Origin of the sequence: Bacteroides sp. AM41-16, from assembly GCF_003603495.1 — a bacterium.
Lineage (GTDB): Bacteria > Bacteroidota > Bacteroidia > Bacteroidales > Bacteroidaceae > Bacteroides > Bacteroides uniformis.
Genome location: NZ_QTNE01000023.1, coordinates 1 through 96,937, shown reverse-complemented (window position 1 = coordinate 96,937; position 96,937 = coordinate 1). Strand labels below are relative to the sequence as shown.

Sequence of the window (96,937 nt, the reverse complement as noted above, 5' to 3'; positions counted from 1 at the left end):
CACCCGCGTTTCTTTCTTTCCACAGCTGTGGTAAGAAAAGAACATTGATGTGGAAAGATTAGTTTTTAGAGAAACAGACTCAGAAAGTAAAGAGATAGCAATTATATCTGGCATTTTAGAAACTAACTATCCATAAAGAACGAAATGAAATACTTCAAAGATAAAAGAAAAGAGAATGAAATCTCCCATAATACTGTGACAAACCGAAAAACTCAGCGACAGATAGGGTAAATATCAACCTAATTATTTATCTTTGTTAGCTTTTAAAAGTTAGCATACTAAAAACAATAAAGTGCAATGAAAGATTTTCTGAAATTTACGTTTGCCACCATTACCGGCATCATCGTATCAGTCGTTGTTTTAGTTTTCAGCAGTATTCTGGTGGTTTTCAGCATGGTATCATCTTCGGAGTCAGAAACGCAAGTACGCAAAAACTCCATTATGATGCTGGATTTGAATGGTGCACTGGCTGAACGCAGCCAAGACAATCCGTTCGATGCCCTTATGGGAGACAATTATAAGACTTATGGCCTGGATGATATCCTCTCTTCTATCAAAAAAGCAAAAGAGAATGACGACATTAAAGGTATCTATATAGAAGCGACTTCGCTGGGTGCAGGATTTGCTTCACGCGAAGAAATACGCAATGCATTGAAGGATTTCAAGGAATCGGGAAAATTCATCGTGGCTTATGGTGACAGCTATTCCCAAGGTCTTTATTATCTGTCAAGTGTAGCCGACAAGGTGTTGCTGAACCCGCAAGGTATGGTCGAGTGGAGGGGCTTGGCCGCTACCCCCATGTTCTTCAAGGATTTGCTGGCCAAAATCGGAGTAGAAATGCAGATATTCAAAGTAGGTACCTACAAATCGGCTGTAGAGCCTTTCATCTCTACCGAAATGAGCCCTGCCAACCGTGAACAAATCGACGCTTACCTGACCTCCATCTGGGGACAAGTGACCAATGATGTTGCAGAATCACGCAAAATATCTGTAGACTCACTGAACGCCATTGCCGACCGCATGTTGATGTTCTATCCCGCAGAAGAAAGTGTGCAATGCGGACTGGTCGATACATTAATATATAAGAATGATGTGCGCAACTACCTGAAAGCGATGGTAGGCATCGACAAAGACGACCGCATGCCCGTACTTGGTTTGCAGGACATGATTAACGTAAAGAAGAATGTTCCCAAAGACAAAAGTGGAAATGTGATTGCCGTATACTATGCCTATGGAGAAATTGACGGTGGTTCATCTTCTGCCTCCAGCGAAGAAGGCATCGACTCTAAAAAGGTGATTAAAGACCTGCGCAAGCTGAAAGATGACGAAGATGTAAAAGCTGTAGTATTACGCGTAAACTCACCGGGCGGGAGCGCCTATGGTTCAGAACAGATATGGTATGCCGTCAGCGAATTGAAGAAAGAGAAACCAGTCATTGTTTCCATGGGTGACTATGCAGCTTCAGGAGGTTACTACATTTCTTGTAATGCAGACACCATCGTGGCCGAGCCTACCACACTGACGGGTTCTATCGGCATCTTCGGCATGTTCCCCAACGCAAAGGGGCTGACTGATAAAATCGGGGTAAATTTTGATGTAGTGAAAACCAATAAATACGCAGACTTCGGCATGCTGACACGCCCGATGAATGACGGGGAAAAAGGGCTGATGCAAATGTATGTGAACAACGGATATGACCTCTTCCTCACCCGCTGCTCCGATGGCCGAGGCATCAGCAAGGAAGACCTGGATAAAATTGCCCAAGGCCGTGTATGGACCGGAAGCAAGGCCAAGGAACTAGGACTAGTCGACGAATTGGGTGGTTTGGACAAAGCTTTGGACATTGCCATTGCAAAGGCCGGAGTAGATGCCTATACCGTGATGAGCTATCCGAAAAAGGAAAGTTTCTTTGAAAGTCTGATGAACACCAATCCGGGTAACTACATCAAAGCACGTATGCTGAAAGGCACAATGGGCGAGATATACCAGCAGTTCAGCGTCCTGGAGAATTTTGACAAATGTGACCGTATACAAGCACGTGTCCCCTTTGAACTGAATATTCAATAAATGGAGGAAAACTTTATCAAGATATATCATTGGCTATATCCCCTATCATGGCTTTATGGGATAGGGGTATGCTTGCGAAATAAACTCTTTGACTGGGGCTGGCTCCGGTCAAAGAGTTTTGACGTTCCAGTAATATGCGTGGGCAATCTTGCTGTGGGCGGAACTGGCAAGACGCCACATACCGAATATCTGATAAAGCTATTACAAAAAAACGGAGTAAATGTAGCCACCCTCAGTCGGGGTTACAAGCGTAAAAGCCGAGGCTATGTATTGGCCGATGACAAGAGCAATGTACGCCAAATAGGTGACGAGCCGTATCAAATTAAAAATAAATTCCCCAATGCACGGGTAGCGGTAGACGAAAACCGTTGCCACGGCATTGAGCAACTGCTGAAACTGGAAAATCCCACTGTAGAAGCCATCATCCTGGACGATGCCTTCCAACATCGCCATGTAAAAGCTGGGCTGAACATTCTACTAACTGATTTTCACCGGTTACTGTGCGATGATGCCTTGCTCCCTGCCGGAAGACTCCGCGAACCTTCAAGCGGTAAAAACCGGGCACAGATGGTCATCGTTACCAAATGTCCGGATGATATCAAGCCGATAGACTTCAACATCATAGCTAAACGGCTCCACCTCTATCCATACCAACAACTGTATTTCTCCAGATTCCGCTATGGAATGTTGACACCGCTATTTCCCGAGAAAACGAACAGCCGGAAAGTGCTCTCCTCCCTCACCGGAGACGAGCAAGTACTGCTGGTGACAGGCATCGCCTCCCCCGCCCCCTTACAGAAAGAAGTGGAATCTTACACGCCACACGTCAAATTGCTGGCATTTGATGACCATCATGACTTTACTCCCAAGGATTTATTGCAAATAAAGGAACAATTCCAGCACCTGGAAGAGTGGAAAAGACTGATAATCACCACGGAGAAAGATGCGGCAAGGTTGAAACTCCATCCCGCACTGGACGAAACACTAAAGCCGTACATCTACGTGCTGCCGATAGAAATAGAAATCTTACAAAATCAACAATATATATTTAACCAAAACATTATTGGCTATGTTAGAGCGCATTCAAGAAACAGCAGCCTTTCTGAAGGGAAAGATGCACACCCAGCCTGAGACAGCAATCATCCTCGGTACCGGACTCGGCAGTCTTGCCGGTGAAATCACTGAAAAGTATGAGATAAGGTACGAAGAAATCCCCAATTTCCCCGTCTCTACCGTAGAGGGACACAGCGGAAAACTTATCTTCGGCAAACTGGGCCATAAAGACATCATGGCGATGCAGGGACGTTTCCATTTTTACGAGGGCTATTCCATGAAGGAAGTAACCTTCCCGGTACGTGTAATGCGCGAACTGGGTATCAAGACCTTATTCGTTTCCAATGCCAGTGGCGGCACAAATCCGGATTTTGCGATCGGTGACCTGATGATTATCACCGACCATATAAACTACTTCCCCGAACATCCATTGCGTGGCAAAAACATACCTTACGGTCCTCGCTTCCCGGATATGAGCGAAGCTTATGACAAAGAGCTGATTCGTAAGGCCGACGCCATTGCGGCAGAAAAGGGCATCAAGGTTCAGCACGGTGTCTATATCGGTACGCAAGGTCCCACATTCGAAACACCTGCGGAATACAAGATGTTCCATATTCTGGGTGCCGATGCAGTGGGCATGTCCACCGTGCCGGAAGTCATCGTGGCAAATCATTGCGGAATCAAAGTGTTCGGCGTATCTGTCATTACAGACTTGGGGGTAGAAGGTAAAATCGTAGAAGTCTCTCACGAAGAAGTGCAGAAAGCTGCGGACGAGGCGCAACCGAGAATGACAGAGATTATGCGTGAATTGATTAATAGAGCATAAGAAAGCATGAGAACAGAAATAGCTACCCTCGGTGAATTCGGCCTCATCCGACACCTCACCGAAGGCATTGAACTAAAGAACGAGTCGAGCCGATATGGTGTCGGAGATGATGCCGCCGTCCTCTCCTACCCGGCCGAAAAGGAAGTGCTCGTTACTACCGACTTGCTGATGGAAGGCGTCCATTTCGACCTTGTGTATGTACCGCTCAAGCATTTGGGGTATAAATCGGCCGTAGTCAATTTCTCTGATATCTATGCCATGAACGGCACACCGAAGCAGATTACCGTTTCCTTGGGCATATCCAAGCGTTTCAGTATAGAAGACATGGAGGAACTCTATGCCGGCATCCGTTTGGCTTGCGAAGAATATGATGTTGACATCGTGGGAGGAGACACCTCCGCTTCCTATACTGGGCTTACCATCAGCATCACCTGCATAGGCGAGGGTGAGAAAGGAAAAGTGGTCTACCGCAATGGTGCCCGCGAAACCGACCTGATTTGCGTCAGCGGCGACTTGGGTGCCGCCTACATGGGACTACAGCTTTTGGAACGCGAAAAGGCGGTGCTCAAAGGAGGTGACAAAGACTTGCAACCGGACTTCTCGGGGAAGGAGTATCTTCTGGAACGTCAACTGAAGCCCGAAGCACGCCGTGACATCATTCAGAAACTGGCAGAAGAAGGTATACAACCCACCTCCATGATGGATATATCGGACGGACTTTCTTCGGAATTACTGCATATCTGTACCCAAAGCAAAGTGGGTTGCCGAGTTTACGAAGAACATATTCCTATCGACTATCAGACGGCTGTAATGGCAGAAGAATTCAATATGAACCTGAGCACTTGTGCACTGAACGGAGGCGAGGATTATGAGTTATTGTTCACCGTCCCCATTGCCGACCATGAAAAGGTTGCCGAAATGGAAGGCGTCAAGCTGATTGGCCATATCACCAAACCGGAATTAGGCTGCGCCCTAATTACCCGTGACGGTCAAGAGTTTGAACTCAAAGCACAAGGATGGAATCCTTTGAAGGAAGAAGAAGCGGAAAAAGCATAACTATAAAACTTTTTCAGTATTTTTTCTCAAATCATAAACGCTGATAATTAGCCATATAGCCAATTATCAGCGTTTTTTATTATGAAAGCTATTGCATAGTCCAAAAGTTTCACTACCTTTGCAACCGCAAAAGAGATAAACATGGTGCCATAGCTCAGTTGGTAGAGCAAAGGACTGAAAATCCTTGTGTCCCCGGTTCGATTCCTGGTGGCACCACTCAAATAAATACTCCCATTGAAATGATAATATTTCAATGGGAGTATTTATTTACACCCACTCCCCCCTATCCCCAGCAACATGCTTTAAGATAGACTTTACTATTATCCCATGAAAAGGTCTGATAATAAAGAAATATGCCCTTCCCAGCCAATTATTGTACTTCACAACAGTAGTAATCCGAAGTTCTTGTTTTCCTTCGTGATATTCCCCGCACCACATGGACACATGGAAATCAAGATGCTTATCCGGCATTCCGAGAATTTCTTCATGCAGATTTTTATCCAAGACCATATCTGTAAATCTGGTTGCTGTATCCAGTCCTAATGGCTTTACAATCGCATTCCTGAAATTCATGAGCCAACCAATCCACTTAGGAAATCGGCTGAAGGCAAGATTGCGAAAATCTTCCGGTGTCAAAGCCTGCCCAGTGACCATCACTTTAGAAAAAGAATCTATATAATCTACAGGAAAATAATTCTTTATTAAGCTGTCTGCCGGTATATCTTTCATCTTATCACATATTGAATTTATTACTCGTTTGCTTTTCATTCACGGCGTCCCCAATGACACGGCCTACAAAGGTAGCCACTTAATCCAACCCTACAACATATTCTTAGAAATAATATTATCCCGTAAAAGATAAAACTCAAAAGAAAATTATCAGTTATCTTTGTTCCATGACTACCAACAAGACAACTCCCAAAGAATTATGGGCAAGACAGCAGATTAGCGGTCCCGATGTGGACTATGATTTATGGAACAAGAAAAGAATATCCGTGCAAGCGTTCTCACAAATGAGTCAGAGCTGTATTTTTACAGTTGACGTATTTAAAGAGAGATACGATTTTGCATCCGACAGTTTTGCCCATCTTTTCGGATACAATCCCACTTGGATAAAGACAATCAGGCAACAAGGCGATTTACTGGAAGAGAGAATACACCCTGATGACAGAATGCAACTCACGGAATGCCAAATCGAGCATGGACAGTTCATCTACTCACTCCCACCGGAAGAAAGAAATGACTACCGGCAAATATTTCAATTCCGTATGTTGAATGCACGGCAACAGTATATCAATGTAAGTAGCCGGCAACAAGTCATAGAAACAGACCGGAATGGTAAAGCCTGGATAATCATGGGAGTAATGGACATACTTCCCGACCAGACCCCTATCGAAAGAATCAAACGGACGGTGGTGAACAGAAAAACGGGAGAGATGCTTCCAACATGCACTGTTTCTCCCGACAAACAATTATCCAACCGGGAGAAAGAAATATTACGACTCATCCGACAAGGTTTTCTAAGCAAGGAAATCGCTTACCAGCTGGGAGTGAGCATCTATACTGTGAACAATCACCGGAAAAACATCCTAAGCAAGTTAGATGCCAACAATATAATGGAAGCCATCCATATAGTAGAAAATCTTGGTATCTACCTCTAAGATTACGGAAGCCAACCGAGACTGTCCGCCAACTGATTTGTTTTGCGCCACTCTTCAAGCTCCTTATAAGTGCGGACACCTCCCGTAAAGACAGCATGATAAATCTCTATACCTGGAATCGTTACACCATCCGGCACATCGAATTTGATTTGCAATATCGTTTTCCTAATTTCAGGAGTAAGGCGCTCCGCAATAGCGGCAGTCACCTTTTCTACAACACCATCATACCTGGAACCTTTCCGGATGTGAATCATATCAAACTTCCAAGTATTCTGTTCTCTATCCTTATATAAAGCATGCCACTCCATGCACTCTTCCTCCGTATGGATAAGGTTCCTATATTGTATTTCCTGCAAAGGCAACCGTTCCGCAAGTTCCCGGATGACCGAAAAGCTCTCTCCTACATCCAACCTATCGGTATAAATATGGATATCTATATCCCTACTTTTCGCCAACAGCCCGGTACGGAGTGAGCCCACCAAATGAACGGTTGCTCCAATGCGCTCCCATGCTTCAATAATACGGGTATCTTCCAATACTTTCCATGCAGATTGCTGATTCTGCCTTGCAAGCTCATGAATGTCCATTTACCTCCACTTTTTTGAATGTGCAAAGATATAAAACTTCCCAGTATATAGCTATAAATAGCCATTTCCCTTCCCGATACAATACACTAATTTTGCACACTGTCTTATCTTTTAGCAACAACTAATTATGGCATTCAATCAAACAGAGAAACAAGAGAAAGAATATTTAAAGCAAATAATCAGTTTTCTGAAAAAGGTTATCGGTAATACCGACGCATCAGTGAAAGACCACGTCGACACCTTGGCAGAATACAAAGACTATATCTGGTCCAACAAAGACATCGACCCGCATGAGATACGCTCCATGCGCGAAAGCATCCTAAACCATTTTGCCTTGGGGGAAAGTGTAATCAACAAGCGTAAGCGGCTCACCAAGATACTTGCCATTCCTTACTTCGGACGAATTGATTTTTTGGAAAAGAAAGAAAACAGCAAAGTGATGCCTATCTATATAGGCATCCATACCTTCTATGACCCGGAAAGTCGAGCTACCCTTATCCATGACTGGCGAGCACCCGTTTCGAGCATGTTCTATGACCATGAATTAGGAGAAGCAGGCTATCGGTCTCCATCGGGAGAGATTAAAGGAGAAATTTCCCTAAAACGCCAATACAGAATTCGGGGCGGCAAAATGGAATTTATGATTGAAAGTGCCCTGACCGTCCATGACGACATTCTGCAAAAGGAGTTAAGTTCCAATGCAGATGACAAGATGAAAAATATCGTTGCCACCATCCAACGGGAACAGAACCGGATTATCCGTAACGAAGATATCCGCACGCTTATTATTCAAGGAGTGGCCGGCTCTGGAAAAACATCCATCGCCCTGCACCGCATAGCCTACCTGCTCTATACCTTCAGAGACAGCATCTCGTCAAAAGATATTCTGATTGTCTCCCCCAACAAAGTGTTTTCCGATTACATCTCCAACGTCCTCCCCGAACTTGGAGAAGAAACCGTGCCCGAAACCAGTATGGAACAAATACTCTCCGGAGTGTTGGAACACAAATACAAGTACCAAACATACTTCGGGTTAGTGAATGAACTGTTAGAGAAGCCATCCTCAAGCCTCATCGACAGAATAGCCTATAAAGCCTCTTTCGGCTTCATTTCAGAGCTTGACAAGTTTATCCTCCACATAGAGAACACCTACTTCAAGGCAGCAGACGTGAAGCTGACCAAATACATCACCATACCTGCCCCGTTTATTGAAGAACAGTACCTACGTTTCAACCGTTATCCCATACGCCGACGATTTGATGCTATGGCTGATTATATGCTGGATATGTTGAAAATACAATACGCCTTTACGGTAACCACCGCCGGCAGAAACCTTTTGAAAAAAGAAATCAGACTAATGTTTGCAGGCAATAACGACATTCAAGTCTACAAAGATTTCTTTAAATGGACAAATAATCCCGGAATGTTCAAAATGCGAAAGGGACATACACTCGAATACTCAGACTTGGCACCGCTGGCATACCTACACTTGGCATTGGAGGGAAGCGGGAACCAGCCATTCAGAGTCAAACATCTGTTGATAGATGAGATGCAGGACTATTCGCCCATACAGTACAAGGTAATACAGAAACTCTTTCCATGCCGGAAAACCGTGTTGGGCGATGCAGGACAGTCCGTGAATCCTTATGGCTCATCCACAGCAGAAACTATCCAAAAGTCACTTACTGCAAGTGAAATCATGAAATTGTGTAAGAGTTATCGTTCCACCTTCGAGATTACGGATTTTGCGCAAAAGATTCATCCTAACGCAGAGCTGGAACCGGTTGCCCGGCATGGAGAAAAGCCACAAATCCTGCAGTTCGGCAGTGCCGTAGAAGAACTGTCCGGCATTATGGGACTAATCTCCACTTACCGGAAATCCGGATATAAGTCTCTTGGCATCATATGCAAGACGGAGCAGCAAGCCAGGGAGATGGCAGACGTGCTGAAATCATATGCCAATGATATCAGCTTCCTATCAAGTCAAAGCTCCGCATTTGTGCAAGGCATCGTCATCACCTCTGCCCACATGGCAAAAGGGCTTGAGTTTGACGAAGTCATTATTCCACAGACGGATGAGAGAAATTACCGTTCGGAGATTGACAAGAGTATGCTTTATGTAGCTGTAACCAGAGCTATGCACCGCCTAACCTTGACATTTCACGAGGCAAGACCGACAACTCACTGATGATGGATTATTAAGGAAATCTATCCCAACAGCCTTGTACAAGATGCGGCAAGCAACGGCGTATCTCATCAATAGTGTATCTTTTCTTGCCGACAAGTTGGCAAGGTTTTGCCTCCTTCTTGGCAAGACTTTGCCACCGCATTGGCAAAACTTTGCCATCGGCTTGGCAAAAGTTTGCCAAAAGCACGGCAATAGGTTGGCAAAATTACTCTCTGATTGACAACAAGTTAAAACAATCATCACATCGGTAACATGAAAGATATGCCAAGTCAATTCCGCCAACGGTTTATTGTTTACTTCTTAAATAGAAAACCGATTGCAGTGCCAGCAAAATCACAAAAAGGTATTCTGCCGTTAAGTAAATAGCCAAGGATGCATGAGTGCAAGCGCTTAACCAATAAAGATACCCCAAATACACGACAGTGGTAGTCACTTGGAAAAGAAAAGTAATCCGGGTTTTACCGGTCCCTCCAACTGCGTTGAGATATACATAGCCTGGCAAGGCAAAGGTATAATTCAGCAACGTCACAACAAAAGGGATGAAAGCCTGCTCCGTCAACAGTTCGTTATCTGTATAGATTCCTATTATCAAGCGATTACAGCATACAGCTACCCCTATCAGTGGAAATCCAGCAGAATAGCCCAACCTCAGTATCTTACGGCAGATAATGAAAACAGCCCTCCTTTCTCCAGCCCCAATCGCATTACTGACCAGCGAACCCGTAGTGACCGCAAAAGAATTGACTATTACAAAAAAGACAGCAGATACACTTCGCGTAATATTGGAAATGGCTAATTCCGTTTTACCCAAATGTTCCACCGCCACAAAAAACAAGAACCACGGAGCCACGCTGATAAAGGCATGAAGCATGCTCCATACCGACAAGCTCAGCACATCCACCAACAGCTTTCCGTCATATACCGGTTTCAATCCATATTTCCCTTTATCTATTTTCAGCCATACATAGAAAAGAAGCATCACCAAAGAACCCATCTCTGCCAGAGAAGAAGCAATGGCAGCTCCCGATATTCCCAGTCCTCCAACAATTATCAGAATATAATTCAAAGGAATATTAATCACTATTGCAACGGCAGCAGCCCACGATAATGCCCGAGTGCATGTTATTCCCACAAGAAAAGAACGGATAACCAAAAACGGAAACGAAAACAGCAAACCGAAACTGCGCCAGTCCAAATATTGAATTACAGCCCGATAAATCTCCGGCGAGGAAATCAACCTTCCCAATATGAAAGGAGAACTTGCCTGCATCAGCAGACAAAGCAAAATGGCCAATCCCGATAAAAAGAAGAAACCTTGAAAAAATATCTTCCCAGCCTTACCATAGTCACATTCTCCATTCCTTCGGGCAATCATCACCTGCAATCCGATACTAAACCCAAACCCAAGCATGTAGACCGCCAAATAATAAATCCCCGCAATGGCAGATGCTCCCAATTCCACCTCGCCAACGTGACCTAAGAAAACAGCATCGGTTATATTTATCAGCTGCTCCATCAAAATGCTCATCATTACCGGAAAGTTGATAAGCCATATCTGTTTATATGTATAATGCATTGCTCAACAATAAAATAGCACAAAACAACACACTGTACAAGTACAGCATGCCATCCTGCAAATTCATGAATAAAAGGATACACAATCTCTGTGGCAAACGGGTCATCGCTTGCCAGATAGCTGAATAGCTTTATCAAGCAGGGCTATTCGTTGAGCGTAGCTATATACAGAGCTTCATAAAAGGTGAATATGTTTGTTCATTCAAGATATAGTGCAAAAGTACAGAAAAAATGTGCCAAAGTTCAGTTTAGGGCATAAAAAAAGGAGTACCGCTGTACTCCAACCTTTGTTAACCTTAAATCTAATACTATGAAAAACACATTGCAAAGGTACGGACTTTTGGGACATTGACAAACTTTCCAAGAAAAAAAGCATGTTTCATAACACATTTTAATAAGATAAATGCTCGTTTTCACGTCCTTTTTCACTTTTTCTGCTTCAAAATAGAAAAGGAGGTATAGCATCACGTAAAAAAATAAGCAAGTTCTTTCCATTATACTCCCAGTTTGCATTATCTTTGCACTAACACGAAGATAAGCTGCACCTCAGCATAAAAAATGAACGAGTTCATTTTATTCTGCATTCGGTTTGCACTATCTTTGTAATGAGATTAACAAGAACTTATATATGCCAGACTATGATTTAATCGCCATATTAGGGCCTACCGCCTCAGGAAAGACTCCATTTGCAGCCGCCTTGGCCGCCGAACTCCATACGGAAATCATCAGTGCCGATTCACGGCAAATCTACCGGGGGATGGACCTGGGCACCGGCAAAGACCTTGCCGACTATACCGTCGACGGGAAACAGATTCCCTATCACCTCATCGACATAGCCGACCCGGGCTATAAGTACAATGTTTTCGAGTATCAGCGTGATTTCTTGAATGCTTACGAGACTATTAAACAAAAAGGTTGCCTGCCCGTTGTATGTGGAGGAACCGGAATGTATCTCGAATCAGTGCTGAAAGGCTACCGTCTGCTGCCCGTACCCGAGAATCCTGAGTTGCGCACCCGTCTGGCGGACAAATCGCTGGAAGAACTGACCGACATACTGAAAGGTTACAAAAGCCTGCACAATACTACGGACGTGGACACAGCCAAACGTGCCATACGAGCCATCGAAATCGAAGAGTACTATGCCCATACCCCAGTAGACGAACGTTCCTTCCCCCAGATGAACAGCCTCATCATAGGTGTGGACATCGACCGGGAATTGCGTCGGGAGAAAATCACCCGCCGCCTGCACCAGCGCCTGGAAGAAGGAATGATAGACGAAGTGCGCCGTCTGATAGAGCAAGGCATCCAACCGGATGACCTCATCTATTACGGACTGGAATACAAGTATCTGACACTTTATGTCATCGGCAAGTTGACCTATGAAGAGATGTTCACGCAACTGGAAACAGCCATCCACCAGTTTGCCAAACGCCAGATGACCTGGTTCCGCCGTATGGAACGGCGTGGATTTACCATCCATTGGATGAATGCCCGGTGGCCGATGGAAGAAAAGATAGCTTTTGTAAAGAAGAAGTTGGAAGGATGATGAAATGATAAAGTGACCGGGTGATTTAAATCGTAAATAGTAAATAGTCAAATTGTAAATAGAATCATGAGTGCAGAACCCGAAAAGTTGGGAGTGATATACAACCCCAAAGCCGGAACACGGAAAGTGCAGAAACGGTGGAAAGAAATCAAAGAATACATGGACAGCAAAGGTGTGCCTTACGACTATGTGCAGTCCGAAGGGTTCGGTTCGGTAGAGCGTCTGGCAGGCATCCTCGCCAACAACGGCTACCGCACCATTGTTGTAGTAGGCGGTGACGGCGCACTGAATGACGTCATTAACGGCATCATGCTTTCCAATGCACCGGACAAGGAGAATATAGCCATCGGCATCATCCCCAATGGTATAGGAAATGACTTTGCCGACTATTGGGAAATGAGTTCGGATTACAAGAAAGCGGTGGATTGCATTATCAACAACCGCCGCCGGAAAATAGACGTGGGTACCTGCTATTATTACGACGGTGAAAAGCATCTGACACGCTACTTTCTCAATGCCATCAACATAGGCCTGGGAGCCCGTATCGTGAAAATCACCGACCAGTGCAAGCGTTTCTGGGGAGTGAAGTTCCTCTCTTACTTCATGGCACTGCTATCCATTATCTTCGAACGGAAGCTGTACCGCATGCATCTCAAGATAAACGGCGAGCATATACGCGGACGCATCATGACTGTCTGCATAGGCAGTGCGTGGGGATACGGACAAGCGCCTAGTGCAGTGCCCTATAATGGCTGGCTGGATGTTTCCGTCATTTACCGTCCCGAATTGCTGCAACTATGGTCGGGATTGTGGATGCTTATCCAAGGGCGGATTCTGAACCATAAGGTAGTGATGCCCTACCGTACGCAAAAAGTAAAAGTGCTGCGTGCGCAAAATGCCTCTGTCGATTTGGACGGACGTATTCTTGACCGTCATTTTCCACTGGACATCAGCGTACTGCATGAAGCAATAACATTGATTATACCCAATTGAAAATACTTAATCAGTAACAACCTATGATTGAATTAAAGAATAATCCTGCCGGAAACTTCTTCCTACTGGCAGGTCCATGTGTCATCGAAGGAGAAGAAATGGCAATGCGCATTGCCGAACGTATCGTGACTATCACCGAAAAACTGCAAATCCCCTATGTATTCAAAGGGTCGTACCGCAAAGCCAACCGCTCCCGCCTGGATTCCTTTATGGGCATCGGCGACGAAAAGGCGCTGAAGATACTGCAAAAAGTGCACACCACCTTCGGAGTACCTACCGTGACCGACATTCATGCAGCCGAAGAAGCCACCATGGCTGCCGAATATGTGGATATTCTGCAAATTCCCGCCTTCCTCTGCCGGCAGACAGACCTGCTTGTAGCCGCCGCCAAAACCGGAAAAACCATCAACATCAAGAAAGGGCAGTTCCTCTCTCCGCTTGCCATGCGCTTTGCGGCTGATAAAGTAGTGGAAGCAGGCAATAGGAACGTCATGCTGACGGAACGCGGAACTACTTTCGGTTATCAGGATTTAGTCATCGACTATCGCAGCATCCCCGAAATGCAGACCTTCGGTTTCCCCGTCATCCTGGATGTAACCCACTCCTTGCAACAGCCCAACCAGACCAGTGGCGTCACGGGAGGTATGCCGCAACTTATCGAGACCGTAGCCAAAGCCGGTGTTGCCGTAGGTGTAGACGGACTGTTCATCGAAACCCACGAAAATCCCGCCGTAGCCAAGAGTGACGGCGCCAACATGCTGAAACTCGACCTGCTGGAAGACCTGCTGACCAAATTGGTCCGCATCCGGGAAGCAGTCAGATAAATTCCATTTATCCGGAATGGAATCCGAAAAAAACAACAGAAGTTGTGATTTATCCAAGGGCTGTCCGACAGATAGTTCAAGAACAATTTAAATTCATAATAATATGAAACATCTATTACGTGGTTTATGGATTGTAGCGTTAATTCTTTGCTGCAATTTTCAGCAGGTATTTGCACAGCAAATGCCGCCTATCCCGGTCGACAAAAATGTCCGTATCGGAAAGTTGGACAACGGATTGACCTATTATATCCGCAAGAACAGCCAGCCTGCAAACCGGGCCGACTTTTACATTGCCCAAAAGGTAGGCTCCATTCAGGAAGAAGCCGACCAGCGCGGCCTTGCCCACTTCCTGGAACACATGTGTTTCAATGGAACGACCCACTTCCCCGGTGATGCACTGAAGCAATACCTGGAGCGTATCGGGGTGAAATTCGGTGAGAACTTGAACGCCTATACTTCCGTAGACGAAACCGTATACAACATTTCCAATGTGCCGGTCACTACTCCGGGAGCCATCGACTCCTGCCTGCTGATTCTGCACGACTGGAGTAACGATTTGACCCTGGACCCGAAGGAAATAGACAAGGAACGCGGAGTCATCAACGAAGAATGGCGCACCCGTATGAGCGCCATACAACGCTTCCAGGAGAAGATGCTTCCAGTCATGTTCGAAGGAACGAAGTATGCCACTTGTTTCCCTATCGGAACGATGGAGGTCGTTATGAACTTCAAACCGCAAACTTTGAGAGACTACTATGAAAAGTGGTACCGTCCAGACCTTCAGGGTATTGTGGTAGTTGGCGATATAGATGTGGACGCCATCGAAGCCCAAATCAAGAAAATGTTTTCTGATATTCCCGCCCAGCCCAATGCTGCCAAACGCGAGTACTATCCGGTAAACGACAACAAGGAGCCTATTGTATTGGTTTATCAGGACAAGGAACAGTCCAATGTACAAGCCCTCATCTTCAACAAGCACGAAGCCACTCCTGACGAGCAGAAAGGCGACATGGGCTATCTGGTACAGAATTATGCAACCACGCTCATCAACAATATGCTGAATGCGCGTCTGAACGAATTGGTACAGACCGCCAATCCTCCTTATATATATGCCGCCACTTATGACGATGATTTCTTTGTTGCCAAAACCAAAGATGCCTTCACCGGTGTCGTTGTCTGCAAGGAAGATGCCATAGAAAATGGAATAGCCACTCTCCTGCGCGAAACAGAACGCGCCCGCCAATTCGGCTTTACGGAAACGGAATACAACCGTGCCCGTGCCGAATATCTGCGCCAACTGGAATCTGCTTATAACGAGCGTGACAAACGCAAGAATGAAGAGTACGTGGATGAATATGTCCGTCATTTCCTCGATAACGAACCGATTCCGGGCATCGAAAACGAATACGCCATCATCAATCAGATAGCTCCCGCCATTCCGGTTGCCGCACTGAACCAGATGATGCAAGCCCTCGTGACAGACAGTAACCAGGTAGTCGCAATTCTCGGTCCGGATAAGGAAGGATTGAAAATGCCGACAGAAGATGCAATCAAGAAGATTCTGAAAGACATTAAAGCTGAAAAACTGACTGCCTACGTAGACAAGGTGTCGGATGAACCTTTGATGGCCGAAGCCCCGAAAGGCGGAAAGATTGTATCCGAGCAGACAGATGATACATTCGGCACTACAACGCTGACACTCTCCAACGGAGTCAAGGTCATTATCAAGAAGACAGACTTCAAGGCAGACGAAATCCGCATGAAGGGAGTCAGCCTAGGCGGTAGTTCCCTGTTCCCCGACTCGGAAATCATCAACATCAACGGACTGGATGCAGTGAGTGTCGGTGGTCTGGGTAATTTCAGTGCCGTAGACCTGGAAAAAGTTCTGGCCGGCAAGAAAGCTTCCGTCAGCTATGGTATCGGTGACAAGACAGAAACCGTCAATGGCAGCTGTTCACCGAAAGACTTCGAAACAATGATGCAGCTCACTTACTTGACGTTCACCGCTCCACGCCGTGACGACGATGCCTTCGCATCCTACAAGAACCGCAACAAAGCTGCTTTGCAGAATATGGAAATGAATCCCCAGGTAGCGTTCAGTGACTCTGTCTCGGCCGGTATTTACATGCACCATCCCAGAAGAGCCAGAATAAAGGCGGACATGATTGACAAGATGGATTATGACAAGATTCTGTCCATGTATCAAGACCGCTACAAAGATGCCAGCGATTTTACCTTTATCTTTGTAGGAAATGTGAATGTGGAGGAAATGAAACCACTCATCGCCGAGTACCTGGGTTCACTGCCTGCCATCAACCGCAAGGAAACATTCAAGGACAATAAAGTGGACATGCGCCAGGGAGTTTATAAGAACGAATTCGTACGGAAGCAGGAAACTGCCAAAGCGTCGAACTTTGTCCTGCTGAACGGTGACTGCAAGTACGACCTGAAAAATGACATCCTGCTGAGTATGACCAGCCAGATTCTCGACTTGGTTTATACAGCCAAGGTACGTGAAGACGAAGGGGGCACTTACGGTGTATATGTAGGCGGCCAATTAAGCAAATATCCGAAAGAAAAGGCTCTCTTGCAGATTGTATTCGAAACCGCTCCGGCAAAAAGAGAAAAGCTGATGCAGATTATCTTTGCAGAACTCGACAACATCGCCAAAGCAGGTCCGTCGGAAGGAGACTTGAATAAAGTGAAGGAGTTCATGCTGAAGAAACATGCCGAAGACTTGAAGGAGAACAGCTACTGGCTGGGAAGCATTGACGAATACCTGTTCACCGGTATGAATCCGATAAAGGATTACGAACAGATTGTCAACAGCATCACCGTGAAGGACATCCAGAAGTTCACCGACGACTTGTTCAAGCAGAAGAATGAGATTGAGGTATCAATGATTAGTCCTGAAACTCCTGACAAAGAATAAGAGAGCCATACACACAGAAGGCTGCGTTGTTCGATGAAAGGCAGCGCAGCTTTTTTTATACAAACTCTATATATACAAATACTATGAGTCTTTTCTTAGATTTGCGCAAGCACGGAAAACTGGCAGAAAAACGAAATCCGATGTACGAAAAAAGTAAATTCGGAAAATTCTGGATGTACTTCATGTTTGTCTTCTGGGCCGGTTACCTGATATTCTTCGGTACGACCTTTGCATTCGCCTTTGACGGCGGTGCCACAGAAGCCTATCACGTAATGAATTCCGGATTGATATTTGTCCTTGTGCTGGATTTCCTGATACGCCTGCCTTTCCAAAAAACACCCACCCAGGAAGTGAAGCCCTACCTGCTGCTTCCCATCAAGCGGAACCGTCTTATCGACTTCCTGCTGATCCGTTCCGGACTGGATGGCTTCAATCTGTTCTGGCTGTTTCTGTTTGTTCCGTTTTCCATCATCACCGTCACCAAATTCTATGGAATCAGTGGTGTGCTGACCTATTGCATTGGCATCTGGCTGCTGATGGTATTCAATAACTACTGGTTCTTGTTGTGCCGCACACTGATGGGTGAGCGCATCTGGTGGCTGGCACTACCGGTAGTAGTATATGGTGGCATTGCCGCCGCACTATTCATTCCGGACAACAGTCCGCTTTTCGACTGTTTTGTCAATCTGGGAGAAGGGTTCATCACCGGCAATATACTGTCATTCATCGGTGTACTGGCTGCCATCGCCCTCATGTGGTTCATCAACCGCACCCTGATGCAGAAACTCATCTACAATGAACTGAACAAAGTGGAAGATACACGGATAAAACATGTATCCGAATACAAATTCCTCGACCGCTACGGCGAAATAGGCGAATACATGAGACTGGAACTCAAGTTATTGCTACGCAACAAGATTTGTAAGCGTTCGCTCTATTCCATCACCGGTGTAGTGATAATGTTCAGTAGTATCATTAGCTTTTCCGATGTGTATGACGGAGGTCTGAGAGATTTCTTCGTCCTTTATAATTACATTATCTTCGGCATCATGTTCCTCAGCACACTGATGGGTTACGAAGGCAATTACATTGACGGACTGATGAGCCGCAAGGAATCTATCTACTCGCTGCTGCGTGCCAAATACATACTGTACAGCATTGCATTGCTCATTCCTACGATTCTGATGATTCCCGGTATGGTTACCGGGAAGGTATCCGTACTCGGTTGCATTGCATGGCTGATATTCATTCCGGGAGCCGTATACTGCTGTCTGTTCCAACTGGCAGTCTACAACAACAAGACTACCGACCTGAATTCAAAGATGACCAGCCGGCAGAATATAGGCACCGGTCTGCAGAATCTGATTTCAGGAGGTGCTTTCGGCATACCTTTACTGCTGCTTTTTGCACTGAATGCCATCTTTGGCAAAGAGGTCACCCCCTGGATACTTATCGGCATCGGCGTGGCATTCATCGCCACTTCCAAATTCTGGCTGATGAATGTATATCACCGACTCATGAAACGCCGCTACAAGAATATGGAAGGCTTCAGGGACAGTAGACAGAAATAGAAATCATTAAACATCAACCACTAACATGATACGCATCAACAATTTACAAAAGAATTTCGGCACAAAAAAAGCCGTAGATATAGAGAACTACACCATCGGGCAAGGCGATATGCTGGGACTGGTAGGCAACAACGGTGCAGGCAAGACCACCCTCTTCCGGCTTATTCTTGACTTACTGCAGGCAGACCGGGGCAATGTAACCATCAATGACATTGACGTCAGCAAAAGCGAGGACTGGAAGAACTTCACGGGAGCCTTTATAGACGACGGTTTCCTGATAGACTACCTCACCCCCGAAGAATACTTCTACTTCATCGGTAAGATGTACGGTCTGAAGAAAGAGGAGGTAGACGAACGCCTGCTTCCCTTCGAACGCTTCATGAACGGCGAAGTGATGGGGCAAAAAAAATTCATCCGCAACTATTCTGCCGGAAACAAGCAGAAAATCGGCATCATCTCCGCTATGCTACATCACCCGCAACTGTTGATTCTGGATGAACCGTTCAACTTCCTTGACCCCAGTTCACAGTCTGTAATCAAACACTTGCTGAAAAGATACAATGAAGAGCACGGAGCCACCGTCATCATTTCCAGCCATAACCTGAATCACACAGTGGACGTTTGTCCACGTATTGCATTGTTAGAAAACGGCGTTATTATCCGCGATATACGAAATGAGAACAACTCTGCCGAGCAGGAATTGGAAGCTTACTTCAACGTCGGTGTGGAGGAAGAAGCCGTGGTAGAAGAAACGGTAGTAGAAGCAGCCGTAGAAGAAATAACGGAAAAAGAAGATAAAACGGTAGAAGAAAAAAATTCGGAAGCATGAAAAAATATCTTTCTTATATAGTAGCTCTTACCATCATATTGATAGGTCTAAGTTCCTGCCATACTTCCGCGCCACGCCTGGACTACAAAGCCCTGGCGCAGGCATCCGTCCGTTTGGGAGTGGATATTGAACTGCAGGACAACCACAAGCTGTACATCCATGCCTCCGAATGGATAGGCACCCCCTATCGTGCAGGCGGTGACAGCAAGCGTGGAACGGACTGCTCCGGACTGGTATCGCAACTGTATAAGAAAGTTTACCACACCCGTCTGTCGAGAAGCACAGACGGGCAACTGAAAGAGAGCAGCAAAATCTCCCGCCGCAACTTGCGTGAGGGAGATTTGGTGTTCTTCACCAGCCGTGCTTCCCGCAAAAAAGTAGCCCATGTGGGTATTTACCTCAAGGACGGCAAGTTTATCCATGCCAGTACCAGCCAGGGAGTCATAGTCAGCAACCTCCGGGAAAAATATTACACCCAACACTGGCTCTGCGGAGGAAGAATAAAATGATACTAATTTTTCCCCTTCTTGTGATTTTCTTTACTCTTTCCCGACTGATAGTCCAGAAACAATTAAAAGAAGAAAGCAATGAAGAAACTTTTAGGCATCCTCTTATTCATCAGCATTGCGCTGAGTGCCAATGCACAACTTTTATGGAAAGTATCCGGTAAAGGATTAGAGAAACCATCCTATATTTTCGGTACTTACCATCTCTCTCCACTCAGCATCAAGGACAGCATCGCCGCCATGCCGCAGGCCATGAACGAAACCACCCAAGTCTACGGTGAGGTCGTGATGAGCGAAATGGCGACTCCCGCCTTCATGCAAAGCATGCAACAGCAGATGATGATGCCCAAAGACACCACGCTGCAAAACCTCTTTACTCCCGAGCAATACGAAGAAGTGGGTAAAGTTGTAAAAGAGAATATGATGGTAGACATCGCCATGCTTGCTCAACTGAAACCGGCTGCCATCAACCAGCAGCTTGTCGTCCTGCTCTACATGAAACACACTCCGGGCTTCAACCCGCAAGAACAGCTCGACACTTACTTCCAGCAGCAGGCCGGACAGCAAGGCAAGAAAGTTGGCGGTCTGGAAACAGCCCAGTCACAAATAGACATTCTGTTCAACAGCCAGACGCTGCAACGCCAGGCAAACCTCCTCTACTGCGCTATCAGTGACATCGAGAAAGGTATCGAGCAAAGCAAGCGCCTGATTGCCGCTTATGAAAAGCAGGACCTGGATGCCATGCTGCAACTGATGGAAGAGCGCGACGGCAATTCATGCGACCCGCTGCCTGGAGAGATGGAAGCCATGCTGGACAACCGCAACAAGGCATGGGTTGAAAAGATGCCTGCTATCATGACAGAAGCCCCTACCCTTTTCGTAGTCGGCGCCGGACACCTGCCCGGAGACAATGGAGTGTTGAACCTTCTGAAACAACAAGGATATACGATAGAAGCCATGAAATAAATCCTCTAACAATTCTCTCTAACAACTTTTAATGGCAAGCTATACAAAGCGTGACGGTCAAATACCATCACGCTTTGTTTGCATATACACTTTATTCTCCTCATCATATCGTACATCCAAAAAAAATATACTACTTTTGCACCAAAGTCTTGGCAGTTATAGTGATAACGGCCATTTTTGACTTGATTCGATAAGAACGCAAGAAGCGAAAGTTATTATCCCTGCCTATTCGGAATCTGGAAAATTCAATAAACGTCATGGGATGATAGCAACAGTTTCTTCACGTCTATGTTATTATATACTTAGGCGTGGGGACTGTTGTCTATTTATGACGTGGGCATTTTCCAGAGCCTCGAATGCAGATAGGCAATAACAGTCCTCGCGCTTTTTATATAATAACCTTCGTCAATGGGGACAGACGAAATGAAAGACACCGCGTATGCATCTTACATTATTTGGAGAAGTACAGTTATTTCTGTTAATTGCCGTTACATCTGCAAGCTTTCTATACTGGATAAATCATAAATACAAAAGTCTGAACAGACAGATTATCCGGGCAATAGACATTCCAGTATATCTGCTGAACAGACAAGGTATTGTCGTAAAACTACTTAATACACCTACCGAAAAGGCAAACAGACTTCCGTTCCTGAATCCGGGAGTTCTAAATATCAATAATTTAGTGACAGATGCCGATGAATGCCGGAAATACATGACGTCGCTGTTACGCGTACTGAATACCCGCACTTCGGACAGCCTGACCCTAAAGATAAGAATAGAAAGTGGTGAGAAACTATATATCGCAGTGCGCATGGTCTACCTCAACAGAAATTATGTCATAGCCTTCATACGCGACATTACGGAAGATGAAGTCCAACGCCGGGAAAACGAAAAATACCGTTTCTTCCTTGAAAGTATTCTGGAGAACCTTCCCATCGCCACGACAGTAAAAGACAAAAACGATGAAGGACGCTACCTGATATGGAACAAAAAAGCGGCAGAGATGATGGAAGTCCCCGCTGAGGATATTGTGGGACACTATGAAGAGGAGTTCAAACCCCTAATGCAAGATAATTTCATCCAAGAGACAGACAAAGAAGTTGAAGAGTCGGAAACTCCCCAGTCCTACATCAAACACTTTGTCAATCCCAAAGGCAGAGAGTATATTCTGTCGTTTCACAAAACGCTGGTGTCCTACAACAAAGGGAAAGAGAGGTGGATTGTCAGTTCTGCACTGGACATCACCGAACTGCTGGCAGCCAAAGAGAAAGCAGAAGAAGCCAACCGCCTGAAATCGGCTTTTCTTGCCAATATGAGCCACGAGATACGCACTCCGCTAAACGCCATTGTCGGCTTCTCCTCCATACTTTCCGATGCAATACAAGACGAAGATACAAAGGAATACATACATATCATCGAAGAAAACACCCAGCTGCTGCTGCAACTGATTAACGATATTCTCGACCTGTCACGCATCGAAGCTGGCATTCTCGAATTCACAGAAGGAGATATGGATGTAAACAAGACGCTTGATGAAATGCAGACGATGGCAAAACTGAAACTTCCGTCCGAAGTCAGTATACGTCTCCTGCCCGGTGCGGATTACTGTATTATTCACACAGTCCCCAAACGGGTAAGACAAGTACTGAACAATTATCTGTCAAACGCCCTCAAGCATACGGAAGAAGGTTTCATCGACATTGGTTATCACCTGCCGCAAGAAGACAGGATTCGCTTCTTTGTCCGTGATACCGGTTGCGGCATTCCTCCTGAAAAGCAAAAGGATGTATTCGAACGCTTTGTCAAGCTAAACAGTTTTAAACAAGGCACGGGTCTCGGACTCTCCATCTGCACCATGATTGCCGAGAAAATGAACGGAAAAGTGGGCGTCAGCTCTATTCCGGGGAAAGGTTCCGAATTCTGGTTCGAAATACCCTATCAGCCTGCCGGAAGCCAACCTGCATAGAAAAGCCCGCCACTGACATGAACTCTGTCAACGACGGGCAACCTAAACCATCACCGATGCTATCCTGACTCACAATACCTATCGAAGCCTAAATCGCAGTTTTCCACTCTGCACCAGTTCTTCATGAGTGATACGATATCGGGACAGTTTTTTTCCTCCCAGTTCCATTTCACGGATATAAAGCGACTCTGCCGACGGGCGTTCCGTCTCTATCACCAGTTGGTCGCGTCCCCAATACTTAGGGTCGAGCTTTATGGTCACCTTATCAAATACCGGAGTAGACAGCGTATAAGCCGGTTCTCCGGGACAATCCGGATAAAAGCCCATCATATTGAAGATAGCCCAAGCGGACATCGTTCCGGTATCATCATTGCCGGGAATTCCGTCGGGGGCATTCTTGAAATACTTCTGCAAAAGGCGGTGCAGCTCTTTCTGCGTGCGCCACTCCTCACCCTTGAAATAAGAAAAAAGATGGGCGTATGCAATGTCCGGTTCGTTGGCAGGGTCGTACAGTCCTTCGTCGAACACACGCTGAAGCTTGTCTACGAACGGCTTCTTTCCACCCATGAGCCGGGCAAGCCCTTTCACATCGTGGGGAACATAGAAAGTATAGTTCCAGGCACAACCTTCGTGAAATCCGGGGTTCGGCTCAAAGTTCTCTCCCTGCCTCGGGTCGAAAGGAGCATAGAATTCACCGTTAGGCAGGATAGGACGGAAAGTACCGTACTCCTTACAGTAATAATGCTTGTAGCCCAGCGAACGTTCGTGGAACAGACGGGCATCCTCCTTCTTGCCAAGCGCAGCGGCTATGCGCGACAAAGCATTGTCGGCAATATAGTATTCCAGGGCATGCGAAACGGAATTGTCATACTGCTCCCGCAGGGGCACATATCCCAATGACACGTAGTCGTCATTGTCCGGACGGAGCAGATTCTCCGCTCCCGGCAGGGTGGCTCCCTTGCACATGGCCTCGTAGGCCAGTTCTATATCAAAGTCGCGCAGACCTTTCAGCCAGGTGTCGACGATGACGGGAATGGAAGGGTCACCTTCCATGGTCAGCGTCTCACGTCCGTAGAGTTCCCATTTGGGAAGCCAGCCGTGTTCGCGGTACATGTCGAGCATGGAGCGCACCATCTGCAATTGCCGTTCGGGATATACCAGCGTAAGAAGCTGGTGCACATTGCGGTAAGTGTCCCACAAAGAAAAGACGGTATAACGGTCGCCTTGGGTAGTCAAAATCTTATCACTCTCCATAGCGGGATATTCCCCGTTCACATCCTGCAGGATATTGGGATGTATCAGCGTATGATAGAGTGCCGTATAAAAAACGGTTTTCTGTTCCTCCGTACCTCCTTCTACAAGGATGCGCGAAAGGTCATCGTTCCAGCGGCGACGGGCTTCTTCCAGCACTTGACCGAAGTTCTTTCCCTGCTGCTCGGTATCCAGATTGAGGCGGGCATTCTCCATGCTCACAAAAGAGACTCCCATCTGTACTTCCACCTGCTCGCCTTCTTCGGTATCGAATGTAAGATAGGCGCCGATATCATCTCCCGCCAGTTCCTTCTGGTAGCGGGTGTAAAGTTTGTAGCGTCCGTTATCGGGGTCCCATTCGGCCTCTACACCGGTCATGGGGCGCTGCTTCTTCCAGTAGCCCGAAGCGGCGGGCTGCTTGTTGACACGCATCACAAAGTAGATGGGAAAAACGGCTTGTGGGTTGTAGCAGAAAGTACCCAGCAGCTTCATACCTTCAAACTCGCATTTACCCGTCTGGCGCAGAAAAGCTCCCGATTCATTGGTCAGGCCTTCGCCCAGGTTCAGCAGCACATGGCTCTGCCCGGCAGGAAAGGTGAAACGCGCCACACCCGTGCGAGGAGTTGCCGTCACTTCCGTCTTCACATTGTAGCGGGTCAGGAAGTTGCTGTAATATCCGGGGGATGCCTGCTCGTCCTTATAGCGGCTTCCATATTCCTTATAATCTACGGACAGCTCTCCCGTAGTGGGCATCAGCAGCAGAGAACCCAATTCCGGACAGCCCACACCGCTCAAATTGACATGCGAGTATCCGGTAAAGAAACAATTGTGATACTCATAGGGAGTAGACCACCAGCGGGCATCTTTATCGTATTTGTTGTCCTCCGAACCCATCACGTTGAAGGGCACTACGGACATCATTCCATTGGGACAGACGGCTCCCGGATTCGTGGTACCGAAGTTGGTGGTACCGACAAAAGGATTCACATAGTCCGCAGGATGCTTCTCCGCAGCCATAGATGCCGTGAGCATTCCAAAGGAGATGATACAGAAAGTAATCAGTCGTTTCATAATATAGTAAGGATTTGTTCTTTATTAGTTAGTGAGCACGCTACCCATGCCGGTGTCATTGCATGCACTCTGCAAAGTTATTGCAAACGGTCTGCAGTGACACTGCAAACTACTTTGCAGTAGCGCTGCAACAGTTTTGCAGTGACGCTGCATCAGCTTTGCAGTGGCGCTGCAACGGCTTTGCAGTAGCACTGCAAAAAGCATGCAGTATCTTTGCAGTGACATTACACTAAGTATAAGACAGTTACGGCAGACGCTTTTCAGCAATACCAAGCACCCGCCAACTGCTTGGTGCTTACAAAATACTTGTGCGCTTCGTGAACTCCAGAATCTCGCGGATATAGCCAAAAGCAAGCCCCACTACCGTATCGGCTGCACCGTAGTATACAGCTACACGTTCTCCATCCTGCAATGCTGCGCAAGGGAACACCACATTGGGTACATCGCCTGCCAGTTCGTATGGAGCAGCCGGCGCAAGCAGATACTCACGGGTGCGGTAGAGCAACTTGGCAGGATTGTCCTTATCCAGAATAGCTGCTCCCATGGAGTAACGGAAACCGTTACAAGTGGTTATCACGCCATGATAGAACATCAGCCAACCCTCGTCCGTGAGGAACGGTACCGAACCTGCCCCTATCTTGGTACACTGCCAGGCACTTTCGGGGAAAGGCGTAGGAGCCATCACATGGCGGTGTTCGCCCCAGAATTTCATGTCAGGGCTGAAGCTAATGTAGATGTCGCCAAAAGGAGTATGTCCGCTATCGCTGGGACGGCTCAAGAGCGCATATTTGCCATCGAACTTCTGAGGCAACAACACACCGTTGCGGTTGAAAGGCAAGAAAGCATTCTCGCACTGGAAGAACTCCTTGAAATCGAAAGTATAGCCGATGCCGATGGTGGGGCCGTAGTAGCCGTTGCACCACGTAATCCAGTAGCGGTCCTCAATCCATGTCACGCGCGGATCGTATTTATATTCGGACTCTATCATGTCCGTATTCCCGGCCTTGAACTTGATTGGCTCATGCTCTATTTCCCAGTGGATGCCGTCCTTGCTGAAACCGGCAAAGATATTCATCTGCACCGCCCGGTTGTCACAACGGAACACACCGGCATAACCATCCTTAAACGGAACCACCGCACTGTTGAAAATGCTGTTCGACGACGGAATATGGTAGCGGTCTATTACGGGATTCTCCGAATAACGCCACATTACATCCTTACAGCCTGCCGGCCGTTCTTCCCAAGGCATTGTGATTTTGTTGCTCATAATTGCTCTATATTATTAATTGGTTATTGTTGTTTCTTCTCATCGGCATACGTAAATGGTATGAAGTACGTAATGAGGAACGCCGGAATGGTGGCAAACAGCGTGAAGGTAAAGAACGCCTCGTACCCCAACCAGTCGCTGACAAAACCGCTGATTGTGCCCGGCAACATCACACCCAGATTCATGATGCCCGAAGCAAAGGCATAATGTGCCATCTGGTGCTTTCCCGGCGCCACCTGCTGCATCATGAACAAAGTCAGTCCCACAAAACCAAAACCATAACCGAAGTACTCGAGCACGATGGCACTACCTATCAGCAACCCGCTTTCCGGCTGGTACATGGCAAGCAGGGTATACGCTACAAAAGGCAGATTGAAGATGCAGCACAGAGAGAACAGCGTCCGCCGCAATCCCCGGTGCGAAATGTAATAGCCTGCCAACAGTGACCCCAGCACAAAGGCTGCCGCCCCATAAGTGCCGTAGTACAAACCTATCTGCTGCTCATTCAGTCCCAAGCCACCTGCCGAACGCTCCGCCTTCAAGAAAAGAGGGACAATCTTCATGACAAAACCCTCGGCAAGGCGATAAAGGATAATGAACGCTATATAGTACCAGATGTGCTTCTTCAAGAAGAAATCCTTGATTACCGCCACCAACTGCTCCCACGTCTCTCTTGCCGACTTGGCGCCGGATGCGGCCGCACCGCCCGATGGCAGCATGCGCATGTGGTAGAAGCCAAGCAGCAGCATCACCGCCGCCAATATCAGCATCACCGTCATCCATGCATGCCGGGTAGCCTCGTGGCGGACTGCCTCTGTGGCACCCTCCACCCCACCGAAACCTACCAGCAAGGCACCTGCCAGCCAGACCAACCCGCCGGACGCCACAATCTTCGCTATATTGTAGAAGGCTCCCTGCCAACCGATATACTTGGCCTGGTCCTGCTTGTTCAGTTCCGACATGTAGACACCATCCGTAGCCACATCGTGCGTGGCTCCGCTGAAAGCAATCACTGCCAGCAGCGCAATGCATATCGCAAAAAAGAACGGTAACTGCAACGCCAAAGCCACCAGAGCAAAACCTGCTCCGGTAACCATCTGCGTCAGTACCACGAAAAACTTCTTCGTCTTGAACATTTCAAGGAACGGACTCCAAAGGAACTTCAGCGTCCAGGGCATCATGATGAGCGACGTCCACAGAGCAATCTGCGCGTCACCGATACCCATCCCCTTGAACATCAGCACAGAAACCATGTTCAGCACCACGAACGGCAATCCCATGGCGAAATATACGGTGGGGACCCACGATATAGGATTATGATTTTTTCGGCTCATCCCTTCTGTATATTATCTGTGTCACTTCAACGGTTCACTGCCCATAGTCAGCTCCAGCGTACCGCCGTCCACTATATCCTGATGCGTGAAGAATGGAGTCTCCAACTTATTGCCGTTCAGCACAATGCTCCGCACATACTTGTTGTCGCGGCTGTTGTTGTGGGCTATCACCTTGAACGACTTGCCGTCTTTCAGATGAACGGTCGCCTCGTTGAACAGCGGGCGTCCGATGGAATATACCGGCTTGCCGGGGCATACCTGATAGAAGCCCATCGCATTCAGAATGTACCATGCAGACATCTGTCCGCAGTCTTCATTGCCCGAAAGTCCGTCGGGGTTGTTGAAGTAAAGCGTATGCAGCACCTCATCCACAATCTCCTGCGTACGCCAGGGCTGGCCTACGTAGTTGTAGAGATGGGCAATGTGATGGCTTGGCTCATTGCCGTGGGCATACTGACCTATCAGACCGGAAATATCCACCGAGGTCGATTCACCTTCCAGCTTGGAATCGGCCGTGAACAGAGAATCCAACTTGCCGATGAAGGCGTCGCGTCCTCCCATCAGTTCTACCAATCCGTCCACATCGTGGGGAACGAACCAAGTCCACTGCCATGCCGTACCTTCGCAATAGTCATCGTTACGGTGATTGGAAGCGCGGGGGTTGAAAGGCGTACGCCAGTTGCCCTCACTGTCCAGTCCGCGCATGAAGCGGGTACTCGGATCGAAATAAACTTTATATCCCTCGGCAAAGGCCGCATACTTATCGCGGTTGGCTTCGTCGTCCAAGGCACCTGCCAGTACGGAGATGCACCAGTCATCGTAAGCATATTCCAGTGCTTTTGCCACGGACTCATTGTCCTTATCGCAAGGCACGTAGCCAATCTTGTTCTTCCAGTACTTGGCCTGCGGCATCAGATGCGGCACAACCAAAGGATGGGTGATAATACCCGTCGTATCGTATTCTGCCGTACGGAGGCAAGCCTTGTAAGCCTCCTGCACGTCGAAGTTACGGTATCCCTTTACATAAGAATCCGCTATGAGGGAGGCTGCATGATAACCAATCATGGTACCCGTATAGTTTCCGGCCAGTTCCCACATAGGCAGGACGCCGCCCTCGCGGGACTTCTGGATGAGCGAACGGATGAAAGCCTCGTTCAGTTCAGGATCAATAATCGTCATCAGCGGATGATAGGCACGGAAAGTGTCCCATAAAGAGAAAATGGTGTAGATAGGCTCGTCCACCCTGCCTTGATGGGGCTTCAAGTCCATACCAAAGTAACGTCCGTCAGCATCGGTAAACAAGTTGGGCTGCATACCCGTGTGGTAAAGTGCCGTGTAGAACATGGTACGCTGGTCGTTGTCCTTCGTATCGATGTCAATCTTGGAAAGATAAGTGTTCCACTGCTGGCGGGCAGCACGGCGCACACCGTCAAAATCCCATCCGGAGATTTCGGCTTCCACATTCTTGCGGGCACCGTCCATATCCACGGCAGACACACCTACCTTTACCAATACCTCCTCATTGGGCTCCGTCTGGAATTGCAGTAAAGCTTTAGCTGTAGGCAGAAGCGGACCGCCTTCGTCCAATGCCATGGAGTCCGTGACCAGCGTATAGGTAAATGGTTTGGAGAATTTAGCGTAGAAGTTGATATACTGGTCGAAAGCCCAATATACAGTCTTCTTGCGTCCACGGATTTCAGTATCGCTGATTACTTCCAGCTCCATCTGTTCATTCTTCTGGCGCTGGATACTGTAATCCAGGTCGAGGATAAAACCTGCATCTTCCGCTTTCGGGAAGGTATAGCGATGAATCGCCGCACGTTTGGTAGAGGTCAGTTCGGCTTTCACCCCGTAGCGGTCCAAAAATACGGAATAATATCCCGGTTCGGCTGTTTCATTCTCGTGGGAAAAGGCAGAGGCGTACGCCATCTGCTGGCTCTTCGAGCCCATGGAGTGGTAATCCTGCCGACCTACAGTGGGCATCAGCAGCACATCCCCGTAATCGGCACAACCCGTACCGCTGACGTGGGTATGTGAAAATCCGTTGATAGTAGTATCTGCATAGTAATATCCGGAGCAGGCATCCCACTCGTAGATACGCGTGTCGGGGCTGGGCTGAATCATCCCGTTGGGAACTACCGCTCCGGGATAGGTATGCCCATGTCCACCCGTACCGATGAACGGATTGACGTAAGACGCATAGTCCGGTGCCGTCTGGGTACAGCTGCAAACCGCCCCCAGCAGAAAAAGTCCACCCAACAGTATGGAACTAGATTTCATGTTTTTCTTCATATTGTTTATTGTATAAGTAGGTGTATAGCTTCATAATAGAATCTTGTTATATGAGAATGCTTGAGGAGGGCCGCCCTATTACTTTGAGCAAAGCCCTCCTTTGTTTCATGTATGAAAAGGTTCAAGCATCCGTTTTCCGAAACCTCAGTTTACGGAAAACACGGCATCAGCGTACCTTCTTCATCGTATAGTTCTCACTCACGAAGTAAGGAACATCGGGGAAGATGTCGGTCTCAATCTCACCGCCTACATACTTATAGGGATTGATAGCCCATCTGTTGCCCAAGCCATAGATATGCATATCACCGTTAGGAGCAATAGCACCATCCATATAGTAATCATCATAGTTAGGATATGCTTTCCACTGGAAATTCTTGCTGTAAGTACCGAAATGCATCTTGTAGGTAGCAGGGTCTTCAGCATCGCCCTCATGAATGGTTTGCGGATAGATGAGCAGTGCACCGTTATAGTAATCGCAATGCATCGGATACTTACCGGTGATTTCGGGGAAAGTACCCCAGTTGTAAACCACATATCCGGTACCTTCTTCATCCTTCTCTATAATTACATTCTTCTCAAACTCCTGACTGCCTTTCCAATCCCACCAGCGAGGATTGCCTTCTTCATCCACATAGGTAAAGAGAGAGTTACTGGAAGTTACTTTCCACTCGCCGACCAAATCTTCATAACCCAACATTTTGCCCTGATAAGCTTCACCGATACGGCTCCAGTACTTGCCGCTCCACTCCACTTCATCATCAAAAAGTACTTTACTTATTTCCGAAAGCAACGTATAATACTGATACACCAGCGGTTTGGGATTGTAGAACATCTGAATGCCATAACCTTCATCTTTCACTTTCTGGAATTTGCTCTTGTCAAATCCACTCCAACCTCCGTTCAACTCATCATTAATCTTCCAAGGCAGCGGAGCATACTTGGATTTGGGCAGGTTCTCAAAATGAGACTCTTCACGGCCAAAGGCTCCCTCGGGATTCTGATTCTGGTAGTAACCGTAGGTCATATAGTCCACAATGTCACCTACCTTCATACCCTCTACCTCACCGTCTGGAGAGTCGAGCGAACCATATTCATACACACCAATCAACTTGTTGCCAAATACCTGGCGGCACTCATAAACCAAACGCGCGAAGTTGGCACGTGAGCGTGTTTCGAAGCCGGGACCGGGATTGGAGTTGTTGTAGTTGGTGTACTCATCATCAAAGTCGATGCCATCCAAACCATAAATATCCAAGTAGGCTTTCAGTTCCTTGGCAAAGTCTTTGGCAGCAGCTTCCGAAAGGTTACCCATACCAGCCTCGTCATGGTTGCCAAGAATAGTCATAGCCACCTTAATGCCCTTAGCCTGCAAAGGACGGATGAACTTATCCGCATTTCTCAGCAAGAAGGAAACCTGGTCATTGCAGAAAACATGTACGCGACCGGTCTTGCTATCCACATTGATGTTGGCAGCAAAAATGCTGACTACATCAAAGAAAGGCTTTCCGTTGCTCTTCATGGTATATTCACCCATATTCAAGATGTTCTCGTCATTTACTTCCACAAAGCAATGTGTAAGTATATCACCCTTACTGATACTCTCAGGAATAGCAGCCAAAGGCTTTACCAAGTAAATATATTCCTGATTGTTTGTAGAAACTTCCACACCGTTATTGGCAGATGCAGAAACGGCAACAGCATAAGTCTGTCCGATTGTGCCTCCGGCATTGATATTCAGTTCCACAGAAGCCGACTTCTGTTCGCCCGCCTTGATAGTGGCAGTTCCACCGTTCGCCAGGCTCAGCTTATCGGCGGGATACATTTTATAGCTTGTTCCATTCTTCTTATTGTAAGCCTCCAAAACGTCTTCGTCCACTTTGAAGGTCACCGTAACATCCTGCTCTGCAGCTTTGCTCAGTTCAAAATAGAGATGTCCGGTAGCAACCTTGTCGCCAAAAACAGAAATCGGAGTAAGTTCACGTGCACCGGCGGCAGACTTTACATAGCCATACACGCCATCCACAGTATCCAGCTTGTCACTGTTGCCGGTGTTGATGACAACATCATCTTCACAACCGGTGAAGCATATTCCTGCACATGCAAAAGCCATTGCCAGCAAGCCTGATTTTACATGATTCATATATTTCATAATCAATATCTTTTTATTTGAATTAAGGTATAACTAAATTATTTAGCGGGCAGTTCCACAGCAGTCCAAGTCAATGATTCCACTGCAGTAGCATTGTTCTCATTTCCGCTATAATCGTGAATGGCAGTACCGGCGCCCTCATCGAACTTCCAGTAAGAAACCAGTCCGTCAGCATCCGGCTCTACCTGGTAGAAGTGGTCCTTTGCATTGATTTCTGCTGATGTCAACACCTTGTTCCAGATACGCACCTCTGAGATATTACCTTCCAACCAACGGTCACGATTGTATGAATGGCCAATCCAGAATCCGTTACCTTCATCGGTCATGGTCTGGCCCCAGTTCACGACTCCGCAGTCCAAAGTAGTCTCCAGCATATTCTTACCATTGATGTAGATTATAACTGTTTTTGCATCCGCATCGTAGGTCACAGCGATATGTGTCCATTCGTTTGTCGGAATAACCAGACTCTCATCGGTCACATTGCCGCTACTTGTAGCCACCTGCAACTGGTTTTGAGGAATTCCGGCATCACCGATGCGGAGCAGGAACTTACCTTCGATACCCATAATGGAAGTCAGCATCTTGTCAAACTTGCTTACACGAATCAACGCTTCTGCCGTCAGCTTATTCATATTATTGGCTACATCTGGATTGGTCCAAGTTACGTAAACCAGATTCTTGGTAATATCAGGAACCGTATTAATCAATGCGGCACCCTTCAGCACGTAGTACATGGTACCGGAGCTCTTCAAGACTCCGATGCTTGCCTGGTCTACCGTAACCGGCAATACATATACCTTCTCACGGTCCAGCTCCGTCAAGTTCTTGAAGCTGACAGTGATGTCGTCTGAAATGACAGCACCGGCCAAAATGGTAGCCTGCGGAGTTTCTACCGTATAATAGTTTTCCGGCAGAGCCTCGGCTGTGTCATAATAGGTAGCGTTATAAGTAGCTACCAGTGAAGGGTCCGCCTTCAAGGCAATAGTTATATCCTGCGATTCAGGACGAGCCATTGAAATCCGGAATGAACCTTCCGTATCGGAAACAGTGTTTTTCAACAACACAGTACTGGTCATCGCCGAGCCGTTGATATACACCTGATTATCGAAATTCTCAACGTCATTATCATTACAAGCAGCAAATACACCTGCCAATAATGCCATCGATACTAAATATATACTTTTCAGTTTCATGATATTCTTTTATTTTTTAGGAGCAGGATTCATAATATTGATAGCTTCTCTCACGTATTGATAGGTATTGGTAGCATTGTAATAATCATTCTGCATGTTCTCAATAGCCAGACCAGCTTTTGTAAACTCTGCAGACGGTTCTGTCACCCAATAAGCAGCTTCCGACAGAGCTCTCAAAGCATTGTAATATCCGGTAGTCTTATCTGTTGTATCCAGAGAGACGGTAGATGCCGATACAATGAAGCGGTCAGCCGGAACACCGTCTGCCATCAAGGCCTGAAGCGCTTCTATCCCCAGTTGGGCAACATCCGTGACATCATTTGTAATCAAGATGATATGGTCACAAGAAGAGAGCACAGACTGGCCTATCAGGTTGGCAGGATACCCCTGGAACACCAGTTGCTTACCTGAATTGGCACTCTTCCAGTTGGATATCACACCGAAGAAAGTATCCTGATTTGCCTTTGCTTCAGCCTTGTCGGCTTCGGACATGTAGATAGGATTGCTACCACGATACTCGGCTACAATACCGTCGAAAGGTGCTTCAAGAGCTATCAGTCTGTTCAGCTCAGCCGACAGATAAGCCGAGAATGCAGATGTTTCTGTTCCTTCTTTCACCTTGTCGGTATGTTCCTTCAAGATATTGTCATAGCTGATGGAATAGAATACTTTCGTTCCCTTCTCATGTACATTTGCAATATCTTCCAATTCGAATTCCGCCAAATCGGGAGTAGTTGCGATAATTACGTCCAGGCTGTCGGGAACATCCGACATGTGCTGCCCGCGGCTGAAAGGAACTTTCTCACTATTATCAAACCAGCCGTATACAATCTTATGGTCAGAATTCTTGTATTCCTGCAAGTTCTTCAGATACTTGGCATACAGTTCGGGAGACTGTTCGTCGATTCCGGGTTCTTTCAGTTTAATACTCTCTGAATCCGTCCAGTCGGAGCAGGCAGACAATGCCAATACGGAAAAAGCTGCCAGCGCGATTCCTTTGAATGATTTCTTATATAATTTCATAATTATTCAGCATTTATTGTTATTATTTGCGTGCCCACCATACGTCAGTAGCCATGTTGTCCGGTCCACCCAGATAGCTGTTTACTGCCTCTTGCACGTTTTCAGTATTACTTGTATATTCTTCAGAAGGATAAGGCATACGGCGTGCACCTTTCTCGCTATCAACAATTCCACCACTCAAGTTACCTTCACTGGTTGCAGGCAACAGTTTGGGATAGCCTGTACGGCGATAGTCAGCCCAAGCTTCGTTACCTAACGGCCAATTCGCAATCCACTTCTGGGTAATGATACGTTCCTGTTTTTCTTCCTTGGATGCCCCTTCATTCCACTTGACAGTAATGGCTGAAAGGTTCTTTTCATAAGTATTAAGACCGGCGGGATCTTTGTAAAGAGCAGGTACACTGCTTTCATCAGCCAGATAGCTGTCTACACCGGTAGCTCCCCACTGTTCGAAAGAGAGACGGACACCTTGTTCATAAAAATCAGCAGCGGTTCCTTTCATGTTGAAACCATAGATTGCAGTGGCTTCAGCACGCAAAAAAGCAACTTCTGCCGCATTCATCCAAAGCACGGGATCAGAAGAGGAAATCTTCACACGTGAATAATTGATGAAATACTCCTTCATCTTACTGAGGTTGATACCGCGACGTAATCCTACATAAGTCTCTCCAGGCCATTTTGATTCCTCAAAATAGCTGGCACGACGATTGTCGTTGTAACCGTTCATGTAGCAGATGATGTCGGCAGCAGGATGGGTATCACCACCTGAAGCTTCTTCATTGTAACGTACTGCCACAAACAACGGATTGCTAATTGTACCGAAATACTTCCATGTAGCATTGTCTGCATTTGTTTCAATCAGACCCAACTCGTGATTCACTGCACTTTCAGCCATTTCTTTAGCCTTAGCAGGGCTTACATTGGCAATACGGATAGCCAAACGCAGTTTCAATGAATTGGCAAACTTCACCCACTTCTGTACATTACCACTGTACACGAAATCTGCAGAAGCAACCAACGCCGCATTTCTGTTTTCAGTCAGCACCTCGATGGATTCGTCCAGTTCCTTGAAGAATGCGTTATATACTTCTTCCTGCGTATCATAAGGAATGGTAATCTTGCCATCCTGACCGATTTTAGAATAAGGAATAGGACCATACGCATCAGTCACGCGACTCATGGCAGCAACCTTTATGATTTGAGCAATGGCATAAGGAACCGGATTATTGGTATTCTCCGATACTTGTTTCACTGTGCTCAAGTTACCGTAAAGTGTTGAAATGATACGGTCACTTATCAAGAACACACGCGTCCAGTCATTTGTAGCATTAAAATTGGATATTGTATTGGACCAGCCGGCATTTGAATCGGCAAAATAACCTCCCAACGGTCCACCCAACAAACAATCAGTAAACTGTGCCGTATTGACATCTGATGAGATAACCGTACTTGCCAAGTTACTCATGGCAGAACCCAGTGCATAATCATCCGGAGTCAAATCACCCGGTTGATAAGGATTGGAGTTGATATCCATATAATTGCCGGTACAGGACATAAAGCCCATAACCAACGGAGCAACAATCAATTTATTTATAATATTTTTCTTTTTCATATCGTTTGGTATTAAAATTTAAAGCTCAAGCTAAAGCCGATGTTACGCAAAGCCGGCATCATGAAATAGTCTATTCCCTGATAAAAGTTATCGGTAGAAGCTACACTTTCGGGATCGAAAGGAGCCTTGCTGTAAATCATCCACAAGTTGCGGCCTACCAACGAAACCTTGATATCGCACACATCATTCAACAACTTTCTGGGGATGGTGTAACCCAAAGATACTTCCTGCAGACGAACATTGGTAGCAGAATAAGTGTAGTATTGGGGAACAGACGTGCCGCTACCTACTACACCGTACCATGTTTCGGGGTTTACCTTATCTCTACCATTCACCAACACGTAACCTAAATCACGTGCATCGGCAGAAGCCTCGGACACACCGTAATAGTCCAACATAGCTTGTGTACGTGAGTAAACCACACCACCCAAACGGGCTGAAATCAAGAAACCTGCTGTGAAATTCTTCCAAATGAAGTTATTACGCCAAGCCAAATTACCTTTAGGAAGTACGCTTCCCAACTTGATGTATTTATCCGGGGCCGTTATGGCTTCCGTAGCAACCGTTCCATTTTGGTCCACAAAAATCTGTCCATTGGCATCACGTTTCATATCTCGCAGTGAGTAAAGGTCACCCATGCTCCCACCTTCTTTCAGCAAGAAGCGGGCATCACCTAAGCCACCCATATTCAACGTGCTCAAAGAGAACAGCTCACCGGTAACGGGATTGATGGCATTGTCTGCCAAAGTCAGGATTTTATTCTTGTTACTGGAGAAGGTTATACCGGTATCCCATGTAAAATCTTTCCAGGTATTCTTGTAATTCAGCGACAACTCAATACCGGAGTTACGTACGGCACCAGTCTGGATATACATAGCCGACCAACCGCTGACAGGCAACTGCGGGTTGAATGTCTGGTTCATAGTCTTGGCATTGTAATATGTCACGTCCAATTCAAAGTTCTTGAGGAAACGCATGTTCAAACCGATTTCCCAAGAATTGGTACGTTCAGGTTTCAAATTGTACAACGGATATTGGGTCGTGATACTCCACTGGCCGGAACTTGAATTCCATTCATAGTGGGGATTAGCCAAATATCTGGAGAAAGCACTACCAACAGATGCCCATGAACCACGAACCTTTATAAAAGAAAGATAATCTTTGTTCAAGTTAGGCATTAACTCAGACAGTACAACAGAACCACCGACTGAAGGATAGAAGAATGATTTGCTGTTGGAGTTGGGACCTGCCAGCTGTGAAGGCCAGTCGTTACGTCCGGTCAGCGTCAAGAAGTAAGTGTTCTTGTAACCAAGCTCAGCCGAAGCGAAGAGAGACTGGGTCTGTTCACGCCATCCTTCCTGCAAACGCTGTGTCTTGCTGGCACTCAGGTTCTGGATGGCAAAGTAGTTGGTCAAACCTACCGGTTCGCCGCTGAAGGCATCGCCACCATCAGCAATCGGACCACGTGTTTTCATTGCATCCGAACGTATATCGGAGAATGAACCACCGACGTTGGCCTGGAGTGACCAATCTTCACCGAAATATTTGTTGATACTCACCAGGAAGTCTGCATACAACTGTTTGTCCTGCGTCTTGGTAATACCATAAAGACCTCGTGAAGAGCTCTCGGTGAGCTGTGTATTGGTAGAAGCATAGAACTTTTCTGTATAATCATTGTTGGAGTTATCCAAACGTACACGTCCTGAAACAGTCAGCCAGTCCAGAATCTTATAGCTCAAACCGGCATTCAGCATATAGCGGTCCTTCTTGTTCTGGCGCAGATTGCGGTAGTTAATCCAATAAGGATTCTGCATTACCATACCTTCGTCACCTACCGGCCAGTATTGCGTATAAATTTTACGGGCAGCGTCATAGCGCTCATACATGCTGATATCAGACCAGTCGTTGCTGCGCGGGAACAAATAAGCACCCACCAACGGGTTGTTGTAAGTACCCTGGTTCGTCATGTTCTGGTCATTCTGCAGAATATAGCTTGCACCGAAATCCAGAGTCATCTTGTCGTCCAGGAAAGTAGTGGTGTTACGTACCGTAAAGTTGTAACGGTTGTATTTGTTGTTGGGAACAATACCCTTGGAGTTTACAGCAGCAGCCGATGCATACGTCTGGTTTTTCTCTGTACCGGTTGACAAAGAAATGCTCTCTGTTCCTACAATACCCGTCTGGAAATAATCATCTCTCGGGCTGTAATTGTAGTTATTGGCTGCAGACAAAGGCGCTCCCCAGCTCATGGCTCCTGAAGTGCTCATCACACCACCGGTTCCCGTACCGTAACGGTTTTGGAAGCTCGGCATCACAAACGGATTGGTGAATTCAGTATTACTGCTGACAGTAAGGCTCACCTTACCTTCTTTACCTTTCTTTGTAGTAATGACAATGGCACCGTTGGCAGCTTCCGAACCATACAAGGCAGCAGCGGCGGCACCAGTCAGGACTGACATTGACTCGATGTCTTCCGGGTTGATATCGGCAATCGGTTCTGAAGATCCCTGGGAGTCGAACTCCTTACCTCCGGCAGTACCACGGCCAGAGAAAATAGGCACACCGTCAATTACATAAAGTGCATTGGAAGACTGCATGATAGATTTCGTACCACGCATCACTACCTTTGATACACCACCTACACCGGATGAAGAAGCATTGATGTTCACACCCGCTACCTTACCACTCAATGAGTTCACAAAGTTGGCATCTTTATTGGAAGTAATGGCATCTGTATTCACCTGCTGTACATTGTAGGACAATGCCTTTTCCGAACGCTTGATACCGAGTGCAGTAACCACAACTTCTTCAAGCTGTTGGGTATCTCCGGCCATCATTACATTAATCGGCGCATTACCTTTCACGGGGATTTCCTGCGTAGTATAACCGATATAAGAGAATACAATCACCGGATTCGCCTCCGTAGTGGTCAGCGTAAAGTTACCGTCGAGGTCGGTAATACACCCGTTGCTGGTACCTTTTATCAATACATTCACACCAATCAGAGGTCCCATGTCATCTGACACGACTCCGGTAATCGTCCGTTCTTTCCCTTGTTGGTTGCCCTCTTGAGGAGCAGCAGACTTTTCAGAAAGATAAACGATGTTATCCTCCACTTTATAGGAAATGTCTTTCCCTTTGAGAATAACATTCAAAGCATCTTCTATAGACGCATTGTTCACTTTGACGTTTTCTACCGGCAACGCAGCCAGTTTGTCGTCATAAAAAAATTGATACTTGGATTGAGACTTGATTTGTTCAATGACTGTCCCCAATGTGCCGCGAGACACATTCAGGTTTAACTGGGCAAAGCCCCACTGGATAGAAACTGCCATGAACAACAAAACTAATAAAGCCCGCATGAACGTCGAACTCCGAAAAGCATAATTGTCTTTCATAAACACAATTTATAGGTTATACAATAAATTACTTCGAGAGATTCATTCTCTCGCATTCCTATATAAAACAACAGACAATGAAAATACACTTACTGAAAAAGTATCTTTTTTATCATTAATCCTAAAAAAAAGAGTTACCCCGAAAACAAGTTGATATATCATTTTGCTCAATATTACTAACGAAGCAAATAATTATTTCCACCTGATTCAAGAAAAACACCTATAATACAGATAGTAAATAACAAAATGATATATCAACTTATTTTCGAGGCAACCCTTTTCTTACTATATTATTACTATTCTTTACTTCTTCAGTTCATTCGAGAAAGAATAAGGATAATCTTCCGGCTGCGTACCTCTCTTCATATTAGGCTGGCTGCCCATATCAAACCTCAAGGTACCGCCATTCAGCAAATCGCCATGCGTCAGATAATTCCTGGAATAATCCACGCCGTTCACCTTGAGAGACTCGATATACATGTTCTCCGGTGAGTTATCCGGAGCGTCAATTGTCAGGGACTTACCGTTCTCGAAATGGAGGGTAGCCTTACGGAACAGAGGGGCGCCCAATACATACTCGTCCGTACCAGGGCAAACCGGATAGAAACCAAGTGCAGAGAAGACATACCACGCGGAAGTCTGACCGTTGTCCTCGTCACCGCAATAACCGTCGGGACCGGCAGTATACATGCGGTTCATTACCTGACGAAGCCAATATTGGGCCTTCCAAGGTTCCCCGGCGTAGTTATAAAGGTAAATCATGTGCTGGATGGGCTGGTTGCCATGGGCATAGTTACCCATATTCATCACTGTCATCTCACGGATTTCATGGATTACCTGGCCGTAGTAGCTGTCATCGAACAAGGGCGGGACAATAAATACAGAGTCAAGCATCTCTACGAAAGACTCTTTTCCACCCATCAGGTCTATCAGACCTTGAGGGTCGTGGAATACAGACCAGGAATAGTGCCAGCTGTTACCTTCAGTAAAGGCGTCACCCCACTTCAAAGGAGAGAAAGGAGACTGGAACTGGCCGTCTTGATTACGACCACGCATCAGCTTGCTTTCCTTATCAAATACATTCCTATAGTTCATGGCACGTTCCGCAAAGAGTTTCTGCTCCTTCTTCGGACGGTTCAGTTCTTTTGCCATGCGGTAGATGCACCAGTCATTATAAGCATACTCCAAAGTACGGGCAGTGTTCTCGTTGATTTTCACATCGTAGGGAACATAACCAAGCTTGTTGTAATACTCATAGCCGAGGCGACCCGTAGAAGAGACCTCGGGATGGACATTCTTTGTACCGTTGATGAGACCTTCGTACAACGTCTGCACATCCTCCACCTTCACACCTTTCAGATAGGCATCTGCCAGTACGGAAGCAGAGTTGTTGCCAATCATACAGCCACGGTGACCCGGACTTGCCCATTCGGGGAAGAAACCGCTTTCCTTATAGGTGTTGACAAGACCTTCCTGAATCTGCCTGTTCACCGACGGATACATCAGGTTGAGGAATGGGAAAAGACAGCGGAAAGTGTCCCAGAAACCGGTATCCGTATACATATAGCCGGGCAACACTTGCCCATTGTAGGGACTGTAATGAATCGGATTTCCCGCCTCATCCAGTTCATAGAATGCACGCGGGAACAACAAGGAACGATACAAACATGAGTAGAAAGTACGGTACTGGTCAAGGGTTCCGCCTTCCACATCAATACGGCCCAGCACCTTGTTCCAGGCATCCTGGCCTTTCTGAACCAATGTTTCCAAATTGTCATTGCCAAGCTCCTTCAAGTTACGGTCAGCCTGCTCAAAACCGATGAAAGAGGAGGCTACACGGGCATGTACCACTTCACCCTTGCGGGTTTTGAAACCGATAACAGCACCGGCATGTCCGGCTTCCTGCTCAACCTTATTCTCGCTCAAGACGCCATCGGCTACAGAAGCCTTATAAGTAAAAGGCTTGTCGAACTCTATCACGAAATAGTTCTTGAAGTTCTCGGGAACACCGCCGCTGTTACGGGTAGTATAACCGATAATACGATTCTGTTCCGGAAGTATCTTCACATAAGAGCCCTTGTCAAAGGCATCGACAACAATGTATGAATGATCATTTTCAGGGAAAGTGAAACGAAACAATACGGCACGGTCGGTAGGGGTGAACTCGGTAACCACATCGTGTTCGGCAAGATACACCTTATAATAATGAGGAAGTGCCACTTCGCCCTTGTGGGAGAACCAGCTTGCACGCTTCTCCTCATCAAACTCGGGCGTGCCAACCACCGGCATGATGGAGAACTGCCCGTAGTCGTTAATCCAAGGACTGGGCTGGTGTGTCTGCTTGAAACCACGGATCTTGTTCGCGGTATAGACGTATTGCCAGCCGTCACCCATCTTACCTGTCTGAGGAGTCCAGAAGTTCATACCCCAGGGACGTGCGATCGCAGGATAGGTATTACCGGTGGAAAGCTCGAAAGTAGACTGCGTGCCGACAAGAGGACTGACATACCGGGTAAAGTCCTTGGCATGCAACCACAAGGAAGTGCTCACAAAAAGAAACAATAGGATTAATTTTCGCATAATATTAGAAAGTTGTTAGTATTAAATAAATTCTTCTCGTCATATCTCGAATTTGTGCGGCCTTCCTACTTCATTGAGGAGAGGAAAACACTGTTCCCCACAATTTTATACTCCAATGGAATGGTATTCTTTATCAGATTCAGCACAGCCCCCACACTCTCTTTTTTCTTCAGTGTACCCGAGTAGGTCTTGCTTACATCTATGTTCGGTGCCAGAATTACCCTCACCCCATACGAATTCTCCAATGTACGCGCAATGGTGTATAGGTCAGCCTTCTCAAAGACAAACTCATTATTGTGCCAGTTTTCGATTCCCGTATCCACCTGCTTCACCACCAGACGCCTAGTCATTCCGTTCAGCTCGGCTTTCTGTCCGGGGGCAAGGATAATCATACCCTCGCCATGATTACCTTTCACCTCTACTTCGCCTTTCAAAAGGGTAGCTACTGCAGACATCTTAGCCTTGTCAGACTTGAGGTTGAAAACAGTTCCCAATACTCTGACCTGCATGGCCTCACTCTGTACGACAAACGGTTTTTCCGGATTCCTCATCACCTCAAAATATCCTTCTCCTTCCAGATAAACCTTTCTTCCCTTCCCTGCAAACTCATGTGGATATTTCAGGGTAGTGTTTTTATTCAGCCAGACTTTGGTTCCATCCGGCAGTTTCAGTTCCTTAATCTTATCATGAGTGGTGACAGCCAGTAATGTTTCCGGCTGGCTATAAGTCTGATAAAAAAGATAGCCGAAAGTACCCAAAAGGAAGAAGCCCACAAATACGGCCGCATACCGCATCCACCCAACCATCCTCCGTACCTTGTATTGTTTCGTCTTCTCTTGTTCCAGCCTTTTAAACAATCGCTTTTCGGCCTTTTCTATGTCTTGTGTATTCGAAGTATCCCCCAGTCTCCCCAAGTGGTAAATCTCCTCCAGCCTGAACAATTCGCGTGCATTCTCACCCGACTCTTCCAGCCAGGCGTTCACCTCACGAAGTTCATCTTCCGTACATTCACCCATAAGGAACTTGGCCAATATCTCCTCATTCAACTTATTCATTCTTTCCTTCATTATGATAATAAAACAACGCTGCTCGCAAAAACACTTACTTTCCCGATGAAAAACAGAGCCAACATCAGGTTCAGATACCCCAGTTTATCACGCAGCAACTTCAAAGCTTTGTACATGTGGGCCTCCACCGTACGCAATGACACTCCCATCGTATCAGCTATCTCCTTATTTTTCATATCATGCAGATAGCTGAGTTTGAATACCATCCGGCACTTGTCCGGCAATTCATTGATGGCATCGGACAGCTTCCTCCTAAGTTCGGTATCCTCTATCCGTTTCACCACATCATTGCTGTCAGGTTGATAGAACTCAACCCTCTTTTTATGGATTTCGAGCATGACAGCCTCATAGCCACTCACAATGTCCCGATGCTTCAGAACGTTCAAGGCACGGGTATACACCGCCCTATACAGAAAAGCCTGAATCTGCTCTCCCACCTTCATGGTATCTTTCCGCTTCCACAGCTCCACGAAAACATCCTGTACCACATCTTCCGCATCTTCTTCCCCCACAATGCGTGTGGCATAGAACAGCAGGTTGGTATAATACCTGCGGAAAAGGGATTTATATGTCAAGTCGAAATGTTCATTCATATGTTAGCCGGTTATCGGGGACTGTACCATGCCTGACCTGGCTTATCCCCCATTTCAAATTCGAAAACACTTCCATCCATTATCTGTTCATGCGTAATATAACTTTTGTCATAGTTCTTACCGTTGAGTTTGACAGATTGAATGTAGCAATTTTCCTTGCTCACCGCCGGCGCCAGTACCGTAAAGGTCTTTCCACCGGGCAGGTGCATCTTCATTTCCGGATATAGGGGGGTACCGATTTCATATTTTCCACCAACCGGGTCTACCGGATAAAAGCCCATCGCACTGAACACATACCAGGCGGACATCTGTCCGCAATCCTCGTTGCCGCACAAACCGGCAGGAGTGTTCTGGTAGAGTTCACGCATCACCCGGGCTGCATATTTCTGGGTTTTCCAAGGTTGATCCACAGCATTGAACAGATAGATGACGTGATGGCTAGGCTCATTTCCATGCGCATACTGGCCAATCATCCCGGTGCTGAAAATAGGCAACTCATCATCTGCAGAAGGATTGTAAGTAAACATACTGTCCAGCTTCTGGGCAAACCGTTCCTTACCTCCGGTCAAAACTATCAAACCGTCAATATCCTGCTGCACAGACCAGAAGTATTGCCAGCCGTTGCTCTCGCAGATGTGCGGAGTATAGTCGTCCGGCGAGAAGTTCCGGATAAACTCTCCCTTGTCATCACGGGGCTGCATGAAAGAACTTACCGGATTGTAGACATTCCGGTAATTACGGGAACGCTTATAAAACTCGTCCGCAACCTCCTTATCGCCCAGCTTCTCTGCCATACGGGCTATACAATAGTCATCATATGCATATTCCAGTGTTTTAGAAAGTGACCAGTTTTCCGAATTATACTGATCCGTCACATTATAAGGAACATAGCCATATTTCTTATATAACCCAATGCCACGATAGGAATCGATATTGGCAGTAGCTACACAAGCCTCCAAGGCCTTTTTCGCATCGAAGTCCCCAATACCTTTCAGATAGGCATCTACAATAACCGGTACAGAGTGGTAACCTATCATCATATCTGTCTCGCCCCCCTGAAAATTCCATACGGGAAGGCGGCCGTTCTGTTCGAAGAAGGCGAGGAAGGACTTCACCATATCATTCACCCGTTCCGGCTCAATAAAAGTATAGAGAGGATGAGCCGCACGGTAAGTGTCCCACAAGGAGAAAGTACTGTAATTTGTCCAGCCCTCTACCCGGTGCACTTGCTTGTCGGGACCGTAATAGGCGCCGTCCACATCACTGTAAATGGTAGGAGCAATCATCGAATGATATAAAGCTGTATAGAACTTGACTTTCTCATCGCGGTCATCGCATTTTATTTCTATCCGGGACAATTGTTCGTTCCAATCATCCTGCACAGCAGCCAGGTATTTGTCGAAATCATCATCAGGTACTTCTGCTGCCAGATTACGTGCCGCCCCTTCCATACTTACACCGGAGATGGCAGTACTGACAAGAATCTGTTCTCCTTCCTTAGTCTGAAAGTCGAATCGTGCAATGACAGATGTCCCTATCCGCTTGCCTTCTTTCTCTATGGCAGCTGTATCGAGCTGCATCGCAGCAAACGGTTTGGAGAAACGTGTACGGAAGTAGAGGCGCTGGTCGCGTGCCCAACCGTCAGAGTAACGGTAACCTTGCACCGTTACCGAATCGATGGCTTCTATGTGAGAATCATTGGTAAAATCCCAATTCATGGCTTTCCGCAAATTCAGGAAAACGGCAGCATCGGCTTTTGGGAAAGTATACCGCTGAATGCCACAACGCTCGGTGGCCGTCAACTCTACATTTATATTATAATCTTTCAGACGCACCTGATAATATCCAGCGCTTGCCGACTCTTCCGAATGAGAGAACAAAGAGTGAATGCCGAGCGGAGCTTCCGCCTCCTTATAAGGCAATGTCACCGGCATAAAAGAGATGTCATACAAGTCACCAGCGCCGGTTCCGGAGAGATGGGTATGGCTGAAGCCTGCAATGGTACTGTCCGGATAAAAATATCCGGAAATACGGTCCCAGCCCGGCAGTCCGTTGTCAGGACTGAGCTGCACCATGCCAAACGGCGCCTGGGCACCCGGATAGGTGTTTCCTGTAAAATCTGTACCGATAAAGGGATTCACAAACTCTGTATAAGACACACTCTTCACATCCGACACCTGCGAGGTACATGCCAGAAAGGATGAAAAGACCACAAACAAACAACAAGATTTTATCAAATTCATAACATTATAGGGTTAACGTGTATAGTATAACAACCTAACCGGATAAAACACTTACACATCTTGTCACTTTTCTACAGAATTCATGCAAACAAAAGTAATACAAAATTCCGATTAATCCTCTTTTTTATTTTGTAAAAATATACTTTACACTATCTTTGTCACAAAAAGTCACAATGAATTACACGACCTATCTTTTCGACTTTGATTATACGCTTGCTGATTCTTCCCGCGGAATCGTCACTTGTTTCCGCAACGTACTGACCCGTCACGGATATACAGAGGTGACGGATGACGACATCAAACGTACTATCGGCAAGACTCTGGAAGACTCTTTTTCCATCCTCACCGGCGTGACAGATGCCGGACAACTGGCAGGATTCAAGGCAGAATACCGAAAAGAAGCCGATACGCATATGACTGTCAACACGGTGCTTTTCCTGGAAACCAAGTCCGTACTGACTGCACTGAAGGACTCCGGCGCCCGCATCGGAATCATCTCGACCAAATACCGATTCCGCATCAAGGAACTCCTCAACCAGCATTTTCCTGAAGATTTTATGGACATCATCGTGGGTGGTGAAGACGTGAAAGCCGCCAAGCCATCTCCCGAAGGGCTACTCCTTGCCATTAAGCGGCTACATGTCAGCAAAGCCGAGACCCTCTATATAGGCGACAGCACGGTAGATGCGGAAACAGCCCAAGCGGCCGGAGTAGACTTTGCTGGAGTCACCCACGGAGTAACCACTGCCAAAGAATTGGAGAAGTACCCACACCGGAAAATAATGAACACCTTGGAAGAACTGCTGGCAGTTCAGGAGGAGCATCCTTCCATATTCAAGATTGAAAATCCCATCCGGCCGGAAAATGCGCATGCCACTTCTCCCCGGAAACAGAAAAGGATAAGCGTCTGGCAAATCCTCCTTCTAGTGACACTCTTCTGGCTGGCTATTGAAGAGCTGGACATGACCGACGACAGCAACTTCTTCCCGGTTGTTTTCATACTGACATTGTGGGGTATCCTCCAAAAAAGAAGGATACTACCCAACAAAGCAAAAACTTTCATCGACTCATGGTGGCACCCCTGCGCAGTACGCTTACGCGCATTTCACATCAAGCTGATACAAGGGAGAAAAACTCCTCCCGCTGGCAACGAAACCTGCACCTGCCTGAATTGCGGCACCACCTATACCGGCAACTACTGTAACCGTTGCGGACAAAGCCGTAACACTCCACGCTATCGGTTGAGTAACGCGCTTAAAAACATTGCCGGAGGCTTCTTCAATATAGATAATGGCTTTGGACGTACCCTTCTGGAACTCCTCTACCGTCCGGGGTACATGATTAGAGACTTCATCGGTGGTAAGCGTGTAGAGTATTTTCGCCCGTTCCAGACACTCTTCATTCTTGCAGCCCTTTATATCATGGCTGTGCAACTGGTAGACCCGGAAGCCCTAAGCAAAAAAGAAAAGACGGAAAAGACAGAGCAGACAGACAAAGAAGAAATCATTGCCGCTAAAGAGAAGCTTACCAAAAAGATGGAGAAAACCTATAGCAAAGAGGAAAAGCGAGCCCTCGCCATCACTATAAAAAGCCTGGAGAAAAGCTTGAACAAACTGGAAGAGAAGAACGACTCCACTTCTGCCACACAGGTGTCCGAACAGAACAGCGATGATGGCGACCTCATCGATGAATTTGTAAACGACACCTCGGAAGTGGGAGACAGACTGGAAAAAGTCTTACAGAACTCTCCTTTCCTAATGAAAGTATGGAATCTGATGAAGAGCTGGGGACACGGAAACAAGGCATTCCGCATCATTGCCACACTGCCTTTGTTTGCACTTGCCACCCAACTTGCCTTCCGACGCCGGAAATATAAGTTAAACTACAATACCACGGAGCATGTGTTCATACAAGCCTACATAGCTTGCCAGATACTCCTGCTGAGCATCATCGTGCTGCCTTTCAACGGGTACGCAAAGGTAGACGATTTGTATGAGCTGCCTTTATGGCTTATTTTCGTCCTATTCTGTTGGGATTACAAACAATTGTACCGCTGCACCTGGTGGAGAAGCTTTTGGCGCACTATCCTCATGCTGACTTACAGTCTTGTGCTACTCGTCATATTCGCGTGTCTTGTAATGGCGCTGATGCTGGCCGGTATCTATGTTCTGAAATTCATTTTGTAACAGAAACCATCCCTACACGGACTGTTTCTCCTTGATGAAACAGTTTTTCTCCAATAATCTAAAAGTACAATCTGCATTAAAAGAACAAAAAAGCAAAAGAACATTTGTCCATTTAGAATAAAAAGAGTACTTTTGTGCCCGATTATTCCGCACCGGGTTCGACCAAGTGCTTTCTAAGTGATTAGAGACCACCCGACGGAGCTAACTTATACATTATATATAAGAAATGTACGCAATTGTAGAAATCAACGGTCAGCAATTCAAAGCAGAAGCTGGCAAAAAGCTGTTTGTACACCACATCCAGAATGCAGAAAACGGTGCAACAGTAGAGTTTGACAAGGTTCTTTTGGTAGACAAAGACGGCAACATCACCGTAGGTGCTCCCACAGTAGAGGGTGCAAAGGTTGTTTGCCAGGTCGTATCAAACATGGTAAAAGGCGATAAAGTTCTTGTTTTCCACAAGAAAAGAAGAAAAGGTTATCGTAAGTTGAACGGTCACCGTCAACAATTCACAGAGTTAACAATTACAGAAGTAGTAGCTTAATCAATTAAAACAGTAAGAAGAAATGGCACATAAAAAAGGTGTCGGTAGTTCTAAGAACGGCCGCGAATCACAGAGCAAGAGATTAGGCGTTAAGATATTTGGTGGCGAAGCTTGCAAAGCAGGTAACATCATCGTTCGTCAAAGAGGTACTGAATTCCACCCGGGTAATAACATCGGTATGGGAAAAGACCACACTCTTTTCGCTTTAGTAGACGGAACTGTACAATTCAAAGTGGGCAAGGAAGACAGACGTTCAGTTTCTGTTATCCCTGCAGAAAATGCAGAAGCATAAGTTTCCGAACAAGAAATAAGGAAAAGGGATGCAATCCGAATAGGTTGCATCCCTTTCTTTTATGTCAAAAGCAACACTTTATTTGTTTTTTCCATATCTTTGCACTCAAAAAACCGAATAACATAAAAACAAGTATAAGATATGCTTACCATCAAACAAATTACAGAAAACACCGACGCGGTTCTCCGCGGACTGGAAAAGAAGCACTTCAAGAATGCAAAAGAAACCATTGCACAAGTGCTGGACTTCAATGACAAAAGAAAAGCCAATCAAACCATCCTAGATAAAAACCTGGCAGAAGCCAACTCACTCTCCAAATCCATCGGACAACTGATGAAGGAGGGCAAGAAAGAAGAAGCAGAAGCCGCCAAAAGCCGCGTGGCCGAGCTGAAAGAAGTCAACAAGGACTTGCAAGCCAATATGGACCAGGCTGCCAACGATTTGCAGACTTTGCTTTATACCATCCCCAACGTTCCCTACGACAGCGTGCCTGAAGGCGTAGGTGCCGACGACAATGTAGTAGAGAAAATAGGTGGTATGGAAACCGAGCTGCCCAAAGACGCCCTGCCCCACTGGGAACTGGCCAAGAAATATGACTTGATAGACTTTGACCTGGGTGTCAAGATTACCGGTGCCGGCTTCCCCGTATACAAAGGCAAAGGCGCACAACTGCAACGCGCACTCATCAACTTCTTCCTGGACGAAGCACGCAAATCCGGCTATACGGAAATAATGCCGCCCACAGTGGTGAACGCCGCTTCCGGCTACGGCACGGGACAGCTGCCTGACAAGGAAGGGCAAATGTATCATTGCGAAGTGGACGACCTCTACTTGATTCCTACCGCCGAAGTCCCCGTAACCAACATCTACCGTGATGTGATTCTGGACGAAAAGCAGTTGCCCATCAAGAACTGTGCATACACACAATGTTTCCGCCGTGAAGCCGGTTCATACGGGAAAGACGTACGTGGCTTGAACCGCCTGCACGAATTCTCCAAAGTGGAACTGGTACGCATCGACAAACCGGAACACAGCAAACAATCCCACCAGGAGATGTTGGACCACGTAGAAGGTTTGCTTCAAAAGCTGGAACTCCCCTACCGCATCCTGCGCCTTTGCGGTGGCGATATGAGCTTCACGGCTGCCCTCTGTTTTGACTTTGAGGTGTATTCCGAAGCACAGAAACGCTGGCTGGAAGTAAGTTCCGTCTCTAATTTTGACACTTATCAAGCCAACCGTCTGAAATGCCGCTACCGTACGGCAGAAAAGAAAACAGAGCTTTGCCATACGCTGAACGGTTCCGCACTCGCTCTGCCACGCATCGTTGCCGCCTTGCTGGAAAACAACCAGACTCCAGAAGGAATCCGCATACCAAAGGCATTGGTTCCGTATACGGGATTTGAAATAATAGACTAAGGCCATAATAGTCACGTGCAGCAATACGCCTTTGACACTTTCTTTCGGGCACGAATTACATGAATTTCACAGTTGCGGTTAGCAAAAAACGTGAAATCCATGTAATTCGTGCCCGGAGTTTTATCATGACAAGCTTCTCCTGCGCAACTACAAAGTATTCTTCAAAATACGTGCAAACACCTCCTCGCGGAAATTACGTGCCACCGGAACAGTATGCCTCCCAACTATAATCCGATTGCCATCTATCATCTCAATCTTTTCCAAATTTATCAGATATGATTTATGGACTTGCTGAAATACTCCACCAGGAAGAGCCTCTATCATACGCTTCATGGTAGAACGTACAAGCAGCTTTGTGCTTTCCGTATAAATACAGACGTAATTTTCCAGCCCCTCCACCACCAGAATATCCTTAAACAACACCTTATGCATCTGACGGTCTGAACGGACAAATATAAAATTATTAGCTTCATCCGGCCATTTCTCCTGCTGCAAAAGACCATGTACTTTATTCACCGCTTTCAGGAACCGGTCAAACGAAATCGGTTTCAACAGATAGTCCGTAACATCAAGTTCATAACCTTTCAATGCATACTGCTCATAAGCGGAAGTGATAATCACATGAGGCGGATGGGCAAGAGATGCCAAGAGTTCAAGCCCCGAAAGATAAGGCATTTCAATATCCAGAAACAACAAGTCCGGCTGCTCAGTCTGCAAAAGAGTGTTCAACTGCATAGTATCTTCACATACACCCATTAAAGAAAGGAAATCCACCTTTTCCACATAGCGTTGCAATCCTTCACATGCAGTAGGCTCGTCATCGGTTATTACACATTTTACCTGTTTCATCCTATAATTCTATCACAAGTTTTACTCTAAACAAAGTATCTCCTCTATTTATATCCAGCGTATGACGCTCCGGATATAGCAGCTCCAGCCTGCGCCTCAGATTTTCTATGCCGATTCCATGTTTTCCTTTCTGGTGCACTAATGGTTCCGGTATAGAATTTTCAATACTAAAACACAACTTGCCTTCTTTCAGACACATATCCATAGCTATAAAATAGTTCCCTCCCACATATTTGAAAGCATTCTCCACCAACGGTACAAACAACAATGGATAAATCTCAACCTGCGCCTCCATTTCATCGAAATGCACCTGCAACTGCAGCCGCTTCGTAGCACGAAGTTTACATAGGCTGATGTATTGTTTCAGATATTCCACTTCCACACGGACTTGCACTTTCTCCCCATCATTGTATAATTGGTAACGAAGCAAATCGGACAATTGCTCAAGAGTATGCCGCGGAGCCTCATTATTCTCATCTATCTGAAAATAAACCGTATTGAGTACATTAAAAAGAAAGTGTGGATGATATTGCGCTTTAAGGAATTTCAGTTCTGTCTGGAGCTGGTCATTTTTTATCTTCTCCAACTGCAGGCGTTGAGCTTCATTTTCCTTCTGTATCATCTGATTACGCAAGAATATATAAAAGAAGCCGCCAAGCAACATACTGACTATGGCCGGAACAGGCGCATCGTATAAATCAAGACTTACCCCCATCAAAAAGCGGATGACCCACATCGTCAGAAGACACCAGACGGGAACCGTCAGGACAACTACCCCGTATTCCTGCCACCATACCAACTTCCGCTTCCGGCACAAACGAAGCCAATACTTCAATAGAAAAAAGATAGGATAAGACATGAAGAGTACCACAAGCATATCCTTCAGCATGAAATTCCACTCATTACTTTCCCAATAGTATTCATGTTTCGGAATATCATTCGCCACACGAATACACAGAAAAAGAATCACGGCAAATAATGCCGGCACCAGCCACTTGTTCCACAGTCTGCCCATAACAGTTACAAATTTACTCTTTTTGTTTCATCTATTTCTTTTTTCCTTCTGCTTTCTTTTGTCTCGCTGCCTTTTTGAAAACGCCAGGCGAAAGCAATACCCAGCACACGTTTGTTGTGCCGTTCGTCAACAAACGCCTGCACACCGGGAGATTGAATATCTACTTTTTGATAATTGGTGTTGAATACATCCTTGGCAAACAAGGTAACGGTGCATCTGTTACGGAACATCTTCTTTTGGATGCCGACATTCACTTCCAGCGCCGGATGTACTGTGGCTTGTCCGTAGGCCATTCGTCCATTATAATTTGCCGAAAGTTCGGCCGACCATACGGAAGTGAAAGCAAACTGGTTCATGCAGCCGAATATCGGGGTAAACATACGGTTTTTCATTTTCTGCCCTTGCTCCGTCCAACCATAATTATTATAAATACCGATAGCGGTCAGATTCACCTTCCAAAAAGAAACAGGTGAGAGGTTGGCGGCATGTACACGCATACCCGTCTGTACATAGGAAGACAGATTCTGGGGCATTACATAGATACGCCGCCCCTCCTGTTCGCGATAGCTCTTCATGATAGCATCATCTGTATGCGAGAAAAAGAGCACTGTCTGAAACCAGTCACGATACACATACCCCAACTCTATATTATCAGAGAAAGAAGGATGCAGCTTCGTATTTCCCCCTTCATGGGTATAGTCATCAAATATATAGGTAAAAGGATTCAAATCACCATAATTGGGGCGGGTAATACGCCTGCCATACGAAAGCTGAAACAGATGTTCCGAAGTCAAACCGTATTGCAAAGCAATAGTAGGAAACAAATGGAAGTAATTCGTTGTAAACGAAGAGTCTTTCTGTTGTGTATTTCCTCCAAAATCCCCGTGTACATGGGTATGTTCCAACCTTAGACCCGCTGAGATTTTCAAGCGGTCTTTCTCATAGCCGACTTGTAGATAAGAGGCATTGATATTCTCATCATATACGAATCGGGAACCAAGTGCCCCGTCCGGCAGCCAGCCGGAAACCGACGGACGCATATAACCTGCCGTATTGTCTATCGTAACAAATGAGGTTTTGACTCCGGCCTGTAACTTCCAAACCTCACTCAATGGATAAACCGCATCTATCTGTCCGACATATAAGTCGGTATTTCCCTTCATATCCCCTTTCAATGTATCGGGCTTAAAACTATCCATCAACTGGTTTCCAACACGGTAGTAATGGAAATAATCAAAAGAAGCGCTGAGTTCTCCCCCTTCTCTTTTCAGCTTGTGCACCATACTGGTTCCGGCAGAAACATTATTCCGGTTTTGCTCCGCATGGCTGTAAGTATTTCCCGCAACTCCGGTTTCTCGGATTTCCGTAAACATGCCTGCATTTTCCCTTTGCCGGGAAAAGTTTCCACCCAATGAGACTCCCCAAACTGTCCGCTCATTGAGATAATAATCACATCCGGTACGAAAATAGTGCGAATAATTCCTACGCTTCCGGTAAGAGTCCTGCATCATCCTTCCTCCATCCCGTTCGAACGCACGGTCGATAAACAAGTCTATGACATCCTTCCCCTGATAATACGAATAGTTCAAATAAAGATTGAACTTATTCTCCCGGATATTCATGGAGGCACCTCCATAACCGCTACCCGTCCGTCCAAGACTGCCATTGCCGTTCAAGGCCAGATTCACACCGCGCAGTCTGATTTTTCTTGTACGGATATCAATCAACCCGGAGCTTCCCGCCGCATCGTGGCGTGCGGAAGGCTGGGTTATCAAGTCTATCTTATCAGCATTAGTTGCAGGAGTAGATTTCAACAGACTCATCAATTCATCTCCCGAAAGATAAGTAGGCTTGCCATCCATCAGAATCGTCGCACCGCTTTGTCCGTTCAGCAAGATATTACCATTGGAATCTATCACGACTCCCGGCAGGGAAGCAAGAACATCATAAAGACTTCCCGTACTTTGAGTGACTGACGCATCCATCCGGTAACTTGTTTTACCGGCAGATATTTCTACCAACGGGAGTTTAGCAGTTACCATAATTTCTTCCAAACGCTGGTCGGCAATCGTATCCTGCTGCGACCAAACCACCAAAGGCATACTCAATAAAATTGCCCCTAAAAAAACATTTCGATACATACTCTTCCTCATTTTTTATTTCAAAAGTAGGCAGGCTGTAGAAAGTGAACAAATTATAGTGACAAAGGAATGTTATCCAGTGACAACATGCAGTTTTACCCTATTCTTCTTTTGATATTACCAAATAACCCCTATCTTTGCAAAATCTATCAATCTGACAGTAATTGCGTAATTACACCAACAAAATTATTAGATAATGAATAAAATCATTAGCAAAGAACACTTTTCTGAAAAGGTCTTTAAGTTAGTCATTGAAGCACCATTGATTGCCAAATCACGTAAGGCAGGGCACTTTGTCATTGTACGTGTGGGCGAAAAAGGCGAACGTATGCCGCTTACCATTGCGGAAGCCGACCCGGTAAAGGGAACCATCACACTGGTGGTTCAGGAAGTCGGGCTCTCCTCTACCCGTCTTTGCGAACTGAACGAAGGCGATTATATTACGGATGTTGTCGGCCCGTTGGGACAAGCTACGCACATTGACAACTTCGGTACTGTGGTCTGTGCCGGAGGTGGTGTAGGCGTAGCTCCCATGCTCCCTATCGTGCAAGCGCTGAAAGCTGCCGGCAACCGCGTCATCACCGTACTGGCAGGACGTACCAAAGAACTGATCATCCTTGAAAAGGAGATGCGCGAAAGCTCCGACGAAGTCATTATCATGACCGACGACGGTTCCTACGGACGAAAAGGTCTGGTGACGGAAGGCGTAGAAGAAGTCATCAAGCGCGAGAAGGTGAACAAGTGTTTCGCCATCGGCCCCGCCATCATGATGAAATTTGTTTGTTTGCTGACAAAGAAATACGAAATCCCCACGGATGTATCCCTGAATACGATTATGGTTGACGGTACCGGCATGTGTGGCGCCTGCCGAATCACCATCGGAGGAAAGACCAAATTTGTATGTGTGGACGGCCCTGAGTTCGACGGACATCAAGTGGACTTCGACGAGATGCTGAAGCGTATGGGCGCTTTTAAAAACATCGAACGCGAGGAGATGCACAAGCTGGAAGAACCTCAGACCTGCCAAGCTACCGGTGAAAACATGGAAGATGAGAAAAGCCGTAATGCTGCATGGCGCCAGGAGTTACGCAAATCCATGAAAGCCAAAGAACGGACTGCCATTCCACGCGTGGAGATGAACGAGCTCGATGCAGAATACCGCTCGCACAGCCGCAAGGAGGAAGTCAACCAAGGGTTAACGAAAGAACAAGCGCTGACAGAGGCCAAACGTTGCTTGGACTGCGCCAACCCCGGATGTACGGAAGGTTGTCCGGTAGGTATCGACATCCCCCGCTTCATCAAGAACATTGAGCGCGGTGAATTCCTCGAAGCAGCCAAGACACTGAAAGAAACCAGTGCACTGCCTGCCGTCTGCGGTCGCGTCTGCCCGCAGGAGAAACAGTGCGAATCCAAATGTATCCATCTGAAAATGAACGAAAAGCCGGTAGCCATCGGCTATCTGGAACGTTTTGCCGCTGACTACGAACGGGAGAGCGGACAAATCTCCATACCTGAAATCAAGGAAAAGAACGGTATCAAAGTAGCTGTCATCGGTTCGGGTCCCGCCGGTCTGTCATTTGCCGGAGATATGGCGAAGTATGGCTATGACGTGACTGTTTTCGAAGCACTGCACGAGATTGGTGGTGTATTGAAATATGGCATTCCTGAGTTCCGCCTGCCCAACAAAGTGGTGGATGTGGAAATTGACAACCTTGCCAAAATGGGAGTAGAATTCGTCAAGGACTGTATCATCGGCAAGACGCTCAGCGTGGAACAACTGGAAGAGGAAGGCTTCAAAGGCATATTCGTAGCTTCCGGTGCAGGACTGCCCAACTTTATGAACATCCCCGGCGAGAACTCCATCAATATCCTCTCGTCCAATGAATACCTGACCCGTGTCAATCTGATGGATGCCGCCAGTGAAGACTCCGATACTCCGGTTCCTTTCGGCAAATGCGTAGCCGTGATAGGTGGTGGAAATACAGCTATGGACTCCGTACGTACCGCACGCCGTCTCGGTGCAGAGCGTGCCATGATTATCTACCGTCGTTCGGAAGAAGAAATGCCGGCACGTATCGAGGAGGTGAAACATGCCAAGGAAGAAGGTGTAGAATTCCTGACCCTCCACAACCCAATCGAATACATTGCCGACGAACAAGGAAAAGTGAAACAAGTGGTGCTTCAGAAAATGGAACTGGGTGAACCGGATGCCAGCGGACGCCGCAGTCCCGTACCCATCCCCGGAGCCACGGAAACCATCGACATCGACCTTGCCATCGTCAGCGTAGGTGTATCTCCCAACCCGATTGTCCCAAGCTCCATCAAGGGATTGGAATTGGGCCGGAAGGGAACGATTGCCGTCAATGATAACATGCAGTCGTCCATCCCGACCATCTTTGCCGGAGGCGACATTGTCCGCGGAGGTGCCACCGTAATCCTTGCCATGGGAGACGGACGAAAGGCAGCAGCAGCGATGAATGAGCAGCTAAAAAAATAAGAATCTGTCATGAAAGGTGGAGACATACGAACTCCACCTTTTTTATTCTACTACAACCTCTCCCTCTACTTTCCCCTTCTAGCATACAATTTAAATATTTCAAGAATATGAAACGTATTTATCTATCCCTCCTTCCCTGTCTGGCTTCCCTATTGGCAAGCGCCCAAGAGCCCCTAAACGGGGATTCCCTTGCCTCAGACTTTCGGTATCTGGTAAAAGAACTGGCAGCAACCCATCCCGACCCTTACAGCGGCTTCGGAGGAAAAGTATTCTTCTACGAACAAGCTTTCCATCTGGAGAACGAGTTACGCCGGACTCCCGGTACGAAACAGACCTTTTTTGACAAGGTAAGCATTTTCCTATCCAATCTGCAAGACGGACATACCTACCTTTTACCTCCCACAGCCAATCAACAAGCAAATCAGCGTTACCTGGCACTGGAAGTACGCACCATCCCCGACGGCATTATACTTCAAGGAATCCCTGAAACGTACAAAGACTTGTTAGGTAGCCGTATCACAACCATCAACGGAGATTCTTTAGAAGAGGTACTGGCCCGCACTGCCGCTATCCAAGCCAGTGAAAACCTATATGACCGTTATGCCAATCTATGCAGGTCCATGCCTACGGAACATTTCTTGAGACAGCTTTTCCCTGAAATGAAAGACAACCTTCACCTCTCACTTCTTACTCCCGACGGCAAATCAAGAGGATTAACCCTTCCCTTATTGTCAAGGCAGGAAGTGCAAAACACACCCATGCAACACAATAACAGTTGGAAAGCTTATACAGACAAACAACTGGCCTATCAGTTCATAGACAACGACAAGCAAATAATGCTCATCAATATCAACAGTATCATGGCACGGGATAATTTTGAGTATATGCAAAAACAAGGGCTGAAAGATTTATACCGGCAAATAGGATTCTATTATCGGGATATCCTGAAACAAGAGATGCCCGCCGATACCCTGCTAGCCATTCGGCAACTCCCGTCCCTTTCCGAAGTTTTCGCCCATATGCTGAAAGAGATGAAGAAGGAAGCCTCCTCCACCCTCATCATAGATTTGCGCAACAATAGCGGTGGCTGGACTCCAATTGTCCTACCCACACTTTACCAACTGTTCGGCGACCACTTCCTGCAAACGGATATGGATATAGAATTCTATCGTATCATCTCTCCCCTCTACATGCAAAAACTACAGACAAACTTACAGGATTTCAACCAAGCATACGGAACAGACTATGCCTACGGTGACTACACTTTTAGTACGGACGAAGCAGACACCACAAACATAGAACAGCGACGGACCGACTTCATCAAGAACTGTATATCCAGTGTGCCGGAAGAACTGAGAAAGCAACAAGGAAAGGCGCTCTATACTCCGGAACACATTTACGTCATTACCAACGAACGTACCTTCAGTGCAGCTTTCCACTACACTTTCTATCTGTGGAAAATGGGTGCTACCCTTGTAGGAATACCCAGCGGACAAGCCCCCAATACCTACATGGAACAAACCTTATTCCGGCTACCCTATACCGGTATGCAAGGCTCTATCTCCAACTCCATACAAATATGCTTTCCGGGCAAAGACCGGTGTGCCCACACACTTTATCCAGACTTGATGCCCACCTATCAGGATTACCAAAGATATAATTTCGATGTCCAAACTGAGATTCTGTATTTACTCGACAAGATTAAATCGGCTCCTCATTCTCATACGAACCCTGCGGAGAAGAATCAGAAGTAAAACAAAGCCCCGTTTACAAATAAATTGCAAACAGAGCTTTATTTCCATATTTCAATATGGAGACTACTTCACCACCTTGTTCGTTGCCGGGTCGGGGAAAATCACCGTCGGCTTGAACGACTTGGCTTCTTCAAAGTCCATCAGCGCGTAGGACATGATAATAACGATGTCATCAGGTTGCACCTTGCGGGCTGCCGCACCGTTCAGGCAAATTTTGCCAGAGCCACGCTCGCCTTTAATAATGTAGGTTTCAAAACGTTCACCGTTATTATTGTCGGCTATATACACCTTCTCGCCGGCAATCATGTTGGCGGCATCCATCAAATCTTCATCAATCGTAATGCTTCCCATATAGTTCAGGTTCGCTTCCGTGACGCGGGCACAATGGATTTTCGACTTCAACACTTCAATCATCATATCTTTATAAATTACGAATTACTAATTATAAATTACAAGGCAGCAGGCTCTTTGTACTTGATATTATCAATCAGACGAACTTCCCCACAGAATACTGTGATGCAACCCACAGCATAAGAAGTTTCCTCCCAATCGGTAATCTTCTGTAAGGTATTGCCATCCACCAGCTCAAAGTATTCCAAACGCAATCCGGGGGCGGCTGCGATGGTGTCTTCCACAAACTTCTGTGTCTCAGCTACCGTATGTGAAGCTCCAAAGGTACGACTTTCAAATAAAGTCTGCGAAATTTTCAGTGCATTTTTACGTTCTTCGGCAGATAAACGGGCATTGCGACTGCTCAGAGCCAACCCGTCTTCCTCACGCACAATCGGACACCCTACAATTTCCAAAGGATACTTCATCTGGCAGACCATCTCGCGAATAATTGCCAGCTGCTGGAAATCTTTCTCGCCGAAGTAGGCACGATCCGGCTGCACAGCATCAAACAGTTTGCTCACAATCTGGCAGACACCGTTAAAATGTTCCGGACGGAATGCCCCTTCCATCACTGTGTCCAGCGGCGCATAGCTGAAACGGCGGGTATCCGGTTCCGGATACATCTCTTCCACTGAAGGTGCAAAGACAAATGCCGCTCCACACTCCTCCAGCAAACGGCAATCAGCCTCCGGCGTACGGGGATATTTCACTAAATCATTCTTGTCATTAAACTGGGTCGGATTTACAAAAACGCTTACTACGGCAGCGTCGTTTTCTGCCACACAACGTTTCACCAATGAGGCATGACCGGCATGCAAGGCACCCATCGTTGGCACCAGACCTACCTTCTTTCCTTGGGCTCTCAAAGCCGAAAGTCCGGCCTGCAAGTCCTTGATAGTATGTACTATTTCCATTTTAATTGGTTATATAATAACTTGGTTGTTCGCAAAAGCGGTGCAAAATAAACCATTATTTAGCATATAAAGAAGAAATATCGCAAATTAATGCAAAACTCAGTACACTTTCCGGCAATTCCAGAAGCAGCTGTCTCACTGAATAACAAGCAGTTAACAATTCATAAGGAATTATAGACGGGCTCCGTTTGCTTTATTGCCCGATTTTTTTTATATCTTTGCAGAATAATTGAGAACATTGTTATTATGACAAAGGCGAACAAGGTTTTATTTATAACCCAAGAAATTACCCCTTACGTTTCAGAATCCGAAATGTCCCTCGTAGGCAGAAACCTACCTCAGGCTATTCAAGAAAAAGGCAGAGAAATCAGAACGTTTATGCCCAAATGGGGAAATATCAACGAACGCAGAAACCAGCTGCATGAGGTGATACGACTCTCCGGCATGAACCTCATCATTGACGATACCGATCACCCGCTCATCATCAAGGTTGCCTCTATCCAGTCTGCACGTATGCAAGTATACTTCATCGACAACGATGACTACTTCCAGAACCGCTTGCAGGTAACAGACGAAAATGGTGAAGAGTATGAAGACAATGATGCCCGTGCCATCTTCTATGCCCGCGGCGTACTGGAAACGGTGAAGAAACTGCGTTGGTGTCCCGACATCATCCACTGCCACGGCTGGATGACCGCTTTAGCGCCTCTGTACATCAAAAAAGTCTATAAAGACGAACCTTCCTTCAGAGATGCCAAGGTCATATTTTCCCTTTATGAAGATGACTTCAAACAACCTTTCCACGCAGACTTCTCTAACAAGCTATTGTTGAAAGGCATCGCCAAGAAAGATATTGCAGGATTGAAGGAACCCATTGACTACACAGCACTTTGCAAACTGGCTGCTGACTTCTCCGACGGCATTATCCAGCAAAGCGAACACGTCAATGAGGAAGTACTGAACTATGCCCGCGAATCCGGAAAACCGGTATTGGAATATCAATCTCCCGAGAACTTTGCTGAAGCCTGCAATGACTTCTACGACAAGGTATGGGAAACAGAACAAAAATAAAATCGATTTAGACAGTTAAAACTATGAAAGTAAGATACCTGGGAACATTGCTTTTGGCAGTCCTGACTTTCTTTGGATGCGATGACAACACCGGAACATTAGGTCTGGGTATGTTGCCCGATTCTGACGGCATGTCAGCGCATACTACTACTTTTAATGTAACAACACGTTCATTTGCCGTTGATTCTGTATTTGCCAAAACGAGTACCGGCTATATAGGCAAGTTTTCCGACCCGGAATTCGGTTATTACGAAACAAGTTTCCTTACGGAGCTGAACTGTACGGAAAACTTCTCCCTTCCGGAAGTGTATAAAGTGACCGAACGGGACAGTGAAGGAAATCCAATCAAGGCAACTGGTACAATGACTGCCGACTCGGTAGTTTCAGTGCAACTTGCAGTCTATTATTCCAGTTGGTTCGGCGACTCCCTGAATGCATGCCGGATGAGTATCTATGAATTGGACAAGAAGCTGGACAAAAATCGCTATACCAATATCAATCCGGAAGAGTACTACAACAAGTACGACCCCAAGTCCCTGCTCGGACGTAAGGCTTATTCAGCTTTCGATACGTCTGTTCCGGACTCTGTGAGATTTGAAAAAGACAATAACGGTTATTACACTTTCTATCCCAATGTGACGTTCCCATTGGACAAGAAAACTTTCGGCGAAGACAGAATATTGAAGGTTTATCGCGAGCATCCCGAATACTTTAAAGACGCCGCAACTTTCATAGACAAGATTTTCAAAGGAGTATATGTAAAGAGCGATTACGGAGATGGAACCATCCTCTATGTGGATTATGTGGCTTTAAATATGCAATTCCGTTTCCACCACGTAAATGATACTACCGGTGTAGCACTGAAGAAAAAAGATGGTACAGACTCTTTGTTCTATAGCATGCAGACTGTATTTGCCTCTACCAAAGAGGTTATCCAGGCAAACCAGTTCATGAATTCTGATTTGATAAAGGAAAAGGCTGCCGAACCCCAACACACTTATATCAAATCTCCTGCCGGTATCTTCACCGAAGCTATCATGCCATACGATTCAATATACAACAAACTGACCAATGACACCCTGAATGCCGTGAAGCTGACTTTCACGAATTACAATATAAACAGTGACTACGAATATAGCATGAGTGCTCCCAATGACGTGCTGTTGATACGTAAACAGGACTTGAAGAGCTTCTTTGAAGAGAACAAAGTCAGGGATAATATTACCTCATTTACAACCACCCACAATGCATTTGCTACTAATCAATATGTATTCAGCAACATAGCCCGTTTGGTTACCACTTGCATCAACGAAAAACAAGCTGCCAAGAAAGCCGCCAAAGACAAAGCCGGCAGTTCTTGGAATGAGACAGAGTGGGAGAAAACTTGGAACAAAGAAAATGAAGACTGGGATAAGGTATTGCTGATTCCGGTTTCCATTACCTATGACAACAGTACAAGTAGTAGCGGTAACAAAACCATGACCGGTATCCAAAACGACCTTAAGCCGGGATATGCCAAACTAAAAGGCGGCCCGAAAGAGAATGCAAAAGGTGAAGTGGAATCTCCGCTGAAAATAGAAGTTACATACACCAGTTTCAACAAGTAACTGACAGATATTCCATAAAAAAGCCTTCCACTCATTGTTGAGCGGAAGGCTTTTTTGATTGATGGGACAAGCTGCCGATATTATTCAGCAGCCTTTTTAGTTGTTTTCTTTGCGGCAGGCTTTTTGGCAGGAGCCTTGGTCTTTGCCGGTTTTTCTGCGGCAGATTTAGCTGTAGCCTTGCTCTCTTTCTTTTCTGCAGCCTTTATCTTCTCTAACTTGGCCTGTGCTTTCTCCAATTCCTTATGCAGTTCCTCTATCTCGGCACCTTGGTTCTGGATAGTGGTCAGCAATGCATTCAGCTCTTCATTATCTATATCCACCGGATAGAGAGAATCGACACGTTTGATAAAGTCACCAAGAATATTCATATAATTGGTAAAAGCATCAAAAGGAGATTCATAAATGCCACGGTTCAAACCGACACCGCTTTGCTTGGTAGTCATGAAACGGAAGTTGTTACTTGCCTGCAGATAATCCCAGTCTTGCTTGATACGGCGGTCATCACAGAGATGGACACGTTCGGCAACACTATACAGCTTGTTGAATGCTTCACGCTGCATCACATTACCCAGCCAACAGCTGGTATCTCTTTCTTCGTCCACCCAAGACATCGGGTATGGAACATCCAACTGGGAAACAGATTTCAGTTTGGTAACGATTTCCGTCGGTGTGGAGAAAGTAATCCCCTTTTCCTTGGCACAGTATGGAAGAGCCTTCAGGAATTCCAGAATATTGGAAGACAACGGCTGTGCCATACCCAGAGCAGAGAGTTCCATAAAGACATTGATGACCTGCTCTTCCTGCGGCAGAGCGTCAATCCAGTTGATGTACTTGTCGGCAAACAAAGGATACTCGTTCCACTCGGAGTTGGAGAAGCGCAGGCTGATGTCGTCAGACAGCTTAAAATCACGCAACAGTAACTTCAAGTTAGGATTCATAGAGCAATGGTATACATAGTGCGGACTCTTCCAACCCAGAACATGCTTGGCTCCTTCCGTCAGCATACCCTTGAATCCCAAAGCTGCCACCATCGCACCAATCTCATCATTATAAATCAGGCTGGAATTACGGAACACCTTCGGCGCCTTACCGAACATTTGCTTCATCTTAGCGCTCTGACGCATCACCTCTTCCTTGAAGCAATCCTCGTTGGCCAGAGAAGAAAGGCCATGGGAATAAGGCTCGGCAAGGAACTCACAGCAACCGGTATCATTCAGCTGGTGCAACAAGTCGATGACAGCCGGTGCATATATTTCCAACTGCTCCAGCGCAACCCCCGAGATGGAGAAAGCCACTTTAAACGCACCTCCGGAATTCTTCACCATTTCAATCAAGGTGTTCAATGCCGGGATATAAGAGCGTTCGGCTACATCATTGATACTGGTTTCATTGGCATAATCATCGTAGTAATAATGATCGGTACCTATATCAAAGAAACGGTAACGTTTCAGATGAATGATTTGATGTATTTCAAAATAAAGACAGATAGTTCTCATTTCTATTATTGTTTTTGTTATTTACCATAGTTTCTTAACACATCCTCGTAGAGGGCGCGGATTCTCAAGCCTACTTTTTCCCACGTGATTCCATCCACTTCTTTCCTGCCTTCCTCCTGCAGATATTGGAAGAGAGCGGGATTAGTGCAGAGGGAATAAATGGCATCGGCCATTGCATGAATGTCCCAATAATCGGTCTTAATGACCTTATCAAGAATTTCACCGCATCCCGACTGCTTGGAAATGATGGAAGGAGTCCCACACTGCATGGCTTCCAGCGGAGCGATACCGAAAGGCTCGGAAACGGAAGGCATAACGAATACATCACTGTTCTTGTAAACCTCATATACCTGCTTTCCCTTCATGAAGCCCGGGAAGTGGAACCGGTCGGCGATGCCCCGCTCGGCTGCCAGATTAATCATGGCATCCATCATATCTCCCGAACCGGCCATAACAAAGCGGATGTTGCGGGCACGCTGCAATACCAGCGAAGCTGCTTCCACAAAGTATTCCGGTCCCTTCTGCATGGTGATACGGCCCAGGAATGTCACAATCTTCTCTTTGGAATGGTCGGGACGTGGAATGTCCTGGTATTCCTGCGAGAGAGGATAGACGGCATTGTGCATGGCAAACACCTTCTTGGGGTTCTGATGGTACTGCTCAATAACCGTGCGGCGGGTCAGTTCGGACACGCACATGATGCAGTCGGCATAATCCATACCGTTCTTCTCCATAGAATAGACGGTAGGATTGACTTTTCCACGTGAACGGTCAAAGTCAGTAGCATGGACATGGATGCAGAGCGGCTTTCCGCTCACCATCTTGGCATGCACTCCGGCGGGATACGTCAGCCAGTCGTGGGCATGAATAATATCAAATTCCTGCTGGCGAGCCACTACTCCGGCAATCACCGAGAAGTTGTTTATCTCTTCGTGCAGGTTGCCGGGATAACCGCCGGCAAAGTCCATGCAGCCTATGTCATTGACGTGCATATAAGAGAAATCCGAATAGATATGGTCACGAAAAGAATAATAATCTTCCGGCGTCATGTTGCGCGTCAGCCTCGACTTCAAATAATTGTAATCGACATCACGCCACACGATAGGCACCTGGTTCATGCCCACTATCTTCAAGAAGTCCTCTTCTTCGCCCGTCGGCTTGGGCATGCAGAAAGTAGTTTCCACATCACCCTGCAAACTTAATCCCTTAGTTATTCCATAAGAAGCAACCGCAAGACCACCATATATTTTGGGAGGAAATTCCCATCCAAACATTAAAACTTTCATCTTCGTTCCTCCTATTATAAATTATACTTAGACAATAACTTCAAGATACGCAGGATTTCCGCCGTATTCATGGCAAATGACACCGCCCCTCTTCCAACAAACGGAGGATTACCATCGAAGAGTTCGGGCAATGCGCCAATACAGTGGGAAGTCATTTCATCTTCCATACCGATGAGGTATCTCTCTACAAACGACACGCCACTCACTTTATAGATACGCAGATATGCTTCCATGTAGAAACCCATCAGCCACGGCCATGCCGTACCCTGATGATAGGCATAATCTCTTTGAATCTGAGGACCTACATAATTCGGATTGTATCCGCCACTCTTGGGGCTCAGTGTACGCAAGCCCTTCGGAGTCAACAGTTCTTTCGTCACAATATCAAGCACCTGTTTCTTCTGGGCCCTATCCAACGGAGAATAGTCAAAGGCAACGGTAAATATCATGTTGGGACGTACGCTCCAGTCCATCATATAACCATCCACATAGTCGAACAGATAGCCATACTCATTGCGGAAGACGTCTACGAAAGACTTTCCGGTGATTTCTGCCTGAGCGTCCAGTGTATCGGCAAGAATTTCATTGCCCCCCTCCCGAACCATATCGGCTACAAAACGCAGGGCATTGTACCACAGTGCATTCACTTCTACAATGTAGCCCGTACGTGGAATAACCGGGCGGCCATTGGCGGTAGAGTTCATCCAGGTAACCGCTTTCTCGGTGCCATTGGTATACAACAGTCCGTTTTCGTGCAGGAAGAGATTGTCATGCCTGCGTTCATGGATATAGTCAACAATCTCCTCGAGAAGATTACCGTACATCTGCCGGCAATTTTCACGCGAAGTCTCCTTGGCATACTGCTGTAAAGCCCAGACAGCCCACAGCAGCACATCCGGATGCTCCATCTCGTATATCTTATAGGAGGAAGGTTCTCCATTGATAAACTCACGGATAGCCTTTTCGGCTGTTTTCATCACGTCTTCAAATTCATCTTGCTCGCCTAAGGCCAAAGTAAGACCCGGCAGGGAGATGAACAAGTCACGGGCGCGACACTTGAACCAAGGATAGCCTGCAAGCACATAATGCTCCTCCCCCTGCTTGTTGTGAAACTGGTGCGCCGAGTTTTTCAGACAGTGGTAAAAACTGTCACGCGGAGTGCGGTCGGCCACCTCGGACTCAAAAGTCTGCTTCAGCTTGCGGGGAGAAATCTCGGAGATACCGGCGGAGAAGACAACGCTTTCCCCTTTCTTTATATCCACTTCAAAATATCCCGGCACATAAAGGTCTTCGTTGAAGTCATATCCGCGTTCCTGTTCTTTGGGATACTCGATACCACGATACCAGTCAGGCTGGAAGTGGAACTCATTCTTTTTGTTGAGCTGCATGAACAACTCCGGATAACCGGGATACATGCAGGTTTTAATGCCATTCTCTACCAACTGGTAGTCGCGGCTTGCCTGCGCATTTTCGTGCGTGTACTCGCGCACACTGCGGAATGCCAGGAAAGGGCGGAAACGAAGTGTGGTTGCCGAATGGGCATCGACCAAGGTATAACGAATCAGAATCCGATTTTCATGGTGTACGAAAATCTTTTCCTTACGAAGGATGACGCCTCCTACACGATAGGTAGTTGTGGGGATATTTTCACAGTCAAACTCTCGGATATACTTGTGCCCGTTAGGACTGAAGTGGTTTCCTTGATACTTATGCAACCCCAGGTTGAACTCCGCACCGTGCTGAATTACAGTTTCATCCAAAGAAGACAGCAGCACATGGTTTTCATCATCGAGGTTGGGGACCGGTATCACCAACAGACCGTGATATTTGCGTGTGTTACAATCTACAATTGTTGTACAATGATAGGCTCCCGACCTATTCGTCCGCAATATCTCCCTTGGCAAAGATTCTTGCAGATTAATCATCAGGGTCTTGTCAAATCGTAAATAACTCATAGTTGTGCATTATTTAAAGGTTAATTATTTCGGTATATGCGCTACAAGCCATGTAGCGATGCCCAAAAATACGAATTAAAGCTTATAGGCAAAATAAAAAGTCAGTTTTTTTTCGGTTTTCGTCAAATATTCCGTAGTATTGTACAAAAATAGCAATCACTGTACGAAATATGAAGCATGATATACGCAGAATGGCATTGGCGGCGGTTATACCCCTATTCCTGCTATTCATTTTATACATTTTAAAGTTTTTGGAGACAGGCATGGATTGGAACTTCACACGACTGGGAGTATATCCGATGGAACAGCGGGGCGTGTTCGGAATTTTCGCACATCCACTGGTACACAGCAGTTTCAAGCATCTGTTCGCCAATACGATTCCACTCTTTTTCCTGATGTGGTGTCTGTTCTATTTCTACCGGCATATAGCCCCCTACATCTTCTTTGCCATTTGGATAGGATGCGGTGCGCTTACCTTTCTTATAGGGAAACCGGGATGGCATATCGGAGCCAGCGGCATCATATACGGACTGGCTTTTTTTCTGTTCTTCAGCGGCATTCTGCGCAAACATGTACCGCTTATCGCCATTTCACTGTTGATAACGTTCCTATATGGCGGCCTGGTATGGAATATGTTCCCACAATTTGCCAAAGCCACCACTTCCTGGGAAGGACACCTTAGCGGAGCCATAGCAGGCACGCTATGCGCCATAGGCTTTATGGAATACGGTCCCCAACGGCCCGATCCGTTTGCCGGAGAGGAAGACGAAGAGGAAGACGAAGAGGAAGACGAAGATGAGGAAAACAATGAGGATGAGGACGATAAGAAGGAAGAGGAGAAGGATGAGGATTCGTCTACAAGGATTGAATAGCACGTTTAAGAAACAATAAAAAAAACAAAAAGAGGGGCAAAGAGTTTACAGTACACCTTGATAATATCTACTTTTGTTTCAAAACAAGAAGAAAAAGCATTATGAATACAATGTTTGATACATTACTGCAACTGCCACTCTTTCAAGGACTCGCACAAGAAGACTTTACCAATATCCTGGGGAAAGTCAAGCTGAGCTTTACAAAGCATAAAGCCGGCGAAGTTATCGTGAAAGCCGGTGACACATGCAGTCAACTGATATTCGTATTGAAAGGTGAAATCTCCTCATGTACTTCATCTGCGAATACATCATACAGCTCCACGGAATATTTTCAGGCACCTTATGTCATCGAGCCACAATCTCTGTTCGGGATGAGCACCTCCTACGTCTCGGCCTATACCGCCCAAACCGAGACCCACACAGTGAGCATCAGCAAGGCTTTCGTCATGAGCGAATTGTTCAAATATGACATATTCCGCCTGAATTACATGAATATCATCAGCAACCGCGCCCAAAGCCTAAACAGCCGTCTTTGGGCAGAAAGCACCGACAACCTTGAGAAACGTATCGGCAACTTTATCCTGACACATATCGAACGTCCGTCAGGCAGGAAAATACTGAAAATAAAAATGGAAGAATTGGCTCAGGTGGTCAATGATACCCGTATGGGAGTATCAAGAGCGTTGAACAGCATGCAGGAGAAAGGCCTGCTCGAACTGCACAGAGGCGAGATGATGATTCCCGACGCAGAAAAGCTCTTATAGGCCACCTGAACCGAGATTTCCTACAACACCTTGTCTATCGCTTTCTTTATCAAGGCTTCCATCACTTTATACCCTTCTAGAGTGGGGTGTACCCCATCCCGGGTATACGAGGAGTTCAGAGCCTTATTGTCGCCTTCCACCATCTCACTGTAATAGTCGACATAAGGAATCTTGTTTTCCTGGGCATACTTCCGGATTCTGGCATTCAGCTGCATTATCTTTTGCGGAGCATCCTTCACCGAAGGATTCCAGCCAAAGGCAGCGGCAGGCAACACAGACGTCAAAATCACCTTTATCTTATTGGCCCGTGCCAGCTCTACCATAGACACTATATTTCCAAAAGTGTATTCTTCATTATAAGCGCCTGCATTTTCCGCAATGTCATTGGTACCTGCATTTATCACGACCAGCGCCGGAGCAAGCTTGATGACATCTTCGCGAAAACGGAGCAGGAAATGGGAAGAAGTCTGCCCGCCTATACCACGGCCCACATAACCGTTGTCTTCAAAGAAAGCGGCATCGTTTGCCACCCATCCTTCCGTGATGGAGTTGCCCATAAAAACCACCCGGTCCTTCTGTTTTCCCTTCCGTACCAGTTCCTTGTTTGCCTCTGCATAGCGTTTCAAATTTCCCCAGTCCTGCTTCTGTGCGTCAGAGGCTACCCAGGGGATGCACAAAAAGACAGCAATCATACATAAAAGTTTCATTGTTCTATTCTTTGTTGTTTTGTTATAAAAAAAACAGCCCCACCGTTTTTAAGGTGAGGCTATCATTATCATTGGTCAATCTCACTCCCACTCGATAGTCGCATTGGGTTTCGGAGACATATCATAACAAACGCGATTGACGGTTTTCACTTCCTTGAGAATACGGTCGGTAATCTTCATTAGGATGGGCCAGTCCACCGGCTCAATGGTAGCGGTCATGGCATCCACTGTGTTGACGGCACGGATAATGACGGGCCAGTCGAACGAACGTGCATTGTCGCGTACACCCACAGATTTGAAATCGGGCACCACAGTGAAATACTGCCATACCTTCTTATCCAGGCCTGCCAGTTGGAATTCCTCACGCAGAATGGCATCCGACTCGCGTACAGCCTCCAAGCGGTCACGGGTAATGGCTCCCAGACAACGTACTCCCAATCCGGGACCGGGGAACGGCTGACGGTAAACCATCTCGTACGGCAATCCAAGCTCTACACCGCATGCACGTACTTCGTCCTTGAACAGCTGGCGCAACGGCTCCACCAATTCAAACTGCAAATCCTCGGGCAGACCGCCTACGTTGTGATGAGACTTCACCATCTTGGCTGTTTTTGTGCCACTCTCTACAATATCGGGATAGATGGTACCTTGTCCCAGGAAGTCGATACCGTCCAGCTTGCGGGCTTCTTCCTCAAAGACACGGATAAACTCTCCGCCGATAATCTTGCGCTTTTCTTCCGGGTCAGCCACGTTTTCCAGCTTGGAGAGGAAACGGTCTGTAGCATCCACGTATATCAAGTTAGCTTTCAGCTCCTTGCCAAAGATTTCCACCACGGCTTCCGATTCGCCCTTACGCATCAGTCCGTGGTTCACGTGTACGCAAACCAGCTTGTCTCCGATGGCTTTCAGCAGCAAAGCGGCCACCACGGAGCTATCCACACCACCGGACAGTGCCAGCAGCACCTTACGGTCGCCCACCTGACGACGTATCAACTCCACCTGGTCGTTGACGAAATTCGTCATGTTCCAGTTCGCCTCAGCCTTGCAAGTATCGAATACGAAAGATTTCACAGCCTCCTTGATGGCTTCCACATCATCCGTAAACTGCGGCAGCTTCACTTCGCACAGCGCCTTGTCGTGTCCGGCAGCCATTACGGGGAATCCCGCTTCGTAAATCTCGGGCAACACGTCGATGGACACCCCGTCAACCACATTGTTGGGGCCGCCGTTGATGATGATGCCTTTCACATTCGGCAAGGCCTTCAGTTCGGCGGCAGTAATGTCGTGCGGGTAGATTTCGCTATATACTCCCAACGCACGAATCGCCCGGGCAAGCACTGTGTTCTCATGGCTTCCCAAATCCAGAATCACAATCATATCCTGCTTCATTCTTCTATATTGTTTTTAAGTTAATAATTTCAGTAGGTCTTATTCCCATTCTATTGTGCTGGGTGGTTTTGAAGAGATGTCATAGGTCACGCGGTTCACACCTTTCACCTTATTTATAATGTCGTTGGACACCTTACCCAGGAATTCGTAGGGCAGATGCGCCCAGTCGGCTGTCATGGCATCGGTGGAAGTGACGGCACGCAAGGCCACTGCACGTTCATAGGTGCGTTCGTCGCCCATCACGCCCACACTCTGTACGGGCAGAAGAATGACGCCCGCCTGCCAGACCTGATGGTAGAGCGATGTCTCGTTGCCGTCGGCATCCTGCACTTTCCAGTCACGCAAGCCCTGAATGAAAATATCGTCGGCTTCCTGCAAAGTATGCACCTTCTCCGGTGTTATATCCCCCAGGATGCGGACAGCCAGTCCCGGACCGGGGAAAGGATGACGGGTAATCAAATGTTCGGGCATTCCCAATTCGCGTCCCACGCGGCGTACTTCGTCCTTGAACAGCCACTGCAACGGTTCGCACAGACGGAGGTTCATCTCCTCGGGCAGACCGCCCACGTTGTGATGGCTCTTGATGGTCTTGCCCGTAATGTTTAGGCTCTCGATGCGGTCGGGATAAATGGTGCCTTGTGCCAACCAACGGGCATCGGTTATCTTGTGCGCTTCGGCATCGAAGACCTCGATAAAATCGCGGCCGATGATTTTACGCTTTTGCTCAGGCTCGGTCACTCCCTCCAAATCCTTGAAGAACTTCTCGCTGGCATCCACGCCAATCACGTTCAGTCCCAGGCATTCGTAGTCGTGCATCACATTCTTGAACTCATTCTTGCGAAGCAGTCCGTGGTCCACAAAGATACAGGTCAAGTTCTTGCCAATGGCACGATGCAGCAACACAGCGGCTACCGAAGAATCCACACCGCCACTCAGTCCCAGGATAACTCGGTCGTTGCCAAGCTGCTCCTTCAGTTCGGCCACAGTAGTATCTACAAACGATGCGGCGCTCCAGCTCTGGCTGCAACCGCATACGTCCACCACGAAGTTGCGCAGCATCTGCGTACCGTCCTCGCTATGAAATACTTCCGGATGGAACTGCACTCCCCACATCTCCTCGCCGGACACCTGGTAAGCAGCAATCGCTACCTTGTCCGTAGAAGCTATAATCTTGAAGTTGTCGGGAATGGCTGTAATCGTGTCTCCATGGCTCATCCATACTTGGGTATTCTTCCTTACCCCTTTGAAAAGGACATTCTCCGAATCGAAAGAACCGAGATGGGCACGTCCGTACTCGCGGGTTCCTGCCGGCTCCACCCGTCCACCGTTGCTGTAGGAGATAAACTGCGCACCGTAGCAGATACCCAGAATGGGGTATTTCCCACGAATCCCGCTCAAATCTACCTTGAATGCACTCTTATCATAAACAGAAAAGGGGCTACCCGAAAGGATAACTCCTTTTACACTCTCATCTCCGTATGGAAATTTGTTGTAAGGTACAATCTCGCAATAGACATTCAATTCGCGCAGCCGGCGGCCGATGAGCTGCGTGGTTTGCGAACCGAAATCAAGAATAATAATCTTCTCTTGCATATAAATCCGTATAGACTTTAATAAATGATTTGCAAAAGTAGAAAAAGTAAAGGAATTATCAGGGATAATGTGACAGAAAAACGTTTTTTTACTAAAAACAGCTTTAATTTCAGGCTAGAACTATCCACAAGGATACTAAAAGCTATTCTTACTACAACCGTGCTGTTTTCTTACCACAGCTATGCAACTTGCTTACCACAGCAATGTTATTTTCTTACCACGGCTGTGGTAAGATTACTGCTTAGTATAAAAAGGGACAGTTTCCGGCGGTACCGGGGAGAGTTAAATGCATTAGGGAATGTATCAAAAGCCATGAACGCTTTCATCATGTTATAATATTAGGCGCGGAATTCTAAGACCTACGCAAGTTTCCTGTGCAAAAACTTGTGTAGGTCTTAGAATTCCGCGCCTAAAAAAAGCGTCAAGAGGGTTTTGACATCCCTATGAAGTTCCGCTTCGATATTACTTTTCTTTCAGCAAATCACGGATTTCGGTCAGCAGCACCTCTTCCTTGCTCGGGGCAGGGGGAGCCGGAGGAGCGGCAGGCGCCTCTTCTTTCTTCTTTTCAGTCAGCTTGGTCAACAACTTTATGAACATGAAGATAGAGAATGCTATAATCAGGAAGTCGAAGGTGACCTGCAAGAAATTACCGTAATTCAGGGTCACGGCAGCAATTTCTTTTCCGTCCACCATTTCGGCAGGTTTCAGCACCCACTTCAAGTCTGTAAAGTTGACACCGCCCACCAGCAGCCCGATAGGAGGCATAATCACATCTGCCACAATGGAGGAGACGATTTTTCCGAATGCCCCACCGATAATCACACCGACGGCCATGTCTATCACATTGCCCTTCATGGCAAAAGCCTTAAATTCCTGTAAAAATGAACTTTTTCCCATCTTTTCAATTATTTAATTATGATTTTGGTTACGAATATAAAAACATTTTCTTACTTTTGCACCGCAAATCAGAAAGAATTGCAATTAGTAAGCGAAAGTTTATTTTTAAACATTATAAAACCCTTAAAAGTTTAAACAAAATGATTAAAGTAGGTATTAATGGATTCGGACGTATCGGACGTTTCGTATTCCGCGCTGCAATGAAGAGAAACGATATTCAGATCGTAGGTATCAACGACCTTTGCCCGGTAGATTACTTGGCTTACATGCTGAAGTATGACACTATGCACGGCCAGTTCGACGGTACTATCGAAGCTGATGTTGAAAACAGCAAGCTGATCGTTAACGGTCAGGCTATCCGCATCACTGCAGAAAGAAACCCGGCTGACTTGAAATGGAACGAAGTAGAGGCAGAATACGTTGTTGAATCTACTGGCTTGTTCTTGAGCAAAGACAAAGCTCAAGCTCACATCGAAGCCGGCGCAAAATATGTTGTAATGTCTGCTCCTTCTAAGGACGACACTCCGATGTTCGTTTGCGGTGTTAACGAAAAGACTTACGTTAAGGGTACTCAATTCGTATCTAACGCTTCTTGTACTACCAACTGCTTGGCTCCTATCGCTAAGGTATTGAACGACAAATGGGGTATCACTGACGGTTTGATGACTACTGTTCACTCTACAACTGCTACTCAGAAGACAGTTGACGGTCCTTCTATGAAAGACTGGAGAGGTGGTCGTGCTGCTTCCGGCAACATTATCCCGTCTTCTACCGGTGCTGCTAAGGCTGTAGGTAAAGTTATCCCGGCATTGAACGGCAAACTGACTGGTATGTCTATGCGTGTTCCGACTTTGGACGTATCTGTAGTTGACTTGACAGTTAACTTGGCTAAGCCCGCTACTTACGCTGAAATCTGCGCTGCCATGAAGGAAGCTTCTGAAGGCGAATTGAAGGGTGTTCTGGGTTACACTGAAGATGCAGTTGTTTCTTCTGACTTCTTGGGTGACACTCGCACTTCTATCTTCGACGCTAAGGCTGGTATCGCTTTGACTGATACTTTCGTTAAGGTTGTATCTTGGTATGATAACGAAATCGGTTATTCTAACAAGGTTCTTGACTTGATTGCTCACATGGCATCAGTTAACTGCTAATATACAGTTAGAAAATAATAAAAAATAGGTGACTTCTGCAGAAGTCGCCTATTTTTTTTGCAATTTTGCAGCTAGTTCGTTTTTTATCAGACCCTTTAAACATGATGAAGATTATACTAACTCTAATATTGCTTTGCTTTATGAACACTATATCGTCTCAAAATCCTTTTTTTGAAACATACTCCACGCTGCACGGCACTGTCCCGTTCGACAAGATTAAGACCGGAGATTACGTACCCGCCATCCGCGAAGGCATCCGCCGCCAAAATGCGGAAATAGAGGCCATCATCCGCAATCCGGAAGTCCCGACATTTGCCAACACAGTGTTGGCCTACGAGAAGTCCGGTGAGATGCTCCACCGTGTCAGCACTGTATTCGGCAATCTGCTCAGTGCCGAAACGGACGATGACCTGCAGGAACTGGCCAAGGAAATCATGCCGATGATGAGCGAGCATGAAAACAACATCAGCCTGAACGAAGAGCTGTTTGCACGCATCAAAGCGGTTTACGAGCAGCAAGACAAAGAGACGCTGAACCCGGAACAGCACAAGCTGCTGGAAGATATTTACAATGGTTTTGTACGCAACGGCGCCAACCTCCAGGGAGAAGCCAAGGAGAAATACCGGGCTTTATGCAAAGAGCTCAGCCTGCTGACGCTGCAGTTCAGCGAAAACAACCTGAAAGAAACGAACGACTACAAGCTTGTCATCACCGACAAGTCACAACTGGCCGGGCTACCCGAGAGCGCGGTAGAAGCCGCTGCAGAGACAGCCGGGGAAAAAGGCGTCGAAGGCTGGGTATTCACCCTGCAGGCTCCCAGCTATGGCCCTTTTCTGACCTACGCAGACAGCCGTGACCTGCGCCGTGAGCTATATATGGCCTACAATACGAAGTGTACGCATGACAACGCCAGCAATAATCTGGAAATCGTAAAGAAACTGGCCAATGTCCGTATGGAGATTGCCCAACTCCTAGGCTATGACAACTTCGCCGAATACAACCTCCAGGAGCGCATGGCACAAAACAGTGAGTCCGTGTATAAGCTGCTGGACCAACTGCTGGAGGCTTACACGCCTACCGCCAAACAAGAATATGCAGAAGTGCAAGCCCTGGCACGCCAAGCGGAAGGAGAAGACTTCGTCCTGATGCCGTGGGACTGGGCGTACTATTCCCATAAACTGAAAGACCGGAAGTTCAATATCGACGATGAGCTGCTCCGCCCTTACTTTGAGCTGAACAACGTGAAGCAAGGCGTATTCGGCCTGGCAACCAGGCTGTATGGCATCACCTTCAAGAAGAATCCGGATATTCCCGTTTATCATAAGGATGTGGATGCCTACGAAGTCTTCGACAAAGACGGGAAATTCCTTGCCGTGTTCTATACCGACTTCCACCCCAGAGCAGGCAAGCGCTCGGGAGCCTGGATGACCAGCTACAAGGAACAGTGGATTGACGAAAAGACCGGTGAGAACAGCCGTCCCCACATATCCATTGTGATGAACTTCACCAAACCGACACAGGACAAACCTGCTTTGTTGACCTTCGGCGAGGTAGAAACCTTCCTGCACGAATTCGGACACAGCCTGCATGGTATGTTTGCCAATTCCACCTACGGAAGCCTAAGCGGGACCAATGTGTATTGGGACTTTGTGGAACTCCCCTCCCAATTCATGGAGAACTTTGCCATCGAAAAGGAATTCCTGCATACGTTTGCCCGCCATTACCAAACCGGAGAACTGATACCGGACGAACTGGTACAGCGCATTGTGGATTCCTCCAACTTCAACGCGGCATACGCCTGCCTCCGCCAGGTTAGCTTCGGCCTGCTCGATATGGCTTGGTACACACGTAACACCCCGTTTGAAGGTGACGTGAAAGCCTATGAAAAGAAGGCTTGGGAAAAAGCACAGATTCTGCCTTCTGTGGCAGAAACCTGCATGAGCACACAATTCTCCCATATCTTTGCCGGAGGATATTCTGCCGGATACTATAGTTATAAATGGGCAGAGGTGCTGGATGCAGATGCTTTCTCGCTATTCAAGCAGACGGGCATCTTCAACCCGGAGACTGCCGCCTCCTTCCGAGAGAATATCCTTTCCAAAGGCGGAACGGAACATCCGATGACGCTCTATAAACGCTTCCGCGGACAAGAGCCTACAATCGACGCATTATTAATCAGAAATGGAATAAAGAAATGAAGAGACTTATAAGGAACATCTTTTGCATGTTGCTCATGTTTTCGCTGCTCCCCCTGCTAAGCGGTTGCGACAACGAGGACGATGTTATCGGAATATTCACCGGGAAGACATGGAAGCTCAGCCGACTCACCAATAAAGGCAGCAATGCCCAATTCTATCCAAACCTTTGGAACAACAATGAGGAAGAGATGAAGAAGAGTCTGGACAAGCTATATAATCAGAAAAGCACCTTCACCCTCAATTTTGAAGGTACTGAACTGGATGGAGAACTGATGGGCACCACCGTCAACGGACAAGGCATCAACTCAAGCGTCAACGGCACTTGGAAAGCCGACGGAGCTTCAGGCTCGCTCAGCATCAGTGTGAAGGTTACGGGGGCTGCAGAAAGCGATGCACTGGCCAAGGCATTCATCTCCGGATTGCAAAACGTGTACAAGTATGAAGGGGATGCCAATTCACTGACCCTCTATTTTAAAGACGGACCGACAACCAGAGTCATGGGATTCACCCCGCAACGATAAAGCATAAATATGATGGACGATTCTACAAAAGACAAACAAGAAGCATTGGATAGGCGTTATATACGTATGGCAAGCATTTGGGCCGAAAATTCGTATTGCCAACGCCGCCAGGTCGGTGCACTGATTGTAAAAGACAAGATGATTATCTCTGACGGCTACAACGGTACCCCTTCCGGTTTTGAGAATGTATGCGAAGATGAGAATAACGTCACCAAACCATACGTGCTCCATGCCGAAGCAAACGCCATTACCAAAATAGCCCGTTCAAACAACAGCAGTAACGGTGCCACCATGTACGTCACTGCCTCCCCCTGCATAGAATGCTCCAAACTGATTATCCAGGCAGGCATCAAACGGGTAGTCTACTCCGAGAAATACCGCCTGGAAGATGGTATCGAACTTTTGAAACGGGCAGGCATCGAGGTAGTGTTTATTTCAATGGATAATGAAAAGTTGAAAATGGAAAGTTGAAAGTTGCATGCGCAGCCAAATAGTAAATTGTAAATAGTCTAATAGTAAATAAACATCATGAGTACAAAAAATACTTCCCGCTTTATGCCGCTCATCATCGCAATCAGCGTAGTCGCGGGAATCCTTATCGGAACGTTTTATGCCAGGCATTTTGCCGGTAATAAACTGGGAATCATCAATAGCTCGTCCAACAAGCTGAATGCCTTGCTGCGTGTTATTGATGACCAGTATGTGGATACCGTCAACATGACCGATTTGGTAGAGAAGGCCATGCCACAGATATTGGCGGAACTCGACCCCCACTCCACCTACATCCCCGCACAGAAGCTGGAAGAGGTAAACTCCGAACTTGAAGGCAGCTTCAGCGGTATAGGTATCCAGTTCACCATTCAAGAAGACACGATACACGTAAACAGCGTGATTCCCGGCGGACCGTCCGAGAAAGTGGGCCTGATGGCAGGCGACCGCATTGTAATGGTCAACGACAGTCTGTTTGCAGGCAAAGGCCTGACAAACGAAAAGGCCATGCGCAACCTGAAAGGTCCGAAAGGAAGCCAAGTGAAGTTAGGCGTCAAGCGTGCCACGGAAAAGGAGTTGCTCGACTTCACCATCACACGCGGTGACATCCCGCAAAACACCATTGACGCAGCCTATATGCTCGACGATGACTACGGATATATACAAATCAGCAAATTCGGACGTACCACACACGTGGAGCTGCTGAATGCGATTGCCCAACTGAGCCACGAGAAGTGCAAAGGCCTGATTATCGACCTGCGCGACAATACCGGAGGATACATGGAAGCCGCCACACGCATGGTGAACGAATTCCTGCCGGAAGGGAAGTTGATTGTATATACCCACGGCCGCAAATATCCCCGCATGGAGGAATATGCCAACGGTACCGGCAGTTGCCAGAAGCTGCCGCTAGTGGTATTGGTAAACGAGAGTTCCGCTTCGGCCAGCGAAATCTTTGCGGGCGCCATTCAGGACAATGACCGCGGAACCATTGTAGGACGCCGTTCCTTCGGCAAGGGACTCGTACAGCAACCCATCGACTTCAGTGACGGTTCCGCCATCCGCCTGACCATTGCCCGTTATTACACCCCATCGGGCCGTTGCATCCAGCGCCCCTACGAGAACGGCAAGGACAGCAAATACGAAATGGACTGGATTACCCGTTACGAACACGGCGAGTTCTTCTCCAAAGACAGCATCAAACTGGACGAAAACCTGCGTTACTCTACCGGTTTGGGCAGACCCGTATACGGCGGCGGTGGCATTATGCCGGACGTATTCGTTCCGCAAGACACCACCGGAGTATCTTCTTACCTGATAGAAGTAAGCAACAAGGGACTGATTCTGCAATTCAGCTTCCAGTATACCGACCGCAACCGTGCGAAATTGAGTGAATACGACAATGAAGAAGATTTGTTGAAGTACCTTCGCCACCAGAGTATTGTGGAGCAGTTTGTACGTTTTGCAGACTCCAAGGGAGTAAAGCGGCGCAACCTGCTTATCCACAAGTCCTACAAGCTACTGGAAAGAAGTCTTTACGGCAACATTATCTATAACATACTGGGAAGGGAGCAATACATCCGCTACATCAACCAGAGCGATGCTACCGTCAAGAAAGCATTGGATATTCTGGAACGTGGCGAGGCATTCCCCAAAGCTCCGGAAGCAACACCAATCATAGAGGATAAAAAAGATGATGGAAAGGAAAAAAGAACTGCGCAGGCAGGTAGCTTTGTTGAAGACCCGACACAGCTCTTCCGCTACGCGTCAGTCTGCTGAAATACTTGCCGCCCTCGAGGCACACCCCGCTTTCAGGGCGGCAACAACCGTACTGCTCTACCACTCTCTCAAAGACGAAGTGGACACACACGAATTTATCCGGAAGTGGAGCCGCGAAAAGCGGATACTGCTTCCGGTAGTTGTAGGTGACGACCTGGAACTGCGGCTGTACACCGGACCCGAAGACTTGAAACCTGGCGCATACGGCATCGAAGAACCAACCGGCGAGCTATTTACCGACTATGCAGACATAGACTTCATAGTGGTTCCCGGCGTGGCATTCGACCGTAACGGCAACCGCCTGGGGCGCGGTAAAGGTTACTATGACCGGCTTCTGCCCCGCATCCCATCAGCCTACAAAGCCGGCATCTGCTTCCCGTTTCAACTCGTAGAAGAAGTTCCTGCAGAACCGTTTGATATACGCATGGATGAAATCATAACGCAATGAAAACTAATTATCATACACACACCACACGCTGCATGCATGCCACCGGAGATGATGAAGACTATGTGCTCAGTGCCATCAAAGGCGGTTACCGGATACTCGGGTTTTCGGACCACACTCCCTGGAAATACCGTACCGACTACGTAGCCGACATGCGGATGCTCCCCGAAGAGCTTCCCGGCTACGTGGAGAGTCTCAAGACGCTCCGTAAGAAATACCACGACCGGATAGACATCAGAATAGGACTTGAATGTGAATACTTCCCCCAATATATCCATTGGCTGAAAGAACAAATCAAGAAGTACCAACTGGACTATATCATCTTCGGAAACCATCATTACCACACCGATGAAAAGTTTCCCTACTTCGGCCATCATACGAACAGCCGCGACATGCTCGACCTTTACGAAGAGAGCGCCATCGAAGGTATGGAAAGCGGATTATTCTCTTGCCTTGCCCATCCGGACTTGTTCATGCGCTCCTATCCGAAGTTCGACCACCATTGCACTACCATCAGCCGGCACATCTGCCGTACTGCTGCACGCCTGAATGTCCCGTTGGAATACAATATAGGCTATGTAGCCTACAATGAAGCGCACGGTTTATCCACCTACCCATGCCCGGAGTTCTGGCGAATCGCTGCCAATGAAGGCTGTACAGCTATCATCGGACTGGATGCGCATGACAACAAGGATTTGGAAACTCCGATGTATTATGACCGGGCAGTCCGGGAATTGAAGGAACTGAAGATTGAAAGAATAGATGAGCTGAGGATGCTCATCTGAATATGATATTCGTTATGACCTGGGCCCCCACATGACGGTTCAAGTTGCGCACCAGCAACTCGCGCCCCATCATCAGTTCCTGGCGCAAAGCAGCAGAAGTGAGGTGCACATAAAGCACCTGGTTCTTTATATAAAGTTCACGGGTGTAGGAGGCAATGGTAGGCCCCAGCACTTCGGGCCACGCACTGATAAGCCGCCGTTCATTCAGCGGAGACTCCAGACTTTCCTGCCTGAGGTAATGACGGATAAGTTCACCTATCTGTTCGGCATTATTGCGCTTCATGCCTCTTCCTCCTTCATTTCGGCAACCGTTCCCTGCTCCACACGGAACATCTTATAATCACTGCCCACTTTATGCAGAATACGGTCCAGGTGTTCGCGGTTGGTATCGGTTATAAAAATCTGCCCAAAACTGTCGCCTGCCACCAACTTGATGATTTGCTCCACACGCGAGGCATCCAGCTTGTCAAAGATATCGTCCAACAACAACAAGGGAACAGTGGTCCCGGTACGTTTCAGGAAATCAAACTGTGCCAGCTTCAACGCTACCAGATAAGTCTTGTTCTGCCCCTGCGACCCTTCACGCTTGATGGGGAAATCTCCCAAAAGCATATTCAGCTCGTCCTTGTGCACACCGCGCAACGAATAGCCCATAATCTGGTCGCGAGCACGGCTTTCCTTCAGTACTTCCAGCAAAGAGGCATCGCGGGCATGGGAGTCATAGCTTAATCCCACCTTCTCCCTATCTTGCGAAATGAATGAATAGAAAGACTGGAAAATAGGAATAAACTCACGGATAAAGGCCTCACGTTTACGGAACACCACTTCACCGGCTTGTGCCATCATCTCCTCCCAAACCAGAAAGAGCTCTTCCTCCACCGGCTGTTCACTCTTCAGTAAGGTATTCCGCTGCACCAAAGCTTTATTGTATCGTATCAAAGCATCCAGATACTCTTTGTCGTACTGCGAGATAACCACATCCATAAAACGTCGGCGTTCATCACTGCCTCCTGCTATCAACTCCGAATCGGCAGGCGAGACCATGACCAAAGGCAGGAAGCCGATATGGTCCGACAAACGCGTATACTCCTTCTTGTTTCGCTTGAACTGTTTCTTCTGGCGCCTCTTCATACCACAGTAGATTTCCTCAGGAGTCCCATCGGCAGCCTCATAAAACCCTTGAATAACAAAGAAGTCGGCATCATGGCAGATATTCTGGGAATCAATGGGATTACCGGCACTTTTACAGAAAGACAAAAAATACACCGCATCCAGCAGGTTCGTTTTCCCCATGCCGTTCTGTCCGAAAAAGCAGTTTAACTTGGGCGAGAATGAAAGCTCCACCTGCTCCAAGTTCTTATAATTGAGTATAGATATACGTTTCAGTATCATTATAGTAACGATGAGTTCGGTTACAAAGATAATGCAAAACCGAAAGCAGTACAAAATAAGCCTGCTTATTTTTAATACAGAGGTGAAGCCCGGCTTATTGAAAAGTAGAAATAATTTCGGTGTTTTCTGATACAAAACAAAAAAAGATGCCGCTAAATTTCGTTGATAGCTATAAAAAACTTACTTTTGCGGGTCGAAATAGATAAATAAGAATAATAACAAAAAGATTATATAAAAATGGCAGAACAAAAAAAGACGAATGAAGCCTTAAACGTGGAGGATGCACTGACACAATCGGAGGCCTTTTTCATTAAGAACAAAAAAGCAATCATCGGCACTGTAGTAGCAGTAATCATCATCATTGCCGGTGTAGTGATGTACAAGAACCTTTATGCAGACCCCCGTGAAGAAAAAGCACAAGCTGCCTTATTCAAAGGGCAAGAATACTTCGAAGCAGACGCTTATGCACAAGCACTGAACGGTGATAGTATCGGTTTTGCCGGATTTGTAAAAGTGGCAGACGAATACAGCGGCACAAAAGCAGCCAATCTTGCAAAAGCCTATATGGGTCTCTGCTATGCACACCTCGGTAAATATGACGAAGCAGTGAAAGCATTGGACAGCTTTGACGGAGACGACCAAATGGTAGCTCCTGCCATGAAAGGTGCTATGGGTAACTGCTATGCGCAGCTCGGCCAACTGGACAAAGCCGCTTCCATGCTGCTGAAAGCCGCCAACGAAGCCGACAACAACTCCCTCAGCCCCATCTACCTGCTGCAAGCTGGAGAAATCCTGGTAAAGCAAGGTAAGTATGACGATGCAATCCAGGCGTATACCACTATCAAGGATAAATACTTCCGTTCATACCAGGCAATGGATATCGATAAGTATATCGAACAAGCCAAACTATTGAAGAAGTAATATACCTTATTATAAAAATATCTCAGGCACGGATTACACGGAAAACACGGAAAGACACAATAGCCGTGAATCCGTGTAGTCCGTGCCTCTTTTATCTCTCCTCTCCCTTTAATTTTCAATTATTAATTCTTAATTCCTTATTTATGGCAACAGCTTATCACAATCTTTCAGACTACGATTTCAGTTCTGTACCCAGCGCGGAAAAAATGAAATTCGGCATCGTTGTATCTGAGTGGAATTATAATATTACCGGCGCTCTCCTAAAAGGTGCCATAGACACCTTAAAAAAACATGGAGCCAAAGATGAAAATATTCTGGTAAAAACAGTACCCGGCAGTTTTGAACTGACTTTCGGCGCCAACCAACTTATCGAATACAGCGAAGTCGATGCAGTTATTGCAATTGGTTGTGTAGTCAGAGGAGATACTCCACATTTTGACTATGTTTGCATGGGTGCTACCCAAGGAATTACCCAATTAAACGCAAGTGGCGATGTACCAGTAATTTACGGATTAATTACTACCAATACTATGGAGCAAGCAGAAGACCGCGCCGGTGGCAAGCTGGGTAATAAAGGAGACGAATGTGCAATTACTGCAATAAAAATGATAGATTTTGCTTGGAGTTTACAAAAATAGTCGTATCTTTGCACCGCAATTGAGAAACAAACCTACTCAATGAGAGAATTGAGATAGAATCTTAAGTGCAAAAGGGCAAATACCAGAGTGGCCAAATGGGGCAGACTGTAAATCTGCTGGCTTACGCCTTCGGTGGTTCGAATCCATCTTTGCCCACAAAAAATTGCGGAAGTAGCTCAGTTGATAGAGCATTAGCCTTCCAAGCTGAGGGTCGCGGGTTTGAGCCCCGTCTTCCGCTCTTAGAGAGGATTGATAATCAAAAGGTTATCAATCCTTTTCTTTTATATGAATTCTTTGCCCCCCTTTCATTATACTATAAATTATGTAATTGTTGGTCTATTGTTGTTCCCCCCAAAAACAATAGATATGATAACAATCAAAGCCGAAGTATTAAAAGGCAAACAAAAGAGTGATGGTACGTATAATGTCAAAATCAGAATGACTTATAAGAGAGAAGTCAAAAGACTGCCTACTTCTATCTATGTAAGGAAGGAAGACCTCACCAAGGCATTCAAAATAAAGAATCCCAAGTTTATTAAGGAAGCAAATAATATTGTTAGGCAATATCAAGAATTATGTGCTTCCCTCCCATTGGAAACAGCTAATTACAGCTTAAATGATATAATAGAGTGCATCAAGGTTAAAAATGAAAGAAAGACTACCATAGATTTCATTCAGTTCTCAAAAGAGTGGTTGAAGACTACTCAATTAAAAGGAAAAGCCAACTACCAGACATCCATTAATGCTTTCATCACTTATCTTGGAAAAGAACACTTGAATACAGACCAAATAACTAAAAAGCTATTAAAAGATTTCATGAACTACCTACAATTAAAAAGAGCCCAAAGAATTGAGGAATTAAAGAAACATGGAAAACGAATACCTTCCAACAGAATGCTCTCTTTATATATTGGATGCCTCAGACATCTATACAATGAAGTCAAAAAAAGATATAATGACTATGATAGAAATATCATCTTAGTGCCCAATTCACCTTTTGATAACTTAGAAATACCTAAGCAAGAGGCTACAAGAAAGAGAGCCATACCAGCAGAAGCCATCAAAAAGATATGGGAATTACCTTATCAATACAACAACACAGGAAAAGAGAAGAAATGCCCATATAATTTAGCCAAAGATTGCTTCATTATATCTTTCTGCCTAATGGGAATGAACTCAATAGACTTATACAGTTGCTCTACACTGGAAGGAAAAGCAATCACCTACTACAGAAGTAAAACCAAAGACAGAAGGTTAGATAAAGCCAAAATGAAAGTTATGGTTCCCCCTATTCTTCAACCACTAATGGAAAAATACCAAGACCAAACAAAAAATAGAATATTTAATTTCTATCATACTTATTCAACTGCTGGCAACTTCAATAAGGCTATAAATATAGGCCTCAAAGAGATTGGAAAACTTTTGAAAATAGATGATTTGGAGTACTATGCAGCAAGACACTCATGGGCTACTTTAGCAGTTAACAAAGTAGGCATAGACAAATACACTGTCCATTCAGCCCTCAACCATATAGATGAAGCAATGAAAGTCACAGACATATACATTGAAAGAGACTTTAAGATTGAGAATGAAGCTAATTCTAAAGTTCTTAAATATGTGTTTGACAGTGGTCTCCAGAAGTAAGTAGGTTTAAAAGAATCTCTATGGTTTATTGGATTATGGAGATTCTTTACTATTTTTGTTATATCAATAATTTCCTAACATAATGGATATGGATTGTAAGGTAGATTTTATAGAAAAGAAGTGGTTACAGAGAAAATATCAACTTCAAAATTATTTCTCTTCTTTAGAGCCTAAACATACTGTTGTTAGCTCCTTAGGTATCAAGTTGAAGCATTCAGGTTACTTTGCCATGATACCAAGCAATTTTGACATAGACACCCATTTAGACCAACATCCGGTAACAGACTATCTGTTTGTCAGGGACAACACTGGTCATATAAGGTCTGTCACTCAAGATGGAAGCCTGAGTTCTTCTCAATACTTTGATAAGGACAGGTTAATCTACATTATAGGGCTTATCAGTTCCATACCAGCCAAAAACAAGGATTCCATAACAGAGAATGGTTATGTTCCTATTAACTCCAAGCTCATAAGGAATGCTTTCAAGGACTATCATCCTTATCTTGAATACCTTATAAGGACTGGAGTGTTATGTACTGATGGACAATATATTCAAGGTGAAAAGTCTAAAGGGTATAAGTTTACTGAAAGATATGAAAATGTATCATTGGTGAGATATAATTATCCAGCCTTTCAAGGAGAAGTAAAAACTATTCCATCAGAAGTATTTAGTGAGGAAGATGGCAAATTTATACCTAACACAGTGATAAGTTATCCTTATTTAACATATTGGTATGACACAAAAGGATTACATATAGATGAACAAGCTGCTGTAAATTATGCTCATACTATTATGCAAGATAAGTTCAATAAAGGTAGAGAGTATTGGGATATAAATAGAGACAAAAGTCATGGCAACTTTGTTAAAAGGAAATATCCTCTTACTCAGTATCATGCAGCACTATATAATATCAATAGTATTGCTCTTGGAGATTACAAGGTTTCCATTGATACTAATGTTCATAGATTACATTCTGTAATAACCAATTTGCAAAAGATATATCGTAGATTTTTAAATTACAATGGTGCTCCATTAGTTAATATTGATATTTCTAATAGTCAGCCCTATTTACTTTGCCTATTATTAGACCCCAGGTTCTGGGATAAAAATTCTGATATACCTCTTAATATAGGTACACTCCCTCAAAATGTGCAAGATAAATTTAGTGAAGAACAATTAGAGGAAATCAAAACTTATGTTTCACTTTTAGATTGGAATGACTCTACTTTAAGTGAATACATACAGAAAGCATCTCATGGACAGATTTATGAATATATGATTCAAATAATTAACCATGCTCAAAGAGTTAATCTGAGTAGGGATGATATTAAAGTTATGATACTTACTACTCTATTCTCAAAAAATAGATATATGCCAACATACAAGAGATATTTCAAAATGAATTTCCTTCCTATTTATGAACTAATAGAACTTACCAAAAAAGATGACCACACAGCCTTATCTTGTCTTTTACAGAGTATAGAAAGTGAAATAATTCTACATAGGTGTTGTAAAAGGATTTTGGAGGAAGGTAATCAACAAGTCCCTATTTTTACCATTCATGATTCAATTTGTACAGTAATGGAGTATGAAAGTTTTGTGAAAGAAATAATGATTCAAGAACTTTCCGATTCAATAGGATATGTTCCATTTATAAAAATAGAGAGATGGGGAGAATATACAAATGAGCAAGACAATTAATTTAGATGAAAAATTAGAATGCAAAGGTTACTGGTGGCTGCCTAATAACCCCAATGAGACTGTTGCAGGTGTTTTAACTTACATTCCTGATGAAAAAATATTATTAGAATTGATAGGAGCTTTTGATTCTAAGAAAGACTTTATCGACACACTTCTTAATGAAAACTCTGAAGATATTATTCATGGATTAACTTCTGATTCAAAAGAACTTACATTAGTAAATTGTCATTCCTTTGGAAGCTTGAATTTTAGTTGCCCTTTTCCAATTATGAAATATAGTTGTCAATTTCTTATTATAGGAAAACATCTTAATGAATTCAAACAAAAATGTTTTTATAAAGCATATATAACAATTCCAGAATTGAGCTATTGGTGTTCTCCATGTGCTTTAAAAACAACAATATCTATTGATAAAGATGATAATGATATTTCAACAACAACAATATCATTTAAGTCAAAAAGTGTGCTTATTAATAGTGTGCCAATAGATGATAATACAACAATAAAGATAGAAGGAGGAGTAAATTATGTTGGTGACTATTTTTCACCTAATATAAACCAACATACTTATATTGAGATATTAAAACAGGATAATAGTTCTATAGAAGATTTTTATGCAAATATATTTATGTTTGAGCAATTTCTTTCATTGGCGACGTTGCATACTGTAAACTGTTCCAAAATATTGCTATATGACAAAACTGTATTTCAAGAATATAATAATGGACAAAGATTTTATCATCCAATACAATTTTTTTATATTCAAAGAAAGGTGAATATGTGTATGGAAATTAAAAAGCATGACTTCTTGTTTGATTACAATCTAATTTCTGAGCAATATCCGAAAATAATTCATAAATGGTATAATGACAAAGAGGATATAGCACCAATAAGAGCACATCTTATTGATAGCATTCAAAATACAAAAATATTTTCAAGTATAGATTTCCTTATTGTAGTACAAGCTCTTGAGGGATTTTGTACTCGATTTAGAACAGAAGCAAATCTTACAAAAATGCTTGAAGCAATTATATCCGAATTTTCAGATATTGATAAATTGAAGGATGATAATATAAAAATCAAACAAGTTGTAGATTCAAGGCATTACTACTCTCATTTTATGAATAAATCAAAGAAACCTAATACCCTTGATGGATGGAAATTATATAATTTAACCTTTAAGCTAAGAAAACTCTTAATTTGCTGTATTCTTAAATTTATAGGTTTCAATAATACACAAATCAATCAGATTTTAAATAATAGCCATAGTAATTTGTTACATAAATAGAAATAGAAGGTTGGTGAAAATAGCCAAAAGATAGAGCCTTTCCCATTATTTATTTTTGAATTATATATGTAATAGTATAACTGTTTTTACTGACTTGAAAGAACTATCCAAAATTATTTTTTTATTTTTTTCTCTTCTGGAGCCATGAGTGTTATGCACTCCAACCAATCACCTACCCCATCACTCAGGGTGGGGATGGTCCCCCCTGCAACAATAATAAATTTACAATTATGGAAAGAAACTTGAAGTTCTTAAAGACAATGAGTGTGGCTGAATTTAAAGCACAGCACAATGTGGAAAAGATTGAAGTGAAAAGAAATGAACACACTGGCAAATGTTTCTTTGTCTATGGCTTTGAAACTGGAGCTTGTTCAAGGAAGGTGGAGAGTGGAGAGCTGACAATACCAGTCATTTCAGAAGTATGCTCTGCTGAAACTGGAGATATATTCCTTTTGTTACATCAGAAAGGGGAAGGAGGGGCTACTACATTGGCAACTCTATAGGAACTAATGAAAATGCTCCAGAAGGGCAGTTGGATTAATAGTCTGACTGCCTTTTTTATTTTCTAAGTAGTTAATCATTAATAGAATATAGTCATGTTAAATTTAAGAGTATCATCAAAGAAGCAGGCTAAAATAAAACTTGCTCTACAAGGCTGTGCAGGCTCAGGGAAGACCTATTCTGCACTATTATTAGCCTATGGTCTGACTAATGACTGGACTAAAATAGCCATCATTGATAGTGAAAATGGAAGTGCTGATTTATATGCCAGTTTAGGCAACTACAATGTATTACCCCTTCAAGACAACTTTACACCTGAAACCTATATTGAAGCTGTAAAAGTGTGTGAGGATGCTAAAATGGAGGTGATAATCATTGATAGTATCTCTCAATGTTGGGATAACCTTCTGGAGTATCATGCTAATCTACAAGGCAATTCATTCACTAACTGGCAGAAGATTACACCAAGAATTAATTCCTTCATGCAGAAGATTCTACAATCCCCAAGCCATATTGTTTGCACAATGAGGTGTAAGCAGGATTATGTACTTAGTGAGAAAAATGGTAAGATGATCCCTGAGAAAGTGGGGTTAAAAGCAGTCATGAGAGATGGAATAGACTATGAATTTACTATAGTCCTTGATATTAACATGAAGCATCAAGCCATTGCATCAAAGGATAGAACAAGTCTATTCATGGGTAAGCCAGACTTTACTATTACACCCACTACTGGGCAAATAATACTGGATTGGTGCAATAATGGAGTAAACTTGGATATGATAAAGCAGAAGATAAATCAGGCTAAAACCATTGAAGAGCTTACCTCCATTTATCACCAATACCCAGAATGGTATCAACAACTTACATCAGATTTCATGCAGAAGAAGATGCAGTTACAAGAAGAGAGCAATAAACCTATTATCAACTATAATCCTAATTTTATACATTATGGAAGCAATGCAGTTAATGCCAGTACACAGAACTAATATGTTGATGCAAACCTTCAATCAGCCAAAGTTTGAGGTTGAAACCCCAGTTGAAACTATAGAGACTGAAATTATCAGCTCCAGAAGGGAAAACAAAAGATTGCCTTTTATAGAAGCCAACACCAAAGAAGTCACTATACAGCATCTAAGGGAAGAATGTGTAGTGCCAGTATTCAGCAAGGATAATGAGATAACTATCAGTCACCCTTCATTTATTGAAACTGTTTGGGAAGCTGCCAATCAGATATTTCCCAATGAGAGGATTGAAGAACCTGCAATAAGAGTAAGCCATGTCATTAAAGGCAGAACACCCGAAGCTATTCATAAACCAGTGAAGGATTTACTTGAATCAGACAAGACTATTTACTATGAAAGAATGATGTTCTGTTTTGAGATTCCCACTATCCATGAAGATATAATGGGCAATAGATTGAATCTTACTATTGGTGGAGTAAGGGCATATAATCATGAGAATCTATATAGTAAGAAAGGTGCAGAAAAGTTCAAAGTATTCATTGGCTTTAAAAATTTGGTTTGCTGTAATATGTGTGTATCTACTGATGGTTACAAGTCAGAATTAAAGGTGATGAGCACTGCTGATTTATTTAGTTCAGTGATGAGGCTATTTCAAGAATACAACATAGCCAAACACCTCTACTACATGAGTGCTTATAAGGATAGTTATATGACTGAAAGCCAATTTGCACAGTTCTTGGGAAAGAGCAGATTATACCAATATCTTCCAGTTGAACAGAAGAAAAGGCTTCCTCAAATGCTGATGACTGATACACAGATAGGGCTTGTAGCCAAGGCATATTACAATGATGATAACTTTGCTCTTCCAGAGAATCAGAATGCTATTTCCATGTGGAATGTATATAATCTACTCACTGGAGCCAATAAAAGCAGCTATATAGATAATTTCTTGGATAGGTCACTGAATGCCACACAACTTACAGAAGGGCTAAATAAGGCTCTGTATGGAGAAAATGAATATTCTTGGTTTATACAATAATCTTATACTTCCTATTTCCCTTCTGGAGTATTTGCTTTTATTTATCCATTATGTTAGGAAATTCTGTAGTGTCGAAAAAACTTGTAATGTACCTTATAGGAATAAAAATAAAAATTCGACACTTTACACTTACTTGGTTATATTTATATAGGAAGTAAATGAGCAAGGGGTATTTTCTATGGTGGCTGAATGGAGAACTGGAAAACAAGCTCCAGAAGGTAGTTTGAAAGAAAGATTGGATATGAAATGTTCTCCATCCTTTTCTTGTTTTTCCTTCTGGAGTAGCTGGCTGTAGTTGGGTATTAAGATATTTGAACTGATTATAACATGGAGATAATGATAAAAGGTATTTTGAATGTCACTATTGGCTTGATATTCATGTGTATAATGGCTAAGAGAAAATAAAGGTGAGTAGCCTTTGTCTTGTGTTTATTATTGTTGTAAGCCTCGGTTCCTGCATGGAATTGGGGCTTTTATTTTGAAAAGATATGAGAATCAGAGATATGTAATAGAATAAATGGTACATTTGCCACTGGTGGATATGAAGGTTATTATTACTTTTCCACTTCAAGAGCCTTAATGATAGATAAGAGAATAAGCTCATGCCTATGGTACTAATATGGATTGAGACCTATTAAAAGTAGCCTTCAAATGATTGTTTATTTGTGGAAAGTCCTAACTTTGCAACAGAAACAATCAAATGATTGCTAATGAAATAGAAGTTTAACAAGACATATTAGAAAAGAAGTGTTTGCTTCTTACTTGTGAAGTCCTAAAATCACCACTTTGAAGACTAACAATCACAGCAGTAAGGGAGTGAATGCTCATACCATCAGGTGTGGGCTTTCCTTGTTTGTGATTGTAGGTGTTGTGGTGATACCTTGGACTCAGCAGGAAAGTACCACACTTTCTTTTTTTGTAGTATGGCTACAAAAAGAACAAAATGAGTGACCTTATTGTCTTTCAAAAGAACAATCTATTTGGTGCAAAATATCCATCTGGGAGAATTGCTATCACTCCTAAATATAAGGAAATGTACCCTTTTAGTTGTGGCTTGTCATTAGTCAGAAATGAGAAATATCAATATGCTTATATTAATATCACAGAAAAGCAGATAGTTTCATTTGGAACATATATTTGGTGTGACCCTCAATTTATTTGTGGCTATGCCCGAGTTAAATTAATGGATAATATTCATTGGGGAGTTATTGATACCTTGGGTAAAATAGCCATTTATCCTAATCTTGACTATATTTTGCCACTTGAATCTTTTAAAATATGGGGTAATAATAATGCTGTAAAAATTGCAGGAAGATACAAAGGAACAGAAGTAGCATATATAATTGACCCAATGAGTAGAATAAACCTACCTATTGATTTTGAGTTTATGTCTAATTTTGATTTAGAAGAGTATTCATTTCCTCAAAAAGCCACTTCCACTAAAAGAAATAACTTATTTACTAATGATAATAGCAATAAATTTTCTTCATTAGATAGCAGAGAGGAGTGGGAAGACCAAACTCTTGATGCTTTTGAAGGAGATGAAAGTAATTATTGGAATATAGAATAAACAAAACAAGCATGGAATTTCCACTAACATTTGGTCTGCAAAAAGCAGGTTTACCACTGATACTGACATCAGGAAAAACAAATAACCTTTGTTTCTTGATTGATACTGGTGCTACTCATAACACCCTATTTGACTTTGTATATGAACATTTTAAGAGTGAGTTTAAGCTACTTGAAGGGGCATATAGAACAATGGGGATAGAGGGACACTACAAAGAAACTCCTATCATTGAAGCTACATTCAATTTTGAAGGGAGGGATTATACTTCCACCTTTTCTGTATTGGATGCTTCTGAGGCTATAAAACAAGTGCAGGATGAAACTGGAATACAGATTCATGGAGTACTTGGTGTGCAATTCCTTATAGAGAATAAATGGATTATAGATTTTGAACAAATGAGAGTTACAAATGAAAAAAAATAACTTTTTTATACTTTTATTGTCTGTTTGCATGATAGGATGCTCTGTTCAGACTAAACAAAATAAAGAGCAGGAAAATATAGTGAAAAGAGATACAGCATATGTGATAGAGCCTTTTTTGAGGGATGGTATTACATATATTTGTAAAGATGAAATAATGAAACCATATCTTGTTGATTATAATTATTCACCTCCACAGAAATATGAAATAGACCAAATTACAGCCAAAAAGCAAGGCAACAAAATCATAGTGGGAACTGACTGCTATATTACTCACAAAATATTGTCTGGTAGATATTGGAGTATTGAGAAGATGGGAGATTCTTATTCACTTCCTAAAACAAAGTTAGCCATCCTAAAAACAGATAAAGGAGAGGTTAGAATTGCAGAAGTAGATGGAGTTTTAGAGGATTTCTGTGTACTTGAAATCAAATATGATAATTATAAGGCAAGTACAGGATATCCATCTAATTATTATAAACTTCCACAAGAAATGTTTGCTCGATAATGAAAAATAAGGCAAAGATACTTATTCAAGTAAAAGATGTAGGCTTTACATTCCTTCTTGACAAAAGGATGAAACACAATTTGATTAGCCCTACTTTCTTGGCTTTCTTCAAAACAGATAAGCAGAGGGATTTACTTTGGAATAATGATATAGAAGCAGTAAGTACGAAATCTGAATATAATAGCTCACTTCCTTTTCTTCCTTCTTATGTAAATAGTATTTCACTGGAAGATACATTCCATTATGTTGGGAAGAAAGTTGTTTGGTGCAGTGATAATAAGTTTAGAGAGTGTAAGGCAGTCAAATTCAATTTTGAATATGAGGGACATCCTTACTCTGAACTATTCTTTATTGATAAGAGTGTTGAAGAGGACTATGCTATTTTAGGCTCTATCTTCTGGAGCAAATGTGATATTTTAAAATAATAGAAATTGTTATGAGAAAGAAACAAGAAACTTAGCATTACTAAATGCTGCTATTGGTATTGTATAAACCTTACCAATGTTGGTCAATAGTTGTTCTATTGACTTTTATAGAAGTAATTAACAGACTAACAATCAAATAATTGAATAGTATTATCAAAGAGCCTTCCAAGCTGAGGGTCGCGGGTTTGAGCCCCGTCTTCCGCTCTTCTGAAAATCAGATAGTTATCGCAAGATTTCTATCTGATTTTTGTTTTTAGAGAATGCTGAATTTAGTGTGGTTTAACCGAGTGAGTTAAACCAGGAAGTCAACCGAATGACGCAAAGCACAAATTCATGGTTATTTAAATAAGATATTTCTGAGAATATCATCTAACCACGGCTCTTTCATCTTTTCCACAAAAACATCATTCTTTAGTTGAAAAGCCTTTTTGTAAACACTCTGCATTTTCAAATTATAGCGCACCGTATCATAGCGGACTACTGACTGGTAAAATCCGGTATCAACAGCGACAATTTCATTTTCTATTCTCAATGTATCCTCAGCTGTATCGGAAACTCTTCCAGTCTCCATCTGTGCGAATGAAATGCAGCTACCTCCGATTAGAGCCAATAATGTTACCAATATTTTATTCATACGCTACTGTTTTCTACAAAGATACAATATTCAAAGAACAAACATCTCTTTTACAAAAAAAATTCCATTATACCATAAACGCTTATAAGGCAACGCACACATTTGTATATCAAAGTTCAGTTTTAGTTAATAAAATTATGTAAGTTTGTAAACGAATAAAAAGCTCCCCTCCAATGAACAACATCATTCATAAAATCAGGCAGATTTATCCGGTTTCCGAAGAAGCTCTTCAGGCATTGCTGATGAATATGCAGGTAAGACACTACCCTAAAGGAACTTATATAGTACAAGCAGGAGTGACAGACCGTTTGGTTTATTTCATTGAGGAAGGGGTCACCCGTTCCGTATTTCATCACGACGGACAAGATACCACCACTTGGTTCAGCCAGGAAGGTGATGTAACCTTCGGAATGGATTCACTGTACTATCAGCAGCCGTCAGTAGAAAGCATTGAAACTCTTTCGGACTGCAAAATCTACGTCATCCACATAGACAAGTTAAATGCTCTCTACGAAACATATATTGATATAGCCAACTGGGGCAGAATACTGCATCAGAACGTAAACAAAGAGCTCAGTCATATGTTTGTGGAAAGGCTCCAACTGCCTCCCAAAGAGCGGTATGAACAATTTAACCGCCGTTACCCCAGACTGATAAATCGGGTGAAGCTAAAATATGTGGCAGCCTTCCTGGGTATTTCCATCTATACTCTCAGCCGGGTACGCGCAAAAAAATAGAAGATTGCCGTTCTTTTTTGCTTTTAAGCAAAAGAACTTCGCTTCGCATGGCGTATCTTTGAGATCCGAAAACATTAACCAAACAACAGAAAAAAAACAGATGTCGCACATTTCATCTTCTGCCTTTTCAGACACCAAAGCACATTATGACCTTCTCGACGGGCTCCGTGGCGTAGCAGCCTTGATGGTTATATGGTATCATATATTCGAAGGCTATGCTTTTGCCGGTGGTAGCATTATCGAAACCTTCAACCACGGCTATTTAGCTGTAGATTTCTTCTTTATACTATCGGGATTCGTTATCGGGTATGCTTATGACGACCGTTGGGGCAGGAACCTCACAATGAAAAACTTCTTTAAACGGCGCCTGATACGTCTCCATCCGATGGTCATTATGGGAGCTGTCCTGGGTGCCATTACTTTCTGTCTTCAAGGATGCGTACAATGGGACGGAACACATATTGCCCTCTCCATGATTATGCTGTCCCTTCTTTGCACTATATTTTTTATTCCCGCAATGCCAGGTGCAGGTTATGAAGTCCGTGGTAATGGCGAAATGTTTCCTTTGAATGGTCCATGCTGGTCCTTGTTTTTTGAATATTTAGGCAACATCCTTTATGCCTTGTTTATCCACCGCTTATCAAACAAAGCCCTTGCCGTACTGACAATATTGCTGGGAGTGGCATTGGCATCATTCGCCATTTTCGACATCTCCGGATACGGAAATATGGGGGTAGGCTGGACACTGGACGGAATAAACTTTGGCGGCGGATTGCTGAGGATGCTTTTTCCTTTCTCCATGGGCATGCTTTTGTCGCGCAACTTCAAGCCTATCAAGGTGAAAGGTGCTTTCTGGATATGTGCCATTGCATTGGTTGCCTTGTTTTCAGTGCCCTACTTGGAAGGTGCAACACCGGTCTGTACAAATGGCATTTATGAAGCGTTCTGTGTAATCATCGCTTTTCCGGTTCTCGTCTGGTTAGGAGCTTCCGGTACCACAACGGATAAAAAATCGACCCAGATATGCAAGTTCCTGGGAGATATATCCTATCCAGTCTATGTGATACATTATCCATTTATGTACTTGTTCTATGCATGGCTCATCAAGAACCAGCTCTTCACGTTGGAGCAGACTTGGCAGGTTGCCTTGTGTGTTTACGCATGGAACATATTATTGGCTTATCTATGCTTAAAATTCTATGATGAACCGGTACGGAAATATCTGGCCAGACGCTTCTTGAGCAAAAAACAATAAACAGTCCGTCACGGAGATTATGCTGATTCGCAGAGGATGTAAATTAAACTGTGTCAGCAAGGAATAAAGTATTAACT

Annotated in this window: 77 protein-coding genes and 3 tRNA genes; 49 read left to right on the top strand and 31 right to left on the bottom strand. The window is 45.2% G+C overall.

Features of this window, described 5'->3' with window-relative positions:
- Positions 1-297 precede the first annotated feature (297 nt).
- The 5 genes from sppA to DW896_RS17955 all read left to right on the top strand — a co-directional run bounded on the left by sppA (position 298) and on the right by DW896_RS17955 (position 5,218).
- Positions 298-2,067, top strand: a complete 1,770-nt coding sequence (gene sppA, locus DW896_RS17975) for a signal peptide peptidase SppA (protein WP_009037012.1) — start codon at positions 298-300, stop codon at positions 2,065-2,067.
- Entirely contained in the window at positions 2,068-3,198 is a 1,131-nt protein-coding gene (lpxK, locus tag DW896_RS17970) for a tetraacyldisaccharide 4'-kinase (RefSeq protein ID WP_009037013.1), read from the top strand.
- Positions 3,137-3,946, top strand: a complete 810-nt coding sequence (locus DW896_RS17965) for a purine-nucleoside phosphorylase (RefSeq protein WP_005835556.1) — start codon at positions 3,137-3,139, stop codon at positions 3,944-3,946. Before lpxK ends, DW896_RS17965 begins: the two co-directional genes overlap by 62 nt.
- 6 nt (positions 3,947-3,952) lie before the next feature.
- Positions 3,953-5,002 (top strand): thiamine-phosphate kinase, encoded by a 1,050-nt coding sequence (thiL, locus tag DW896_RS17960; protein WP_005828671.1) that lies wholly within the window; start codon positions 3,953-3,955, stop codon positions 5,000-5,002.
- 143 nt (positions 5,003-5,145) lie between these two features.
- Positions 5,146-5,218: transfer RNA gene (locus tag DW896_RS17955), tRNA-Phe, on the top strand.
- 51 nt (positions 5,219-5,269) lie between these two features.
- Here the strand turns inward: DW896_RS17955 and DW896_RS17950 are convergent.
- Entirely contained in the window at positions 5,270-5,731 is a 462-nt protein-coding gene (locus DW896_RS17950) for a DUF2867 domain-containing protein (RefSeq protein ID WP_044468580.1), read from the bottom strand.
- 167 nt (positions 5,732-5,898) lie between these two features.
- Between DW896_RS17950 and DW896_RS17945 the strand changes: the two genes are divergently transcribed.
- Positions 5,899-6,663 (top strand): LuxR C-terminal-related transcriptional regulator, encoded by a 765-nt coding sequence (locus tag DW896_RS17945; protein WP_057097189.1) that lies wholly within the window; start codon positions 5,899-5,901, stop codon positions 6,661-6,663.
- A 2-nt stretch (positions 6,664-6,665) separates the two neighbouring features.
- Here DW896_RS17945 and DW896_RS17940 read toward each other — a convergent pair whose 3' ends face one another.
- Positions 6,666-7,250: a nucleotidyltransferase domain-containing protein gene (locus tag DW896_RS17940; protein WP_117703366.1), complete on the bottom strand. Its 585-nt coding sequence runs from the start codon at positions 7,248-7,250 to the stop codon at positions 6,666-6,668.
- A 127-nt stretch (positions 7,251-7,377) separates the two neighbouring features.
- Here DW896_RS17940 and DW896_RS17935 point away from each other — a divergent pair, with 127 nt between their 5' ends.
- Entirely contained in the window at positions 7,378-9,438 is a 2,061-nt protein-coding gene (locus tag DW896_RS17935) for a 3'-5' exonuclease (protein ID WP_117703367.1), read from the top strand.
- 286 nt (positions 9,439-9,724) lie between these two features.
- On the opposite strand, the gene DW896_RS17930 is transcribed toward DW896_RS17935, so the two are convergent.
- Positions 9,725-11,014 carry an MATE family efflux transporter gene (locus tag DW896_RS17930; protein WP_117703368.1) on the bottom strand — a complete coding sequence of 430 codons (1,290 nt, stop codon included), beginning with the start codon at positions 11,012-11,014 and terminating at the stop codon, positions 9,725-9,727.
- Between the two features lie 627 nt (positions 11,015-11,641).
- Between DW896_RS17930 and miaA the strand changes: the two genes are divergently transcribed.
- The 9 genes from miaA to DW896_RS17880 all read left to right on the top strand — a co-directional run bounded on the left by miaA (position 11,642) and on the right by DW896_RS17880 (position 23,146).
- Positions 11,642-12,559 carry a tRNA (adenosine(37)-N6)-dimethylallyltransferase MiaA gene (miaA, locus tag DW896_RS17920; protein WP_005835499.1) on the top strand — a complete coding sequence of 306 codons (918 nt, stop codon included), beginning with the start codon at positions 11,642-11,644 and terminating at the stop codon, positions 12,557-12,559.
- Between the two features lie 66 nt (positions 12,560-12,625).
- Positions 12,626-13,552, top strand: coding sequence for a diacylglycerol kinase family protein (locus tag DW896_RS17915; RefSeq protein ID WP_005828845.1), 927 nt, complete (start codon positions 12,626-12,628; stop codon positions 13,550-13,552).
- 23 nt (positions 13,553-13,575) lie between these two features.
- Entirely contained in the window at positions 13,576-14,376 is an 801-nt protein-coding gene (gene kdsA, locus DW896_RS17910; protein ID WP_119993604.1) for a 3-deoxy-8-phosphooctulonate synthase, read from the top strand.
- Between the two features lie 103 nt (positions 14,377-14,479).
- A complete protein-coding gene (locus tag DW896_RS17905) occupies positions 14,480-17,308 on the top strand; it encodes a pitrilysin family protein (protein ID WP_044467820.1) in 2,829 nt (942 codons plus the stop codon).
- Between the two features lie 83 nt (positions 17,309-17,391).
- Entirely contained in the window at positions 17,392-18,879 is a 1,488-nt protein-coding gene (locus DW896_RS17900) for a DUF5687 family protein (RefSeq protein WP_005835497.1), read from the top strand.
- 25 nt (positions 18,880-18,904) lie between these two features.
- Complete coding sequence (locus tag DW896_RS17895) at positions 18,905-19,708, top strand: ABC transporter ATP-binding protein (RefSeq protein ID WP_005828854.1); 804 nt, start codon at positions 18,905-18,907, stop codon at positions 19,706-19,708.
- A complete protein-coding gene (locus tag DW896_RS17890; RefSeq protein WP_005828855.1) occupies positions 19,705-20,217 on the top strand; it encodes a C40 family peptidase in 513 nt (170 codons plus the stop codon). Before DW896_RS17895 ends, DW896_RS17890 begins: the two co-directional genes overlap by 4 nt.
- A gap of 78 nt (positions 20,218-20,295) precedes the next feature.
- On the top strand, positions 20,296-21,180 hold the full coding sequence (locus DW896_RS17885) for a TraB/GumN family protein (protein ID WP_005835496.1): 885 nt from the start codon (positions 20,296-20,298) through the stop codon (positions 21,178-21,180).
- A gap of 439 nt (positions 21,181-21,619) precedes the next feature.
- Positions 21,620-23,146: an ATP-binding protein gene (locus DW896_RS17880; RefSeq protein ID WP_119993602.1), complete on the top strand. Its 1,527-nt coding sequence runs from the start codon at positions 21,620-21,622 to the stop codon at positions 23,144-23,146.
- 78 nt (positions 23,147-23,224) lie between these two features.
- On the opposite strand, the gene DW896_RS17875 is transcribed toward DW896_RS17880, so the two are convergent.
- The 13 genes from DW896_RS17875 to DW896_RS17815 all read right to left on the bottom strand — a co-directional run bounded on the left by DW896_RS17875 (position 23,225) and on the right by DW896_RS17815 (position 46,219).
- The gene (locus DW896_RS17875; RefSeq protein ID WP_005835493.1) at positions 23,225-25,468 is read right to left on the bottom strand and encodes a GH92 family glycosyl hydrolase; all 2,244 of its coding nucleotides are present in this window, start codon (positions 25,466-25,468) and stop codon (positions 23,225-23,227) included.
- A gap of 295 nt (positions 25,469-25,763) precedes the next feature.
- Entirely contained in the window at positions 25,764-26,735 is a 972-nt protein-coding gene (locus DW896_RS17870) for a glycoside hydrolase family 130 protein (RefSeq protein ID WP_009037046.1), read from the bottom strand.
- A 23-nt stretch (positions 26,736-26,758) separates the two neighbouring features.
- Positions 26,759-28,069, bottom strand: coding sequence for an MFS transporter (locus tag DW896_RS17865; protein WP_005835491.1), 1,311 nt, complete (start codon positions 28,067-28,069; stop codon positions 26,759-26,761).
- A 21-nt stretch (positions 28,070-28,090) separates the two neighbouring features.
- Positions 28,091-30,361 (bottom strand): GH92 family glycosyl hydrolase, encoded by a 2,271-nt coding sequence (locus tag DW896_RS17860; protein ID WP_005828868.1) that lies wholly within the window; start codon positions 30,359-30,361, stop codon positions 28,091-28,093.
- A gap of 166 nt (positions 30,362-30,527) precedes the next feature.
- On the bottom strand, positions 30,528-32,510 hold the full coding sequence (locus DW896_RS17855; RefSeq protein ID WP_009037048.1) for a BT_3987 domain-containing protein: 1,983 nt from the start codon (positions 32,508-32,510) through the stop codon (positions 30,528-30,530).
- A 38-nt stretch (positions 32,511-32,548) separates the two neighbouring features.
- Positions 32,549-33,703: a DUF1735 and LamG domain-containing protein gene (locus tag DW896_RS17850; protein WP_005828870.1), complete on the bottom strand. Its 1,155-nt coding sequence runs from the start codon at positions 33,701-33,703 to the stop codon at positions 32,549-32,551.
- Between the two features lie 9 nt (positions 33,704-33,712).
- A complete protein-coding gene (locus DW896_RS17845; protein ID WP_005835485.1) occupies positions 33,713-34,726 on the bottom strand; it encodes a glycoside hydrolase family 18 in 1,014 nt (337 codons plus the stop codon).
- Positions 34,727-34,748: 22 nt separating this feature from the next.
- Positions 34,749-36,338: a RagB/SusD family nutrient uptake outer membrane protein gene (locus DW896_RS17840; protein WP_005828876.1), complete on the bottom strand. Its 1,590-nt coding sequence runs from the start codon at positions 36,336-36,338 to the stop codon at positions 34,749-34,751.
- Between the two features lie 11 nt (positions 36,339-36,349).
- Positions 36,350-39,736: a TonB-dependent receptor gene (locus DW896_RS17835; RefSeq protein ID WP_009037049.1), complete on the bottom strand. Its 3,387-nt coding sequence runs from the start codon at positions 39,734-39,736 to the stop codon at positions 36,350-36,352.
- A gap of 303 nt (positions 39,737-40,039) precedes the next feature.
- Positions 40,040-42,316 carry a GH92 family glycosyl hydrolase gene (locus tag DW896_RS17830; RefSeq protein ID WP_009037050.1) on the bottom strand — a complete coding sequence of 759 codons (2,277 nt, stop codon included), beginning with the start codon at positions 42,314-42,316 and terminating at the stop codon, positions 40,040-40,042.
- A gap of 65 nt (positions 42,317-42,381) precedes the next feature.
- Positions 42,382-43,371, bottom strand: a complete 990-nt coding sequence (locus DW896_RS17825; RefSeq protein ID WP_165852978.1) for a FecR family protein — start codon at positions 43,369-43,371, stop codon at positions 42,382-42,384.
- A gap of 11 nt (positions 43,372-43,382) precedes the next feature.
- Entirely contained in the window at positions 43,383-43,976 is a 594-nt protein-coding gene (locus tag DW896_RS17820) for an RNA polymerase sigma-70 factor (protein ID WP_119993599.1), read from the bottom strand.
- Positions 43,977-43,987: 11 nt separating this feature from the next.
- Positions 43,988-46,219 carry a GH92 family glycosyl hydrolase gene (locus DW896_RS17815; RefSeq protein WP_119993597.1) on the bottom strand — a complete coding sequence of 744 codons (2,232 nt, stop codon included), beginning with the start codon at positions 46,217-46,219 and terminating at the stop codon, positions 43,988-43,990.
- 173 nt (positions 46,220-46,392) lie between these two features.
- Between DW896_RS17815 and DW896_RS17810 the strand changes: the two genes are divergently transcribed.
- The 4 genes from DW896_RS17810 to serS all read left to right on the top strand — a co-directional run bounded on the left by DW896_RS17810 (position 46,393) and on the right by serS (position 50,657).
- The gene (locus DW896_RS17810) at positions 46,393-48,405 is read left to right on the top strand and encodes an HAD-IA family hydrolase (protein ID WP_119993595.1); all 2,013 of its coding nucleotides are present in this window, start codon (positions 46,393-46,395) and stop codon (positions 48,403-48,405) included.
- A 226-nt stretch (positions 48,406-48,631) separates the two neighbouring features.
- Positions 48,632-48,949 carry a 50S ribosomal protein L21 gene (gene rplU / locus DW896_RS17800; RefSeq protein WP_005828892.1) on the top strand — a complete coding sequence of 106 codons (318 nt, stop codon included), beginning with the start codon at positions 48,632-48,634 and terminating at the stop codon, positions 48,947-48,949.
- Positions 48,950-48,971: 22 nt separating this feature from the next.
- Positions 48,972-49,241: a 50S ribosomal protein L27 gene (rpmA, locus tag DW896_RS17795; protein ID WP_005828893.1), complete on the top strand. Its 270-nt coding sequence runs from the start codon at positions 48,972-48,974 to the stop codon at positions 49,239-49,241.
- Between the two features lie 141 nt (positions 49,242-49,382).
- A complete protein-coding gene (serS, locus tag DW896_RS17790) occupies positions 49,383-50,657 on the top strand; it encodes a serine--tRNA ligase (protein WP_005828896.1) in 1,275 nt (424 codons plus the stop codon).
- A gap of 147 nt (positions 50,658-50,804) precedes the next feature.
- Here the strand turns inward: serS and DW896_RS17785 are convergent, their stop codons facing one another.
- The 3 genes from DW896_RS17785 to DW896_RS17775 are packed head-to-tail and all read right to left on the bottom strand — an operon-like array spanning position 50,805 to position 54,662.
- The gene (locus DW896_RS17785) at positions 50,805-51,506 is read right to left on the bottom strand and encodes a LytTR family DNA-binding domain-containing protein (protein ID WP_005828898.1); all 702 of its coding nucleotides are present in this window, start codon (positions 51,504-51,506) and stop codon (positions 50,805-50,807) included.
- Position 51,507: 1 nt separating this feature from the next.
- Entirely contained in the window at positions 51,508-52,521 is a 1,014-nt protein-coding gene (locus tag DW896_RS17780) for a sensor histidine kinase (RefSeq protein WP_119993593.1), read from the bottom strand.
- A gap of 5 nt (positions 52,522-52,526) precedes the next feature.
- Positions 52,527-54,662: a TonB-dependent receptor domain-containing protein gene (locus DW896_RS17775; protein WP_005835473.1), complete on the bottom strand. Its 2,136-nt coding sequence runs from the start codon at positions 54,660-54,662 to the stop codon at positions 52,527-52,529.
- A 196-nt stretch (positions 54,663-54,858) separates the two neighbouring features.
- Between DW896_RS17775 and DW896_RS17770 the strand changes: the two genes are divergently transcribed.
- Together DW896_RS17770 and DW896_RS17765 are read left to right on the top strand one after the other, a co-directional pair.
- On the top strand, positions 54,859-57,159 hold the full coding sequence (locus DW896_RS17770) for a bifunctional dihydroorotate dehydrogenase B NAD binding subunit/NADPH-dependent glutamate synthase (RefSeq protein ID WP_016272629.1): 2,301 nt from the start codon (positions 54,859-54,861) through the stop codon (positions 57,157-57,159).
- Between the two features lie 107 nt (positions 57,160-57,266).
- Positions 57,267-58,913, top strand: coding sequence for a S41 family peptidase (locus DW896_RS17765; RefSeq protein WP_009037057.1), 1,647 nt, complete (start codon positions 57,267-57,269; stop codon positions 58,911-58,913).
- Between the two features lie 63 nt (positions 58,914-58,976).
- Here the strand turns inward: DW896_RS17765 and panD are convergent, their stop codons facing one another.
- Together panD and panC are read right to left on the bottom strand one after the other, a co-directional pair.
- Entirely contained in the window at positions 58,977-59,330 is a 354-nt protein-coding gene (panD, locus tag DW896_RS17760; protein WP_005823568.1) for an aspartate 1-decarboxylase, read from the bottom strand.
- Positions 59,331-59,362: 32 nt separating this feature from the next.
- Positions 59,363-60,220 carry a pantoate--beta-alanine ligase gene (panC, locus tag DW896_RS17755; protein ID WP_009037058.1) on the bottom strand — a complete coding sequence of 286 codons (858 nt, stop codon included), beginning with the start codon at positions 60,218-60,220 and terminating at the stop codon, positions 59,363-59,365.
- Between the two features lie 246 nt (positions 60,221-60,466).
- On the opposite strand from panC, the gene DW896_RS17750 reads away from it, so the two are divergent.
- The gene (locus DW896_RS17750) at positions 60,467-61,291 is read left to right on the top strand and encodes a glycogen/starch synthase (protein ID WP_009037059.1); all 825 of its coding nucleotides are present in this window, start codon (positions 60,467-60,469) and stop codon (positions 61,289-61,291) included.
- 23 nt (positions 61,292-61,314) lie between these two features.
- Complete coding sequence (locus DW896_RS17745; RefSeq protein WP_005835469.1) at positions 61,315-62,898, top strand: DUF4270 domain-containing protein; 1,584 nt, start codon at positions 61,315-61,317, stop codon at positions 62,896-62,898.
- 80 nt (positions 62,899-62,978) lie between these two features.
- On the opposite strand, the gene DW896_RS17740 is transcribed toward DW896_RS17745, so the two are convergent.
- The 3 genes from DW896_RS17740 to DW896_RS17730 are packed head-to-tail and all read right to left on the bottom strand — an operon-like array spanning position 62,979 to position 67,635.
- Positions 62,979-64,394: a glycoside hydrolase family 57 protein gene (locus DW896_RS17740; RefSeq protein ID WP_005823576.1), complete on the bottom strand. Its 1,416-nt coding sequence runs from the start codon at positions 64,392-64,394 to the stop codon at positions 62,979-62,981.
- Between the two features lie 17 nt (positions 64,395-64,411).
- A complete protein-coding gene (locus DW896_RS17735) occupies positions 64,412-65,680 on the bottom strand; it encodes a glycosyltransferase family 4 protein (RefSeq protein WP_005823578.1) in 1,269 nt (422 codons plus the stop codon).
- Between the two features lie 14 nt (positions 65,681-65,694).
- Positions 65,695-67,635: a glycogen debranching enzyme N-terminal domain-containing protein gene (locus DW896_RS17730; RefSeq protein WP_005823580.1), complete on the bottom strand. Its 1,941-nt coding sequence runs from the start codon at positions 67,633-67,635 to the stop codon at positions 65,695-65,697.
- 170 nt (positions 67,636-67,805) lie between these two features.
- Between DW896_RS17730 and DW896_RS17725 the strand changes: the two genes are divergently transcribed.
- Both DW896_RS17725 and DW896_RS17720 read left to right on the top strand, forming a co-directional pair.
- A complete protein-coding gene (locus DW896_RS17725) occupies positions 67,806-68,507 on the top strand; it encodes a rhomboid family intramembrane serine protease (protein ID WP_009037060.1) in 702 nt (233 codons plus the stop codon).
- Between the two features lie 101 nt (positions 68,508-68,608).
- Positions 68,609-69,271 (top strand): Crp/Fnr family transcriptional regulator, encoded by a 663-nt coding sequence (locus DW896_RS17720; RefSeq protein ID WP_005823588.1) that lies wholly within the window; start codon positions 68,609-68,611, stop codon positions 69,269-69,271.
- Between the two features lie 20 nt (positions 69,272-69,291).
- On the opposite strand, the gene DW896_RS17715 is transcribed toward DW896_RS17720, so the two are convergent.
- The 4 genes from DW896_RS17715 to mscL all read right to left on the bottom strand — a co-directional run bounded on the left by DW896_RS17715 (position 69,292) and on the right by mscL (position 73,857).
- Positions 69,292-69,978, bottom strand: a complete 687-nt coding sequence (locus DW896_RS17715) for an SGNH/GDSL hydrolase family protein (protein WP_005823589.1) — start codon at positions 69,976-69,978, stop codon at positions 69,292-69,294.
- 81 nt (positions 69,979-70,059) lie between these two features.
- Entirely contained in the window at positions 70,060-71,367 is a 1,308-nt protein-coding gene (gene guaA, locus DW896_RS17710; protein WP_005823591.1) for a glutamine-hydrolyzing GMP synthase, read from the bottom strand.
- A 39-nt stretch (positions 71,368-71,406) separates the two neighbouring features.
- Positions 71,407-72,960 (bottom strand): glutamine-hydrolyzing GMP synthase, encoded by a 1,554-nt coding sequence (gene guaA / locus DW896_RS17705; protein WP_005823593.1) that lies wholly within the window; start codon positions 72,958-72,960, stop codon positions 71,407-71,409.
- 462 nt (positions 72,961-73,422) lie between these two features.
- Positions 73,423-73,857 carry a large-conductance mechanosensitive channel protein MscL gene (gene mscL / locus DW896_RS17695; protein ID WP_005835461.1) on the bottom strand — a complete coding sequence of 145 codons (435 nt, stop codon included), beginning with the start codon at positions 73,855-73,857 and terminating at the stop codon, positions 73,423-73,425.
- A gap of 140 nt (positions 73,858-73,997) precedes the next feature.
- Between mscL and gap the strand changes: the two genes are divergently transcribed.
- The 7 genes from gap to DW896_RS17660 all read left to right on the top strand — a co-directional run bounded on the left by gap (position 73,998) and on the right by DW896_RS17660 (position 81,225).
- On the top strand, positions 73,998-75,008 hold the full coding sequence (gene gap, locus DW896_RS17690) for a type I glyceraldehyde-3-phosphate dehydrogenase (RefSeq protein WP_005835458.1): 1,011 nt from the start codon (positions 73,998-74,000) through the stop codon (positions 75,006-75,008).
- A gap of 140 nt (positions 75,009-75,148) precedes the next feature.
- Positions 75,149-77,206: a M3 family metallopeptidase gene (locus DW896_RS17685; protein WP_034528799.1), complete on the top strand. Its 2,058-nt coding sequence runs from the start codon at positions 75,149-75,151 to the stop codon at positions 77,204-77,206.
- The gene (locus DW896_RS17680) at positions 77,203-77,727 is read left to right on the top strand and encodes a DUF4847 family protein (protein ID WP_009037063.1); all 525 of its coding nucleotides are present in this window, start codon (positions 77,203-77,205) and stop codon (positions 77,725-77,727) included. The genes DW896_RS17685 and DW896_RS17680 overlap by 4 nt, the downstream gene beginning before the upstream one ends.
- A 12-nt stretch (positions 77,728-77,739) precedes the next feature.
- Positions 77,740-78,198 carry a dCMP deaminase family protein gene (locus DW896_RS17675; protein WP_005835453.1) on the top strand — a complete coding sequence of 153 codons (459 nt, stop codon included), beginning with the start codon at positions 77,740-77,742 and terminating at the stop codon, positions 78,196-78,198.
- A 57-nt stretch (positions 78,199-78,255) separates the two neighbouring features.
- Positions 78,256-79,995, top strand: a complete 1,740-nt coding sequence (locus DW896_RS17670; protein WP_005835451.1) for a S41 family peptidase — start codon at positions 78,256-78,258, stop codon at positions 79,993-79,995.
- Positions 79,913-80,443, top strand: coding sequence for a 5-formyltetrahydrofolate cyclo-ligase (locus tag DW896_RS17665; protein ID WP_034528803.1), 531 nt, complete (start codon positions 79,913-79,915; stop codon positions 80,441-80,443). Before DW896_RS17670 ends, DW896_RS17665 begins: the two co-directional genes overlap by 83 nt.
- The gene (locus DW896_RS17660) at positions 80,440-81,225 is read left to right on the top strand and encodes a histidinol-phosphatase (protein ID WP_034528806.1); all 786 of its coding nucleotides are present in this window, start codon (positions 80,440-80,442) and stop codon (positions 81,223-81,225) included. The genes DW896_RS17665 and DW896_RS17660 overlap by 4 nt, the downstream gene beginning before the upstream one ends.
- Here DW896_RS17660 and DW896_RS17655 read toward each other — a convergent pair.
- Both DW896_RS17655 and DW896_RS17650 read right to left on the bottom strand, forming a co-directional pair.
- The gene (locus tag DW896_RS17655) at positions 81,218-81,508 is read right to left on the bottom strand and encodes a DUF721 domain-containing protein (protein ID WP_005823615.1); all 291 of its coding nucleotides are present in this window, start codon (positions 81,506-81,508) and stop codon (positions 81,218-81,220) included. The two genes, DW896_RS17660 and DW896_RS17655, sit on opposite strands and share 8 nt — an antisense overlap.
- A complete protein-coding gene (locus DW896_RS17650) occupies positions 81,505-82,617 on the bottom strand; it encodes a DNA replication/repair protein RecF (protein ID WP_005823617.1) in 1,113 nt (370 codons plus the stop codon). Before DW896_RS17650 ends, DW896_RS17655 begins: the two co-directional genes overlap by 4 nt.
- Before the next feature lie 237 nt (positions 82,618-82,854).
- On the opposite strand from DW896_RS17650, the gene DW896_RS17645 reads away from it, so the two are divergent.
- The 14 genes from DW896_RS17645 to DW896_RS17580 all read left to right on the top strand — a co-directional run bounded on the left by DW896_RS17645 (position 82,855) and on the right by DW896_RS17580 (position 94,234).
- Positions 82,855-83,538: a tetratricopeptide repeat protein gene (locus DW896_RS17645; RefSeq protein WP_005823621.1), complete on the top strand. Its 684-nt coding sequence runs from the start codon at positions 82,855-82,857 to the stop codon at positions 83,536-83,538.
- A gap of 143 nt (positions 83,539-83,681) precedes the next feature.
- Positions 83,682-84,176, top strand: coding sequence for a 6,7-dimethyl-8-ribityllumazine synthase (gene ribH / locus DW896_RS17640; RefSeq protein ID WP_005823623.1), 495 nt, complete (start codon positions 83,682-83,684; stop codon positions 84,174-84,176).
- 73 nt (positions 84,177-84,249) lie between these two features.
- A tRNA-Tyr gene (locus DW896_RS17635) sits at positions 84,250-84,332 on the top strand.
- Positions 84,333-84,341: 9 nt separating this feature from the next.
- Positions 84,342-84,414, top strand: a tRNA-Gly gene (locus DW896_RS17630).
- A gap of 128 nt (positions 84,415-84,542) precedes the next feature.
- Positions 84,543-85,820 (top strand): phage integrase SAM-like domain-containing protein, encoded by a 1,278-nt coding sequence (locus DW896_RS17625; protein ID WP_009037066.1) that lies wholly within the window; start codon positions 84,543-84,545, stop codon positions 85,818-85,820.
- Between the two features lie 88 nt (positions 85,821-85,908).
- On the top strand, positions 85,909-87,522 hold the full coding sequence (locus DW896_RS17620; RefSeq protein WP_229039725.1) for a hypothetical protein: 1,614 nt from the start codon (positions 85,909-85,911) through the stop codon (positions 87,520-87,522).
- Positions 87,506-88,810 carry a HEPN domain-containing protein gene (locus tag DW896_RS17615; protein WP_009037068.1) on the top strand — a complete coding sequence of 435 codons (1,305 nt, stop codon included), beginning with the start codon at positions 87,506-87,508 and terminating at the stop codon, positions 88,808-88,810. The genes DW896_RS17620 and DW896_RS17615 overlap by 17 nt, the downstream gene beginning before the upstream one ends.
- Positions 88,811-89,040: 230 nt before the next feature.
- Positions 89,041-89,313 carry a hypothetical protein gene (locus DW896_RS17610; RefSeq protein ID WP_009037069.1) on the top strand — a complete coding sequence of 91 codons (273 nt, stop codon included), beginning with the start codon at positions 89,041-89,043 and terminating at the stop codon, positions 89,311-89,313.
- Positions 89,314-89,406: 93 nt separating this feature from the next.
- On the top strand, positions 89,407-90,297 hold the full coding sequence (locus DW896_RS17605; protein WP_009037070.1) for an AAA family ATPase: 891 nt from the start codon (positions 89,407-89,409) through the stop codon (positions 90,295-90,297).
- Positions 90,260-91,312 carry a DUF3871 family protein gene (locus tag DW896_RS17600; protein WP_034528808.1) on the top strand — a complete coding sequence of 351 codons (1,053 nt, stop codon included), beginning with the start codon at positions 90,260-90,262 and terminating at the stop codon, positions 91,310-91,312. Before DW896_RS17605 ends, DW896_RS17600 begins: the two co-directional genes overlap by 38 nt.
- A gap of 943 nt (positions 91,313-92,255) precedes the next feature.
- Positions 92,256-92,882 (top strand): WG repeat-containing protein, encoded by a 627-nt coding sequence (locus tag DW896_RS17595; RefSeq protein ID WP_009037072.1) that lies wholly within the window; start codon positions 92,256-92,258, stop codon positions 92,880-92,882.
- A gap of 11 nt (positions 92,883-92,893) precedes the next feature.
- Positions 92,894-93,304 (top strand): hypothetical protein, encoded by a 411-nt coding sequence (locus DW896_RS17590; protein ID WP_034528810.1) that lies wholly within the window; start codon positions 92,894-92,896, stop codon positions 93,302-93,304.
- Positions 93,291-93,809: a hypothetical protein gene (locus tag DW896_RS17585; RefSeq protein ID WP_009037074.1), complete on the top strand. Its 519-nt coding sequence runs from the start codon at positions 93,291-93,293 to the stop codon at positions 93,807-93,809. Before DW896_RS17590 ends, DW896_RS17585 begins: the two co-directional genes overlap by 14 nt.
- Positions 93,809-94,234 (top strand): hypothetical protein, encoded by a 426-nt coding sequence (locus DW896_RS17580; protein WP_009037075.1) that lies wholly within the window; start codon positions 93,809-93,811, stop codon positions 94,232-94,234. The genes DW896_RS17585 and DW896_RS17580 overlap by 1 nt, the downstream gene beginning before the upstream one ends.
- 337 nt (positions 94,235-94,571) lie before the next feature.
- Here DW896_RS17580 and DW896_RS17575 read toward each other — a convergent pair whose 3' ends face one another.
- Entirely contained in the window at positions 94,572-94,868 is a 297-nt protein-coding gene (locus tag DW896_RS17575; protein WP_005823625.1) for a hypothetical protein, read from the bottom strand.
- Between the two features lie 173 nt (positions 94,869-95,041).
- Here DW896_RS17575 and DW896_RS17570 point away from each other — a divergent pair, with 173 nt between their 5' ends.
- Positions 95,042-95,605: a Crp/Fnr family transcriptional regulator gene (locus tag DW896_RS17570; RefSeq protein ID WP_005823628.1), complete on the top strand. Its 564-nt coding sequence runs from the start codon at positions 95,042-95,044 to the stop codon at positions 95,603-95,605.
- A gap of 100 nt (positions 95,606-95,705) precedes the next feature.
- Positions 95,706-96,860 carry an acyltransferase gene (locus DW896_RS17565; RefSeq protein WP_009037076.1) on the top strand — a complete coding sequence of 385 codons (1,155 nt, stop codon included), beginning with the start codon at positions 95,706-95,708 and terminating at the stop codon, positions 96,858-96,860.
- Positions 96,861-96,937 lie beyond the last annotated feature (77 nt).

Bases quoted from the DNA above. Each gene is read 5' to 3' on its own strand.
- sppA (WP_009037012.1), top strand. From the start codon at position 298: ATGAAAGATTTTCTGAAATTTACGTTTGCCACCATTACCGGCATCATC.
- lpxK (WP_009037013.1), top strand. From the start codon at position 2,068: ATGGAGGAAAACTTTATCAAGATATATCATTGGCTATATCCCCTATCA.
- DW896_RS17965 (WP_005835556.1), top strand. From the start codon at position 3,137: ATGTTAGAGCGCATTCAAGAAACAGCAGCCTTTCTGAAGGGAAAGATG.
- thiL (WP_005828671.1), top strand. From the start codon at position 3,953: ATGAGAACAGAAATAGCTACCCTCGGTGAATTCGGCCTCATCCGACAC.
- DW896_RS17950 (WP_044468580.1), bottom strand. From the start codon at position 5,731: ATGAAAGATATACCGGCAGACAGCTTAATAAAGAATTATTTTCCTGTA.
- DW896_RS17945 (WP_057097189.1), top strand. From the start codon at position 5,899: ATGACTACCAACAAGACAACTCCCAAAGAATTATGGGCAAGACAGCAG.
- DW896_RS17940 (WP_117703366.1), bottom strand. From the start codon at position 7,250: ATGGACATTCATGAGCTTGCAAGGCAGAATCAGCAATCTGCATGGAAA.
- DW896_RS17935 (WP_117703367.1), top strand. From the start codon at position 7,378: ATGGCATTCAATCAAACAGAGAAACAAGAGAAAGAATATTTAAAGCAA.
- DW896_RS17930 (WP_117703368.1), bottom strand. From the start codon at position 11,014: ATGCATTATACATATAAACAGATATGGCTTATCAACTTTCCGGTAATG.
- miaA (WP_005835499.1), top strand. From the start codon at position 11,642: ATGCCAGACTATGATTTAATCGCCATATTAGGGCCTACCGCCTCAGGA.
- DW896_RS17915 (WP_005828845.1), top strand. From the start codon at position 12,626: ATGAGTGCAGAACCCGAAAAGTTGGGAGTGATATACAACCCCAAAGCC.
- kdsA (WP_119993604.1), top strand. From the start codon at position 13,576: ATGATTGAATTAAAGAATAATCCTGCCGGAAACTTCTTCCTACTGGCA.
- DW896_RS17905 (WP_044467820.1), top strand. From the start codon at position 14,480: ATGAAACATCTATTACGTGGTTTATGGATTGTAGCGTTAATTCTTTGC.
- DW896_RS17900 (WP_005835497.1), top strand. From the start codon at position 17,392: ATGAGTCTTTTCTTAGATTTGCGCAAGCACGGAAAACTGGCAGAAAAA.
- DW896_RS17895 (WP_005828854.1), top strand. From the start codon at position 18,905: ATGATACGCATCAACAATTTACAAAAGAATTTCGGCACAAAAAAAGCC.
- DW896_RS17890 (WP_005828855.1), top strand. From the start codon at position 19,705: ATGAAAAAATATCTTTCTTATATAGTAGCTCTTACCATCATATTGATA.
- DW896_RS17885 (WP_005835496.1), top strand. From the start codon at position 20,296: ATGAAGAAACTTTTAGGCATCCTCTTATTCATCAGCATTGCGCTGAGT.
- DW896_RS17880 (WP_119993602.1), top strand. From the start codon at position 21,620: ATGCATCTTACATTATTTGGAGAAGTACAGTTATTTCTGTTAATTGCC.
- DW896_RS17875 (WP_005835493.1), bottom strand. From the start codon at position 25,468: ATGAAACGACTGATTACTTTCTGTATCATCTCCTTTGGAATGCTCACG.
- DW896_RS17870 (WP_009037046.1), bottom strand. From the start codon at position 26,735: ATGAGCAACAAAATCACAATGCCTTGGGAAGAACGGCCGGCAGGCTGT.
- DW896_RS17865 (WP_005835491.1), bottom strand. From the start codon at position 28,069: ATGAGCCGAAAAAATCATAATCCTATATCGTGGGTCCCCACCGTATAT.
- DW896_RS17860 (WP_005828868.1), bottom strand. From the start codon at position 30,361: ATGAAGAAAAACATGAAATCTAGTTCCATACTGTTGGGTGGACTTTTT.
- DW896_RS17855 (WP_009037048.1), bottom strand. From the start codon at position 32,510: ATGAAATATATGAATCATGTAAAATCAGGCTTGCTGGCAATGGCTTTT.
- DW896_RS17850 (WP_005828870.1), bottom strand. From the start codon at position 33,703: ATGAAACTGAAAAGTATATATTTAGTATCGATGGCATTATTGGCAGGT.
- DW896_RS17845 (WP_005835485.1), bottom strand. From the start codon at position 34,726: ATGAAATTATATAAGAAATCATTCAAAGGAATCGCGCTGGCAGCTTTT.
- DW896_RS17840 (WP_005828876.1), bottom strand. From the start codon at position 36,338: ATGAAAAAGAAAAATATTATAAATAAATTGATTGTTGCTCCGTTGGTT.
- DW896_RS17835 (WP_009037049.1), bottom strand. From the start codon at position 39,736: ATGAAAGACAATTATGCTTTTCGGAGTTCGACGTTCATGCGGGCTTTA.
- DW896_RS17830 (WP_009037050.1), bottom strand. From the start codon at position 42,316: ATGCGAAAATTAATCCTATTGTTTCTTTTTGTGAGCACTTCCTTGTGG.
- DW896_RS17825 (WP_165852978.1), bottom strand. From the start codon at position 43,371: ATGAATAAGTTGAATGAGGAGATATTGGCCAAGTTCCTTATGGGTGAA.
- DW896_RS17820 (WP_119993599.1), bottom strand. From the start codon at position 43,976: ATGAATGAACATTTCGACTTGACATATAAATCCCTTTTCCGCAGGTAT.
- DW896_RS17815 (WP_119993597.1), bottom strand. From the start codon at position 46,219: ATGAATTTGATAAAATCTTGTTGTTTGTTTGTGGTCTTTTCATCCTTT.
- DW896_RS17810 (WP_119993595.1), top strand. From the start codon at position 46,393: ATGAATTACACGACCTATCTTTTCGACTTTGATTATACGCTTGCTGAT.
- rplU (WP_005828892.1), top strand. From the start codon at position 48,632: ATGTACGCAATTGTAGAAATCAACGGTCAGCAATTCAAAGCAGAAGCT.
- rpmA (WP_005828893.1), top strand. From the start codon at position 48,972: ATGGCACATAAAAAAGGTGTCGGTAGTTCTAAGAACGGCCGCGAATCA.
- serS (WP_005828896.1), top strand. From the start codon at position 49,383: ATGCTTACCATCAAACAAATTACAGAAAACACCGACGCGGTTCTCCGC.
- DW896_RS17785 (WP_005828898.1), bottom strand. From the start codon at position 51,506: ATGAAACAGGTAAAATGTGTAATAACCGATGACGAGCCTACTGCATGT.
- DW896_RS17780 (WP_119993593.1), bottom strand. From the start codon at position 52,521: ATGGGCAGACTGTGGAACAAGTGGCTGGTGCCGGCATTATTTGCCGTG.
- DW896_RS17775 (WP_005835473.1), bottom strand. From the start codon at position 54,662: ATGTATCGAAATGTTTTTTTAGGGGCAATTTTATTGAGTATGCCTTTG.
- DW896_RS17770 (WP_016272629.1), top strand. From the start codon at position 54,859: ATGAATAAAATCATTAGCAAAGAACACTTTTCTGAAAAGGTCTTTAAG.
- DW896_RS17765 (WP_009037057.1), top strand. From the start codon at position 57,267: ATGAAACGTATTTATCTATCCCTCCTTCCCTGTCTGGCTTCCCTATTG.
- panD (WP_005823568.1), bottom strand. From the start codon at position 59,330: ATGATGATTGAAGTGTTGAAGTCGAAAATCCATTGTGCCCGCGTCACG.
- panC (WP_009037058.1), bottom strand. From the start codon at position 60,220: ATGGAAATAGTACATACTATCAAGGACTTGCAGGCCGGACTTTCGGCT.
- DW896_RS17750 (WP_009037059.1), top strand. From the start codon at position 60,467: ATGACAAAGGCGAACAAGGTTTTATTTATAACCCAAGAAATTACCCCT.
- DW896_RS17745 (WP_005835469.1), top strand. From the start codon at position 61,315: ATGAAAGTAAGATACCTGGGAACATTGCTTTTGGCAGTCCTGACTTTC.
- DW896_RS17740 (WP_005823576.1), bottom strand. From the start codon at position 64,394: ATGAGAACTATCTGTCTTTATTTTGAAATACATCAAATCATTCATCTG.
- DW896_RS17735 (WP_005823578.1), bottom strand. From the start codon at position 65,680: ATGAAAGTTTTAATGTTTGGATGGGAATTTCCTCCCAAAATATATGGT.
- DW896_RS17730 (WP_005823580.1), bottom strand. From the start codon at position 67,635: ATGAGTTATTTACGATTTGACAAGACCCTGATGATTAATCTGCAAGAA.
- DW896_RS17725 (WP_009037060.1), top strand. From the start codon at position 67,806: ATGAAGCATGATATACGCAGAATGGCATTGGCGGCGGTTATACCCCTA.
- DW896_RS17720 (WP_005823588.1), top strand. From the start codon at position 68,609: ATGAATACAATGTTTGATACATTACTGCAACTGCCACTCTTTCAAGGA.
- DW896_RS17715 (WP_005823589.1), bottom strand. From the start codon at position 69,978: ATGAAACTTTTATGTATGATTGCTGTCTTTTTGTGCATCCCCTGGGTA.
- guaA (WP_005823591.1), bottom strand. From the start codon at position 71,367: ATGAAGCAGGATATGATTGTGATTCTGGATTTGGGAAGCCATGAGAAC.
- guaA (WP_005823593.1), bottom strand. From the start codon at position 72,960: ATGCAAGAGAAGATTATTATTCTTGATTTCGGTTCGCAAACCACGCAG.
- mscL (WP_005835461.1), bottom strand. From the start codon at position 73,857: ATGGGAAAAAGTTCATTTTTACAGGAATTTAAGGCTTTTGCCATGAAG.
- gap (WP_005835458.1), top strand. From the start codon at position 73,998: ATGATTAAAGTAGGTATTAATGGATTCGGACGTATCGGACGTTTCGTA.
- DW896_RS17685 (WP_034528799.1), top strand. From the start codon at position 75,149: ATGAACACTATATCGTCTCAAAATCCTTTTTTTGAAACATACTCCACG.
- DW896_RS17680 (WP_009037063.1), top strand. From the start codon at position 77,203: ATGAAGAGACTTATAAGGAACATCTTTTGCATGTTGCTCATGTTTTCG.
- DW896_RS17675 (WP_005835453.1), top strand. From the start codon at position 77,740: ATGGACGATTCTACAAAAGACAAACAAGAAGCATTGGATAGGCGTTAT.
- DW896_RS17670 (WP_005835451.1), top strand. From the start codon at position 78,256: ATGAGTACAAAAAATACTTCCCGCTTTATGCCGCTCATCATCGCAATC.
- DW896_RS17665 (WP_034528803.1), top strand. From the start codon at position 79,913: ATGGAAAGGAAAAAAGAACTGCGCAGGCAGGTAGCTTTGTTGAAGACC.
- DW896_RS17660 (WP_034528806.1), top strand. From the start codon at position 80,440: ATGAAAACTAATTATCATACACACACCACACGCTGCATGCATGCCACC.
- DW896_RS17655 (WP_005823615.1), bottom strand. From the start codon at position 81,508: ATGAAGCGCAATAATGCCGAACAGATAGGTGAACTTATCCGTCATTAC.
- DW896_RS17650 (WP_005823617.1), bottom strand. From the start codon at position 82,617: ATGATACTGAAACGTATATCTATACTCAATTATAAGAACTTGGAGCAG.
- DW896_RS17645 (WP_005823621.1), top strand. From the start codon at position 82,855: ATGGCAGAACAAAAAAAGACGAATGAAGCCTTAAACGTGGAGGATGCA.
- ribH (WP_005823623.1), top strand. From the start codon at position 83,682: ATGGCAACAGCTTATCACAATCTTTCAGACTACGATTTCAGTTCTGTA.
- DW896_RS17625 (WP_009037066.1), top strand. From the start codon at position 84,543: ATGATAACAATCAAAGCCGAAGTATTAAAAGGCAAACAAAAGAGTGAT.
- DW896_RS17620 (WP_229039725.1), top strand. From the start codon at position 85,909: ATGGATTGTAAGGTAGATTTTATAGAAAAGAAGTGGTTACAGAGAAAA.
- DW896_RS17615 (WP_009037068.1), top strand. From the start codon at position 87,506: ATGAGCAAGACAATTAATTTAGATGAAAAATTAGAATGCAAAGGTTAC.
- DW896_RS17610 (WP_009037069.1), top strand. From the start codon at position 89,041: ATGGAAAGAAACTTGAAGTTCTTAAAGACAATGAGTGTGGCTGAATTT.
- DW896_RS17605 (WP_009037070.1), top strand. From the start codon at position 89,407: ATGTTAAATTTAAGAGTATCATCAAAGAAGCAGGCTAAAATAAAACTT.
- DW896_RS17600 (WP_034528808.1), top strand. From the start codon at position 90,260: ATGGAAGCAATGCAGTTAATGCCAGTACACAGAACTAATATGTTGATG.
- DW896_RS17595 (WP_009037072.1), top strand. From the start codon at position 92,256: ATGAGTGACCTTATTGTCTTTCAAAAGAACAATCTATTTGGTGCAAAA.
- DW896_RS17590 (WP_034528810.1), top strand. From the start codon at position 92,894: ATGGAATTTCCACTAACATTTGGTCTGCAAAAAGCAGGTTTACCACTG.
- DW896_RS17585 (WP_009037074.1), top strand. From the start codon at position 93,291: ATGAAAAAAAATAACTTTTTTATACTTTTATTGTCTGTTTGCATGATA.
- DW896_RS17580 (WP_009037075.1), top strand. From the start codon at position 93,809: ATGAAAAATAAGGCAAAGATACTTATTCAAGTAAAAGATGTAGGCTTT.
- DW896_RS17575 (WP_005823625.1), bottom strand. From the start codon at position 94,868: ATGAATAAAATATTGGTAACATTATTGGCTCTAATCGGAGGTAGCTGC.
- DW896_RS17570 (WP_005823628.1), top strand. From the start codon at position 95,042: ATGAACAACATCATTCATAAAATCAGGCAGATTTATCCGGTTTCCGAA.
- DW896_RS17565 (WP_009037076.1), top strand. From the start codon at position 95,706: ATGTCGCACATTTCATCTTCTGCCTTTTCAGACACCAAAGCACATTAT.